This is a genomic window from Thalassotalea marina (genome assembly GCF_014656435.1).
Taxonomy (GTDB): Bacteria; Pseudomonadota; Gammaproteobacteria; order Enterobacterales; family Alteromonadaceae; genus Thalassotalea_C; species Thalassotalea_C marina.
Genome location: NZ_BNCK01000007.1, coordinates 173,014 through 288,356, shown reverse-complemented (window position 1 = coordinate 288,356; position 115,343 = coordinate 173,014). Strand labels below are relative to the sequence as shown.

The following is a 115,343-nucleotide window of genomic DNA, read 5'->3' as shown; positions in this document are numbered from 1 at the left end:
TCAAATAAAGTCCTACGTTCAGGAAAGTGCACAATTTCTAGCTGACAACCCATGTTCGCCAATGTGGCTTTTAATAACTCAACATCAACACCAGTTGTCGTGTTTTGGTCTATGCGATTAACGTAAGGGAACCAATCGGTTGTTAATGATAATTTGAGTGGTTTTGCGCATTCGCCTAGCTGGTTGATGGAATTGGCTTGTACAAAAACACTGCTGTACAGACAAATGCAAAACAGACAAACACGCCACATAGAGAACCCACTACTTAATTTGAGCAACTAGAGTTAATTATAGATGAATAAAACTTAGAAAATAAAAAAACGCCAGCAAATGCTAGCGTTCTTTGATAAACAATTAAGCTATGTATTTCTATTTTTTCAATAAATACTCAATGATGTTTTTGTAATCTTCTATTAAATTATTTCCATCTAGTTCTCGAGCATTGATTGCGTATTTACCATTAACCACAAACGCTGGTACGCTACCAACAAAACGGCCTGCTGATAGTTTATCTTGCATTTTCTTGTCTCGCTTAACTTTGCTCATTAATGAAAAGCTTTTAAGTCCCTTTTCAAAATCTTTTGCATCACCGCCAGCAGCAACAAATATCTTTTTCACATCGTCCACACTGGTAATAGATTTGCGCTCAGTTTGTAAGTAAGCAAACGCTTTACTGTTGTATGCTTTGGCGATACCTACTTGTTCAGCAATTACCATACCTTGGCTCAACATAAATTGTGTTTCTGAACTAGCGGCAGGCATGAAATCGACGTGAGTTTTTTTCAAAGTTACGCCGTCAGGAAATGTTTTTTCAATTTCAGGTAAATATGCTTCAAAACCTCGACAAGCGGGGCAGTAATAAGAAAAGTACTCTCTTACCTCTGGTTTATTTGTTGGCTGTCCAGGAATCACTTTGTAGTGCTTACCTTCTTCATATTTAGCCGCTTGTGCTGCAAAAGGTATAGCTACAATTGCCAGTAGGGCAACTAATAATTTTTTCATCGGTCAGTTCTCTTATTATTCATTTAATAGCGAAAAGAATATTACCACATTCACTTCTGTGAACAATATGGCAGTAATCAGATTAATCTGAGCTTAATAGACCGTGACTTTGTCATTTTGTTTAACGAAAACCTGTAAAAATTTATGTTTATTGTTATTTTATTAAGTAAACATCGACAGCATCAAAGATAAGGATGGGTTATGCGCAGTCACGAAATTGATTATCAAATTATTGGCCACTCGATGCAGATGGTTGAAATTGAGTTAGACCAAGGTGAAACGGTAATCGCAGAAGCAGGCGCCATGAATTACATGGAAGAGGGCATTGAGTTTGAAACAAAAATGGGCGATGGTTCAAACGCTAATCAAAGTTTAATGGGTAAGTTATTCTCTGCGGGCAAGCGTATGTTAACAGGCGAATCAGTGTTTATGACTCATTTTACCAGTCACAAGCTTGGTAAAAGTCGAGTTGCTTTTGCTGCGCCATATCCAGGTTCAATTGTTCCTATCGACTTAGCTCAACATGGCGGCAGCATTACTTGTCAAAAAGATGCTTTTTTGTGCGCAGCGTTAGGCACTAAAGTGGATATTGCTTTTAATAGGCGTTTAGGTAGTGGTTTTTTTGGTGGCGAAGGCTTTATTTTGCAATACCTATCTGGTGATGGCATGGCGTTTGTTCATGCAGGCGGCACTGTAATCGAAAAGCAGTTAACTGGCGAAACACTGCGCTTAGATACTGGCTGTTTGGTGGCCTTTAGTGATGGCATTGAATACAGCATAGAAATGTCATCTGGCTTGAAAAGCATGTTTTTTGGTGGTGAGGGGTTGTTTTTGGCGACATTACGAGGCCATGGCAAGGTATGGATTCAAAGTTTGCCATTTTCGCGCTTAGCCGATCGTATTTTACAACATGCTCCATCAGCAGGTGGTTCTAGCCAAGGTGAAAGCTAAATAAAGTTTATTTACCTTTGCTTACAAATTAAGGCCTTGGTAATTTATAGTATTTAGCCTTTATTGATCCAGCGCATTGTTTTTAAATCGCTGGCTAAGCGATAATCGAAACCTTTTATTGAATAAACACTTCGGGCACTTTTATGGTTGAAGAGAAAGTTAAATCCATCATAAGTAATTTATCGAACTCTAGTTCAACCAATTATATTGAAGTTATTTGTTTGTCATTGGCGCAAGCGATAAAGGCCGACTACGTTTTTATTGCCAAGCTAGACAAGTATCACACTGAAGCCACAACGTTATCATTAGTCACGCAAACACAGGTGCTTGATAATTTTACCTACGCGTTAAAGTCAACTCCTTGTGAAGTTGTGGGTACAGGGCAAGTCTGTAGTTACCCAAAAGATATTCAACAGGCCTATCCTGATGATAAGTTATTAGCGGACATGCAAGTAGAGGGATATGTAGGTATTCCGCTAGTCGATCACGATAACCGTGCACATGCTATTTTGGTTGCGCTTTATTGTTCCCCGATCACCAATAAACAAGAAGCTACATCCTTGTTTTTATTATTCAGTGGCTTGATTAATAAAGAGTTAGAAAAGCAGCAAGTGTTAAATGAATTAAGAACACGTAATGAAATTATTGAAAAAAGCAAAGAAGCGATCTTAATTTGCGATAAAGACAATAAAATCATTAGTGTTAATCGCGCTTTTACTCATATCACAGGTTACAATTTTTCAGATGTGCGAGGCAAAAACCCAAGTGTTTTGAGTGCGAAGCGTGAACATATTAGCTTTTATCAAAAAATGTGGGCAGATTTGCATACCAAAGGCTCTTGGACTGGCGAACTTGTTAATCGCAAAAAAAATGGCAAGTCTTTCCCTGAGTGGCTCTCAATTAATACCATTCGAGATGAAGATCAAAATATCAGTCATTATGTCGCTTTCTTTTTCGATATTTCTAAACGTAAAGCGGCAGAAGAAAAAATTTACCGCCAAGCTAATTTTGATCTGTTAACAGGGGTCGCTAATCGTTTCTATTTTATGGATAAGTTGACGACAACTATTCATGCCAAATCTGTTGCACAGTTCCAATCAGCATTATTGTTTATGGATCTCGATTTGTTTCAAGAGATCAACGACGTTTACGGTCATGATGCAGGTGATGAATTACTAAAAAAAGTGGCTGAACGTCTTAACGACTTGCTTGAGGAAAATGATCTGCTGGCGCGGGTTTCAGGTGATGGTTTTGCGATATTAGTAAATGCTGTGATATCGGAAGATGCTGTTAATGATTTAATCACACGAATATTAATTAGTTTCAGTAAGCCATTTTACATTAACGACGTTATGCTTAATTGCACGCTTAGTATTGGTGTTGTGCCATTTTCTACCGATGAAGACAGTGCTGGTACGGTATTGAAAAAAGCGGAACGCGCTATGTATCACGCAAAATCTTTGGGTAGAAGTTCCTATAGTTATTACACGCAGGAATTAGACAACGCAATTCGTTACCAACTGAAAATGAAAGCAGATCTTGCGTATGCTATTAAACATCGTCAACTATCATTAGCTTTTCAGCCTATAGTTTCATTAGCCGAAAACAAAGTGACAAAGTTTGAAGCTCTGGTGCGTTGGCAACATGGGGAACAATGGATTTCACCTGCGGAATTTATTCCACTGGCTGAGCAGTTTTCCTTGATAAAACCTCTTGGTGAATTTGTTTTGTCTGAAGCATGTCGACAGTTGAAAAAACTGAAAGCCAAAGGATACCAAGACATTGTTTTTAATGTTAACCGCTCGGTGAATGAAATCCCTCTAAGCGCCAATGAAAACGATGAATGGTTGTTAATGATAGATATGTATGGTCTGTCACCGGCTGATATCTGTTTTGAATTGACTGAAAGTGCGTTAGCCCCCGATAAACGCAATAGTGAAGTGTTATTTAATAATCTGCGGGCAGCAGGCGCTACTATCGCTCTAGATGATTTTGGTACAGGTTATTCTTCACTGGCTTACATTAGACGTATTCCACTTGACTATATCAAGATTGACCGTTCATTTATTACTGATATGTCAGAAAACCCTGATGATAAAATTTTAGTATCAACCATTATTGCCATGACCAAATCGTTAGGTAAAAAAGTGGTAGCAGAAGGCGTTGAAACCATAGAGCAAGTGGAGCAGTTGCAACAATTGGGTTGTGATTATATCCAAGGATTTTATTATTCAAAACCCATTGCGGCATCTGATATTCCAGCATTTATTGATAATTTTTCCATGCTAAATGTCCCCTGTGTCTCGGCTGAATAAGCACAGGCCTACCGACACCACATCAATCAGAATAGACCAACTTTTCATTGAATAAACTGCGCTAGTTAGTGCGGTTTATTGCTTATTATTTAAATAACACCTAGAGTTATTGGAAGCGCTTTCATTACTGATCGAATGAAGGTGTACTTACAATGTATTAAACAGGTATATGCCATGATATTACAACTTCCACAGGGCTCTAGTATGCGACATCGCGACTTTGTATTTGGTGTCGCTACGGCTTCTTTTCAGATTGAAGGTGCTCGCGCTCAGCGATTACCTTGTATTTGGGATACTTTTTGCCAAGTACAAGGAAATATCGCGGATGGAACTAATGGCGATGTGGCGTGTGATCATGTCAACTTATGGCAGTCAGATATCGAATTAATTGCAAACTTAGGTGTTGATGCATATCGACTTTCTATATCGTGGCCTCGTGTGATAAATGTAGACGGTTCCGTAAACACTGAGGGTATGCAGTTTTATCTTCAGATACTCGATGCGCTCAATGCCAAAAACATTAAAGTGTTTGTTACCTTGTATCACTGGGATTTACCACAACACCTTGAAGATAAAGGTGGCTGGTTAAACCGTAATACTGCTTTTAAGTTTCAAGAATATGTGGAGCAAGTGGTTGAAACTTTTGGAGACCGGGTTTATGCGTATGCGACATTAAATGAACCTTTTTGTAGTGCATATTTAGGATACGAGATTGGAATTCATGCGCCTGGCAAGACAGGACGCAAAAACGGTCGTCAAGCAGCACATCATTTATTACTCGCCCATGGATTGGCTATGCAAGTGCTTAATCAAAGAAGCCCCAAAACACTTAATGGTATTGTTTTAAACTTTACTCCTGGTTATGCACTGTCTGATTCTTCAGCTGACAAACTTGCCACCATTGCAGCCAATGATTACCACAATTATTGGTATGCAAGCCCCGTCTTGAGCGGCGAATATCCGCCGTTTATTTATCAGCTTCCTTTAGATGAAAGGCCAGATGTATTGCCTGGAGATATGGAAATAATTCACCAACCGATGGGGTTTTTAGGGGTAAATTTTTATACTCGTGCTGTCTATCAAGCTGATAAGGAGCAATTCTTCAAAGAAGTGTCTTTATCTAATGTTAAACGTACTGATATTGGCTGGGAAATTTATCCTCAAGCCTTTACTGATTTATTGCTTGAGCTGCAGCAACGATATGAGTTACCTGACATTTATATCACAGAAAATGGTGCTGCTTTTGACGATTGCATCGAGCAAGGAGAAGTAAATGATATTAAGCGGATTGATTATTATCAGCAACACTTACTCGCTATTGATAAAGCCATGGTGCAGGGCGTAAATGTAAAAGGGTATTTTGCTTGGAGTTTAATGGACAACTTTGAATGGGCAGAAGGCTATAGCAAACGTTTTGGTATTGTTTATGTTGACTATGCTACGCAACAACGTACTGTAAAGCAAAGTGGTCAAGCATTTAAGCGCTTTATCGAAGAAAGTAAAAGCTAAGAAGGGTTCGGCAATGCCGGTACTATCGGTTAAAGAAAAAATTGGATATGCCATGGGAGATGCTGCTGCCAATTTTGTTTGGCGTGGTGCACTTGCTTACCTTGCCGTTTTTTATACCGACACCTTTGGTATTAGCGCAGCGGCCGCGGCTGTTTTATTTTTGGTGGTGCGATTATCTGATGGTATCACGGACATCATTATGGGCATGATTGCCGATCGTACTCAAACACCATGGGGTAAATACCGGCCATGGGTGCTTTGGTCTGCACCCTTGTTAGGTTTATTTATGGTGCTTTGTTTTACTACGCCTAATTTATCGGACAATGGCAAACTCATTTACGCTTATATTACTTACCTTGGGTTAACACTCGCCTACACCATTAACAATGTACCTTATTCTGCACTGATGGGCGTTATGACAACATCAGATACAGAGCGTACAAATTTATCAGGCTATCGTCTCGCAGGAGCCTTTGCTGGCGGATTATTGGTGATGGGGTTCTTACCTGATTTGGTGGCTTACTTTGGTCAAGGCGATGATGCAAAAGGTTATCAATGGGCCATGTATGTTTTTGCCAGTTTACTTATCGTGATGATGATCATCACGTTTATTAGTACCCAAGAAAGAGTTACAACGCCGCAATATAAAAACCAACACTTAAAAACAGAACTATGGGATTTAGGTAAAAGTTTACCAACTATCATATTGCCACTATTCGCTGTGTCGCTGTTTTTTTATTATCGAGATTGGTATTCAGCAAGTTTTTGCATCGTTGTTATGTTGTTGCTGGTATTAAAAAGTAAAAAACTGGTTAGCAAACCTAATGCACAATTGACCAGTACTCAACAAGATATAGTTGATTTAATTCGTAACAGCCCTTGGTTAATCTTGCTCGCCATGGGGTTTTTAACCATGATGTTTAACGGTATTAAGTATGGCGTGATAGCTTATTATTTTAAATATTACATCGCTGATGAACTCTTGGTAGGTCAATACTTTGTGCTGTTACTTGTCGTCTCTATTCTTGGGGCGCTAAGCACCAGTTGGTTGGCAGAAAAAATAGGAAAACGGGCGTTATTTATTACAGCATTAATGCTGAGCGGATTGTTTACGGGGGCTCTTTATTGGATACCACAAGACCAAGTGAGCTGGGTTTTCTTGCTTGGTGGCGTTGCTGAGTTTTTTGCCGCAATGATGCCAACGCTGTTTTTTACTATGTTAGGAGATGCGGCCGATTATTCAGAATGGAAAAATCAACGCAGAGCAACCGGGTTGACTTATGCGGCAGGTACTTTTGTGCAAAAAACAGGAAGTGGCTTTGCTGGTGCTTTAGTGTTGGTTGTATTAGCTGACTATGGCTACAACGGTTTGGAGCAATCTACAATTGAAGGCGCTTTGCCCGGCATGCAGTTGTTAATGAGTTGGATCCCCGCAAGTTTTGCCTTTGCAGGCGCATTTTTGATGTTATTTTACCCGTTAAACAAAACCTTAATGGCGCAAATGTCCAATGAATTGCGTTTACAACGAGCTCTATAATATCAGAACCTGCTAAGTTAGACAGGTTCTCGTTTAGTCGAGTTATATGATAGGCTTAGGGTAATGCCTATGCAGTAAATATAGAGGTGTAAAGGATTGTATGGCCACTATTTACCAAGTATCTGAATTAGCCAAAGTCTCATTGGCTACTGTGTCTAGAGTAATGAACGGTAGTTCACGAGTCAGTGACAAAACACGAGAAAAAGTGCAGGCCGCGATGAAGGAGCTTGGCTACCGACCCAATATCATCGCACAATCATTAGCGTCCAATCGTAGCCTTTGTGTTGGTATGCTTGTTTCAGAAATTCATGGACCTTTTTTTGGCCAAATGATGAGTGGTGTCGAAAGTGAACTTCGTGCTGCGGGTAAACATGTCATTATAGCTGCTGGACATAGTGACGAAGCAAAAGAAAAAGAAGGCATTGAATTCTTAATTAGCCGACACTGTGACGCCATAATTCTGCATGTTGAAGCGGTATCTGATGAATACCTAATTGAACTGAGCCAAGGGGAGGTTCCCATTATTTTGGTTAGTCGTTATGTGGAGCAGTTAGCCGAGCAATGTATTAGTTTAGACAATGAATATGGTGGATACCTGGCGACAAAAACCATGATTGAGCATGGTCATCGCGAAATAGCCTATGTCGCGGGGCCACAAACTAAGGCAGATGCTGTTGCACGATTAAAAGGCCATAAAAGAGCTTTAGCTGAACATCAGTTAACCATTTCGGAAGATTTAATTTTTGAAGCTGAATTTAAAGAACATGGTGGTATGCTTGCGCTGGAGCACTTCTTAAAACTAAACAACAATTTTACCGCGTTAGTTTGTGCCAATGATGAAATGGCCTCCGGAGCGATGAGTTATGCGCGAAGTCATGGTCTGCATCTTCCAGACGATTTATCAATTATTGGCTTTGATAACGTTGTTTTTGCATCACATCTATATCCCAAACTATCCACGATTGAAAACCCAGTTCATCAAATGGGGCAAATGGCAGCAAGAATTGTATTGCAACAGGTTTACCATGTGCAGCAAGAAGAAATACAGCACCAATTTGAACCTATGTTAATTAACCGCGACTCGATAGCTGACTTAACTTAGTTTAAGTTAATTTAAATCGAGTCACGACGCTTGTTAAGGTGTCACTGTTAGATTTCAATTCATTACTCGCGGTGTTGAGTTTTTCGGTCATTTTCGCTGATTCATCGGTCATAGTGGCCAGTTCATTAATGCGTAAATTAACTTCATCAGCAGCATTAGATTGTTGTTCGGTTGCTCTGGCAATTTGACTGTTCATATCTGAAATAACTTCTATTAAATTGTTAATTTCAGATAGCGCTGCATCTGCTTGTTGGGCATTTTCAACTGTTTGTACTGAGGTAGTTTGGCTTGATTGCACCGCATTAACTGCCTCAGTCGCGCCATTTTGCAGTTTTTCGATCATCATCTGAATTTCATCGGTACTTTGCCCAGTTCTACTGGCTAATGTTCTGACTTCATCAGCAACAACAGCAAAACCTCTACCTTGTTCACCAGCTCTCGCAGCTTCTATTGCTGCATTTAGTGCTAAAAGGTTGGTTTGATCGGCTATGCTACGGATAACATCTAACACTGCACCAATATTTTGTGAGTCCGCTGCTAGTTTATTAATGACGACACTTACGCGATCAACTTCTTGTGAAAGGTGTTCAATACTTTTTATGGTATTTGTTACGACAGATTTACCCGATTCAGTATTTATTTTAGCCTGCTTTGCCGCTTGTTCAGCTGATAGGGCGTTATTGCTCACCTCTCTTATATTTGCTGTCATTTGCTCCATTGCCGCGGCAACTTGCGTGGTATTGTCATTTTGCTGCTGAATAACCCTATTATTTTGCTCACTTGTTTGGCTTACGATATCTGCTCCTTGCATGACATGCTGTGCATTGTCGGCAACGTCATGCAGTGAACGCCTAATTTTGCTGATGAAAGCATTAAAAAAGTGAGAAAAGCCTGATATTTCATCATTGCCTCTCGCATCTAGCTGGCGTGTTAAATCGCCATCACCCTCTGATATGTTCTTCATTAATGCAGTCGCTGCTTGTGCAGGCGATGAAATGCTGTTACCAACAACCAAAACAAAAATACTAGTCACTAGGCCTATCACGATAAACAAGCTAACCACTACCACCAAATTTTCAAAAAATATGGTGTCTACATTATCGATATATATACCTGAGCCAATTATCCAATGCCAAGGAGCGAACTCAATAACGTAAGAAAGCTTTTCTACCGGTTCCTCTGCCCCTGGCTTAGGCCATTTGTATGGAACAAAACCTTGGCCACTTGCTTTAACAACATTGACCATATCGACAAATAATGCCGTGCCATCAGGGTCCTTGACTGAGGTAAGTGATTTACCATTTAGCTCAGGTTTAAAAGGGTGCATAATCATGGTTGGTGTAGCATCATTAATCCAAACGTAGTTGTTATTGTCATAACGAAAACTCTGCAATACGGAGGACGCTTGTATTTTTGCTTGTTGTTCGGTTAAGGCGCCACTTGTTTGCAGTTGATGAAAATGCTTAACCACACTGTAAGCAGATTCGACGATCTGCTGCACCTTTTGTTGCTGTTGAACATAAAGCGCATTATGCTGTGAGCTAAGTAAAGAAATGCTAAGTATGAGCAGGCCGATTAAGGTGCAACTCAATATCAGCAACAGCCTTGTTCTAATTGAAAAGTTTCTTAGTATTGTCATGATATTTCCTTAATACCATCCTTGTTTAATCCTAGGTAATATTTTGCAGAAATACCAAGTATTAACGTATCTAATAGACGGAGGTTTGATATGGCGCAAAGAATGAACACCTCGCAATGTCCTCTTTGTCAAAGGTCTAATCATTGCGGTGTAAACAGTGATATGCCGTGTTGGTGTATGTCAGAAACGTTTCCTGAAGGTTTATTAGAACAAATACCGCAAGAGCAGCGATGTATCTCTTGTATTTGCCAAGCGTGCGTTAAAAAATACCAACTTGAATCTGGAAACAAAGCTAAATAAAAACAGTTAATAAGGTCACTTGATGAATCAACTTTTTCCTGAAATTTCCCCTTATGCTTCTGAGCATTTACCCGTCGGCGATGGTCATGAAATTTATCTAGAACAATGTGGAAATCCAAAAGGTCAACCTGTGGTGTTTATTCATGGTGGACCTGGTGCAGGCGCTTCGACTACTGATAGACGTTTTTTTGATCCTGAGCAATACCGCATTATTTTGCTCGATCAACGAGGTTGTGGTCGTTCAAAGCCATTTGGTAGCTTGGTCAGTAACGATACCAAGCATTTGGTTGCCGATTTAGAGCAGATTCGTAAGCATCTCGCTATTGAAAGCTGGCATGTTTTTGGCGGCTCTTGGGGCTCTACTTTATCACTGGTATATGCGCAAACTCATCCTGAGTCAGTGAAAAGCTTGGTTTTACGCGGCATCTTTCTTGCTCGAGAAGAAGATAATCAATGGACTTTTGATCATGGAGGCGGCACACGTATTTTTGCTGATTATTGGCAAGAGTATTTAGATGCATTACCGAAAGGAACAAAAAAAGGCAACATTGCGCATGCTTATGAATTGATGATAGGTGAAGATAAAGACCTGGCTCATCAAGTTGCAAAAGCTTGGGCGCGATGGGAAATTAGCTGTTGTACATTAGTGCCTAACGAAGAGTTTTTAAATGAGTCAACCAGTGATGAAAAGTGTTGGACCTTGGCTCGCCATGAAGCACACTTTTTACATAACAGGTGCTTTTTAGAAGATAATCAAATATTGAATAATTGCCACCTAATTGCTGATATTCCTACCACGATTGTCCATGGCCGTTATGACATTGTTTGCCCATTTGATAATGGCTGGTTGCTACATAAAGCCTTGCCAAAATCTAAGTTAGTGATCAGCAAAACCGCAGGGCATGCGTCAATTGAACCTGAAACAACACATCACTTAATTGATGCGACCAATGCTATGTTGGCATTGAGCAACTAAAGGCTTAGAGATTTTAAAAACTGTTTAGGTGACAGACCTACCTGTTGCCTAAACATAAAAATAAACGCTGAGCTTGAGTCATAACCCAGTAAGCTCGCTATATTTGCTATGTCATCTCCCTGAGCTAAGTGTTTAATTGCCACTTGTACATTTAATCGCTTACGCCATTGGCTGTAAGTTAAGCCTGTCTCTTGTTTGAAACGCCGTGTTAATGTGCGAGCAGATAGATTGACAAACTTCCCCCATGACACCAAGTCACTTTTTAACGCTGGATGTTTTAAAATTCGCTCAACAATGACCATTAGTTTTTCGTGTTGTGGGTAAGGCAAATAAGTATCGCGAACAGGTAGTTGTTCAAGGTAATATTCGATCAACTCTACCAGCGTACAATGGCGAGCTAGCATCTGTTCTGGTTGCGGTAAATTCAGTGATTCTAGCATCATGGCATTAAAGAACTTACTACCTTGCAAAACTCGCGGCTCATTCAACCATTGCTCTATTGCTGTTTGAGAAAAATATAAACCCACCAATTCAGCATCAGTTTTTGCAATTAACTCATGTTTAACGTTAGCGGGAATTAAAATGCCGTGACCTGCTGGTACTATGTATCTACCCGACAAAGTAATAACAGCTAATACACCTTGTAAAACAAAGAGTAATTGTGTTTTGGGATGTTGGTATAAACTTACACCTGCCAGTGCGGGAATTTGCCTATGCTGAATATTAAAACGCTTAGGATCTTTATCAAGTTTAGCTGTCACTTTATCAACACCATATAGAAAAACGACTTTTATATGTCATAAAGTGTTGATGAAAAACCACCATTTTTCAAGCAGCGTTTGGATTATCGCGTGTGGTAGATGGCAACAATCCAAACATCTACTTGAAAAGGTTAATGCCTGGCTTGGAAAGTAAAGTCAGCTTCATGGTGCAACGCACCACTGCCATCGTTAGGCGTAGTATAAAAACTTACACCGAGTTGTTCTGTTTGATGGTTGATCTCGATATGAGCAAACCCCCAAGCAAATGCTTTGTTCCATAGGAGTTCATACTGTGGATAGGCTTTTTCTTGAAAACGGGCTAACGGTGTATGAACGCCACGCATTTTTGAGGCTGCACCACTAATGATAAGGGGGAGAGCAGGCTTGCCTTGTGATTCTGGGTACAGTGAACAATCGTCAGTTAACAGTTCTAAGTCGTGCTCATGGCCAGCAATGTAAGCATCTGCGTATTGGCATAGGCTGGGCATAATTAATCGTCTTAAAACATGACCTTCATCGTATTTAGTGCCACCTATTGACCATAAAATATGATGTCCGTAGACAATTTTCCATTTTGCCGTAGAATTTTTTAAACCTGCCTTTAGCCAAGCAATTTGTTTTTTATCTTCGCCATTAATTGGCGTTTCATGTCGTTCAAAGTCTTCTAATTTGGCTGAACCATTGGCTAACGCGGTTGATAAGTCACTTTCACTGCCATCTGGGTTTAGCGGTATTTCATAAAATGTCTGACCGGTCAGTAACATGTTGGTATCGAGGACAAAAAACTCTATATCTTGGCCTTTTTTTCCTATGGTATAGCGGTAATAGCCTTGACTATCCATATGAAAATTTGGTTGTTTTTGCATCCAGGCTGTTTGTAGTGCAACACCTTTTCTCGATGTTTTCCAGTCATGGTTGCCCAAGGCCGAATACACTTTAAAATCCGCTTGTTGATTTATTAGTGGCAGTAGCGGAGCTAGGATTAAGTCATTCATACGCTTTTGATCGTCTTTACCATCGTTAGCATCTGCACCATCAGGATAAATATTGTCACCAAGCTGGATACCAAATTCACACGACTTTTGTTGGCAAAGTGTCGCCATGGCCACGCCTACAGGTAGAGCACCGCTTTTTTCTGTTGCGATATTGGTGTTGGGGTAAACATGAATTGGCGCATGACCAAACTCTTCGATAGGGCGGTATTCAGCTAGCCAATCTTCGCGCTCAGCTTGAATAAACTCCGCTTTTGTTTTGGGATTGTTGATATGTTTTTGTTTGGGATAATCAACACTGTAACCACCATCGCCAAACGCAAGGAAACTGGTGATCTTGGGGGTATTGGCGGAGTTAGTGTTTTCTTTATGGATTGTGGAGCAGGCCGCAATGGCCAATGTTAGTGGTAAAACGCAGTGTAGCGGGGAAATTTTCATTGGTATTTTCTCAACAATGGGGATGCACTTGCGTAGCTGCAGCCCCATTGATATCTAGCAAATTATAAAGAGTTAATCGTGATACCTAGTTCAAAAGAACGTCCGTATTCTTCGTACTGATAATTAAAGTTTCTGTGGCCATGGTACAAATACATTGGCTCATCAGTTAAATTAACGGCGTTAAAAAATACGTTAATGGTGTCAGTAAGATAATATTTAGCACTGATATCTAACTGCAGATGATCATCGCCATATACCGCGACACCACCATCGTCAAATTGATAACTCTTACTCTTGTAGCTGGCGCTTAATCGAGTGCTTAACACATCATTTTCAAAACCAATAATGGCATTGGCAATGGTGTCTGATTGATTGGGCAACTGGTCATCTGTATCGACAAATGTGCCATTTAAACCAAGTAATACACCAGAATCGAAAGACTTATTCCAGGCTAGTTCTAAACCTGTCAAACTCGCTGAGCCACCGTTAACTTGTTGAACAACTTCTTTAAAACCGTCCCATTGACCATTATCTTGAACTTCAGCTTGTTTAATGTAGTTATCGATATCTTTATAAAATAGACCAGCAGATAACACACCAATTTGTCCTGGGTAGTATTCAAGAGAAAAGTCGATATTGGTTGATTCCAACGGCTTTAATTGTGGATTACCCACTTCCGCTTTACGTTCAGATTCAACCACGCCATCATCTTCTGTGATTTCATTTTCAATAAGCTGAAAAGCGGCAGAGTCTGAAAATTTTGGACGTGCTATGGTATTGGTATATGCAAAACGCGCGACCCATTGATCATTTGGGGTGTACTTCACGTTTAAGCTTGGTAAAAGATGATCATAATCTTGTTTTACCTGCCAAGGCGTCACGTTAACATATTCGTCGTCGTTTACATCGTCGACAACCAATTCTACTTTGTTACCTGTGGTATCAAACGAGGTATCTTCGTAACGTACCCCTGTAACGATATGCCAGTTATCGATGTCTAATGTCACCATGGCATAAAGCGCGCTTATATCCTCACTACTTTGATAAGACTGGCCTAAGCTATCGATTTTAGTATCTAAGGTGTTTATTTCTAGGTTAGAGCGGTTGCTGTTAAAGAATTGGCGAATACCTTTTTGTGATAATCCAGGGCCAAAATTGCCTAAATCCCAGTCAACAGTTGATGTTGAAAATTGTTGAGCTGTTGCATCATTAAAGCCACCATCAAAAACAGTGATGTTTGCGCGATTAAACTTCTCGCGACTACGGTACTTACCACCAAATTTAATTGCACCATTATGATTGCGCCAGACAAACTCTTTAGTGAGATCTAAACGAAAGCTAGTTTCTTTATCTTCAGATAACGTGTCTTCAAGGACAATTTCATCAAATTCGAAGTTGTTTAAATTATGAGCATTAGCTGATTGGGTCAAGCGAGGGATATCACCTGCACTTTGATAACCCATGGTAATTTCTTCACCAGCAAAGCTAGCATCGATGCGATTTGGTTGCTCTTCACTCGATTTTGAGTAACTTGCTTGATACTCGATTAGCCAGTCGCCAATAATATTTTCACCACCGGTAACCGCAGAAAAAATTTCCTGCTCTTCATAGCGGTCTTTGGTATCACGGTCCATCTCGGCATCTTCAAACTGAGCGCTTGTATCAGTAGCAGAACTTGCCAAAATTAACCCTTTGTCGAATTTGTATTCGTTGCGTTGGCGATATTCATCATCAGAGAATTGGCTGTATAGTGTGCGCAAGTAGTATTTGTCGGTAGCCGACGTCACTAAATCAAAGTTAACCGCCGCACCTAAACGCTCACGGGTAATTTCATATGCTCGTTGCTCTATTTCTTCTGCGCCAAACTGTTCTACATCTTCACCGGTATTTAAGTCTTCAAATTCAAACTCGGCCCAGCCACCATCGGTTTCTACGTTATGTGAGCCAAACTTGCGTTCAAACCAAGAAAGTGCGGCGGCAACACCTAATTGGTTGTTGCCGCTCAGATCAAATACATCACTGTAACTACCTGATAATTTAGGGCTGGTGTCACTAGTAAGTTCGTTATAAGAGGCTTGACCGGTAAAGCTGTATGATTGTCCTGCACGGTCAAAAGCACTCAAACTTTTGACTTCAATGGAGCCACCAACTGCACTGGCGTCCATATCTGGAGTCACCGTTTTACTTACTTCTAAACTTTGTATAAGTTCACTTGGAATGACATCCATGGCAACACTGCGAATGCCTGCTTCTGGTGATGGCACATTGGCACCATTAATCGTTACATTGTTCAAGTTAGGATCAATGCCTCGAATACCAACAAAACGTCCTTCACCTTGGTCGCGCGCAATTGAAATACCTGGTAGTCGCTGCAAAGCTTCTGCAGCGTTTTGATCGGGTAATTGTCCAATAGCATCAGCGCTAACAATAGAAGTTAAACGATTAGCATTCTTTTGACGGTTCAAAGCGCCCGCTTGTCCAGCACGTTGGCCATAAACAATCATGTTATCCATCGACGAAGACTGCTGGCGTAATACATATTCATTGTTGTTCACAGCACCATCAGACACTGTAATGACTTTTTCAACTGTTGCCGCGCCTAAGTATTTAATTACAAGGGTGTATTGACCTTGTGGCAAATTAGCAAAGCGAAATGAACCATCGCGATTACTAATTGCAGTTAAATTCAGTTCTTTAATGGTGATTTGAGCGCCTTGGAAAAAGACACTTTTGTTTTCATCCGTAATTTTACCTTGGATTACCGCTTCATTCGCTAACACTGAATTGGCGTTAATGGCAGATAAACACGCCAGCGCGATTAACGATCGCTTCAGCGTAGTCGCTTTGTTTGATTTGCTCATGTGTGTTCCGAAGTTGTTATAGTATTTTTGTGCGAGCAAAAACTAATGTGCTTAGATGACAAAAATATGTCAGTTACAGGTTATTGGTGCGAGAAAGCTATCAAAAAAGGTTATTTTGACGCGCATTTGTATTCGATTGAGCCGAAAAGACCCCCTTAAATTCGAATAATCATTCCCAAATGCTTAATTGCTGGTGCAAAACATAAATAATACAAAAAAACATGGTAAAAAAGTTGTCACTTTACTGAGCTAAAATGACCCTTATGTCATCAAGTTTTTGCCTCTAGGCTCAAATCAAGCAAATCGTTTTTTTGGAATTTAAATGAATTTTTCTTACCTGAAGATGCATACAAAATTGTTTGTTATCTTATTTTTGGTGAGCAGTACTACCGTACTTTTTACTTTCTATCATGGGCAGAATAAACCCTTGAGTTATGCCGATTGGTACGATGTGGCAGGCGAAGCTGGCATTACTTTAATGACCTTGATTTGGATCTTTTTTACCTTAGCCAGTCGTCCATCAGGAAAAGTGACAAATATGTTATTTGGCGGCTTGCTACTTACTCATGTGTCAATGTTGTTAGACCTAATTGACGAATTCCTTACATATCCGGCATCAAGTGCATGGTTAACAACAATAGAATCAATACCTGCTCCTTTTGGCATGGTGATTATGTCGGTAGGGCTGTATTGGTGGCATCAAGAACAGCATGTGATAAATCAACAACTTCGAAAAACAGAACGATATTATCGTGAACACAGTTACGTTGATTTTGTTAGTGGTTTATACAGTGCTGAATATATGAAAATGCAACTGCAGCACGAGTTGAATTACATCACAGGAAATCAAGGTACTTTTAGTCTGCTGATGTTGGATATTTGTCAGTTTTCGAAATTTAATCATAGGTTTGGCGCTGTTCAAGGCGATAATCTATTGCGAGAAATAGCTCAGCTTGTGCAGATGAATATTCGCAATGGCGACCTTGCATGCCGTTTTGCCAGTGACCGATTTATCGTGTTATTACCGCAAACCCAACTCCAAGGGGCAAATACTATCGCAAATCACATTCAAACCGCGATTGCGCATTTAGCACATAAAAGTGGCGAGACGACCAAGGCGATATATCCAAGTATTGCGATTTGTGCCAAACAATATGGTGGTTTGCACAGCTATCAAGATATTTTGGCTGACTTGAGCCTATCGTTAACACAACAAAAGCGAAATGCGGCTTAACATGACCAAGGTATTTGATACACAAGAGCCGATATTTAAAAGCCATCATTTGGTGGTAGCACTTGTTGATTTAGGCAAACAAAGAGGTATTCATCCTGACAAATTGTTAAAAGGAAGCCGAATCTTTTATGACGATTTAGTGCGTGACAATATTACGCTTAGTTATCAACAAACTGAGCGAGTCATCCAGAATATAACTAAGTTGTCATTAATGGCTGATGCAAGCTTTTTGGTTGGGCGTAGATTATTTCCCAGTCACCTCAACGAAATAGCACCAGCGTTACTAAACTGTGAGAATGTCACGGCTTTGTTTAGGGTGATGTATTGCTTTCACTCTTTGTTTTTCCCGTATATTAGTGTGCAAGTTCATCAAGACCAACAGCACATCTACTTCATTCCGTGGACGACTATGTCCATGGAGAACAATGAGGTGAGCAAATTTTTAATCGAAGTTTGGCTGGCGTTAATGGTGAGTGTCATGAAGTGGCGCCTCACACAAACTCCGGACTTTGATTGTGCGTTTGCTTTTAGCCAACCAAAACATGTCGAGCAATATCAAGCTAATTTACCGGGTACTATTCAATTTGATCAGCCTTTGACAGTGATTAAATGCTCTTTAGGCTGCCGTCAGTTAGCTTGTGTCGAAAGCAATGTCAGTTTAAAACGCTATCATCTTTCAAATTTAAAGCGGGTTCGCCAATACAGTGTTATTCAGTTACTTACTTCGTTAATTTTACAAGGTAAAGTCAATACACTTGAGCAAGCAAGCGAGTATGTCGGGATTAGTCCTGCCACGTTAAAACGTAAACTCAAACGTTTTGACTGCAACTTTCAAACACTGTTAGATTCAGTGCGTAAGCGTCAGGCGGTATTTCAAATATCGTATTTAGGTTACACCAATGAAAAAGTTGCTCATTGCATGTCTTTTAATGATATTCCTAATTTTCGACGTGCCTTTAAGCGATGGACAGGTATGACTCCTAGTGACTTGCGACAGATATAGCAGCATTGCTCTTGTTGAACGAATCAAAATTGTAAATATTTTGTACTATGCGTTGTATTGATGCACTAGTTCTGCGTACACTTGCACAATTACATAATAATAACGATGGATATCCTGATGAAAAAGCTTACCGCAATTAGTTTTGCTGTGCTTAGTGCAACTTGTATGGCTCAAGGTAAAACTAGCTATCAAGTATCGTTTGATAACGCAGTGCACCATGAAGCACGTATCTCCGCCACCTTTACTGGTATCGAAAACCAAGTACTCGAAGTGCAAATGAGCCGAGCTTCACCTGGCCGCTATGCGATGCATGAGTTTATTAAAAATGTCTATAACGTTACTGCGGTAAATAGTGTTGGCCAGCCTTTAGAAGTAACTCGTGCTAACCCATATCAGTGGCAAATAGCAGGGCACGATGGTGAAGTTACTTTAACTTATACATTATTTGGTGATCGTGGTGATGGTACGTATACACAAATAGACCGCACACATGCACATTTAAATATGCCGGCTACGTTTGCTTGGGCAACGGGTTTTGAACAGCTTCCTGTTGAAGTGGAGTTTCGTCCATTTAATCCTAAGTGGAAGGTAGCTACACAATTGCCTCAAGGTGATAGCAAGTATGCTTTTACTGCGCCTAACCTGCATTATTTTTTAGATAGTCCTACAGAGTTAAGTGACCATCAAGTTCGCGCTTGGGATGTTGAGTCAAATGGCAAAACACAGACCATTAAGCTGGCGTTACATCACGATGGTACTGAAGAAGATCTAGACAAATACACGGAAATGGCCAAAGCGGTAGTCAACGAGCAAATCAAAGTATTTGGTGAGTTACCAAACTTCGATTACGGCGAATATACCTTTATTGCGTGTTACCTACCACATGTAAATGGTGATGGTATGGAGCATAGAAACTCTACTATTTTGACCAATACTAAGTCGTTAGATGAAGGTGAGTTTTCGCAACTAGGCACCTTATCGCATGAATTCTTCCATGCATGGAACGTAGAGCGTATTCGTCCAAAAGAACTTGAACCGTTTAATTTTATCGGCGCTAACATGACACCTAGTTTGTGGTTAGCCGAGGGTTTTACCACGTATTACGACAGGTTAACCATTAAACGTGCCAATGAAATGAAAGAAGGCAAGTTTTTGAAACATTTAGGCAGTATTGTTGATCAAGCCTACAACATGCGCGGGCGTTTATATTTGTCTCCTGAAGGAGCAAGTAAAATGGCGACATTCGTTGATGCTGGTGTTTCTGTGGATCGCACTAACTATTCAAATAACTATTTTAGCTATTACACCTACGGTAGAGCGATGGGGATGGCGTTAGACTTAGCTATTCGTGGCAATTTCCCAGGCAAGTCACTAGACGATTATATGCGCCAATTATGGATAGATTTTGGCCGCAAAGAAATTCCTTATACACGAGAAGATGCCTTAGCGACATTAGCTAAAATTACTGGTGATCAACGCTTTGCTGAAAAGTTTTTTGCCGATCATATTTTTGGTCAAAGCAAAGTAGATTTTGCTGCGCTATTAGCACCAGCGGGTTTAACAGTAAAACAAGTTGATGATGAAAGTCCGTATTTAGGGCATGTAAACTTTAACTTTAATGGTAATGACGCCATTGTAAGTAACTCTATTTTAGTGAATAGCCCGCTTTATCAAGTTGGTATTGAGAAAGGTGATCAGATTGTTAAACTTGGCCGTAGAACAATAAGGTCGCAGTCGCTATGGAACAAAGCGTTGGAACAATTTAAGCCTGGTGATGTCACAACTATTGAGTACATTCAACGTGGTGAAACCGTGAAGAAACAAATTACGTTTACCACTAACCCTAAAGTGAAAGTGGTTAAAATGGATGACGTGTCTGAGCAACAACAACAGTTCTTAACGGATTGGATTGGTGAGGACAAAAAGGATGAAACGGAAAATGCTGACAGTTTGTAAGCATTAGCTGTAAATGAAAAAACAAAAAGGGCTCGATAAGAGCCTTTTTTACAAACGAAAAGGAAAACAAGGTGTATACACAAGAACAAATTGAACAGTTAACTGCAGAGTTACGTTCAATGTTGGGCGACAATATCACATGGAAATATGAAGAGCGCTATGGGGTGATGTTGAGCGAGTTTGCTCAAAATAAATCCGATGGGGTTTTTGATAAACTTTCGCCCATGTTCCATTTTCAATGGGATTACAAAGCGGCTAAGAAATTACCCAAAGTGTTAAAAGACGAACTCAGAGATTTAGCACGAGTTGGCCGAAAGCAAAAATTATTATTAATTCCCAAACAAGACAATACTCCGGCAATTGCAGCTTTTTGGTGGCCCTGGGGGCATGGTGGTACTTACTCACTTCGTCTGAAAGTGCTGGAAAACAGTATTGACGCTGAAGATGTCAAAGAAAAACACACGGGTTTTTGGAGCCGTCTTTTTTCTTAGTCTAATTAACGGTGAAATAGTTTTGTCACCGAAAAGGCCAAGCAATTAAATGAAAATAACATCACTAGACCTTTCTCGGTTTAGTGATGTTTGTCCTATAAATTATCTTTTATTCAAATATATCGATAATGCGCTATTTGAAAGTATCTTTACTCTTCTATTGCTCTTAAACACTTGATGACAGGGTTAGATAGATATTTTCTTATAGGTAGGTAACAGCCCAAAAGGGTAATGCCAGTAACGGTAGTTGCCGTCGCAGCAACCCACACAATGGTATGAGTATTTATCAGTTGATTGAGTTGCTCACTAAACATTAAAAACAACAATGAACTTGCCAATACGCTGCCAACCAAACCTATCAGAAGTGCATTGACACTGTCTTTAAATATCATTGATAAGATATCACCACTTTTAGCGCCTATAGCTAGTCGTGTTCCAATCTCATATCTACGCAGCTGACTTGAATAACTTAAAATACCGTAGAGACCTATTATTGCTAAAAATAGAGTTAATATCGTTAAGCCGCCAGTTACGGCAAGGGTGGTGTATTGTATAAATAAAAGTCGGTTTTTATCGTCAATCATTGGCGCAACGGCACGAATGGTATAGTTGCTTGAAACTGAACGCACAACTTGTAATAAGTCTGCTTTTTTCATTGGATTGTCGGTTTTAGTTTTGAGCATTATATTTGCTCGTTTCCTTTTATCTGGTACGTATGCTCTTGGCGGCATTTCACGATCATTTGGTAGGTGTAACCCTTGCACTATACCTATGATGCGATAATCTCGTCCCCAAAATCGCACCTTTTTATCTAATGCATTTCCGGCCGGTGCTAGTAAGCTAGCCAGTTTTTCGTTGATGATCATTACCCATTCGCTATCAAGAATCTGTTGTTCTGTAAAATTATCTCCAGCTATAAAAGATTGACTTAACATAGGAAAATACCCATCGTCGACTAGCTTTACCTGAGGTGTATATTGCTTGTTGTGTTCAACATCTAGCAGTGGGTAATTACCAAACCAAATAAGTGGCGACAATGAAATAGTTGATTTTGCGATTTCTGGATGCTGATTTAACGCATTATTGATATTAATTAAATCGTTGCGTAAAGCCTCAGGCGCAGTTTGAGTAGGGTTAGTCTCAGCCAACCTTAACTGCCATAGGTTATCAACTGATATGCCTATTGGCTGTTTGATCGTGCGATAGGCCTGATTAAACATGGCTAAGTTAATAAAGATCAATGTTGCCGCAATAGTGATCTGAGTAGCAATTAAGCTTGTTCTAATCGACGCTTTAATTTGTATACCGCTACCTTTACCACTTTGACTTAATGTATTTCTTAGCTGGTGATAGGGGACTAATTGACGACAGATATAGGTAAACAGAGTATTTAGTGTCAATAAAACGCAGAAGCTAAAGCCGAAGGAAAACCAAGACAAGGTGAGCTCGTTTGCTCTTGGCAACACCGAACCTAAATATTGTTGAAGGAGATAGAATCCTAAATAAGCGATCGCCAAGACAAAGGGTAATGAAATGAAAAGCAACAGGCCATATTCAGAGAAAAGTAAACTAAACACCTTAAATTTATTTGCGCCGATTGCTGCGTGAATAGCAAGGTTGCGTTGTTGTTCCACGGTACGCGACATAAATAAGTTTGTGATATTAGTCATGGCAATGAGAAAAATACCTAAACAAGCAAAGAACACGTAATAAATAAGCTCTGTTTGGCCTTGGTAAATTTCATTGCTTAGCTCAACTAGGGCAACTGATATTTGCCAGTGTTGAAAATTAACATGATTGGCAAATTCTTGTTGCCACAAGTCGCTTTGTTGGCGGTTTAATTGATTCTCCAAGCGTTTGATATTTGCTTTATCGTCTGTTTTGATTAACACGTTAACGGCGCCATCAATAGAGGAGAGATCTCCCCAGGCCATTTGTTCTGTCCAATTGTAGTCCCAAGTCAACCAGAGCTGCGTTTTGCGGCCTAGATTTTTTACTTCTGGCTCAACAAAACTGGCCGCTAGTACGCCAACTATAGGGTGGGAAACTCCACGAATATCAATGCTTTTGGACAGTATATTTTGTTCACCTGAAAATTGTTCTTGCCACAACTGATGAGAAATAATCGCGCCAGGGCTGAAGTTATCCATGTTTTGTTGAACGGTAAAATTATGGCCTAAAGTAAATTCAGCACCTAATAAGATAAACCATTCAGGGGTTATGTAGCCGCTATCAATAGTGACCGGCTCTGAAAGAGAGGTGATAACATCTGTAGTGAGGTAGCTCAATGCCACCTCAACGTTTTTATCATGTTGTTTATATAAATGTTTAGCAGCGGGATATGAAAATCCTTCACCAACAAAGCCACCTTCTTGATCCATCATAGATTGCTTTGCCACATATAAATTGTCCATATCTGGATAGGGCAAAGGTTTTACTAACATCAGATAAATCAGGGTGGTCGCGCATAACAAAGCCCCCAAGGTAATGGCTATCGTAGCTATCACATTGACGCTGAACATAGGGTGGCGCTTAATTGCTTGCCACGCTTGTTTTAATTGATAACCCTGAGAAGTTAAAGCCATTATTCATCGCCCCTAAGGCAGTGTATAACAGGTTGTTTTAAATACTGTTTTACAGGTAAATAGCTGGCAATAAATACTATAACGCTGACAATAACAAGACTCATGACAAACACCCAAATAACCTGTGGGTTGATATATTCGTTAAGTAAATCTTGATAAATGTATATCCCTAAACAGATGAGGACGATGTTAATGAAAAGTCCCAGTACTAATGGTTTTACGTTTTCGCCACAAACCAATTTTATAATGTCTTGTGTTCGTGCTCCTATGGCAATTCGAGTACCAATTTCAAAACGACGCATCTCACTGTTGTATTTCAAAATGCCGTATAGTCCGATAGAACATAGCAATATAGTAATAATAATTAATGCCAATGTAGTTGATGTTGTTGTTTTAGTGGCAAACAGACGATTGTTTTTGTAATGCTCAATTGGATGATAACTAAAAATATTAAGCTGTGGGCTAACTTGATTAGCGATGGTTAAGATAGCGTCACGCGTTAATGTTTGATTTGGTTTTGTTTTAATTAAGAGCGCGTTTCTTGAAGCTCTGGATAAAAAGTAAAAACGAGGCTCTGGCGCTTTTTGTCCTGGCACTATGATGCTTTTTACCACACCTACCACTTCGCTTGATTGGTTAATTCTCATACCAATGACATTGCCATTGGGGGCCATTTTTTGTGCTAATAAATCATTGACAACAATACCCCTCAACTCCTCAGTACGCTGTTTGTTTTGCACGTTTTCACCAGCAATTAATGGTTGACCTATTAGCGCAAAGTAGTTTTCGTCAATGTCTTTAGCGCGTTCCGAATATTTGCGTCCTGATTGTTGTTCGGTAAAAGCTAACATAAAAAACGCAGATGGACGTTGTGATTGACTAACGCCTGCAACATTTGGGTGTGCAGCTAATTCTCGAATGAAACTTTGCATCACATCATCACTCATTCCCTGATTAGCACTAGGCAGAGCCATCATCAAGGCATGAATGTTTTCAGTTTGGTATCCTAAAGGTTTGTTCATCACTTTATAGGCGTCATTAAACAGAATACCGTTGGCAAATACTAAAAAGATGGCAATCGCAATTTGGCTAGTGATTAATACTTTACGGGTTTTTGCTGATACTTGTACTTTTGTACCTTTGCCACTGCTTCTTAGCGTGGTTATCAGCTGGCGATAGTTAGTCACACGTAGGCTTAGTGCGATAAAAAACACAATTAGCAGCATTAAAATGACTAGCGATACGGCAACCGAAAATAAATTTAAACTTAATTCGGCTGCTCGGGGTAAATAGCTTTCTAAATAAGCTCGAATTAGGTTAAATCCTAACTCAGAAACTAACATGCTCAACACTAGTGCTAGCGTCAGTAAAATCAATGCTTCGGCGACGACCATGGACATAATGCCTGAGGTTGGCGCCCCCACTGCGGCGTTTATTGCAAGTGTATGTTGTTGTTGAACGGTGCGTGCTAAATACAGATTAGCAATGTTAGCTATGGCGATAATCGCTAATCCCAATGTGCCTAATACCAATAAAAACAATAGCTTTTTGTTATCTTGAACCAGTAGTTCACTCAGCGGCGACGTGACAATATTGATTGCCCAATTATCAAAAAAGTTATGTTCAGCAACCTGTAGTTTCCAATTATCATTAATTAATCGAGTTAAACGTTCTGAAGCTTGTGTATGATTGATGTTTGTTGGCAACTTACCGACAAAGGTCAGTGAACCATCGTCGTTACCCCAGCGTACTCGCTCTGATTCCGGTACTGAATTAAAGTCCCAAGGAATAAACAGGGCAGATTTCACCCCAGGTGCGGCTAAATTTAGTTCGTTGAATTCTGGTGATATAACTCCAATAATTTCGAAGGTTTTTCCAGCAAAACTAATTTTGTATCCGATAATATCTTCACGTCCGTTGAACATATCCTGCCAAGTTTGATGACTCAACACGGCAACGGGATGATAGCTATCTACTTTTTCACTTTGCTCAAAGGCACGACCTAGCTGCATAGGCGCTGCAAAAATATTAAACCACTCTGGTGTAACGTAGGAAATTTCGACAAATGGCTTAGACGGCTCAGACGTTAGAATGTCAGCGTCAAGGTATTGCATAGCAACTTGTGAAAACATGTCATGATGTTGATACAAATGCATTAAATTTGGATATGTAAAGGCTCGTCCATCGACTTTTTGTTCGCCGTTGATCAGTTGGTGTTCAACATAAGTTAATTGCTCCTGATCAGGATAAGGCAGTGGTTTATACAGCATGACAAAAGCTAAAGTCAGCGCGCATATTAACGCACCTAAGGTTAAAGCTAATGTAGTAACCACAGCAAAACTATAACTTTTGTTATGTTTTAAGTTTTTAAGTGCAAGTGCAAGATGAAATAAAAAGAGTCGCATCACTGATCCCTAATTTTTTAGATAATTGTTAAGCTGTGGCTTTTGTTAAAGGTGCGTGTAAAACTTTACCGTCAAGTAATTGCACCTTTATTCTTGCCATATCGGCGTATCTAGGGTCATGGGTCACCATACAGATGGTTGTCCCTTGCTTGTTTAGCTCTTCAAGTAAATCCATTACCTGATCGCCAGCTTTTGAGTCTAAGTTACCCGTTGGCTCGTCAACTAGCAGAATGCTTGGATTGGCAACTAAAGCCCTTGCAATAGCAACTCGCTGTTGCTGACCGCCAGATAATTGATTTGGCTTATGACTGATACGGTGTGATAGCCCCACTTGCTCTAAGCGTGCTAATACCCTTTGCTCTATTTCTTGGTTGCTGAACTTTTGGCTATGATAGCGTAAAGGTAAAGCGACATTGTCAAATACGCTAAGTTCATCGATAAGGTTAAACGATTGAAAAATAAATCCAATTTTCTCATTTCTAACTTTGGCAGCTTGGTTAAGTGTTAATGAGGTTACATCATGTCCTTCGATAAAGTATTTGCCAGAAGTGGCAAAATCTAATAGCCCCATAATTGACAGCAAGGTAGATTTTCCACAGCCAGAAGGACCAGAAATTGAAACATATTCACCCTGATGTATGCTCAAACTGATACCTGATAGGGCGTGGGTTTCTAATTCTTCCGTTTCAAATACTTTTGTTATTTGCTCGAGTTTTAGTATTTCGTTCATGTTCAGGTCCTTAATTTAGTGCAATTTCTGGAGTTTGGTAGTTGGTTAAATCAGTTAAAATAAAACTTTCGCCTGGTGCAGCACCATGGGTAATAGCGACATAGCGCGACGTTTTTTGGCCAAAGATTATATCTACGCGAGTGGCTTTGTTTTGATCTTGGTCGAGGCGGTACATCGCCTGTTGGTTTTTTGCTTGTATATTGGCTGGACGCTCGATATAAGCAACATTCGTTAATACATCAGTAATTATTTCTGCATCAACGTTTTGTTCAGGGCGCATGTGGCTATCAAGTGTTTGGGTAAAGGTAACGTCAATCATCACAGCGTTGTCTCTAACTATGGGATCAATGCGTGATACCTTGCCAAGAACAATAGACTGACGTGTATTTACCTCAACTTCTTGGCCGATTTGAATGGCGTTAGCTTGCGATTGAGGTACTTGAATTTCGGCAATCAAATCGCTGGTACTGCCAATTAATGCAATCTCTTGCCCAGGGTTAATGCTTTGCCCTAAGTTGACAGGTAGCCTTTGCAAAATACCGTCAAATTTTGCGATAACATCCAGAGCATTTAATCGATCTTGAGCATTTTTTACGGTATTTAACTGTTGGTTAATTCTTTCTTTTTCTATTAACAGCGCCTCTTGGTGTACTTTCTGTAAGTGTGACAAGCTCTGTTTAGCTAGGCTAATCCTTGTTTTAAGTTGTTTTTCATTAAGTTGCGACTCGCGAAACTTTAAACCTGAGACGATACCTTGCTTAAAAAGCTTTTCTTCAGCTTCTCGCTTTAAACTTGCTGCTTCAAGCATAGCTGCGTATTCAGCGATCCTAGCATTTTCACTGATCACTTCTCGCTGTTGATTGAGCGCAAGCTGTCGAGAGTTGGCTTGCAAGCTATTGAGTTGTTGTTGAGCGCTGGACAGTTGGTATACCAATTCAGGGTTTTCCAATTTGACTATCAAACTGCCTTGAGTGACTACTGCACCAGGTTTTAACACGATTTCTTTTACTGTTGCGCGAGTTAAGGCGGTAATAAGCTCTTGTTTATGTGAGACGAGTTTGCCGTAGCCGTCAACAGAGACTCTTAAATCGCCTTGGTTCACTTGTGCAATCACTAAATCTTTCTTGTTCAAGGTTACCTGATTGACGCTTTGCTTAACCAAATAAACTAATAACAATGCAAGTAAAATAATAAACGCGATCGCTATGCGTTTTACTGAGTTATCGCTAGCTTGCTTTTGCTTTACAACATCCATAATAAAAAGATAAATAAATTGAATCACAATGTAACTTTGCGAAAAGCATGCCAAAGAAAATATGTCATAAAAACAATGGATTGAATGTTTTTGAAATTTGGTTAGTAGGGCATTAGTTCGAAATCGGACAACTTAATTTCGAAATCAGACTGGTTTATAATCTTGCCTTTAACGCGCTTAACTGTACTATTTACTGAGTTTTAACGAGGGCAGCAATGAAGCATTATTTAATTTGGGATTTACCAACGCGCATTTTTCACTGGGGTCTTGTGCTTTGTTTATTAGGGCTTTGGTACACCGCTGAGTCAGAAGGTGAATATATCGATCTTCATATGAAGTTAGGTTATGTCGTTATTGGCTTGTTATGTTTCAGGTTGATTTGGGGCATTATTGGTACCCGTCACGCACGATTTATGTCGTTTGTACCTACGCCAACTAAAATTAAAGCCTATGTAAAGCGTCCTAGTGATTATCCTGGACATAACCCGCTTGGGGCTTTGATGGTATTTGCTTTGTTAGCGCTTGTGTTAGTGCAAGCATCAACAGGGCTTTTTATTGATGATGACATTTTTAGTGCTGGGCCATATAACGGGGTGTTGAGCAGTTCATTAGAATCGTTGATGAATACTATTCACCATAACGGATTTGATTTGATTTTAATCGCCGCTGCTATCCATATTTTGGCGGTGGCTTATTACTGGCGAGTCAAAGGTAAAAATTTAGTTAAACCTATGCTTACCGGCAAAAAGAGTGAGAAGGATGTGCGCTCTGATGATGCAATTAATCACTCAAAACTACTTATCGCATTGTTCGTGGCCGTTGTTGTTGCATTATTTGTATACTGGTTGGTGGTATTAAATGCTCCAGTAGTGGAAGAGTTTTACTATTAATCGCTCTTTAACACAAAAAAAAGCGGCATAGCCGCTTTTTTTATAAGAATAATCGCTATTAGTCTTTCTTGAAGTTGTCGTGGCAACCACCGCAAGTTTTACCTACGCCGCCAATTGCCTTTTTAATTTCACCTTCATTACCTGAAGCGGCAACTTTCATCAAATTGGCTGATGCATCTGTTAAATCATTAATGTGCTTTTCAAAGCTCGCTCGGTCAGTCCAAACTTTATCTAATGCTTCAGTATTGGTTTTAAATTTTGACGTATCTAATGCAGTGTAGTCACCGATCATTAAAGATAATTGGTTAATGCGTGTTGCGTGTTTTTCTGCAAGTTGAGCATCAAATGGCACTTTGCCTCTTGCCATGCCACCTAGTGGGCCCATATTTGCGCCTAATAATTTAAACACTGCTTGTCTGGTTTCCGTTGCTCTTGCAGCTTGCTTTTCTGATGAAGCAACTTGTGCACTTGCTGAAAATACCATGAGTGAAACAGCACTCACTGCTAATGTTTTGGTTAATGTTTTCATTAATTGCCCTTTAACTAGTTTTCGTTATTTCCTTTATTATCGACCTACTATCTTAGCGATTTTATAAATTATGCCTAGGGGTACGGTAATAAAAGTTGTAACCGACTTTATCGCAAGCCTAAGTGATGTTAGTTCGTTGTACATACAAAATAACAAGTATTTCAACGTTGCTTTAGTTATCCAACAAACAAAATCGTATCATATATATTATTGTTAAATATGGATTATATTAAAAATAGTCCGAAAACGGACTAAATGTTCCCATAATCGAACCGTTCACTAATTAGTCTTATTGTTGGTTTTGGACGGGTAATACCATCAGTATGGTAACGCCTTTATCACTATTATTGTGAAGCTCAATGACACCGCCATGCTGTTCGATAATGTTTCGACAAAAACTTAAACCGATACCTTGGCCATCGGCTTTAGTGGTGAAAAGTGGTACAAAGGCGTTATCTAAATTGGCAAATCCGTGGCCGTCATCAATAATTTCAATTGCAATATGTTGGTCTTGTTTTTCTATATTTATCGTGATGTTTTTCGCTTGTGCCTCTTTCGCATTTTTAATCAAATTGATCAAGACTTGTTCAAAAAATGTGATGTCTACCCAAAGTGAACTAACTTGCCTATTGCACTTAATATTTATATCGGTAAATAAATTTGTAAGCGCTTTAAGCATCAACTCAAAATCGGCAACTTGTTTATTTAGTTCAATTTTTTTCGATAATGTAGAATAGCGGTCGACAAAGTTTTGTAGGTGTGAACAACGGTCGGTGATCACTTGCAGAATCTGTTTATCACGTTCAACCAGTGATTTCTCTGCTAGCGTTTCTGCCATAGACGAAACAGGTGTCAGTGAGTTACGGATTTCATGACTTAACACTCTGATGATTTGTTGCCAAGCCTTAAGCTGGTTCTCTCTTAGCGCTGACTCGATATCAACAAAAATCAGTAATAGATTACTTTCACCGTTATCGTCAAATTCGCTATGTTTTATCTGCCACTTGCCCGGCATTTGCTCTAAATACCACTGACCACCTTTGTAATTTAGCCCCAAATGTTCAGGTGTTGCATTGCGATGAACTTGCCACGGCTGACCAAATAATTGATAAAAAGCCTCATTGGCAAATGATAGTTGTTTACGTTGGTTAAACACTAAGATCGGCGAAGCAAGTTGCGAAATAAGCTGATACACCAAGAATATATGCTGGTCGTAACGAGATTTTTGCTGCTGTAATGTGCTACTTAATTCGTTTAATTGATGATGAAACTCTTTTACTTTTCCTTCAGGAAAAGATGATTTTGCAAACTGGTTAAAATCTTCTTGGCGGATAGCGTCCAAATGTAAACTGGCACGGGTAAAGGCACGTAGCGATCTAAATTTAATAACAGTGATCATCCACCAGACAAACATCCAATAAAAAAATTGTGTAACAACAATAGCTTGCCAACCGTCAATGATCTTAGTGGTTAATAAGCCCAAAAAGACAGCACCGGGTATGGCGAGTACTAACGAAGTAAAAGATAAATATTTTTCTAAGGAGCGCATCAGGTTAATAACTCGTACTTTTCAACTCGACGATACATAGACGACTTGGTCAACCCTAATAGTTTAGCGGCTTTAGGAATGTTGTTATCGGTTTGTTTTAATGCTTTTTTCAACAGACTTACTTCAGCCTCGTGTAATGTCATCAAAGGTAATTCGTTTGCAGGGGCACTAGCAGTTAATCTTAAGTCATTATCATCTATAACATTGGAAGAACATAAAAGAACGGCTCTTTCAATTAAATGACTCATTTCCCTTAGGTTGCCTGGCCAATGATAATGGCGTAATGCCGACTGTGCTTGTTTGGTTAAGTCGCAGAAATCCTTGTGGTATTTACGGCAAAACTTTTCAATAAAATAGTGTGCTAGCGGGACAATATCCTCTTGTCTCTCTGCAAGCGAAGGTACTCTTAATTCGATGGTGTTTAATCGGTAATAGAGGTCTTCTCTAAATTTATCTTGCGCGATCAAGCCGGCAAAATCTGCATTGGTTGCACTGATGATTCGACAGTTGGCAGTTTTGGTTTTGCTTGAGCCAAGCACTTCGTATTCACCGCCTTCTAATACTCTAAGTAACTTCATTTGTTGTGACATTGGCGTATTTGCGACTTCATCTAAAAACAACGTACTGTTATCTGCAAGCTCAAAACGGCCAATACGAGAAGACTTAGCATCGGTGAATGCTCCTTTAACATGACCAAACATTTCACTTTCGAATAAAGACTCAGCAATAGCGCCCATATTTACTGAAACTAAGGACTTTTGGTTACGAGAGGAATGACAATGCACGAACTTGGCTAGCTCACTTTTGCCTGTTCCATTGTCACCAGTTAACAGGATATTAGCATCAGTTTTTGCTACTGTTTTTAATTGATCAAGTAGTTGTCGAATGCATGCTGAGCGCCATTGATATTGCTGTTCAGGTTGCTCCGCTAGTTGTTGCTTTAAGCCAATGTTCTCTTTTTCTAGTGAAGAAAGTGATAGTTGCTGCTCAATCACATGCAGTAGGTGTTTATTTTTCCACGGCTTTTCAATAAAGTCATTGGCACCTAATTTCATTGCTTGCACAACAAGATCAACATTACTCCATGCTGTCATTGCCACAACTGGCGTTGTGAATTTGTTTTGTTGCATCCAGCTTAAAAATTGAATACCTTCGTCACCTGACGTGGTGTCCATGGTGTAATTCATATCGAGTAAAACTAGCGCTATATCATGTCGTTTTAGTTCTATTTGCGCTATTTGTGGGCTATCAGCTTCTACTACCTGATATCCGTGTTGCTCTAATAATACAACCAAACTTAGTCGAATATCTGCTCGATCGTCTATTACCAAAATACTTGTATTCATTATCAATTTACTCAGTAACTGTTAACTTACATCCTAGCAAATCACACGCCAGCATTACATTTTGAAATGGTATTATTATCTTTCGCTAGCTCTTGTTTGAGCCAATGAGTGAATACTTTTATTCGTTTCAAACGTGGTGAACCACCGTCGTAGAGTATAAATCGTTGCCAGTCAAAAGGATGTTTAATATTAAAAGGGATAACTAGTTGTTGGCTGTACAGATACTGTGAAAACAGCTCGCTGGCGGCCAGCGTTATACCATGACCTGCTAAAACAGCGCTCAATGCTAAATCGCTTGAAGTAACTTCAATTTGCTTTTTGTCATTGTGGTAACCCTCGACACCAGCGTGCGCAAACCAAGATTGCCAAGTGACTTCGGACTCATTAGCCAAACTGATTAATTGAAAGTTTAGCAGGTCACTTGGTTGTGTTATTTTGCCAGAAGCAAATAGGGCTTTAGAGCAAACCGGGTAGGCGCTAATGGTGCCACTTTCTTCAATTACTAGGCCATCACGTTTTACTGTGTCACTGTTGCGGCTAAAACGAATGGCTACATCAATGTGTTTCTTTTTTAAATCTTCTATGGCATTTGAACCGAGTACTCGAATGTTAATGTCTGGATAAAGCAGTGAAAACTTGTATAGTTTAGGCATTAACCATAAAGAGCAAAAAGCTTGTGTCGAGGTAATGGTTAAGTCGCCGGCGATGTCTTCACATTGAATCGCTTTTAATCCGGTAAGTATTTGACTAAACCCTTGAAGACAAGCTTCATAGAGAATGTTTCCTTGTTTGGTCAAATACATGCTGTGACCCGAACGGAAAAACAGCTTCACCCGTAATTTGTCTTCTAATAAGCGCATTTGTTGGCTGACAGCTGCTTGTGAAATAAATAACTCGTCCGCTGCCTTACTATAGCTCTGATGTCGAGCTGCGCATTCAAAAGTGTGTAGCGCATTCAACTGCTTTAATCGAATATCCATGACTATATGCCTCTTTTAATCCCTTGTTTTGCGTTACATGGTCATAATATAAGTTTGCCTTATGTTTTAGATTAATTCTTATCGTTGGATATGTAAATTTAATACACAGAAAATAGATGAAAACCTAATCATAAGGACAAGGCGATGGAAAGTAATGCTGCACCTGATATAAATAAAAAACTATTGATAGAGAACGCTATAAAAGATCATGAGGTTAAATATTGGCTAAAACAGTATCTAAAAGTATTAATTAGGGCACAGGCAGAATATTGGAATCTTTGGGTTAACTTAAAATAACATTAGGTTATGTAATGTGCTAAAGAAGGCAAGAGAACGAACTGGCGTTTTATAGTCATAATATATTAATATATTTTCTATAGGACATTAGATGACACTTGTTAGCAATGAAGGAATTAAAATGTTTGTTATCTCTTTGACATACTTGGTTGAACGTGAACAAGTTTTACCTTTTTTAGAGGAACACTACCAATATTTGGACAATCACTATGAGCAGGGCGTGTTTATTGCCTCTGGTCCAAATGAAAGTAAAAATGGTGGCGTTATCATTGCTCATAAAGTTACACGTGAACAGGTAGAAGATATCATTCAACAAGACCCTTTCATCAAAAATAATCTTGCCTCTATAGAGATCATTGCTTTTGAACCAACAAAGGGGAAATACGCAAAATAAATGCTATTGCTCATTTATGGTTGTCGCTAAGAAGGATAGAAAAACTTCGAGCTTTGGTGAGTCTTTCATTTTACCGTGATAAACAGCGTGAATAGTTTGGCTGCCCCAATCATAGTTGTCCAATATAGGGATTAGTGATTTGGCTTTAACTTCATCAATTACTTGATAATCAAAAAGCCTCGCAATGCCCATTCCTTGGCGACATAACGACTTGATGATGGCGTAATCATTACTTTGTAAAGTCGTATTTAAGGATAATTGATGTTTTATTTCCTGTTGCTCATAAGGCCATTGGTTTAACGTTTTGTCGTGTTTAAACACTAAGCATTGATGTTTATTTAATTCCGTCGGTAAGACAGGGCAGCCAAAGGCCTTAATATATGAAGGACTAGCAACTAAAACTCGTTGTGCTTTAAATAAGGGGCGACTTGTTAATTGTGAGTCTTCCAATTGGTTACTGCTTCTTAGTGCTAAATCCAAATGCTGTGAGGGTAGCTGAATAACATCGTTAGACAGTTTGATATCCAAGTGGATTTCTGGAAATTTTTCGTAGAAAGCCATCAAGTGGTATTCAGCAAGGTAATTTCCAATGGAAGGCGTTGCTGTCAACTTTAATACTCCTTCTGGCTTACTTTCAAATGCTGCAACCTGCGCTAAGGTATTATCAAGGTTAATCAGCTGCTGTTGTGCTCGTTGAAATAACAGGTGTCCAACATTAGTAAGCTCCAGCACTCTAGTCGAGCGGTTTAAAAGTCTCTTACCCAACTGTGATTCTAATCGTGCGATGGCTTTGCTCACCGCGGGACCTTGTACATTTAACTTGTTCGCTGCTGCCGTGAAGCTATTTTCTTCCACGACGGCGCAAAACACCTTCAATAGATAAAACAACTCTTTTTCTATTGTTTCCATTTGGGAACTTCTCTTCTTCATATATGGAGCTTTATAGGAAGTATTATGCCCTTGATAATGGTAATGACAATATAAGGAGAGAATAAATGCGTAAATTAATAGCCACCGTTGCTTTTGACTTAACGATTAAACCTGTCAGGGGGTATTTGCTAATAGCGATGTCGATATTCATGATGGCGCAACATAAAACGACAAGCGCCAATGAAGTTGAGTTTACGAATGTTAATTTAACCTTACCTGAAAACTGGTATTTAGGTGAAGTTGCCGGACTTGAGTTTTTACCCTCTGGGGAGATGGTTGTCTTTAATCGTGGTGAACATCCGTTACTCATTTTCAGTGCCACGGGACAGCTGAGTAGGGAAATTGGTGTGGGACTGTTTACTACACCACATGGCTTATTTGTGGATAAAAATGGTGACATTTGGACGACTGATCAATCAACTCATCAAGTTATTAAGTTTGATCAAACAGGTGAAGTTAAACTGATTTTAGGCCGCAGAAACTCACCGGGAAGCGGCTGGTACGATAATGGTTATCAATTGCTATTGCTTAATGCTCCGAGCGATGTTGCCTTAGACAGCAAAGGGAATATTTATGTAGCTGATGGCGGAAATTTTCGTATGGTTAAATTTGATCCAGGCGGAAACTTTGTCAAAGCTTGGGGTGAAAAAGGAAAGGAAACAGGTCAATTTAACTTCCCACATTCCATTCATATTGATCATAAGGATACACTTTATATAACCGATCGCCAAAATGCTCGCATACAGCTATTTGACACCGAAGGTACGTTTTTATCTCAATGGCAAGATATAGGTTATCCCTATGAAATTGAGGGATATGAACAAGGTTCCGTAATGATTACCGATGCAAGAACGGGAACCATTAATAAAATTTCTTATCAAGGAAAACTGCTGGAAAGATATGGGGAGTGGGGTAAAAAACAAAATCAGTTGGGCTTTCCTCATGGTTTAGCGGTGGATGATAAAGATGGCAAGGTTTATGTCGGCGAATTACTAAACTGGCGAATTAAGACATTCCACTTAAAATAGGCTTGTTAGTTACCTTTCAGCCTTGCTCAATTGACACATTAACATTAACTTTTTTTAATGTACGAGCAAGGTTGTTGCAACCTTTACTGTGCTACTTTTGATGTCCATTAAATTTTTTATTGTTGGATATTACAATGCAACTATCAAATCTTATTATTGTTATGGCGTTAATACTGTCATTCACTTGCAGTGCCAAAAGCTCAATTGAAAATGAACTGGTCAATCGTGTTGATGAACTTTTTTTGGCACAAACCTCATTTGACCCTGTGGCACTTGATAACTTGTTAGCGGACGAGTTTGTCGAAATCTCACCAAAAGGGGAGTTTGATACTAAACCTATGGTGTTGGAATACTACCAGGCTAAAAATAAAACTAACTTTATTCCCGTGATTGAAAAGAGCCTAGTAAACGTAAATTACGTCGATAATATGGCACATATAACCTTGAAGGAAACGTTTAAAACAGAGAACAGCGATACTGCGTTGTTTTCAATGCACGCTATTTTTGTGCTTAAACGAGTGGCGAAAGAATGGAAGTTTACCTATGCCCAATACACGCCTATAGTGGCGAAAGAGCGGTAAAACCTATAGATTGATGGTTTTAGCTTTCTTGAGGAAAAGAACAAAATGAAGGTTTTAGTCGTCGAGGATGATATAGAAATAGCGACTTATGTAGCCAAAGCGTTAAAAGAAGCAGGGCACATAGTTGACCAAACACATGACGGCAAAGATGCTCTTTTTTTATCAACTACCGAAAAATATGACGTTATCGTACTAGACCGTATGTTGCCTAATGTAGATGGGCTTACTATCTTGAAAGTTCTTCGAGAATCTAAAAATGATACACCTGTTCTATTTTTAAGTGCTTTGGCTGAAGTTGATCAAAAGGTTGTTGGTTTAAGAGCTGGCGCAGATGATTATCTTGAGAAGCCCTTCTCTGTTATTGAGCTGCAGGCTCGACTCGAAGTGTTAAATCGACGAAGTAAACATACCTATAACAATGATACATTACTACAAATCGACGATTTACAACTGGATTTAAATAGTCGTAAGGTAACCCGATCGGGTCATACCATTTCACTTCAGACCAAAGAGTTTCAATTGCTAGCTTATCTGATGGAAAATAAAGGACAAGTTGTCACACGTTCTATGTTATTTGAAAAAGTGTGGGATTATTACTTTGATCCAGCCACCAATGTCATTGATGTTCATATGAGTCGTTTGCGCGCAAAAATAGATAAAGGCCACGAAAAAAAGCTGCTACAAACTGCAAGAGGCAGTGGCTATTTTATTGATGGGTAAAGTCACATGCTAAAATTATCTATTACCCATCAAACATGGTTGTTAAGTTTTGCATTAACCTTAGTGTTGGTGGTACTTGTAACTCCGTTGGTACTAAACGACAACGAGTTAGATCAAGCACCAATTAGCCAGATCAGTGAAAAGATATCGACAGCATTTTACACTGGAGGCATTAACAACGTTGAAAGGGAATATGCTGAGCTTGCCACTAATGTTTATGTTGGGATAAAAGATCAACATGGAAACTTTGTCACATCTAACTTAGATAAAACTTTCAGCAATTATTTACATGAAATGACTAAAGCTGAGCTTGATCATGTATCGGGAAAGTCCTCTGTTAATTTTCTTCATCATTTAACCAATTTACCTGATGGTTTTACCTTGTATGTTGCTATCTGGCAGGCACCTGAAAAGCAAGACAACCCTATATTATTGGCTGGTCTCTTTCTAGGTTCAGTGACAATTGCTGCAGTGTTGAGTTTGATATGGGGCGTGATTATTCGGCGTCGATTGCAAAGTATCAATCAATTAACTTCACAAATTATTCGATCTGGCGATGTTTCACTACGCCTGCCTTCTTCTTCGTCATCAAAAGACTTTAACGAGCTAGAGTGCAACTTAAATAGCATGTTAAATAAAATAGAAACTTTAATGGAAGACGCTAGGAGTACAGGCGATGCTATCGCTCACGATTTAAGGGCACCATTGACTAGACTTAAAGGTAAATTAGAAACGCTCTCGTCACAAAGCGATAACCTAGACCAACAATTGCATGAGGCACACCAAGAAATAGACCATATAGTTACTATTTTTAATGCATTGCTCAGGTTATCGATATTAGAATCTGGAAAGCAAATGATTAAATTGTCACCAGTAGCGGTTTCAACCATAGTGCAAGATGTTGTTGAACTATATGAACCGTTAGCTGATGATAAAAAAGTCTTAATGGAGTTCACCTGTCACGATGTGATAGTCAATGCTGATAAACAACTGTTGTTCCAAGCAATATGCAACGTTGTGGATAACGCAGTTAAATTTGCACCAGAAGGAAGTAAAGTGTCAGTTGTTGTAGAGAATAGGCAACATGTCCACATAACAGTCGCAGATAGTGGGGCAGGCGTTACCCCAGCAAATATCAACAAACTAACTGAGCGATTTTTCCGAGGCGATGAGAGTAGAACATTAGCTGGAACAGGCCTTGGGTTAAGTTTAGTCAAGGCCGTTATAACGCTGCATCAAGGACAGCTTGAGTTTGCTGATAATCACCCTGGTTTAATCGTTACGATAACGCTTCCCAAACTTCAATAGATATTATTAAGCAACACGATACAAATGAAAAAGCGCTTTTACCGACGCTTTTTCTAATCATGTAAATTATTGCACTACTTTAAATTTTTCGCCTTCGACAGGATGAGAGCCTAATTGCACGGTCAGCTTTTTACCATTTTCTGAAATAGTAAAATAGACTGGCTCAGCATTAGCTTGATCGTAAACGAAGCGGCCTTGACCCTCGTATCTGAGTACTTGAGTGTAGCCGTCAGGGAATTGTTGGGCGACTTTACCATCAACATCAATCAGTTTTACTGCGTACGGGTCGTCAGGTGATGACTGATATAAACCAACCAATTCTTGTATCTCGTGTTTGGGGACAGGTATGTCTATTAATGTTTGGTTAAAATAGCTTTTAAGCAGCTGTTGATAGATGTGATGAAAGTTATCATTAGAACCATTAGATGCTAAAACTATGGTCATTTTTTCTTGTGGAAAATATGCCGCTATTGCGTTGTATGCGTCAAAAGTGCCACCGTGTCCAAAACCTTTTTGGTCAAAAAAGTCGACGGGTTTGATACCTAATCCAAAACCATTTTGAGTTTGAGTCATAGTGTCAACTAGTGACATAGGTATGATCAGGCCAGTAAATAAGGCGTTATAAAAAGTCGCGACTTCAGTTGGTGTTGCCTTGATTGCTCCCGCTCCTAAAGCAACAGACATATGTGATGCTGGAAACAAAGACCATTGACCATCTTTATAGGTATACGAATCTTGTGTTTGTCTATTTTGTTGAGCCTGCTGGGTATGATTTAGGCCTAATGGTATTGTTATTTTTTCTCGAAGCAGCTCATCAAAGCTTTGTTGGTAAACTTTTTCTAGAATAAGCGCAAGCAGATAATAATTGGAGTTACTGTATTTAGTATTCGTGCCTGGTGTAAAGTCACTGCCTAATGCCAAAATTCTATTAAGCATTACCTCTCTAGTTTGATTTTCAATTCGGTAGTTAAAAAAACCTTGTCCTTTTTTTGTGTAGTTAGCAATACCGCTACTGTGATCTAGCATAGCTCTTATGCTAATCAGGTGTGCATTTTCAAGTGTTGGGAAAAAACCTTCGACAGTTTGCTCCAGTGTAAGCTTTTGTTCATCAACAGCTTTAAGAACGAGAGTAGCAGTATAAGTTTTGGATATTGAACCTATTAAATAGCTAGATTGTGTCGTTGATTTTGTATTGGTATTGATATCGTCTAAGCCTGAACTGTCAGCGAAAATAACCTTGCCCGAATGCATAACAGCAACACTGCCCATAAAGTCAACTTGGTTGCGGATAGTATCAAAAGTGTGTGTTAATCTTTCTTGCTTAGCTTGAGTGTTATCAACGTGAACAGTTTTTGATTCTTTTTGGCTGCATGCCATTAAAACAAGTGCACTAAATAATGCCGCTGGTAGTGCTTTTCCCATATATTTATTCCCTTTGCTGATTACCATATCAAAAACGGTAATCAGCAAAATATGAGCCAGTACAAGATACGATTAAAATGGCTTTTTAATCAACTAGATAGAGTTAATTGTTTTTATGTGGCTAATGACTAAATAAACTAATAAATGACTGTTTTTGCTAAAAACTGCATTCAAGTCAACTTGTTAGTTCACAAAAGTTAAACTGCTTGTCCGCAGGCGACCCCTTGGCTCCAACAGGCCTGGAAGTTATATCCTCCAAGCCAGCCAGTCACATCAATCACTTCGCCGATAAAATACAGATTTTCTACTTTTTTACTCTCATAGGTTTTAGACGAGAGTTCATCTGTATCTACCCCACCAAGGGTAACTTCTGCCGTTCGATAACCTTCTGTTCCATTTGGCTTAATTTGCCATTTATGTAAGTATTCGCTCAGTGCTTGAACCTCGCTTTTACTTATTTGGTTGATGGCTTTATCGATAATTTCATGTTGGCTGACCATTGCTTCAATAAAGCGTTTTGGCAAAACTGTGCATAACATGTTTTTCAATGACTTTTGCGCACAGCTGTTTCGCCAATCATTGATCAGGGTCTCTATTGGTGAGTCAGGCAATAAATTAATTGTGACTGCTTGACCCGCTTGCCAGAACGAGGATATTTGCAATATAGCTGGGCCAGATAAACCACGGTGTGTAAATAAAATGTTTTCTCTAAATGTCACCTTGTTTTCACTGGTGACAGTTGTTGCGATGCTGATGCCAGATAACCCATCAAAACGTTCTTTATCGTGATCGTGTAGGGTAAATGGCACAAGAGCTGCAGTGGTGGGTAAAACGTTCAAACCAAACTGTTCTGCAATTTTATAACCTATAGGTGTGGCACCTAGCTTAGGCATTGTTAAACCGCCAGAAGCTACGACAAGAGTTTCACATTGGTAACTTTTACTGGTCGTGGTAACAAAAAAACCGTTGTCGTTTTTGCAGACTGAGGTGACTTCGCTTCGTAATTCAAGCTGTACACCTGCCCATTCGCATTCAGTTAATAAAATGTCTACCAGATCTTGAGCGCTATCATCACAAAACAATTGGCCTAAGGTTTTATGGTGATAGTTTAAGCCATGACGCTCTACAAGTTCGATAAAATCTTGTGCCGAGTAGCGTCCAAGGGCTGATTTTACGAAATGAGGGTTTTGGCACAAGTAGTTATCTGGTGTGGCATTTTCATTGGTAAAGTTGCATCGACCACCGCCACTGATCAATATTTTACGTCCAGGTTTTTTACCCATATCTACCACGGTAACTTGTTTACCACGGTAACCGGCCGTTGCTGCGCACATTAAACCCGCTGCACCTGCACCAATGATCAATACTTCAGTTGTTTCCACTTGTTTACTCGTTGAAATGAGGGTCGGCGAATTATAAAAGTTTAACCCGTTATTTGCGAATGAAATGCTTTTTGGGAGCATAAAAAAACCAGCTTTAATCGCTGGCTTTAATGGTTTACTTGTGTTTGTTAAACACCTGCGTTGGTCATAATGCTTGGTGAACCACTTTTGGCTAAATCTGCTAAGTCTTTATCAATAAAGAACAATGCTTTGCCATCATTACCAACAAGTTCAATTTTATCCAAAATGCCTTTAAATAGCTTTTCTTCTTCGTGTTGCTCTGCAACGTACCATTGCAAAAAGTTAAACGTTGAATAATCTTGCGTAGTGAATGCCGTATGTGCCAGTTGGTTTATACGCTCTGTGACTAAACATTCGTGTTTGTAGGTTTCTTCAAACACTTCACTTAAACATGAAAATTCATGTGGAGGCGCATCAATTACACCTAGAATGGGTAGGGCACCAGTTTCACTAACATAAGTAAAAAGTCGATTCATATGGCCCATTTCTTCAATGGCGTGTTTACGCATAAACTCGGCTGCGCCCTCAAACCCTTTTTCCTCACACCAAGCACTCATTTGTAAGTATAAGTTTGAAGAATAAAATTCTAAGTTTATTTGCTCGTTGAGTTTTTCAACCATATCTGACTTTAACATATTAACCCTCGATAAAATTTAACCGCTATATTTTGCCTTATTTGATCTAAGTGTTCAAATAAAAACTAATAAAATCAACGATGTAATAGTGATAACAATTGTTGTTATTGTTTGTTATACCTTTTCAAGTAGAGCTTGCGCAGAGCTCACTTCAAATTCTCCAGCGTTTTCAATGGCTAAGTGTGTTACTACGCCATTTTTAATCACCGCTGCATAACGTTGTGAGCGATATCCACCAAAAGTACCTGTTTCTTTACCTAAGCCTAATAACTTGGTGTAACTACCGTCACCATCTGCAAGCATAGCTATATGTTCGGCGTTTTGGCTTTTCCCCCAAGCATCCATGACAAAGGCGTCATTAACCGAAAGGCAAGCGATAACATCTACCCCTTTATCAAAAAACTGATCTGCCAAAGTAACAAAACCAGGTAGATGACTGGCCGAACAGGTTGGGGTAAATGCGCCAGGCAGGGCAAAAAGTACGACGGTTTTATCTGCAAAAAACTCTAGTGAATTATGGGTAATCGTTTCATTATTGATGCGCTGCTGGAATTGACCTTGGGGCATAGTGTTGTTGATTGAAAGCATGATTGTTTACTCCGGATGTGTAAGCGGTAATTTTAGCGGTTTACACAAAAAGCCTTTTGAGTGCGCCGCTCTTGCGCAATCTTTACATGCAAATCTCGGTTTATCAACAATATGCGCTATTTCGTGCAAGCTTTTCTCGATGTCTTTCTTCTTCCACTTACAAAGCGACTTTGCCATTTTTACTACCTCTAAATATAACACTATTAATTTTAGTCGATTGCCTTGTAATACGCACTAAATAGCGGCAAAGTGAGTAGTATAAATTCTAATTGTTTGGCACGTTATTGACACCGATAAAATCGTCAATGATAAACAAACCAAATAATGGTTGGCTTTGTCGTACTTTGAAAATAATAAAAGGGTAAAAGCATGGAAAATTTATATGTAGGCATAAAAGGGCATGTGGTTTGTATCGAGAAGTCATCAGGCAATGAAATTTGGCGGACTAAATTAAAAAGTGCCGATTTAACGAATGTGTATTATGAAGATAATAATGTATATGCCTATGCATACGGCCACTTGTTTTGTTTATCTGCTGCCAATGGCGAAATTATTTGGGAAAATGATTTAAAAGGATTAGGTTACGGAGCTTGCATTATTGCTGGGCAACAAAATGTTACTACGATGTCAGACCAGAATAATGCAGCAAGTGCGGCCAGTGTAGCTGCCATTGTTGCAGCAACTAGCGTTACTGTTGCCGGTGATGGTGGCAGTTAATGTTATTAGGTACTCATCATGTTGTTATTATTTGTAGTGACTATCAGCGTTCAAAAGCTTTTTATACACAAGTGTTGGGGCTAAAAATTATCGCTGAACACTATCGTGAACAGCGCGATTCTTATAAATTGGATTTGGCGTTACCAGATGGTAGTCAAATCGAGTTATTTTCATTTCCTAATGCTCCCAAGAGGCCTAGCTATCCTGAAGCTCAAGGGCTGAGACATTTAGCTTTTAAAGTTAACGATATTGACGAGGTTGTTAATTGGCTAAGGTCAAATGATGTTGAATGTGAAGCGATAAGAACGGATGAGTACACAAATAAACGTTTTACTTTTTTCAACGATCCTGATGATTTACCACTAGAGTTGTACCAAATAAAATGACAAAACTTTTAGTGATTGCCATAGCTGGTATTTCAGGCTGCGGCAAAACAAGCATTGTAAAGTCTGCTGCTAAACATTTTGCTTGTAAATGTTTACATTTTGACGATTATATTGACAAAAATACGTACCCTCAGGACATGACACAATGGTTTGTCGACGGGGCAGATGTTAATCAAATTAAAACCCCCAGATTTGCCAAAGCCATTCGTCATCATATTAAAACCAGTGAAGGCTTATTGTTGGTTGAAGAACCTTTTGGTACCTGCCGAGATGAGGTGTCGACATTGATCGATAAAACTATTTTGTTAGATGTACCGTTAGCGATTTGTTTATCTCGGGTTATTGAACGGCGACTAAAACGTGTATCTGCATTAAACAAAGGCCAAGTGTTAAAGTATTTGGCGAGTTATCAAGACTATTTACATCAGGTATATCAAAGTACCTTTGAACAAACGAGGGCCGTTGCAGATACGGTCATCAATAATAATCAATGTTATGACAAGGCAGTCACTAACATTGTTGAATTTATCAATAGTGTTAAAGAGGGTTAAAAAAGTATGTATCGGGGAAGTTGCTTGTGTGGAGCAATACAAGTAGAAATTACTGGTGAGATAAGCGAAATCATTCACTGTCACTGTTCGTTATGTCGAAAAAATAGCGGCACGGCTTACGCGACTAATGGGTTTGTTGATGCTGATAAATTTTTGGTTGTGAAGGGCGCAGATGCTATGTCTCACTTTTCCTTCAAACCGAGACGTTTTAGACATTTTTGTACCGCGTGTGGTTCGCCTATTTACAGCGAAAATCAAGACGACCCAAGTCGCGTGCGTGTTAGGTTAGGCTTGTTAGATTCTGATATTGCCGAAAAGCCCGGCGCTCATATTTTTGTAGGTTCTAAGGGCAATTGGGAAGATATGGATGCGGTTTTACCTCGTTATGACGAATTTGAGCCAAGTCGCCAAAAACAGAAATAAAAAAAGGCTGATAGCAAGCTATCAGCCAAAAGTAGTGCAATCATGTCGTTGGGGCAACAAAGTTACGCGACAGTTTTTGCTTTTTTCAACATAGAAAACAGTTGGTCTTTAAGCAGTAAACGCTGCTTTTTTTGTGTCTCAAGGTAATCGTCAGAGGTATTTTCTGCACCTGTTTCAATGCGATGTACCTCGTGATCCAGTTCATGATATTCCGTAAAAAGTCGAGCAAAATGTGCATCGTTCATTTTTAAATGGCGGATTTCATCTTTAAATTCAGGAAATTCATGGTGTAAATCATGTTTTTCAAGTGTCATTTATTATCCCTCGTTTTTATTTAGCGCAGTCAATACAAGTCGTCGTGTAAGGTAAAGCTTCTAGGCGATCAGGGTTAATCTGTTCGTCACATTGCTGGCAAATACCATAGTTGCCATCTTCAATACGTTTAATCGCCTGAGTTACCAAAGATAATTCTCTCTTAGCTTCATGATGGATACCATCAAGCACTTCGTCATTTTCGCATTCCGTCGTTTGTTCAGAAAAATCAGCAGAACGACCTTTTTTAAAGTCTGCTTCTATGGCAGTAATTCGTTGACTCAGTTCAGTTTGTTTATCTTTAAGCAGGGTAGATAATTGGTCTGTCGTCATGCTGTGCTCCTTGGTTTTCTTCATCATAACCTAAGGAATAAATTGCACTTTGATCTAGCACAACAAATTGATTTTGGAGGGAGAAAAAAACCAAGGCATTTGCCTTGGTTTTTCAATGGTTATTTAAGAGTTTCGAACTCGTATTCTTTAGGAGGTTTGACACCCATTAGGTGTTCTACAAAATAATCCCAACGTTTACGTAGCATGAAAGGCTCACGTGCAAAACCATGGCCACGGTTTGGCAGCATGATCATGTCGAAATCTTTGTTTGCTTTAATCAGCGCTTCTACAACGACTAAAGTGTTATATGGCGGAACATTGGTGTCTGTTGTGCCATGAGCAATTAACAACTTACCTTTCAAGTTTTCAGCAATTAACTGGTTAGCTTGGCTGTCATAGTTAGTGGTACCATCTTCGTTTTCAACTAACATACCATGCCATTTTTCACCCCACTCATCAGCGTAGTTTCTGTTGTCGTGGTTACCAGCTTGAGAAACTGCAACGCTATAAAATTCAGGGTACATCAATAGCGCACGGGTTGAAGCAAAACCACCACCTGAATGGCCCCAAATACCTACTTTAGAATCGTCGATCCATTGGTGTTTTTTCGCTAGCTGTTTGATAGCTGCTACTTGATCAGGAATACCGCTATCGCCCATGTTGCCATAATAAAACTCGTGGAATGCTTTAGAACGACCAGGAGTACCTAAGGCGTCAATTTCAATGACAATAAAACCTAGCTCAGCGATAGATTGGTTGTCACCACGAGATGCAACAAAGTGACGACCACGAATAGAGCCTACTTGAGGGCCCGGATACAAGTAGTTCACTACTGGGTATTTTTTACTCGCGTCAAAATTACTTGGCTTATACATCAAACCATAGATGTCGTGTTCACCATTACGATCTTTCACGGTAAAAGGAATTGGTGCCTGCCAGTTATTTTCTTTTAACTTACTAATATCCATGGCTTCAATTTGGAAGCCTTTACCGTTGTCAGTACTTCTTAGGAAGCTTACTTCAGGCGTATTGTATGTTGAAACGCGATCTAAGAAATACTTACCGTTTTTACTTACAGCAACACGGTGATGTTTTTTCTCTGGTGTTAACAGAGTTAAGTTAGAACCGTCAAGATTCACACTGTAAAGGTAATGGAAGTATGGATCTCCTCCTTCACGGCCAGCGCCAAGGAACAAAATCTTACCAGCGTCTTGATCTACGTGCAGTAGCGAGATTACCGTCCAGTCGCCTTTTGTTAATTGTTTTTTAACCTTGCCTGATTTGCCGTCAATAAGGTAGAAGTGGCCCCAATTTGAGCGTTGTGAAAACCATAAAATTTCGTTGGTTTTATCAAGGTATCTCCAGCTAACACCCTGTACACCTGATTCAAAAAACGTTTCTTCACTTTCAGTAAAAACAGTGGTGACTTTGCCTGTTGTAGCATTGGCAAATTTTAACGTCGCATCTTTGTGATCACGAGATGATGAAACAAAAGCAAAATGAGAGCTGTCTTCTGACCAGTCGATGTCTAATAGGCTGCCGTCACGATCTGCTACATGGTCAGTGATTGTTGAGCGGTGTTCGTCAGGTGCCATGTCCAAGCGCACAACTTTGGCATTATTTACGTCGATAACAACACGTTCAATTTTAAAAATGTGCTCGTCACCAGGTAGTGGGTATTTCCAAACATCGATGTTTGGGTGACCAACAGCCGTTGATACGATACCCATTTCACCAACTTTACGACCATCGTGTTTAAACGTAGTTAGCTTAGATGAATCTGGTGCCCATGTAACTACAGGCTTTTTACTGCGGATCCAACCAGCATTATTGGTGGCATAACCGAAGTCCTTTTCACCATCAAAAGTTAATTGAGTGACTTTATCGCTAGCCAACTCACGCAACCATAAGTTGTATTCTTTGATGAAAACTGCTTTTGTGCCATCAGGAGAAACAAATTCGTGACGCTTGGCGACATTTTTATCTTGTTCGCACAAATAGCTGGTTAAATCACAGCTATATTTTTTTCCTTTAACACTAATAGAAATGTTGTTTTTAGCAGTAAAACGTACGCTATAAAGTGGTAGTTTATCCTGATTAATTTCGCTGTCCGTAATGCGCGCCAGTGAGTCTGCTAGTTTTTGATGATCAAATGCGAGAGACTTTTGTTGTTTGTCGGCATCTACACGGTAAAAACGCTGGCCTTCTGGCGTATTGCTTTTATACACCAATACGTTGTTGTCAGACCATGTAGGATAATCAACTGTTCCGTAAACTAACTTGCCCGTTGTCGTAGACAGTTGTTTTTCGGCACGCAAATAATCTTGCTTAGTGAGATCAGCTTGTGCTGGCGAAGCAACAACAAGTGACGCCGCAGCAATAGACATCAATTTGTTCATGATGAAGAACCTATTTTGTTTTAGCTATATAGCTCGATGGCACACCGAGCCTCGGTTGCGGGCTAGCTTACCATATTTTTGTGGTTAAGGTATTTGCCATCGTTCAGTCGAATAAATTTTAAGATTAACAGCAGGTGTATACGACTAAAGTCTAATCAAAAATTCACCGGTTTTAGACTTAGGTCTAATTTCTAAAGCGAAGATAACTCTCTACCGTTATATCCAGAATAAAAATAATAGTAACCAATTAAACAAAAGTAGCGATAAGGCGAAGAGCTGTACCTATAAAAAACGCTACTCACATGGGGAAAGTAGAATGTTAAACAAGAAAGTAAGTTTGGTAGCTGCAGCAATCGCTGTATTATCAGGCACGGCGCACGCTGGCTATGAAATTAAATTGACGGATAAAGACACCATTACATTTGGTGGCTACATCCAAGGTGATTTACGTTACATTGATGGTACTGCCTCTTCAACGCTAACAAATGATGATTTTTGGATTGGCCACGTTGTTAAAGATGATGTGTCAAATACAAAGTTTTCAGCTAACTCAACAAGATTTAACACAAAATATGTCCACGGTGACATAACCGGTTTTATCGAGATGGATTTTTATGGCGGCGATGGCAACGAAATTCTCACTAATTCTCGCCATCCGAGACTTAGACATGCGTTTATCAAATATAAAAATTGGACTGTAGGTCAAACTTGGTCGACTTTTGTTAACACCAGTGCGTTAGCTGAAGCTGCAGACTTTGGTGGCCCGTTAGTAGCAGCAGCCTTTGTGCGTCAAGACCTTATTCGTTACACCAATGGAGGTTTTCAAATTGCTATAGAAAACCCTGAATCATATGGTGGTTACAAAGGTGCTGGCGGCTATGGTTCAAAAGATTCAATGCCAGATGTTATTGCTAAATATACCTTTAGTGGTGACTGGGGTAACGTATCGGTTGCTGGTCTAGCTCGTAAACTAGAAACAGCTGGTGGTAACTCGGAGTCTGGTTTTGGTTATGGTGTGGCTGGTAAAATAAATACCTTCGGTAAAGATGACTTCAGATTCCAGTTCCACGGTGGTAACACGGGCCGTTATGTAGGTGCTGCTGCGGCAACAGACTTAGTGGGAGAAGAAGTAGAAGACACAACTTCAATTTCTGTTGCTTACCGTCATTTTTGGACTGAAACCTTAAGAACTAACGTGTTCTATGGCAACACCGAAACCGACGAATCTGATCGAGATCGCACTCACTGGGGCGTTAACATCTTCAAAAATGTAACACCTAAACTTTCATATGGTATTGAATTTGGTAACTTCAAAGCAAAAGACTTAGATGCCGATTCGGACTATGCACAACTTTCGGTGAAGTACGTATTGTAACGACTTATCGACACCACCTTGCGTTAGTTAACCTCTTTTCGGGGTTATTTAGGGAAGCTTAGCTTCCCTTTTTTTATCTAAACTTTTCGATTCTGTATGCTATTTAATCAGTAAGAATACCGGTTAGTACCAAGGTATAATTTGATTATTCGTGATTAAGATCAATAATTCATTGTGTTGTTGATAAACTTAGCTAATCTATGTCAACGTTATGAATGGGTTGGTTAAATAACCTACGAATTTGAAGAATATATGAATATAACCACGAATGAAGTCACTTTTTCCGAACACGAACAGTTAGTTTCTACCACAGATACCCGTGGTGTGATCACTTATGCCAATGAGAGTTTTTGCCGAGTGGCCGGTTATAGCAAAGAAGAACTGATATCACAGAATCACAATATTGTTCGCCATCCAGATATGCCTAAAGCTGCCTTTGGCGATTTGTGGCAAAAGCTTAAACGTGGAGATTCGTGGCGTGGCATGGTAAAAAATCGCTGTAAAAATGGTGATTACTATTGGGTAGATGCCTACGTGACGCCGCTGTATGAAAATGATGTTATTGTTGGTTATCAGTCTGTTCGCTGTAAACCAACAAAACAACAGATAGATAGTGCTGAAAAGCTTTATCAACAGATCAACCAAGGTAAAGCTATTCGTGAATTTTCAACCAATATTACTTTAAAGCGCAGTATTGGTGCTTTGCTTGTATTGCTTGTCACAATGTATAGCGCATTGTTTATTTCCTATCTAGCCGCAGGGTTAATATTATTGCTTGTTGTGTCGCTAATTCTATTGTTCAATGACGAATTTGTTACGATACCCAATCAGGTTGCTCAGTATAAAGAGACATATGACAGCCCTTCTAGACTAGTTTATTGTGGCAAGGGCATCACAAATTTACTGCATTACCCGTATTTAATGACACAAGCAAAAGTGCGGACTATTTTGGGGCGTAGCCATGATTCAGGAAAAGGCTTGCTTGACTTAGCACAAGAACTAATACAAACCTCAGAACGTTCTTTGACAGGGTTAGTCGAAGAGAATAGCCAGCTAAATCAATTAGCAACTGCAATTACCGAAATGAGTGCGACGGTACAAGATGTTAGCCTAAATACCACCAGTGCCTATGATAAAGTGGTGATCATACAGGATGAATGTAATCAAGCGATCGGTGTTATTGATAATAGTCAAAATAAAATCAACAACTTGTCGTATGAAGTAGAGAAAGCTGCCACAACGGCAACTAGCTTAGTGACAGATGTCAGCAGAATCTCAGATATTATGTCTGAAATTCAAGGTATTGCAGATCAAACTAACTTGTTAGCCTTAAATGCAGCGATTGAAGCGGCGCGTGCAGGTGAGCAGGGCAGAGGGTTTGCTGTGGTTGCTGATGAGGTAAGAACCTTAGCGGGGCGTACTCAAGCTGCTACTGTGCAAATTCAGGGCTCTGTTGTAGAACTTCAGCAAACACTTCAACAATGGAGTGACATCATGCTATCGAGTCGAGATGACGCACAAAGCTGTGCAAGTGACGCAAATGAAGCCAAAGTGGGCATGGACAAGATCAAAGCACTGATGGATGAAATGACTGATATTACTGGGCAAATAGCTACTGCGACTGAGCAACAAAGTGCAGTAGCCGCTGAGATTAGCAACAATGTACATCAAATTGATGGTATTTCAAAAGACAATACGGCAATTGCTCAACAAGTTAATCAGCATGGTGTTGGGGTAAATCAAACAGCTGAGAAGCTTGAATCGCTAAGTTCTACGTTCCGATAAAAACTTAGTGGTTTAAAGTAAAAAAAGCTGAGTTATTAACTCAGCTTTTTTATATATGGTGATTGGTTTATAACCATTTATTGTTTTAATTTAGCAAAGGCATCAGCAAATGCATTACCCATTGCGGCATTGGCGGGATCCTTACTCTTTGGCTTATTTGTTGTTTTTGTTTGCGGTGTTTTAGCCGGTTTATTACTATTTTTGCTATGCTGCTTGTGATTTGGTTTTACCGACGCTGTAGTATCGTCTAATCGCATGGTTAAGCTAATGCGTTTTCGCTCTACATCCAGCTCCGTCACTTTTACTTTTACAATGTCACCTGCTTTGATCACATCTCTTGGATCAGAAATGAATTTATCGGTAATTGCTGATATATGGACTAAACCATCTTGATGTACACCTAAATCAACAAATGCACCAAAATTGGCAACGTTAGATACAACGCCTTCTAAAATCATACCGACCTCAAGGTCTTGGATTTTTTCGACACCTTCTTTAAATTGTGCGGTTTTAAACGCAGGTCGAGGGTCTCTACCAGGCTTTTCTAATTCTGCAATAACGTCTTTAATCGTGACATGACCAAAACGACTATCAGCTAAGGTGTCAATATCAACAGCTTTTAACTGTTCAGTATTGGCAATAAGTGACGCAATAGAGCTATTTAGCTGCTGTGCAATTTTGTCCGCTAAGTCGTATGTTTCTGGATGAACACCGGAAGCATCTAACGGGTTTTCGCCGTCTTGAATACGTAAAAAACCAGCCGATTGTTCAAATGCTTTAGGGCCGAGTCGTGCAACATTTTTAAGTTCTTTTCGATTACTAAAGCGGCCGTGTTCATCACGATAGGTTACTAAGTTCTGTGCTATGGTTTTATTTAAACCTGAGATATGGCTAAGTAGTGCTGCTGAAGCGCTATTTACATCAACACCAACGGCATTAACACAATCTTCAATTACATTTTCCAACGTTTGTGTTAATTGGCTTTGGCTAACGTCATGTTGATATTGGCCAACACCAATGGCTTTAGGATCAATCTTAACTAATTCCGCCAGCGGGTCTTGTAAACGACGAGCGATAGATACAGCGCCTCTAATAGAAACATCGAGATCCGGAAATTCTGCCGCGGCTAACTCTGAAGCAGAATATACCGATGCGCCAGCTTCACTGACAATCACCTTACTGACGTTGTTATTTTCCAGCGTTTTTATCACTTCAGCGATTAATTTGTCACTTTCCCGAGACGCGGTGCCATTGCCGATAGCGATAAGCTCCACTTTATGCTGTTTACACAGATTCACTAACGTTCGAACTGATTTGCTCCAGTGGTTTTGTGGTTCATGTGGGAAAATGGTCGCGGTTTGTAAAAGCTTGCCGGTATTATCAACGATGGCAATTTTACAACCAGTGCGATATCCAGGATCTAAGCCTAAAGTGACTTTAGGGCCCGCCGGTGCTGCCATCAATAAATCACTGAGGTTTTTGGCAAATACTTTAATCGCCTCAGCTTCTGCTTTTTCTCTTAAATTACCCAAGGCTTCTGTTTCAAGAGATTGGCTCAGCTTTTGTTTCCAAGTGAGCTGGATAACTTGTTTAAAAAATTGCGCAGCAGCTTGCTGAGCAAAGTTAAACCTTAAGTGTTCGGCGATCATTTGCTCCGCGAGGCTAGATTTGTCGTCGCTGTTTGGCGCAATATCAATACTTAGTGATAAAAAGCTTTCATTACGACCTCTTAACATAGCAAGCGCTCTATGTGATGGTACTGAGCTTAGGCGTTCACTATGGTCAAAATAGTCTTTATATTTTACAGCATCCTTTTGTTTGCTCTTGATGACTTTACTGGTTAAGTGTCCTTGTTTATTCAGTAGTTGTCTCAGTTTTGCAATTAACTCTGCATCTTCAGCATATTGTTCAGCCAATATATAACTAACACCGTCTAAAACTGCTTCAACATCAGCATAACCAGCATCGGCATTGATAAATTTTTCTGCGTTATCATTTGGTGATAACTGCCAGTTGTTGGCCAGTTGCTCAGCTAATGGTGCCAAACCTGCTTCAATGGCTTTTTGGCCTTTAGTTCTGCGTTTGGGTTTAAATGGTAAATATAAATCTTCAAGACGAGTTTTATTGTCTGCAGCTTCAATTTGCTGACGTAGCTCGGCACTTAACTTTCCTTGTTGCTCTATGTTATTTAGAACAACTTCTTTTCTATCATGTAATTCTCGTAAATAGCTGAGTCTTTGTGACAATGTACGCAAATGATTATCATCGAGACCTTGCGTCGCTTCCTTGCGGTAACGTGCGATAAAGGGCACTGTTGCGCCATCGTCAATAAGTGAAATTGCAGCTTCAACTTGTGTAGGTTTTACACCTATTTCTTGAGCAATCTGCGCAGCAATACTTGTCATGAGGTTACGGTCCTAACGAATTTAGAAATAATAAACTTTTATGATTGCCAATATGGGGATCGAGATATCAATTTACTAGGGTTGGTTACATTTTTCATCGTTGGTTTGATTACTAATTTGTAACGGTGCTAATCTTACATTTTGGCCAATAGCGTCAAAAAGCCTTTAAAAAGGCATTAAAATCATCCAGCAATAACAATTGTCAGAAAAGGATAGCTGATATGAAATCATATAGCGCCATAGTGCTTTTTATTATCGCCATGTTAGTCATAACTAGTGGAGCACACGCGAAAAATTGGAATAATGCGTTAAATAGGTTAAAGGTCAATACGTCGATAGTCAGTATTCCTGTCGCTAGCAGTAATGAAGATTATGCCATCGGTGCAGTATTAAATATTCCCAAAGAGTTTAGTAGTAAAGCACTGGTGATCATAGTGCATGGTAGTAAAGGTGTTGATACCAGAGGTCAATATCATCAGAGTTCGCTACATAAGGTGGGTATTGCCACGCTTGAGTTAGACTTGTGGGCCGCACGAGGCATGCTTGATGGTAGTTTTATTCGTCCACGGGCTGTGCACGAAACCTTACCCGATGTCTTTGCCGCCTTCCGCTATGCGGCACAATTACCACAATTTGATGAGGATAAAATTGGCATTTTAGGCTTTTCTTGGGGTGGTGTTATCGCCATGCTTTCTCGAGAAACGTCAATAGTTAAGGAGTTCTCGCCCGTTCATCAATTTGCTGCTCACGTTGCGTTTTATCCTGTTTGTTGGGGCTACACAGTGATCCCACAATATAAAATTTCAACGACAACACAAAAGCCGATATTAATATTAACTGGTGAGCTTGATGATTATGATTTACCTACAAGTTGTGATGATTGGAAGCAATCGTTATCAGAGTCAGAGCAAAATTTTGTAACAGTTGAGGTATTCAAAGATGCTCACCATGCTTTTAATAGCTTTGAGCCACAAAAAATAGTGGTCGATCCATTTAGCCATTTAGGCCAAGGGGGGGACGTGTTAATGAAACCTAACAAAAAAGCGCGCAAAAAAGCTAATCGATATTTAGTCGACTTCTTTAAAACACAATTTGATGTCGACTAAAAAAGTAAATAAAGATTAAACGTCAAATTCGCTAACAGCAATATACAGCTGTTAGCGAAGCGTAGTTGCCTACTGCATATAGTGATCAATTGCCGACTTAATTACTTCCGGATGTTCAAATACAACCAAATGTTTAGCTTGGTTTAATGGAATGTATTGACCGTTAGTTTTTGTCGCAATCTCTTTAGACCATGTAGTGCCTTCTTGTTGCCAACGTATCATCACATCGATGTTCTCATCGGCACTGTCTATTTGGGCTTGTTCAAAGTCTGAGTCAATGACGGTAATAGGAATAGAGTTATTAATTTTAATGTCGGCTACGGCATCTAAGTCACTTGGATATTTTGCAATATTCATCGCTCGTGCTTTTTGTCCAGCTATGGTTAGCCTACGTTTGACCATGGCGTGATAATAATCCCAATCCATCAATTGGCTGAATTCAGTGGGTACCATTGCTTGAACTTCTTTGGTTTCATCAGCAATTTTTTGTGTTGAGCGCTCGGTGAAATAGTGATCTTCAATATGAGGTTGTAAATCGACAATATACTTTTCATACCAATCAACGGGGTAGCCTTTGTAAAACGCAATTGAATGTGGCAGTAATATATCTGGGTCTATCCAAACCATGTTGTTGATTTTGATGTTAGCATCATCGGCATATTTGGCTTGAAACAATTGTGCGGTGATATTGCTGCTGGCAAAAGCTACTAAGCTAATTTCTCGTTCATTAAGCGACACTAATATTTGGTATAAATCGTCTGCTAATAACTGATAAGAGCCATTAGGATTGTAAGGACTAAAACCTAAGCCAGCACTGTCAATAACATGCACACGATAATCTTGTGCTAATAAGGGTTGTAGTAACGCATACCAAGCGCTGTCACTGTGAAAATTCTTGTTAAAACCAGAGAGCAATACTACTGCTGGACCGGTATTTTCTGAACCCATAGTTCGGATCTGTCTTAATCCGTTTGAGGTTTGAATCAGTGATGCATGCTGGGGTAATTGAAAATCAGACACTTGTTGAAAAAAATCCAATATGTATTGGCTGGTATTAAATGATGAGTAGTTCCAAGTGTGTCTGCCGCCATCAATGGCAACGAGTTGATTTATCACGCTATCACTTTTATATAGATTTACGGTGACATCGTCAGACAACTGAGTTTGCGTTGCAGGTGAATGCAGTTGGTTTAGCGAGGCAATTAACTCAATTGCCGCAGGACTGGAAATTAACGCCCAATTACTGTGCTGCAATCCTTGGAAGGGCAATACAGAATCTGCGGTGCCGTGAATAGCTAAATAATTGGTCGGTGTAGTAATTTGGCATGTTTGCGATAAAGGTTTAGACATAGGTGCTGCCACTGCCGCTAACGCCTTAAACAAACTACTTTTGTTGCATAGTAAGTTTTGGCTGAACAGGGCGCCTTGAGAGAAGCCAACACCATATATTTCGCCATCTAGTATGCGATAGTTGTTTTTTATGTCGCTAATCACTTGTTCAACATAAGCTAAATCATCGATGCCTTTTCGATGAGCAATGTTGCAATCGCAGCCTTCATTCCACTCAACCTCTTGCGATTTGGCGTATACAACAAGGTAGTCTTGCGAGAGTTGTTCAAATTGGGCGACGCCGCTCATTCCTATGCCACTGCCGCCTGAGCCGTGAAAAACCAGTAATAATTTGTAAGCTTTGTCGTTGTTAAAGTTCGCTGGAGACGCAATATGATAGTACCTATTGTTCAAGTCTATTCGCTTAAGCGAAGAATTCACTGGTGATGTAACACTCGGCTGTTCAGCACTGTCATCTATTATCGTATTGTCTGACTGGCAAGCGACTATAAAAAAAACTATCGCTAAAATGGTGAGGTTATGTAAGAGTGAATTATTCATATATTGTTAACCTTTGTTGATTTTCGGTCAAAATAGCATTTAAGCTTTTTAGGGGAATATTTAAGTGATAAAGCGAGGTTATTTTTAGCTTATGTTTTTGTTATCAGGGTTAAAGTCATTGTATTACATGGTGTTACATGGAAAGGTTTGAGGTTTATGTTGCCGATGTTTTTGTTGATTTTGTTAATCGGCAACTTGTTTACCAGTCAAAAACACGTCAGTTAGAGCCAAAAGTTTTTAGATTATTAGAAGTACTAATTGATGCTGACGGGGATCTAGTGTCCAGAGATCAACTTATTGAACGAGTTTGGGATGGACGTGTTGTTGGTGAAGGGGCAATTAATAGAACCGTATCTATTCTTAGGCAGCACTTTGCTGAATTTGACGAAAACAAAGATTTTATTGTTACCGTGCCAAAAGCTGGCTATAAGCTTCAATTTCTTACCAAGATACAAATCAGCACTACAAAACAAATGCAACAGCGTAAATGGCATGTTATGCCTCTAGTTGTATCGATGGCTGTACTTTTTGTTATCGTATTGATCTATTGGTTTATTCGCCAGCCAGCTCAAAAATTAATTACATTTGAACCAGCATCGCGAGTGAGTGCTCAGCCTGGTGTTGAGTATAATATTTCCACTGATAAAAAAGCCGAACAGCTACTTTTCACTAAGTGGTCGAATAAAGAAGCAAATGCTCAATTAGAGTTAAAATTACTAGCGTCAGGACAGTCGAAGCCACTTATTGGCCTTGAAAACAACAATGTTATTAGTCAGCAGCTAAGTCCTAATGGCCAATTGATGGTATACGCTTACCGTAAAAATGATCGCTGCTACATAGCTCTCTATCATATTGTTCAGCAAAAAACTCGCGATATTCACACTTGTGCGCAAGATAGCTTGCCTAAGTTTACTTGGCATTGGAACAATGAATATGTGTATTTTCGAGAGCGCATCGACAAAACACAGCCATATACTATTTCACGTTTTAATTTAGCCACCGATAGGCTATCAAAAATGTCGTTACCTCCCTCCGATGGTAATGTAAAAGGCGACTATTTGATCAGCCATCATGGCAATCAAAATCAGCTGCTGATAGTCAGGTATATTGATGAATCTCGTGCCCAATTGGTGGTGTTAAATAGCTTTAACGGTGCTGAAATCTACAGCAAAACCGTTGAACTACACATTGATAATGCCGTTTGGCTAACGGATAACCTTGTTGCGTTAGTGGAGAAAAAACAACTATACACCTTCAATGTAGCGACTTCAGAACTTACAGAGCAATTTAATACACCTCAAACCATTTCATCCCTAAGTGTTGCCGAGCAAACCTTGTTTTATAGTTCGCTCTCTCAAGTGACCCATATCATCAAGTATGATGTTTCAAATGCCAGTAGACAGGTGATCGATGAGGCAAATGCGCTGGCGCAGTTACCTAGAGTTTCAAAACAAGAGAACTTAATTTACCTGTCGGATAAAACTGGCCAGCTTCAAATTCACATGTTATCTGCTGAAAAACAAACTACCATTTTGACTGAACTGCCATTGCGATTAGGCTTTGACCGCATAGAGTGGGCGGCAAACGGTGAATACTTGTTGTTAAGTCGCCAAGGGGCTATTTTCAGGTTTGATGTAAAAAGCCAAAAATTAGCGCAATTGTTGGATGAATCTGCCAAAGCTTATGTGGTTAATTTTGGTGAAGATCATAACGATATTATTTATGGTAGTAATCGTTCAGGTCAGTGGCAGCTTTGGCGCTATAATGTGACAACAAAACAAAATCAACCGCTGACAAAGCGTGGTGGTTACAGTGGCAGGCTTGATAACAATATTTTGTATTTTACCAAGTTTGCACAGGCGGGCTTGTGGCAACTTGACCTAAAAAAAGGGGAAGAGCAGCTGGTAATTGAAGATGTCGATATCATCAATTGGCTTAACTGGCAGCTGATAGATCAGTTTGTTTACTTTTATCGCCCTGAATCAGGTATTTGGCAATTTAATCTAACAAATCAACGAGAAGCATTGGTAATGCCGTTATACCAAGGCATGTTACATCAATTTTCCGTGTCCAGTGATCATCAAACAATTTATGTCACTGAAAGTGCAGCGGTAGAAGGGGACGTCTACAAATCTAAATTTTCCATTACCGGGCGTTAGCATGAATTTTTGCTTAACTTGGTATTGCCGTTAATCACTTTAGATTAGAATAAACCCTATGAACTTTATGTTATTAGTCACAAACACCTAATACTTTTTAAATACTTAGTATGAAACGAAGCCATTACATCACCCGCGAAGGCTGGGAACGCCTTGATAAAGAGCTTAAATATTTGTGGAAGGAAGAACGTCCGCGTATCACCAAATCAGTATCTGAAGCTGCCGCGTTGGGTGATCGCAGTGAAAATGCAGAATATATTTACGGTAAAAAACGTTTACGAGAAATAGACAGACGTGTACGGTTTTTATCGAAAAGATTAGATGAACTCGCGATTGTCTACCCGGAGAAGCAACAAGAAGGACGAGTCTTTTTTGGCGCTTGGGTTGAGGTTATCGACGATGATGATCGCCATCATGTTTATCGCTTGGTAGGTGCTGATGAGTGGGATATTAAAAAAGGCGAGATCAGCATAGATTCTCCAGTAGCTCGAGCGCTAATTGGTAAGCAGGTTGGTGACGAGATCAGTGTTAAAACACCAGATGGTGAGCGCTATCTTGAAATAGAAGATATTTGGTACAAAGCGCGAAGCTAAATAAAAATAGCCGCCCAATTATTAGCTGAGCGGCTATTATACCAATTGCTCAAATATTTAATTCAATTGGTATTACAATAAGCCTTATTGTTGAGCTTGATTAACCCGTCTATTAACAGGGTAACGTTCAAAATCCTCCCAATAATGAATACCCCCAAGCATTTCTTTAACTTGATAGCCCATTGACGCTAATTTCAATGCTGCCTTGCTGGCGCCGTTACAGCCAGGGCCCCAACAATAAACGACAAATAAAGTGTCTTTGCTAAAAGGCTGTAATGTTTGCGTATTTAACTGTGAGTTGGGGATATTAATGGCGGTAATAGCATGGCTTTTTGCATAAGCCTCAGGAGAGCGGGTATCAACTAAAACAAAATGTTTACAACCTGCTTTTATATCGGCGTATACATCGGAGCAGTCTGTTTCACAAGCCAATTTCTTGGAAAAAAAATCAGCGGTAATTTCTGTACTAATATTGGGGTATTTATTTACGTTTGACATTGAACATTCCTCAAAATTTTTCTCAGTGTAAGACTAAGGTTTCTCAAGGAGAATTCAGTATTATTGAAGGCCTACTTCATATAATCTGAATGGGTATTACAAGGTTAGTGATATACATTAAGACAAGAAAATAGCGTTGGAGGTTTGGTGGAGTTTTATCATTTGCGTTCGTTTGTTGCTGTTGCTCAAACGGGTAACTTAACTAAAGCGGCACAACGGTTATATTCAACGCCGCCAGCGATCAGTGCGCACATTAAAGCGCTTGAACATGAACTGGCGACTCAGTTGTTTGTTCGTTCTAGTAAAGGTATGGCGCTTACTGCCAAGGGTGAGATTTTGTTAGAACAGGCATTACATACCTTAGATAGCGCACAACATATGGTCAATCTTGCCTGTGAAAATGCGACCCAATTAATTGGCCATTGCCATATAGGGCTTAATCAAGATGCTCAAATATTGCAGGTCACCAAACTAGCGCAGGCGCTTGTAGAGCATTGTCCCGGTATTCAAATGACATTTAGCCATTTTACTACCGGTGACATTATTGAACAGCTTGAATCAGGACAATTAGATGCCGGTTATGTTTATGGTGCTTTAGATAATAGTTTTTATGCTTTAACCATCATGACCCAGCGTGTTACTACCATAACTCCTGCAAACTTCGATACATCCTCAATTGAATCTATTAGCGATTTGGCCAATCAAACTTGGATTTCTGTTGGTAAAAAATGTCCGTTTGACTTGGCGTTAACAAAGCAATTGCCAAGCTCGATCAATTTTTCTTTTGCAAGTAGCAATGACAAATCACGGGTTGATCTAGTCTGTGCTGGGCTTGGGTTAAGTTTTGTTGAGGAACAGGTGGCAATAAAGTTAGTTGAATCAAATAAGGCAAAGCGTATTACTTTGTTGGATTTTGATATGCCACTATACTTTGCGGTAAGAAAACAGCGGATTGAAGAACCTATAATGCAAGCTATTTTGCAAGAAGTACGCATACTGTGGCAACTACCTTATAAAAAGCCACAGGGTGAATGAGCTTGTTGGTAGTTAACCTCAGCTTCGCATAAGCAATGCGTTTCTAGGTGCTATTTTTACTGACTTCTGCGTTATTTTGAAGCGAAATAGCTAGCTATTCCTGCTGCAAAATGCCTTGAATTCATACAAAAATATCGTCCTAGAAATATAGAAGTTGATAAGCTATTGTTTTCTTTGGTTTAACACTATTTCTTATACAAACCTGAGGTTAGTTAGGTACTACCAACAAAAGCTATTTTTACAAACTTGCGATACGATCCAATAAATTCATCACTTTTTCACTCGCTTTTTCCATATCATCGAACGCTTGTAACGCCGCTGACTGGTTGCCTTGTGATAGCAGATTTAATGCGCTAACACCACTTTGGTGAACTATTTGATGAGGCTTGGCAAGCTCTCTAAATGATTGGTTGTGGCCAAAAGAGTTTTCACCTTCACTGTTGTACCATTTGCCTAATCGACACGAATGATGGTCGGCAAACTCATCAACACTTTTATTACTCAAACCCGAGGCAACGGCATATATTTCACCTTTCCAGACAATATGGTCGAGTTTAACTGTTTGAATAAATGAGGCTAAAGTTGCCTGTTTGATAGTGTCAGACATAGATGAACAATTTTCAATAATCGCACTATAGTCCGCACTAAGTGCTTCAATGTTATTTGAAAGTTGTTCGTTATTACCCTGAATAGCAGAAACAGAACCAACGGTTTCTGTGGTAGAGTTAATAATTTGGCCAACCAGATCTTGTACTTCATTAGCAGAAGTATTGGTGTTATTAGCTAAGGCTCGCACTTCATCGGCAACAACACTAAAGCCTCGGCCTGCATCTCCTGCACGTGCAGCTTCTATCGCGGCATTTAATGCTAGGAGATTCGTTTGATCTGAAATACTGGAAATTGTTGCGACAAACTTATTGATACTGTCAGCACGTTCAGATAACCCCGAAATTTGGCTAGACATAGTGCCCATTTCCGATGAAAGGGTATGCATGTCGGTGACAATAGCATTGATTGCTGCAGTAGAACGTGTCAATGTATCCTGAATGCTACTTGATGAAACTCTTTGACTATCAATAGCTTGATAGGCACTTAAAACCGATTCTCGAACACCGTATACCTGTGTTATACATTCCACTAAGTGTTTTGCTAAACCATCGTTAAATTGACTTGGTTGCTCATGCTGAATCAATTGCTCATCTAACAGTTGTTGATTTTCCTGTTGAAGACTCTGATATTGTTCATGTAAATCTTTAAATTCACGCTGCAGCGAACGGTGTTCTTTTTCTAGCGCGTTATAAGTGGATTTTAAAATGAACATATATGTATTTTCCTCTGAAAATTGCTTAAAAAGAGCATAGGCTAAATTAAATCGAAAGAGTAATGTTGTGCTGATTTACCTGTTGGCTTTGTTGTTAAATTAAATGCCCGTCCACTAAGTGTAGACGAGCAAAGTAAATACACAATCTGTAGTTTAGGTTAGGATTTTACAATTCGAGTGTTAACTGGCGTTTGACAAATATCGAGCACTGGTTTTGGCTTTTTATAGAAAAACGCACTACTGCGGTTTCGTCGCTCCTCTAAGCTTTTTGTATAAGCTTGGCTGTCAGTATTTTGTACTTGAAGTTGAATTTGCTCTGCTTTGGGTAGGTCACTCATCATGCGTACTTTGACCATAGGTGTGAAGGTTGCAGCTTCAATTTTATCTTGTCCTTCAATGCCTGCAGTGCGTTGAATAGCTTGTACATGGTTCATGCCATGAACAACACGACCAAATACCGCCATAATGCGATCTAGGTATCTCGGCGCTTGACCATTGGTGATGTAAAAGTGACTTGAACCGGTATCAGGCTCTGTGCCTCTTGCCATGGCAATAACACCGGGACAATGTAACATCCATGCCTTTTTCTCATCAGGTGAATGCCCAAGCGCAAAACCATCTTTAAAACCCGTTTGTGGAGCAAACATGTCATTTTTTTGCACTAGAGTATAAGAAAACTGATCCGTAACTGAAAATTCATCTTCCATCGTCAGTGCTTTCACTTGTTTGTCTTTGTCTGAGCCGTCTTGCGGGCCCGCTTGCGCAACAAACCCGTCGATTACTCGATAGAATTTTTCATCATCATAGTAACCAGATTGTACCAGCGACTTAAAGCGCTCAGCGTGTTTTGGCGAAAACTGTGGAGCTAATTCGATATACACATTGCCGTGCGGTAACGTCATTACTACCACATTTTCAGCTGACAATTGACGCCACTCTTCTTGATTGACCGAGTCAGTAGCTTGCACATAACTTGACGCGCAAAGCATGGCCACTAAAGCAAATTTTTTCATATAAGGCTCTAAAATCACTATTGTTTTTAACCACATTACCGCACTTTACTATATTGGCGCAATGCCTTTGTCTTGATACACTTGTTGCAAAATTCATTGAGTTTTATCACGCGGAGTTAACAGTGAATAAAAATCTAATTACTAATGCCTTAGCATTAGGTTTGGCGCTAGTTGGTTATTTTATGGCGATGCCAGTGCTTTTTACTGTGGGAATTTTTGCCTTGTCTGGTGCGATTACTAACTGGCTGGCAGTGCATATGTTATTTGAGAAAGTTCCGTTTTTATATGGCTCTGGCGTTATTCCTGCACGTTTTGAAGAGTTCAAATTAGGTATCAAACAATTAATGATGGAGCAATTTTTTACTGAAGAAAATATTGATCGCTTTTTGTCTGACAGTGCAGGAAAAGCAAGTACCTTAGATTTAGTACCTGTGATTGAAAAAGTCGATTTATCACCAGCATTTGATAACTTGGTTGACGTAATAGAATCATCGTCGTTTGGTGGCATGTTAGCTATGGTGGGTGGCCGTGAGGCACTTGAACCTATGCGTGAACCTTTTATTGTTAAGATGAAAGAAACGGTCGGTGATATCTCGCAAAGTGATCAATTTAACGAAATTCTTCGCAATGAATTAGAGCAACCAAATGTTATTGCTGGTATGCAAGAAAAAGTCAGTGACATTATTGAAAAAAGACTGAATGAATTAACACCTGAGTTAGTGAAAGAAATTGTTCAGAAAATGATACGCAAACATTTAGGTTGGCTAGTGGTATGGGGCGGAGTATTTGGTGGACTTATCGGCCTTATAGCTGCAGTTAGCGGTAGTTTTTAGTATTTTAGCTGAATTTGTTTTTACATTTTGCTGTAAATAAAAACGTGCTGTTTTTGCGTTAACGTTCGCTGAAATTTCCGTTCAATATTTCGTAGTGCTAAATAGACTAAAAGCTTGACGTTTTTTTGCTGTAAATTGCTTTAACTTTGCATAGATAGCAGCTATGCTTGCGCTTTACATTTCGGGATTTGCAAGCCTCTTTTTACGACGGCGTAAATAGGGGGAAATCTCACTCATTAATAAGGTAAATGGAGACATGTTTGGTAGCTTAAAGGCATTGCCTGCCGACCCTATTTTAGGTTTATTAGCTAAGTATCGTGAAGATAACAATCCAAAGAAAATTGATTTGGGTGTTGGTGTTTATAAAGATGAAGCTGGACACACTGCAGTACTCGACTGTGTAAAGAAAGCAGAAAAGTATCGCAACGATAATGAAGATACCAAAGTTTACATTGGACCAACGGGTTCACCGTTATTTAATGATGAAATGACTAAGCTCATTTTTGGTGAGCATAAAGTAATAAATGAAAACCGTACTCGCACAGTATCTGCTCCAGGTGGTACAGGGGCTTTACGTGTCGCAGCAGAATTTATCAAGTCATGTAAACCAGGCGCTACAATTTGGGTGAGTAACCCAACTTGGGCCAACCACACTGGTTTGTTTCAAGCGGCTGGTTTAACGGTAAAAACCTACCCTTATTATGACTATGAAAACAAATGTCTAGACTTTGATGGCATGTTAGCAGCGTTAAAAGAAGTTAGTGCTGATGATGCAGTATTGCTTCATGCATGTTGTCATAACCCAAGTGGTATGGACTTAAGCACTGAACAATGGCATCAAATTACTGATGTTGCTAAAACTAACGGTTTCTTACCTGTTGTTGATATGGCCTATCAAGGTTTTGGTGATGGCTTAGAAGAAGACGCTTCTGGTTTACGTCACTTAGCTGAACATGTTGAAGAGATGATCGTTTGTAGCTCATGTTCTAAAAACTTCGGTTTGTACCGTGAACGTATTGGTGCAACAACGTTAGTTGGTAAATCTTCTGATGCGGTTGATATTGCCTACTCAGTATTACTTTACGTTGTACGTGTAATTTACTCTATGCCGCCAGCTCACGGTGCGGCAATCGTTGAAACTATTTTGACCTCTGATGAGTTACGCAACCAGTGGTTTGCTGAACTTAAAGAGATGCGCGATAGAATTAACGGTAATCGTCAATTAATTGTTGATAAACTTAAAGAAAATGGCGTTACACGTGATTTTAGCTTTATTACACGTCAACGAGGTATGTTCTCATTTTTAGGTATTACACCTGAACAAGTTCAGCAATTACAAGATGAATACAGTATCTACATGGTTGGTTCTAGCCGCATGAGTATTGCAGGTATTGCCAATAGCAATGTTGACTATTTAGCACAGTCAATTGCAAAAGTACTTTAGTTAAAAGTAAATAAAAAAAACCGAACCTTAGGGTTCGTTTTTTTTACATCTGAAATTTATAGATATAAAAAAAGCAGCTTGAGCTGCTTTTTTTAGTGGCAATTAGTTGTGTTTTGCATTCACACGAATCAATAACACATATACGGTAGCCAATACCGCCAAAATTGTAGTTGGTTCAAACATAGGGGAACCTTTCTTCCTTGTTAATTAATTTCACTTGTAACATGGATGCTTGGTTGTTTATGCGAGCGACCAAGCAACGATATTATACATCGCTTATTAAGAACTTAATGTTACAGGCGAAATAATAACACAATAAAATATTAGAGTAATAGCTCTTTCTGACTAATTGGTCGAATTTATTGTTAAAGAAATCAAAAGACTGTCTTCCAGTCTTGCTTCATGTCTACCACTTGCCATTGTAGTTGTTCGGCGTAATCCAATGTATTTGTACCAAAACAAAATCGTGTATTGGGGCTATACGCGTATTCTCGCTCGGCATCAGTATGGTGAATCAATACACAAAGTGAGCTATGGCTGTTGCGTGTCCACCTTAACATGTCGACATCTCCATAACTGTTACCAAAAGCTGCGATAGGGCGTTTTGCTATACGCCTTTCAATACTCAGTACTTTAGTTGCTCGGTTTTCTATCGAAAATGGCAAAGGCTCAAGCATGATATCGAGCTGCCCACTGCGTAAAGATAATTTAGTTTTTAAGCTACTGCCTATGACTCTATTCACAGAAACTTGATAAACATCTTGTGACCAAGGGCGCACAAAGTTTGCTGTACTGCCAGTGACAATGTAATTTTTAAAATCGTTAGCTTCAAAGTATTGCAATACTTCTAACATGGGTTTGTAGACCAGCTCGGTATATTTTTTACCAAACCTAGGGTGTTTTGCTTGGGCTATCCAACGAGCCACAGAAGCCCTGTATTGTTCCGTTGTCATACCTCGACGCCACAAGGTTAACAATAATCGTATAAAACCAAAAAGATCAAAAAACAGTGATTTTATCCAGTGAGCAATGCGCAGCCATTTACTTTTGGTATTGATCACTTCTGCATTGAGTAACTTGCGCTTAAAGTAGGCTACTTGTGCCATCACTGGTTTTTCTACCATAAGCGTTCCGTCATTATCAAAGGTGGCAATTCTGTTTTCGGGCACAACATAATGAATAGAGGATTCATCGGTAACTTGTTGAACAAACTCGATGATCCTCTGTTTCACTTTACCTTCCTGCCATGAAGGTAAAGGGTCAACAACAGGTTTTAACATGTTTAATTTTCTTTAGGCGGGATCAGGATTTCAGTGTCAAAATTGAATAGTTTGCCACTCCAAATAAAGACTTGCCAAACCAAAACTCCAAAAGGTATGTAGCCAAAATAACCGAGTAAAGGCATTTCAGAAAATACATGAATAACATCTACATAGGGAATGTTATAGATCCAATAATTGGGGTTAGTAATGGGCTCAGCATTGGGGTTACTGGAACCATAATTCCACATTTCCCAGAAAAACCCATTAAGCAGTGATGAAACACCGATCAAAACACCAGCGCTCCAGTTACCTTTAGCTATATCGGTAAAAGGATTCCAGATGTTGTTTCGCATCAATATGCCTGTCATTACTGCATATGGACCAATCCATACCACCCAAAATAGCTTAAATGGCCAATAAACCATGGCTGCAATTAACAGTGCACCGATGAAAATAAGATGGTTGCCATTAAGTGGCATTTTCGGGCCATTTTGATAGCGAGCTACCAGTTTAGGAAAGGTATTAAGCAAGTTATACCAAATCAACAATACTGGAGTTACGGTTGAATATGTAATGAGAAACTCAATGACAATGGTGGTTCTAGACCAACCGACATGATTTGCATTGGGGTAGTACCAGTTGCCAAGCACAAAGTAATCGTAATATTCAAAATATGCCCAGCCTATAATAGAGACAATTGCACTAATAAATAATAACTTGGGTTTTTCAGAAAATAACGATGCGCCATTGTTTCGCTGATAAACAATACCGTCCAATAAGAATATAAAACCCCACCATAATGGTGTAAAAGACCATAATACTAAACTGCCAAATGGCGTCTCTCTAGTCCACATTAACCACCAGAAAAACCCCATAACTACACCACCTAAATAAAACCACCAAGGTAGTTTAGCGGTAGATTTTGGGCGAGATTTTGGGGCTTCACCTTTAAAGCCAAACCATTTTGGGAATAGAATCAAACAAGTGATGAAAAGCGCGCAGGCGCCCATCGTCAGAAAATAAGGTAGGCTAAAGCCAGGAACTTCACCGCCAAAAGTCGGGGGAAATTCGCCAAACCCTGGAGGCAAATGTGCCGGATAAACAAAATAAGCCACGACCAATGGGATAAGCAAGGTTAATGCTACTGGCCACATAAGTTGCCACGCAGAACGGTTTTCCATGATGTAACATCCTGTTTTATATTAACTAAAAGCTAAGTTATAAGGTTTCGCTACCAGTGTCTAGCACAAAACGACACGCCACTTTATTAATTAAAGGTGCATGTCGTTTTATTCATAGAAAAGGCTAAAAAGAATACATGATTTCAACGCCAAGCTGTCGGCTTTCACCTTTTAGCTCAGTAACTGCTTTAAGTGCCGCAATAGAATCAAATCTGAGTTCCGCATACTCAGTATTGGTGAGGTTTTTGCCCCAAATTGATAGAAGCAGATCAGGGTGAGCCTGATAGCTTATCCGACCATTGATAACAGTATATGCCTGTTGCTCTGTATAAGGGTTTTCATTTTGATCAAAATAGAAGTCAGATTGATAATCTGCAGCAAGTTCTACAGTCAACTGACGCTGCCAAACATTGGTTTCATAAATTGCTCTGGTACTAACATTCCAGCGAGATGAAAAAGGTAAACGTGTTTGGTTTACCACTAAATCTCCTTGCTCAAAGCTGCCTGTTTGTGCTTTGGGCAAGTAACCGATATTAAGCATAAATTGCAAGTTTGAACTTGGCGTATAGACTAACTCGCTGTCTAAACCATAGATTATCGAGTCACCTGCATTTTTCAGCAAATGATAGGGAACCTGACGGTCAGGAACGTTAACAAATACTTGTTGATCTTGGTAGTCATAATAAAATGCTGCGACATGCCATTGAAGCTCTCGTTTTGGACTGTTAAGTTTTAAGCCAACCTCGTAAGCATTTAATGTTTCTGGCGCATAAGTTGAATCTTTTGCTTGTTGTTCACTAATTGAGTAACCTGCATTATAACCTCCACTTTTATAACCACGAGTATAGCTGGCATAAAGGCTGTTATTGGCTGATAGGGTTTTGATTAAAGCTAACTTTCCTGACAGCTCTTCGTCGTCTACATTCCCGCTAATATCCCAGTAATCTTGAAATATACCAAATGCCGTATCTAAATCTGCGTTTGCATGGTAACGAGTTTCTTCTTCGGTAAAGCGTAAGCCTGCAGTGAACAAAAAACTGTCATTTAACTGGTAGTCAAATTGGCTATAAATTGCCCAAGATTCATTTTCTAGTTCATTATCATAAAAGAAATTAAGTGCGTTAGCCGCTGCGGCTGGTATGGCTCGTAAATCTCGAGCAAGGTCAAAACTGCTGTCTTGGTCTATTTTTTCGTTGAGAAAAAATAGACCAGTTTGCCAAAACAAATTTTGGTTTTCATAAGCAAGGTTAAACTCTTGAGATAAGAGTTTATTATCGGTTCCCATTGTACCTTCGATAAAATTAGCAGGTCCATCAGAGTCCCAAGAGTGAAATCTATCAAGTTCTCTTATGGCGGTAATTGAACTGATAAGTACTTGATTGGATAACTGCCAATCTAAAGTGATACTTGCACCCCAAATTTCTGAGTCATGTGTGCGGTCGGCAGTATCGGCGTTTACATCCCAAAAATCATTGCCACCTACTTGGTTGCCTAATTGGTCCTGGCACATTGAAGAGCCAGCTTGAGAAGGCGAACACAACCCACTGCCGTCAGTTTTTAAAATACCGTTACTGGCTATAGGTTTAGGCTTTCCCCGCCAGTCGGCATGTTCAAATTTTATCGTGGCGGTTAAATCATCAAATGTTGATACAACCATTAATCTGGCACTGGTTTGCTTTAACCCACCGTCTGGTTGATTCGGCATTAGGTTGTTTGTCGAAAATTGATAATCATGATGATTTACCGCTAACCTAGCCCCTGTGTTATCTGTGAGTGGCATGTTTAGTGCTGTGGTTAATTGTTGGTGGTCATGTTGAGCAACACTGGCATTCACGTAGCCCCCAAAGGTTTCTTCTGGCTTTTTGGAACGCAGTAAAATGGCACCACCTGTGGTGTTTCTGCCAAACAAAGTACCTTGTGGGCCTCTAAGTACTTCAACGTGCTCTAAATCGAACAAATTTACTGATAAGTTGTTTGCACTGCCACTGACGACCCCATCGTTATAAATAGCGATGGGGGAAACGGTTGAGGTGTTGTAATCTATCATGCCAACCCCTCTAATATTAAGTGCCGGAGGAGTACCCTCTCCAGCATTATTAGTGGTTTTCATACTAGGCACTAGTGACGCCAACTGGGTTGTATCTTTCAGCTGAAGGCGTGTGATTGAATCACTATTTAAGGCGGTTACCGCGACTGAAACATCCGTGATTTTTTGCAGGCGTTTTTGGGCATATACTTCAATGATTTCCATATCTTGGTCTGAAACAGAAGCTTCAGGTTCTAAGCTGGCTTCTGGTCTGTCATTAGCAAATAGTTGAGAAGAAAAAACAAAAGCGGTCAAAACTGCAAACGACGTTTTATTTTGTATTAACATTATTCGATCCAAAGATTAGGTGTGCGATATCAATAACTCGCATGTTTTTTAAGTAACACTTTGCAGATCATAAAAGTTACAAATGTGTTACTATCATGGCCAACATTTTGTTTTACCAAAGTACTTTGCTGTGCTTTTGTATAACGAACCGAGGCCACTAATAAATTATAATAGGCTTATGCAACTATAGCCTAGTGAATAAATTCAGCCAGTTTGTTCAATAAACTTGTTAGCTATGTATGAATCTACTATGGTTACAGAAGAGCTATTGTAAAAGCAAAATGCTTGCATTCAAATTAGGTTCGCGCTTAATAACTAACTGTTGTTAAGTATAAAAACGCAAAAATGTAAGACCATTATACAGGAAGTTTACGCTCAAATGTTTTCACTTCAGGGATATCAGTTTGTAAAACAGTTTTTTCAAATTTCTGATGTATTAAAAACTGTATTAGTACAAAAAGATGATAAGTCACTTTATTTAGTTAAGCAGTATGAAAAAGGGGCGTTTGCTGAAAGTGGCCAAACGTTTTTTGATCGCTGTGATCTAGCGACAAAACTCGATATTGAAGGTGTACTTAAACATGTAGACCGACATCAAGATCACCAATTTTGTTATGCTGTGTATCCCTATCAAAGTAACTGGGTTTCGTTAGATGAACTGGCCTCTAATGATGCCTTATCCTTTAAGGACAAACTGACATTAGCGATTAACCTCAGTGAGTTGATTACCCAACTACATAATAAAAACATCATTATTAATGGCATCTCGGCCCATAATATTTTGGTCGATAAAAAAACACTCACCTGTTATTTGATCGATTTAAGCTCAGCAAGTTCAGTATCAGCTCTACATAAACGACACAAAGGCGGAGATTACAGCTGGCAGCGTTTACTGACTGTTTCTCCTGAAGCCACCGGCCGTATTAATTTGCCAGTAGCACAATACTCAGATCTATATTCACTTGGTGCATGTCTATATAAATTATTTACTGCTCGCTACCCTTTTGAATCAAAAGATAAAATGGAATTGATTCACGCCCATATCGCAAAAATGGCACATAGAGCTGACGAGGTCAGTCAAACACCAAAACCATTAAGTGATGTGATAGAAAAACTGCTAAAAAAGAGCCCAGAATCTCGTTATCGTTCAGCGTCTGGTGTATTTAATGACCTATGTAAATGCCGCAGTTTATGGGAGTTGCACCAAGATATACCGCCATTTGCCATTGCCCAATATGATTTGCAATTACAACTAAGGTTTTCTAACAAGTTGTTTGGCCGTACCCAAGAGTTAGCAACGCTGTTGAATGGTTATCAAATTGTTAAGAAAAAAGCCTATTTTCAGTTAAGTGTTATCAGTGGCTATTCCGGTATAGGTAAATCTCGGTTATTAAAGGAATTGCAAGGCGCAATATTAGATAATCAGGATTATTTTATAGCCGGTAAGTTTGAGCAGTATCAACACAAAACCGCCTATTTTGCTTTAATCGCGGCGTTAAAAGATTGGGTAGAGCAAGTGTTAGGTGAAAGTGAAGTCAGTTTGCTTAATTGGCGTGACCTGCTGCAACAAGAGTTAGCTGAAAATGGCCAACTGATGGTGGATTTGATTCCAGAATTAGAGCTTATTATTGGTCAGCAAACACCGGTAACCGCCTTACCACCAGCGGAAGCAAAAACGCGCTTTAATCAAACGTTTGTTGCGTTTTTAAAAGCGTTAGGTCGCACTGACAAATCAATCGTGTTGTTCCTAGATGATATGCAGTGGTCAGATTTAGCAACTATTCAGTTGTTAGAGCTAATTTTAGAGAGAGCTGAGCTTGGTCGAGTTTACCTCGCTATTTCTTATCGGGATAACGAAGTTGCGACAGATCACCCTCTAAATACTCTGCTACAGCGCATTGACGCCTATGCCTCATTTCACAGTCATCAGAAAATAGGTCCACTGCCGGAAAAAGCCATTGCTGAATTTATTGCTGCGAGCATAAATGCTGATAAATCGGAAGTTCGAGCATTGGCGAAAGTCTTAATTAAAAAGACCAATGGCAATCCATTTTTTGTTCAGCAGTTAATTAAAGCTTTGGTCGAGCAAGATCTATTGAGTTGTGATCAACAAGGTCGCTGGCACTGGCAGTTAGAGGAAATTAACGCCATTAGAGTAACTGATAATGTGATCGACTTGATGGCAAATCGCATCAAACGTTTGTCAGATCTAGAGCAAGATGTGTTGCACTGTGGCGCCTGCATCGGAGTAAATTCCAGCGTTTCATTATTGAAACATGTGATCGAAGTGCCAAATGACGACATAATGCAAGCTATCGAAAGTCTTGTTGGTGCTGGGTTGTTGTTGGCTTATAGCCAAGAAGGACAAGTTAATACCATCGACCGAGTACGTTTTATCCATGATAAAGTACAGCAAGCCGCTTATTTGTTACCTCGTCCTAGAGCAAAGTCACATATACACTTTCGTATTGCTCAGTTTTATTTAGCCAATGCACCTGAAAAAGTATTTAAATACATCGAACATATCAACAATGCAGCCTCTTTGTTTGTTGAACAAGGTGATGACTTGTTACTGGCGGAAAAAAATTACTTAGCGGCGGAAAAATCGCTAGAGGCCAATGCCAGCAACGATGCCATCGTTTACCTTGAACAAGCCGAACAATACTTGCCTAATGACCATTGGCGTTTGGAATATTCATTAAGCTATAACATGGCACTGGCAAAAGCTAAGGCTAATTACCTCACATTTGATTTTGCAGAAACCAACGCCAGTTATCAGCAAAGTATTCCTCATATTGAATTAGCACTAGATAAAGCGGTATTAACACGTACCCAAGTGTTAGCACTGATCGCACAAAACAGAATGGTTGAAGCATTTGAACTTGGGCAGCAAATATTAGCCGAGCTGGGTGTCGTGTTGCCTGATGACGATGACATTTTTCAACGTTATTTGGCGCTAGAGCAGCATTATCAAGGTAAATCTGTATCCGATCTATTGCAGCTACCGGCAATGCGCAGAGCCGAAGATCTGATCGCAGTGGATATATTAAATTCCATTCAAACAGCAGCCTACTTAATTGGCCCTGTTGATTACATGCGAGTTGCATACTGCGCGTTGTCATTAACATTTAATGCTGGAATTAGTGCTGGCTCTGGCCGCTTGTTTGCAACTCATGCGTTGCTGCTTTGTGGTGCTTTTGGTCAGTTTTCACAAGGTAGAGAATTTGCCAAATTGGCTGAGCAGTGCCAGCAGCAATTTCCATCCCCTTATTTATCGGCAGAGATTGAATTTGTAAACAATGTTTCGGTATTTCATTGGACGGGACAGTTAAGAAACTCGCTAAAGCGTTTAGAAAATAACTATTTTTATGGCTTGGAAATTGGCAATTTAGAATATGCTTTTCACTCGGCACTATTTGTGTGTATCCACTCAGTGCTTAGTGGCAATAATATTCAGCGTATATTAAAAACCAATCATCACTTGCTAAAATCGATGGCAGATAAAAAGCAGGTTTATCAACTTACGTTTGCGCAAGTGTGGCAGCAGTATGTCGCTAATTTAAGAGAACCAAAATTTGAAGCCGACAAGTTAGTGGGGGAATGGTTTAACGAAGACCTAGTACTACCTCAACTTATTGAAACCAATAATGTGACGATTCAGTTTAGCTTTTATGTTGTTAAAGCACAGCTGACCTATATTTTAGGTGATGTTAATCAAGCAATTGATTATGTAAACAAAGCTGAACCACTGGCTAATGTAGCGGTATCGTTAGCACACTTTGCCGAGTTTTTTGTTACTGCCGCGCTGGTTACTGCCGCTTACATTCAGTCAAACAGTGCTAATAAAAAACAGCAGCAACAGTTATTAAAACAACTAAAGGAATATCGAGAAAAAGTTTTCACCTGGGCGCTCGCTTCTCCAAAAAATTATCAACATAAGTTGCTGTTAATCGATGCTGAAATTGCAGCGATTGAACAGGACGCAAGTGCCTGGCAAAAGTATCAACAAGCAATTGAGCAAGCAAAAAAAGAGAGATTTACTCAGTATCAAGCAATTGCAGCAGAGCGAGCGGGTCTATATTGGCAAAGTCAAAATAAAACAGCTATGGCTCAAGAATACTTTCTTGAGGCTTATCAAAGTTACCTTGATTGGGGAGCCAACCATAAAGCTAACTTGCTTGACCTGCAAAAACAAATTTCGGGCAATCACCAGTCGTCAGAGCGAGCTCTTGAAGTAAGAAATGCCGTAGAGCCGGCAAAAACGTTAGACTTAGCTTCGGTGCTTAAAGCGTCAGAAACACTTGCTGGAGAAGTGGATTTAAAAGCCTTTTTACATCGAATGATGGTGCTGATTATGGAAAATTCTGGCGCACAAAAAGGCACGTTATTATTGCAAAGTGATGGTATTTTAGCGCCAGAGATCACGGTAAGTAGTGATGGAAAAAGTTGGGCTAATGTCGAATTGCCCTATAGTTTAATAAATTACGTTTCTCGTACCTCAAAACACCAAATAGTAAATCCGCGTGAACACCAGTTTTCTCATGATCCTTATTTTAGTGAACATCGCCCTAAATCTATTTTGTGTTTACCGAGTATCGTAAAAGGCACGCTAAAAGGCATTGTTTATTTAGAGCATTACGACGTAGAAAATGTATTTAGCCCCAATCGAATTGATGTACTGCAATTATTGGCAAACCAAACAGCGATATCTTTTGATAATGTTAAATTGTATCAACAGGTTGTAAGCTATAGCCGCAACTTAGAGCAGCAAATCCATGAGCGCACAAAAGAACTAGCAGCAGAAAAAATAAGAGCAGAGCAAGCCAACAAAGCCAAATCAAACTTCTTGGCCAATATGAGTCACGAAATTCGCACACCGATGAACGCGGTGATTGGGTTAAGTCAGCTTGCATTGCGTACTAATTTAAGCTCAGTTCAACGTGACTATCTTTCAAAAATTCAAGATTCCTCACGCTCTTTATTAGGCTTAATTAATGATATTTTGGACTTCTCTAAAATTGAGGCTCAAAAGCTATCACTAGAGCGAGTTACATTCTCGCTGACTGACATTATGCAGCGGGTTGTTAATGTATGTACCTTTAAAGTACATGAAAAAGGCTTAGAGTTTGTTGTGGACATAGCACCTGATGCTCCGCGATATATTGTTGGTGATCCACTTCGGTTGCAGCAGGTCATTATTAACTTAGCGAATAATTCAGTTAAGTTTACCGAATCAGGCACAATTCATATTAGCGTGTCATTAAACGAAAAGAATAATTATGGCTGTGAATTAAAGTTTGCTGTGTGTGACACCGGTATTGGTATGTCCGAGCAACAGCAATCTCGATTATTTGAGTCTTTTTCTCAGGCGGATGATTCAGTAACGCGAAAATATGGTGGCACAGGACTTGGCTTAGCTATTAGTAAACAACTGACTGAGCTTATGGGGGGCACTATCTGGGCGACGAGTGAACCTAGCTGCGGTTCAACCTTTTATTTCACTGCCAAATTTGAATTGGCAGAAGACACAACCACTTGTTTACCCATTGTTGACCATAATTTATTAACAAACTTAAAGGTTCTAGTGGCTGATGATATTGATATTGCACGTAAAGTACTTGTAGATGCCTTAGGTCATCTAGGCATTATTGCCGATGAGGCGTGTGATGGCCAACAAGCGGTTGATAAAGTTATTGCTGCTGAGCGTAACAATACGCCGTACGAGCTTATTCTTATGGATTGGAAAATGCCTCATTTAGATGGCATTGAAGCGGCAAAACAAATTAGTTTGCAGTGCCAAGGGGAAAAGCCACATATATTGATGGTATCTGCTTACGATAAAGATGAAGCAAAACAACTGGCTATGGGCAGTAACATTGAACAATTTTTGGAAAAGCCTATTAACCCGTCCACTTTAGTTGATACTATTGTCGAAATTTTAAGTCAGGAAAATCATCAAGTGGCTGTCATGGAGTCAGATTACCAAGTAGATATTCCCAATTTAAGTGAATATTCCGTTCTTTTAGTTGAAGATAACCCAATAAACCAACAGGTTGCGCAAGAATTTTTGCAAGATACAAATATTCAAATTACCTGTGCGGAAAATGGCTTAATCGCTTTAGATCGTATCGGAAAGCAAAAGTTTGATATCGTGTTAATGGATATTCAGATGCCAGAGATGGATGGGTTAACGGCAACACGCGAAATACGCCATTCATTAAAAAATACCGAATTACCTATTATCGCGATGACCGCTCATGCGATGGAAGGCGATGTTGAAAAAAGCATTGACGCGGGGATGAATTATCACCTGACCAAACCCATAGATCCAGAAACCTTATATCAAACCTTGTGTCGATTTTTAATGGTTGAACAAAGTCATGTTGCACTAGAAAGTTCGGGAAAAGTTACAGAAGATGCAAAAATCGAAAATGAAAACAATCAGTTGCAAAAGTTGCGTAACAAAACTGCGTTACACATCGACGATGCTCTGCATAAAGTACAGGGTAAGCAGAGTTTGTTATTGCAGCTGATCAAAGACTTCTGGAAAAAGTATCAAAATTTAGCGCAGTTAATGACCACCCTGTATCAACAATCAGTCACAGAGGAACTGTATCGTACCGCTCATTCATTAAAATCAACGGCGCAATACATCGGCGCTTTTGAACTCGCTAAAGCGGCCGCTATGTTAGAAGAAGAAATTAAAATTAATGGCGCGCAAATTGAGATAAAACTTAATGATGCGACAACACAACTGGATTTTCTGATCGCACAACTTAATCATATTTATCAAGTTGATGTTGTAACAAGCATGGAAAATGATCTGGATAGTGAACAGGCTAAAATATTGTTAAGTCGTTTAAAGCCCTTAGTGGCTTCTGCCGATATATTAGCGGAAGAAACATCTGAAAAGTTGTTATCAATTGCCCGACACACACCGTACTACCAGTCGGTGCAAGATTTACATCATTCAATTGCAGATTTTGAGTTTGATGACGCGTTGTCGCTTATCGAAACTATGGAATTGCAATTGGCCGTTGAGACAAAAGACTAATGGTTGAAATCAAACCTGAGGTGAATAATCGCCGTGCCACCGACAAACAATTTACTTTGCTGTGCATTGATGATGAAACCGCCAACCTCAAGGTGTTAGCATCAATTTTTAAAGAAAATTACAAGGTCGTGGTGTGCAAACAAGCAAAACAAGGGTTAAAGATCGCGTTAGATATTTTACCTGATTTAATTTTGCTTGATGTAGTTATGCCCGAATGTAGTGGTTTTGAACTTATTCAACAGTTAAAAAAAGAGCCTAGCATAAAACATATACCGGTTATTTTTATAACTGGGTTGCAAAGTGCAGAAGACGAGCAAAAAGGCTTAAATTTAGGCGCTTGTGACTATATTCAAAAGCCATTTAACTCCGGTATTGTTAGGGCAAGAGTAAATACTCATTTAGAAATTATCAGACAACGCCAACTATTAGAGCGTTTTGCCCATTTCGACAGTTTAACGGAAGTGCCCAATCGCCGTAAGTGGCAAATAGATAGCGAAAGCCAGTGGATATTTGCTCGTGAACATCAAGAGCCGCTGGTACTAGGCATTATTGATATCGACTTTTTCAAGCGTTATAACGATTCATATGGCCATCAACAGGGCGATATTGTATTAAGAAAAGTCGCCAATAGTATTCGCCGCGTATTGTTTGATGTTGGCGGAGAAATTTATCGTTGTGGCGGCGAAGAATTTTATTTTTATATCCCGGTGGTGAAAGGGACTCGGGTCGAAGCGGTATTGGCAGATTGCTCCGATGCCGTATCAGCCATGGGCATTCAGCATATGTCGTCTGAAGCATCAACTATCTTAACAGTAAGTATTGGTGCCATTCAGGTATTACCACAAGCGAAATACAATATAGAGCAGGTTATCGCACAGGCCGATGACAAATTATATAGCGTTAAACAATCGACTAGAAATGCTGTTCATTTTGAACATTTTGTCGACGTTAACGAATCTGGTACAAGCCAATTAATTAGGGTATAGTGCCCGGCTTTTAAATTCGACAGAGAAATTTTATGGCAACTTCAGGCAATTTGTTTATCTTGTCAGCGCCAAGCGGCGCGGGAAAATCTAGTCTTATTTCAGCTTTGTTAAAACAGCAAAGTGAGCGACCGATGCAAGTGTCAGTTTCTCATACGACGCGTTCACCCAGACCTGGTGAAGAAAACGGTAAGCACTATCATTTTGTTTCTGTTGATGAATTTAAACGACAAATAAACAATAACCACTTTTACGAGTGGGCAGAAGTATTTGGTAATTATTATGGCACCTCTGCCGTGGCAATTGACGAGCAATTAGAGAAGGGCATTGATGTTTTTCTTGATATTGACTGGCAAGGTGCTCAGCAAGTGAGAATGAAAAGACCAGATGTTACGACGATATTTATTAGCCCACCATCAAAAGCTGAGCTTGAGCAAAGGTTGCGTAGTCGAGGGCAAGATAGTGAAGAGGTTATTCAGGGACGTATGGCGCAAGCACGTTCTGAATGTTCACATTATCAAGAGTTTGATTACATCATAGTAAATGATGATTTTGAGCAAGCGTTGGCCGATCTTACAACAATCGTCAATAATCAGCGATTAAAACGCAGTCAACAAATGCAAAAACACCAACTTTTATTCGATCAGCTATTGGCTAACGATTAAGCATTTAGTAAAATGCCCCGCTATTTTATAAATTTTTACAAACTTGGAGTGATCAGATGGCTCGCGTAACAGTTGAAGATGCCGTTGAACAAATCGGTAATCGTTTTGACTTAATCCTTATTGCAACTCGTCGTGCACGTCAAATTGCAACTGGGGGTAAAGACCCTTTAGTAGAGCTAGAAAATGACAAACCAACGGTAGTTGCACTTCGCGAAATCGAAGAAGGTTTGATCACTAATGCAGTGATGGATGAGAACGAGCGTCAAGAAGCCGTTCAACAAGAATCTGCTGAACTAGCTGCAGTGGCTGCCATTGTTGGTGGTCATAACCAATAATCTACCTCGCTATACAGAGGAAAAAAACGCGTAATTGTCTTTGCATAATTACGCGTTTTTATTATTTATACCCATTGGCATCTCAGAATTTTAAACGTATTCTTGTATCAACCAACTCAGTCTTTATTTTTATTGTGTCTTAAGGAATTCTTGCGTGTATCTTTTTGAACCTCTTAAAGAGTATGTTTCTAGCTACCTGTCGAAAGTGCAAGTTGATTTGCTCAAACAAGCATATATTGTGGCTAGAGATGCGCATGAGGGACAAATGCGCTCAAGTGGTGAGCCTTATATCACCCATCCGGTGGCGGTGGCGCACAACTTGGCGAAAATGCATCTTGATCATGAAACCTTAATGGCTGCGTTGCTTCATGATGTGATTGAAGATACAACAACGACCAAAGAAGATTTGGCCGAGTTGTTTGGTACTACAGTGGCTGAACTTGTTGAAGGCGTGAGTAAACTCGACAAGTTAAAGTTTGATAACAAAGAAGAAATGCAAGCAGAAAACTTTCGTAAGATGGTGCTTGCCATGACCAAGGATATTCGTGTCATTCTGATCAAACTGGCAGATCGGGTACATAACATGCGCACACTCGATGCGCTACGCCCAGAAAAACGCCGTCGAATTGCTCGTGAAACTTTAGATATATATGCACCTATTGCCAATCGTTTAGGTATTCATGATATTAAAAACGAACTTGAGGTTCTAGGATTTGAGGCTCTGCATCCGATGCGTGCTCGTGCGTTAAAATCGGAAGTGAAAAAAGCCCGCGGTAATCGTAAAGAAATCATCAATAACATTCGTGAAGAAATTGCTCAGCGCTTAGAAGAGCACGGTATTAAGGCAGAAGTTATCGGCCGCGAAAAACATTTGTTTTCTATTTACCGCAAAATGAAAAACAAAGAGTTAATGTTCAACGAAGTGATGGACATTTATGCCTTTAGGGTGATTGTAGAAAATAAACTAGATGAGTGTTATCGAGCCTTAGGTGCGGTGCATAATCTGTTTAAACCGATTGAAAGTCGTTTTAAAGATTATATTGCGATCCCCAAAACTAACGGTTATCAGTCGTTACACACCTCATTAATTGGTCCACACGGTATTCCGGTCGAGATTCAAATACGAACCACGGATATGGATCAAATGGCGGATAAAGGGGTTGCCGCTCATTGGCTCTATAAACAAGGTACCGATGACGGTGGCACAACGGCGCAAATGAAAGCTCGTCGCTGGATGCAGAGTTTGTTGGAGTTACAACAAAGCGCGGGTAGTTCGTTTGAGTTTATTGAAAACGTCAAAACAGACTTATTCCCAGAAGAAATTTACGTATTTACCCCTGACGGCCGTATTATCGAATTGCCAATGGGAGCAACACCGGTTGATTTTGCTTATGCCGTACATACCGATGTAGGTAATTCTTGTGTTGGCGCAAAAGTTGACCGTAAGCCATTCCCGCTTAGCCAACCGATAGATTCTGGTCAAACGATAGAAATCGTGACCTCACCAGCTGCTCATCCAAACGCCACTTGGCTTAACTTTGTAGTGACGGCAAAAGCGCGATTACAAATACGTACTTATTTACGTTCACAAGAGAAAAACCATTCTCATGCCTTGGGTAAAAGGCTACTTAGCCACGCGCTGGGTAAAGTGAAACTGGAAGATATTGCTGAAGAAAAAATTCAACAAGTACTGCAAGAAACCAGCAATAAAACGCTTGATGACTTGTTAGTGAACATCGGCTTAGGTAATGCACTAAGTATTGGTATCGCTAGACGCTTAACCGATGAGTTTACTGACGACAGCGCACTAAATCAGCCAAGTAGTAAAACCAAAATGCCAATTAAAGGCACGGAAGGTATGTTAGTAAACTACGGTCGTTGCTGTCGTCCTATTCCTGGTGACAATATCGTTGCCTATTTAAGCCCAGGTAAAGGTTTAATGGTGCACCAAGCAGGTTGTCGCAACATTAAAGGTACACAAGAACAACACATTTTCCCGGTCAAATGGGACAGTGAAATTGATCGTGACTTTATCGCCAAGTTGCGCATTGAAATCGTTAACCATCAAGGTGCGTTAGCTAAACTAACCAATGTCGTAGCAAAATGTGACTCGAATGTTCATACCTTGAACTCGGGAGAGAAAGACACCGGTCTTTATGTGATAGACTTAGAGTTAACTTGCCGAAACCGAGTGCATTTAGCCGATATTATTCGTAAGATCAAAGTCATGGTTGACGTGCAAAAAGTCGTACGTAACAAATAAATTTAAGGAACGTTATGAAATCAATTATCAGAACAGATAGCGCACCAAGTGCAATCGGCACTTATAGCCAAGCGGTAAAAGTAAAAAATACTGTGTATTTATCAGGCCAAATTCCATTAGTGCCAGAAACAATGGAAGTGGTTTCTGACGATTTTGCTGAACAGGCACACCAAGTTTTTAAAAACCTAGCTGCGGTATGTGAAGCGGCAGGTGGTTCACTAAATGATATGGTTAAAGTGAACATCTTCTTAATGGATTTAGGTCAATTTGCTACCGTAAACGAAATTATGAGTGAATACTTTCACCAGCCTTACCCAGCACGTGCTGCGGTACAAGTAGCTCGTTTACCAAAAGATGTTGCCATTGAAATTGACGGTGTAATGGAATTACCAAACGTTGATTAATTCAACGTTAAAGCATTTGTATCAACCTAGTTAAAATAGTAGTGACATGACACCAGAAAGATTAGCTCGAATTAATGCCATGCTTGATCAAAGACAGCCGGATTTAACGGTATGTATGGAAGGCGTGCATAAAAACCATAACTTAGCCGCGGTAGTACGTACCGCAGATGCTATTGGGATCAGTGACGTACACGCGGTTTGGAAAAACGAAAGAATGCGTGTCTCTGGCGGCAGTGCCGCTGGCAGTCAAAACTGGGTTGATGTTCACAATTATTCGTCAACTGCAGACGCTATTGGCGTTTTAAAATCGCAAGGCATGCAAGTGTTGGTGACTAATCTGTCTGACACCGCCATTGACTTTCGCGAGGTGGATTACACCAAACCTACCGCGATTATTTTAGGCCAAGAAAAGTTTGGTGCCAGTGAAAAGGCCCTTGAACTAGCCGACCAAGATATCGTTATCCCTATGGTAGGCATGGTGCAATCACTAAATGTTTCTGTTGCTAACGCGGTAGTTTTATATGAAGCACAGCGCCAACGCAAAGCGGCTGGTATGTACGACAGACCTAGCATTTCAGAAGAGCGCCGTCAGCGTTTTCTATTTGAAGGTGGACATCCAATTTTTGCTAAAGCTTGTAAACGTAAAGGTTTGCCTTATCCAAAAATTGATGAAGATGGACAAATCGTAGCGCCAGACGAATGGTGGCAACAAATGCAAATGACGCAAGAAGCGTGGCAAGAAATCGATAACTAAAATAAAGGCTTCAAGGGTATTCAATGACGGCAACGGGAATTGGTTTAGGGAATCTAGCTCGCATTGCCGTTTCCTCGTTAAAAGGTGTAGGACCAAGCATGGCAGACAAACTTGCCAAAATTGGTCTGCACTCTATTCAAGATTTATTATTTCACTTACCTAATCGTTACGAAGATCGTACACGTGTGACGACCATACGCGATTGTATGCCTGGCATTTTTACCAATATCATTGGAGAAGTGACTCAAAACCAAGTAGTGCAGGGGCGTCGACGTATGTTGGTGGTCACTATCAATGATGGCACAGGTAATCTAAATCTGAGGTTTTTTAACTTCTCTGCGGCACAAAAAAATAATCTAGCTATTGGCGCTGAAATCCGTTGTTATGGTGAAATCACCCGTGGTGGACGAGGCCCTGAAATTATTCATCCTGAATATAAAAGGTTAGATAACGACACCGAATTAACGCCAGTAGAAGAAACCTTAACTCCTGTATATCCAACAACAGATGGCCTAAGGCAAATCACGCTTCGAAACCTGACCGAACAAGCATTAATGCGTCTGCAACGAGGTGACGTAGAAGAGTTATTACCGGCGGATTTTGTTAACGAGCCATATTCGCTCAAAGAGGCGTTGGCGTTTATTCATCGGCCTACACCCGATACTTCGGTTATTCAACTGGAAGAGGGTAAACACCCAGCCCAGTTAAGACTAATCAAAGAAGAATTGTTGGCGCATAATTTAAGCATGTTAAAGCTGCGTCAGTCAGTTGATAAACATGCCGCGTTGGCGTTGCAAGTTGATAAAACGCTAGAGCAAAAGTTTCTCGACTCTTTACCGTTTTCACCAACCAATGCACAAGCGCGAGTGGTAAAAGAAATTAGACAAGATCTAGCCAAACAACACCCGATGATGCGTTTAGTGCAAGGGGATGTTGGCTCAGGAAAAACGCTAGTAGCAGCATTGGCGGCCATAACTGCAATTGGTCAGGGTTACCAAGTGGCACTAATGGCACCGACAGAAATACTGGCAGAGCAGCATGCGATTAACTTTCAAAAGTGGTTTGAACCACTTGAAATCAGCGTTGGCTGGTTAGCCGGAAAAACTAAAGCAAAAGCAAGACGTCATGCTTTAGAGCATATAGCCAATGGCAACATGCAGATGATTGTTGGCACCCATGCGTTATTTCAAGATGATGTAGTCTTTGATCGGTTAACGCTGATCATTATTGATGAACAACATAGATTTGGTGTGCACCAGCGCTTATCACTGAGAGAAAAAGGTGCGTTTGACGGTAACTATCCACACCAATTGATCATGACGGCAACACCTATTCCGCGTACCTTAGCTATGACGGCTTATGCCGATCTCGATACCTCTGTCATTGATGAATTACCGCCGGGGCGCACACCCATTAAAACGGTGGCATTGCCTGATACTCGACGAGATGAAGTGATTGAACGCATTCGTCAGTCGTGTTTAACCGAAAATCGACAAGCCTATTGGGTATGTACCTTAATAGAAGAATCGGAAGTGTTGCAATGTCAGGCGGCGGAAGATACTGCACTGTATTTACGTGAACACTTGCCAGAGCTGAGTGTTGGCTTAGTGCATGGCCGAATGAAAGCACAAGAAAAACAAGAGGTGATGGACGCCTTTAAAGCGGGGGATTTACATCTATTAGTTGCCACTACCGTGATTGAAGTGGGCGTAGATGTACCAAATTCGAGCTTAATGGTGATAGAAAATCCAGAGCGTTTAGGGCTGGCTCAATTGCACCAGTTAAGAGGCCGTGTCGGTCGAGGCTCTGTGGCGTCACATTGTGTTTTAATGTACAAAACACCGCTTTCAAAAACAGCCACCAAGCGCCTAGGCGTATTACGCGAAAGTAATGACGGCTTTGTTATTGCACAAAAAGATTTGGAAATTCGAGGCCCTGGTGAATTACTGGGCACAAAACAAACTGGCCTAGCCGATCTTAAAATTGCTGATTTAGTGCGCGATGCTGACTTGATCCCTGAAATTCAACAACATGCTTATTTGCTGTGGCAAAAACATCCTCAACAAGCATTAAAAGTGATTGACCGTTGGCTTGGCAGTCGCGAGCATTATTCCAATGCATAATGGAGAGCTTCCACTAACGTTAATCAGTGCGTCTGATAGTGATCAACCATATTGCTGGCAGTTGTATCAAATGGCAATGAAACAGCATATTGAATCACTTTGGGGCTGGAATTATGATTGGCAGCGTAGTAATTTTGTTCAGCAATGGAAAGACACAGATTGCTATTTAATATTTTTGAATGGTCAACCTTGTGGTTACTTGCAATATTCCTTAATCGGTTACAAGTTGTATGTATGGATGTTAATACTTGAGGAAAATTATCGCTCCCAAGGTATTGGTGCCAAAGTGATTAACAGATTGCCAAAAAATAAATCTGCTACCCATATACAATTAAGAGTGTTTAAGTCAAATCAGCAGGCGAAAAAGTTTTATTTGGAACAACAGTTTATAGAAATTGGTCAAGAGAAAGATTTTTACCTTTTAGAACGAACCCTATAAACAACTTTGTATTTTGCAAGTCTCACCAATGTCCATTTTATGGCGACTTTAACCTCATCAAAAGCAAATTTCATAAAATTTAATAAGATAAAAACCAACATCTTAGGGTAAGTTACTTCTATTAAATCAAAAGAAGCATAGGATGTTGTTTTGTGACGTCAGATAAAAACCTCAGACAAACGCGTTTTTATGAAATCGATTTATATCGATTTATTTCTGCGCTTGGCGTAGTGATTTTTCATTATACCTACACTGCCTATATGGAAGGTTATGCACCGATCGCCGATTTTCCAATGATGCGTGAAGCTAGCCGATATTTTTATATGGGTATTAACTTTTTCTTTGTCATTTCAGGCTTTGTTATTTTAATGAGTGTTGCCGATGGCAGTGCAAAAAAGTTTATTGTTTCACGTTTTGTCAGGCTTTACCCTGCGTATTGGGCGGCGTTAATCGTGACAAGTATGGTGACCATCTTTTGGGGGGGGGAGACATTTTCAATAAGCTGGACTCAGTTTTGGGCTAATACCACTATGGTTAACGAAGCCTTTGATATTAAACCCGTCGATGGTGCTTACTGGACGTTATATATTGAATTGAAGTTCTATTTATTTATCCTTGCCCTACTGTGGCTTGGTTTAATGAAACATTTTCAGCATATTATGGCGCTGGTGTTAGTGGCGTCGACGGCAATGCTTTACACCGCTTGGGCTGAACAACAAAATATGTTTGTTTTAATGTTCCCCCATTGGAGTGGTTATTTTGCCGCAGGTTGTATTTTTTATCTGATCAGAAGAGACGGCCTAGACTGGTACCGTGGATTGTTAATGGCGTTATCTTATTTTTACATCATCAAGCAATCGACCTTGTTTGGCGAACTGATGAGCCAGTGGTTTGCCATTACCTTTGATAGTGTTGTTATTGCCATTATCAATACCGTATTTTTTGCACTATTTGTTTGCACCGCCGTGTTTAAAGAAAACCCACTTAGAAAGCGTTGGTGTTATTACTTTGGTATTTTAACTTACCCCATTTACCTGATTCACCAGCATATCGGCTTTATGGTGTTTAACCAATTTGGCACTAAGGACAATATTGTTTGGCTGGTAGTCGCCACTATAATCGTCATGGGGATACTGGCATACACACTACACAGCCAAGTAGAACTTAAACTAGGAAAGCGCTTATACCAGTGGTTAAAACAGAAGATTGTGCATAAGGATAATGAAGTTAGTGTAGCGTAATAGCTAGATTTAAATTCAAATGGGTTTGCTTTGGGTGCCCATTCGCATCCAAAGCATGATTTAGGCTGACACAGTTGGAGATGATAACGGTAACTAACTTGGTAAACCCTTCATTTAGTCTTAACAACATACCAATAAGAGTGAGAACTTGGTCATAATAGAAAACCAATACATGGACTGTGACATATTTTATTGATCTAGCCAGTTAATTAATCACGTAAACTACGGTAAACTATCGCCACTTCTAACTGGAGATAACAGTACACACTCATGAGCCAACCGCATCAACCTAACGATAACTCGTCTAACGATTCTACGCACTTTGGTTACCAAACGGTAAAAACGGAAGAAAAAGAATCAAAAGTTGCCGGCGTATTCCATTCTGTTGCGCAACAATACGATATTATGAATGACTTAATGTCGATGGGTATTCACCGTTTGTGGAAGCGATTTACCATTGATGCTAGTGGTGTAAGACCAGGTAACAAGGTACTTGATATTGCTGGTGGTACAGGTGATTTAACCGCGAAGTTTTCTAAATTAGTTGGCCGTGAAGGTAAAGTTATTTTGGCCGATATTAACAGTTCAATGTTAGATGTTGGCCGCACTAAGTTGCGTGATAAAGGTTTAGTGCAAAACATTGATTATGTGCAAGCCAATGCGGAATATTTACCGTTTGAAGATAACACCTTTGATATTGTGACTATTGCTTTTGGCTTACGTAATGTAACCAACAAGGAGCGCGCGCTTGCTTCAATGTACCGTGTATTAAAGCCTGGTGGCCGTTTATTGGTGTTGGAATTTTCAAAACCTGAACATGAGATTATCAACAAACTATACGATTTTTACTCGTTTAGTGTGCTGCCAAAAATGGGTGAATTGGTAGCAAAAGACGGTGATAGCTATAAGTATTTAGCTGAATCTATTCGTATGCATCCAGATCAAGAAACGCTTAAATCTATGATGGAAGAAGCGGGCTTTGAACACACAAGCTATAAAAACTTAACTGACGGTATTGTTGCGTTGCATAAGGGTTATAAGTTTTAACTAGTGAGCATGTCGTTTATGTATCAACAAATACTCTGTAGTTTAATTGAAAAAATTGCCAATGGTGTGGTCAACAAAGCCGAGATAGATCGTTCGGTATTGGCATCGTTAGAGCAAAAAACCTTGTCATTGGAACTGCGTGAATTAGGCTTTCCAATTTGTTGTAGTGTAAACGAGCAACGTTTTGTTATTACTGGCGTTGTAGAACGCAGCGATTGCACCATCTCCACTGATATTAAAAGTTTAAAATTGCTGCAAAAAGAGCAGCAACTGACCGAACTTATTCGCCAAGAACAACTGGATATTAAAGGCGATATTAAAGTGGCTCAGCAGTTTGCACAACTAGCTGAATCTTTTAACTTTGATTGGGGCAAAGAGTTATCTAACCATATCGGTGATGTACCTGCCTACAAGGTGGAACAGTTACAGATATGGCTAAAAAGTAAATTTTCCTTTGCACAACAGCAAATCAAAAGTGATGCGTCAGAGTGGTTGGTGCATGAAAAAAATTTGTTGGTGACACTACCTGAACTTGCTGTGTTTTCCGAGCAAGTACAGTCAGTAAAAGCAGATTTAGCCGATCTTGAACAACGTATTGCGACATTACTAGCAGATCATCAAGCTGATGAGGACATTAAGTGAGTAGCTTAAGACTCTTTACCATTGTATTAACTTTTTTCCGCTATGGCTTAGATGAGCTGATCCCAAGCCGTTTTTTACCTTGGTATGCGAGGTTAATTCGCTGGTCTTTTTTCTGGATCCCCAATAAACATAAAGACAAACCACTGGCATTACGTTTTCGTTTAGCGATTGAAGCGCTTGGACCAGTATTTATAAAGTTTGGTCAAATGTTGTCTACGCGTCGTGATTTGCTGCCAGAAGACTTCGCAAAAGAGCTGTCATTTTTGCAAGATCAAGTGCCAGCGTTTGACGGTGCAAAAGCACAAAAACTAGTTATTGATGCCATCGGGCAGGAATTATTTGATCAAGTTTTCTCAGACTTTGATTTAACGCCGTTGGCGTCAGCGTCTATTGCGCAAGTACATACGGCAACTATGTTGCATGATGGCGTTGAACAACAAGTCGTTATTAAGGTATTACGCCCTGATATCGACAAAGTCATTAAAGCCGATGTCAACATGATGGCAAAAATTGCCAAAGTGGTTTCTGCTTGGTTGCCTGACGGCCGACGCTTACGACCTACCGAAGTAGTTGAAGAATATAAAAAGACTATTCTCGATGAGCTAGATTTACTTAGAGAAGCGGCCAATGCTATTCAATTAAAACGCAATTTTAGCCAAGGTAGAGAAAACGACCATATTCTTTACGTGCCAGAAATTTACAGCCAGTACTGTCATAAAAACGTATTGGTGATGGAGCGCATCTATGGTGTGAGTGTTGGCGAAGTCGACAAGCTTAACGCACTTGGTGTGGATATGAAATTGCTTGCTGAACGTGGCTTAGATGTGTTTTTCACTCAAGTTTATCGCGACAGTTTTTTCCATGCTGATATGCATCCTGGCAACGTATTTGTTGATGTTACCAACCCAGATGATCCTACTTGGATAGCGATTGACTGCGGCATTGTAGGTACACTAAACCGCGAAGATAAACGTTATTTAGCGGAGAACTTCGTCGCCTTTTTCAATCGCGATTATCGCAAAGTAGCGCAGTTACATGTCGATTCGGGTTGGGTGCCGGCTCGCACTAATGTTGATGAATTTGAATTTGCTATTCGCACCGTTTGTGAACCTATTTTCAACAAACCATTGGCGGAAATTTCATTTGGTCATGTGTTGGTGAACTTGTTTAATACCGCACGTCGCTTCAATATGGAAGTACAACCGCAATTGGTACTGCTACAAAAAACGCTGTTATATGTTGAAGGCCTGGGGCGTCAGCTTTATCCACAATTAGATTTATGGCAAACCGCGAAACCTTTCCTAGAAAACTGGGTGAAGGAGCAAATGGGCGTGAAAGCGGTATTAAAAAAGGTTAAAGAAAACATTCCGTTTTGGAACGAAAAACTGCCAGAAATTCCAGATTTAGTTTATCAATATCTGCGCACAGGCAAAGACAGTCAGCAGCAACAAGTTCTGTTGTTAAAAGCGATGAAAACGGAGCAGCAAAAGTTTCATAAACGCCTTATTTTATCAGTGCTGGCGGTTGGGGTATTAATTGCTGCAGCCATTGTGATGACCTAAACTTCTCTTCCGCTTTTGGGCTTTTGTTACAAATTTATCCAGCCAAATTATTAGTGAATTTGGCTTAAAGATTGAAACCTAGAAATCCTTTTGTGTAGACTAATGAGCAAATGACAGCAAGCAAGCTGCTATTTGCTTATTTGATAATGTTAGGTGTTTATCATCTAGTAGGGCAAACAAAGGGTTAATACAATAATTACTACAACAAACCTACCTGAGGTAATTGCAGGTCCAATATTACGCCATGCTACAGCGGGTGAGCTCAATTTTTGGTTGGTTACCTCAACACCAGCTGCTTTGTCTTTTCAGCTTTTTCAAGACAACCAATTAATAGATGAACAGAAACTTGCCAAGCGTAGCCAGTTGCTGACTCAAGTAGGTCGTCATGCGTTTATCCATCAAATTACGATCACACTAACAGAAAACCTGACTCACGATCGGGTTTATCACTATGACTTTGTACTGCACGGTGAAGAAGGCCAACAGCAGCTCACGAGCTTACTTCCCGATATAGTTTATCCTGAGCAAGATAAACCTAATTTTGTTATCCGTAGCAGTGCTGACCGCTTACTGCATGGCTCATGTCGAAAGCCTCATCATAACAGTGACGATGGCTTGTTACGGGTTGATCAAGCAATTGCTGACACTTTAACGACACCAACTGATCGGCCTGCGTTATTAATGATGTCTGGTGATCAAGTGTATGTAGATGATGTCGCTGGGCCTTTTCTTCAGGCAATTCATCAAGTCATTAATCTGTTAGGTTTGTACGAAGAAAGCTGGCAAGGTGCTACGGTACACAACAGTGAATCTTTGTTTGATAGTGAACATTGTTATTATCATCGCGATAAATTGTTACCCCATACACCCGCCAATAAAGCGGTTTATGAGAAGTTATTTGCCGCGAGCAAAAAGCCAATTTTTACCTCTGTCAATGCAAAAAATCATCTGGTGACTTTAGCTGAATGTTTAGCGATGTATTTTCTGGTGTGGTCACCGCAGCTATGGTCTCGAATATCGTTTCATCCTTTGCCGTTAGAGAAAGTGGATCAACAACGATATGACCAAGAATTAGCTATCATCAATAAGTTTGTTGCCAGTTTGCCACAAGTGAGTAGGGCACTGGCGCATATTCCTACTTATATGATTTTTGATGATCACGATATTACCGATGATTGGAATTTAACACGTGGCTGGGAAGAAGCGGCGTATGGGCATCCATTTTCAAAACGCATTATTGGTAACGCACTTATCGCCTATTTGTTATGTCAGGCGTGGGGCAATGCTCCTGAAAAATTTAAACCGTTAGAACAAGATTTAGTACATCATTTTGCTCTAGGTTTTGTCGAATTAGATCAGCTCATTGATACCTTGCTTAATTGGCAAGATTGGCATTATAGCCTTGCAACATCGCCAAAAATTGTGGTGTTAGATACCCGTACTCAACGTTGGCGTTCGGAAAGTCGGGCATCAAAACCGTCCGGTTTAATGGATTGGGAAGCTCTTTCTGCTATGCAGCAAGAGCTTATTGGTGAGTCGAAAGTCATACTGGTTTCACCAGCGCCAATTTATGGCGTTAAGATGATTGAGGCGATTCAGCGTGTATTTACCTTTTTTGGTCAACCATTAATGGTTGATGCAGAAAACTGGATGGCGCATAAAGGCACGGCTAATGTGATGTTGAATGTATTTCGTCATGTTAAAACCCCGCCTGAGTTTATTATTTTGTCTGGCGATGTGCACTACTCGTTTGTCTATGACGTGACTCATCGCTTTATTCGCAATAAATCTAAAATTATTCAGGTTACTAACAGCGGTATCAAAAATGAATTCCCGGCAGGATTATTACGCTGTTTGGATAGGCTTAATCGTGTGCTCTATGGTCCTTATTCACCGCTAAACTGGTTTACTAAGCGCCGACAAATGAAAGTGAAAGTGCGTAAACCTTGGGCAAAAAAACAAGACACCTTGGTTAATCTTAGTGGTATTGGTGATATTCGATTGACCGACGACCAACATGTTGTTGATGTGACTATGTTAGGCGCCAATGGTCAGGATATAACTTTTGCGACCTCTAAAGATACAGAACACGATTAACTGGTGACTGTGTTAGGCCGCCAGTGTTCTCACCATGTAGTAAAATCGGTCATCTTCTTGGTATGTTTTAAAGTCATGTCGTTGATACAAGCTAAGTGCAGGGCTGATTTTAAACACCTTTAACTTAATTTCTTTGGCTTGAGATGCGTTAGCCAGTGCCACCGCCTGATCTAGTGCTTTAGCACCAAGCCCTTTATTTTGAAAGTCAGGATCAATTTGTATATCGCGCAGCCAGCAAGCTTGCTCGTCAAAAGACAAACGCATAACACCGATGACATTTGACGCATATACAATATCCCAATTCGTTAAATCTAAGGTTTGTTTAACTATGTCATCAAGCTGCCAGTTAACATCAAAACGATGATAATAGGGCTGCATATTGTTTAGGGTAAACGTCGCAGCATGTGCTAAGTTTTCTGTCGGTTTAAAATCTAATTCAATCATGTCGTTTATTGGCACCCAGCGTTAACTAAGTGCCCTGTATCAAGTTATTTTTTATTGTTGCGTTTCAATCCAATCTAAGGTCAATTCTTCCAACAAAGCCATAGGTAAACTACCATTTTTTAACATATGATCGTGGAATTTTCTGATATTAAATTTTTCGCCTAACCTTTTTTCTGCTGTAGCGCGCAGTTGGCGGATTTTAATTTCACCGATTTTGTACGACAACGCTTGTGCAGGCCAGCTGATATAGCGGTCAATTTGGCCAATAACATCAGCCATGCTTAATGCGGTATTTTCAGCTAAATAGTCTATCGCTTGTTGTCTACTCCAACCTTTAGCATGCATACCGGTATCAACAACGAGTCGACATGCTCGCCATGCTTCATAGGTTAATCTGCCAAAGTCACTGATAGGGTCTTGATAAAAGCCCATTTCCTTACCTAAACGCTCTGAATATAGACCCCAGCCTTCACCATATGCTGCATGGTAAAGTGTTTTACGAAACTCTGCCATATCAACTTCTTGAGCGATGGCGCTTTGAAAGTGATGGCCGGGCTCTGCTTCATGAAAGGTTAATGCCTCTAATGTGTATAGCGGCTGACTTTTTAAATCTTGAGTATCAATGAAATAAGTACCTGAAGTTGTGCCACTACCGTCTGATGCCACATAGTAAGCACCGCCATTTGGCGCTGGTTTTATATCAAATGTTTGCCTTGGCAATACAGAGAACCATTTGGGTAACTGGGCTGCCATTTTACGAGTAATAAAACTGGCTTTTTCCAGTAAGTCTTGTTCAGTATCGGTATAAAACTTTTCATCGGTTCTTAAGTACTCAATAAACTCCTTAAAGCTACCTTTAAAACCTACTTGCTTAATAATGGCCTGCATTTCACCTTTGATGCGTTTTACTTCATCCAACCCAAGTTGATGAATTTCATCGGCCGTCATATCTGTGGTGGTGTAGAACTCAATCAGGTATTGATAGTACTCCTTACCTTTAGCTAGCTCACTGATGCCCACTTTAGTGCGGCAATTCGTCATATACTGTTGAGTAAAGAACTGATAAAACTTTTTGTATTCAGGGACTATTGTATCGGTAATGAGTTTTTGTGTTTGTTGATCAAAATACTGTTTATCTTGTGCCTTTAAATTGGCAGGGAAGTTGGCGATAGGGCCATAAAATACGCTGTCTTTGGCATTATCAACGATATGTTTGCTGATGGATTTATCGTAGTTTTTAAATGTTTCACAATAGTGCACATGCCCTTTAGCAATGGCCTCTTGCAATACCTCGATATGTTCTTGGTTATAACGAGGGAAGTCTTTTAAGCTGATCAAATAATTTTGATAATCTGTCTTAGTTAAAAACGACATATTGGCTGGTGCACCAGCAAAATAGCTATGGAAACCAGCGTAGTAGTTCATTGGATAATAATGATCTAAATGTTGATAGCTCTTTGCTTCCGTTTCTCGCTCATATTTAAATAACCGATAGGTGACTTGTTGCTCAGGCGACAATTGATTAACGTCGATGTCTGCTAGCCGAGATAACAACTCTTGGTTGTAGTTTTCTCTGCGCTTACGGCCTTGCTCAGACATATCTGGTAGTTTGCCATTCATACGAAAAGCATCGGGATCTTTGCGGAAAAAAATCTGTTCTTGATTAGCTACTTTCCAATGTTCATCAAGTAATTGCGAAAACTTGTTCTCGTCGTTAGCACTCACCGCCGCACTGGCTAATGTGGCAAGTAGTGTCACTATTTTTAGGTTATTCTGAGCAGACATGGATGCTACCTATGTTATTTTTTTAAGACGACTCTTAGTCTAGAAGCTAATGGGTGTCATTGTCTATGGATATTCATTGATACCATTCACATCAAAATTTGACCGTTGATATAAATTTTGAACTTAACCGGGTTAAGGTGCAATAAGCTTTGCTTATAAACGATAAGGAGAGACATATGAAAATATTTAAACACACACTTTGCTCTATCTTCACTCTGATTACACTGACTACTCAAGCGACCGTTGTTGGCTCATGGCAAGGCATAGTTAAAGTGAATGAAGCGTTACAAGTTGAACTAGTGATGCATATTGCAAAAGACAATAACAACTATAGTGCAAAATTAGATGTTCCGATCCAACAGCAATTTGGCTTAGCATTTGACCAAGTTAAAGTGACCGATCAAGATGTTGATTTTACTTTATCAGCTGCCGGTATTCGTTATAAGGCAACACTTGAACAAGGCAAATTAGTAGGTACCTATTATCAAGGTGGTGGTGAACTTCCATTGGTCATGAGTAAAAATATCAATGTGGCCAAAGTAGCCAAACGCGTTTTTCCACAAACACCAACCAAGGACACTGAATATCTAGTGCGTGAAGTATCCTTTGATAACAAAGCAGAAAATATTACGCTTGCTGGCACCTTGACGGTACCTAAACAAGGGACAAATTACGTTGCGGTTTTAATATCAGGCTCTGGTCCAAGCAATAGAAATCAAGAAATTTTTGGCCATCAAAGCTTCTGGGTACTGGCAGACTTATTAACTAAACAAGGTATTGCGGTATTACGTTATGACGATAGGGGCGTGAGTAAGTCCACTGGCGATTTTAAAAGTGCAACTAGCTATGATTTTGCAGCTGATGCAAAAGCCGCAGTTCACTATGTGCGTCAATTGCCTGAGTTCAAAGAGGCCCAAATAGGCTTTATTGGTCACAGTGAAGGTGGTTTGATTGGTGCATTGGCAGGTGTTGACAATAAAGACGTAGATTTCTTTGTATCATTAGCCGGTGTGGGCACTACTGGAGCGGACATTCTGATAGACCAAAGTTATGCGTTGCAACAGGCACTAGGTGTAGATGAAGCGACATTACAACAATCTGATAAAGTACAACGCAGTGTGATGGCTGCTATTGTTAATAAAGCCAGTGCACAAGAGATTAAACAGTTGCTAGTTGGTGCTGGTTTGCCAGAACAAGCGATAAAAGCGCAAATGCCACAAATTACCTCGCCTTGGTTCCAAGCGTTTGTGCAATACGACCCATCATTGGTTTTACCTAAACTAAACATGCCAGTACTTGCTGTAAATGGTGATTTAGATTTACAAGTATTAGCTAAACAAAATATTGCAGGTTTTCAAAAACTTGTTAACAATAAGCAAATTACAACAAAAATATATCCAGGGTTGAACCATTTATTTCAACCAGCAAAAACAGGTTTACCAAAAGAGTATGCTGAAATTGACGTTACGTTTTCACCGCAAGTAGCATCAGATGTGGCCACTTGGATTAAATCACTTTAATGAGTAAATCAGATAATAAAATGTTTTGGCTATGCCAAGTTCTAGGTTGGGGAGCGTTTACGCTGCTCAACCTAACCGTTAGAGGTTATTTTTCTCACTTTGCTATTGGCGAATTAATTAATTCTTTAACCCTTTATATTGCCTTTATTGCTACCACAACTTGTACCCGATGGTACTTTAAGCGTTACTTGCAGTCAGACAATGTCGCTTGGAACTTTGTGCAGGTGGTGTTGATTAGTGTGCTTACAGCTTTTGTCACCAATTTGATTGTTAGTAGCGCATTATTTCCGTTTTTTGAACCCTTGTATGGCGTGCCTTTAACCGAGCCAATGCGATATTTTTGGTTGGCTTTACCCAACCTGGTTTTTCTGTCTTTATTGTGGTCGATTACTTATTTAACCATTCGCCGACAGTTTTTATTAAAAAGCACAAGTGCACAAAACTCTGCATTACAGTCATCGTTAAAAGCCGCGCAACTAGATATATTGTTAAATCAATTAAACCCCCATTTTATGTTTAATGCTATTAACAATATCAGAGCATTAATTTTAGAAGATCCAGCTAAGGCGAGAGATTGTCTAACCGATTTATCTGATGTGATGCGCACCACCATGCAAGTTAAACAAGACAAAGAATGGACGTTACACGAAGAGCTACAGTTAGTTGATAGTTATCTTAATTTAAACAAGTTGCAATTTGAGAACAAACTCAGCATTACAAAATCAATTGATGAGCAAGCACTAAGCAGCAAAGTGCCGTGCATGATGGTGCAGTTGCTGGTGGAAAATGCGATAAAACATGGTATTGGTAAACGCAGAGCTGGCGGCGATATTCACATTGATATTCGTTTAGAGTCAGAGGTATTAACGTTATGTGTTAACAATAGCGGCGAGCTTAACACTGATGCAGATACAACCGGTGTTGGTACTCGCAACATCAAGTCGCGCTTAAATATATTGTATGGCGAACAAGCACACTATTCACTGAAACAAGTCGATGATATGGTGCAGGCGAGCATAGTGATAGGAAAATAATGTGTTAAATGTGATTATTGTTGAAGACTCGCGTTTAGCGCGTTTAGAACTAAAAGCCCAACTGGCTGATGTAAAACATATCGCCATCGTTGGTGAGGCAGATTCAATCGCCCAGGCTCAAGAGTTACTCGCTCAACACAATGTTGATTTAATGTTTCTCGATATAGACTTACCTGATGGTAATGGTTTTGATTTATTGCTCTCGATAGCGCAGCCGCCTAAAGTTATTTTCACTACTGCATTTGAGGAGTTTGCCCTTAAAGCATTTGAACAAAATGCCATTGATTACCTATTAAAACCCTTTAGCCAAGAGCGGTTACAGAGCGCTTTAGCGCGAGTAAATATGGAGCGTGAGTCAGTAACTGAGACTAAAGCAATGATGGATTTATCGTCGCGCTTTTTTGTCAAAGATGGCCAACAATGTTTTCTTATTCAATTGGCACAAGTGGAGCGTTTCGAGTCACTTGGCAATTACACACAAGTATATTTCGACCAACATAAAACCATTGTGTATCGTACCTTGGCACAGATAGAGGCACGCCTACCCAAAGAGGTGTTTTTTCGAACTAGTCGCCAATACATTGTGCAGTTAAGTTGTGTTCAAGATGTGGCTTTATGTGCTAGTGGTGGTCTCGAGCTAACAATGAAAAGTGGTGCCAAGGTCGAAGTATCACGCCGTCAGGCGAGTCAGTTCAAAGCGTTGTTCTCGCTATAATCGATTAAAGTGGTAACATAACGGCAAGTTAGATTATCTGTATTAATTTGATTATGGTAAAACTGTCTAGAGCAGGTTGGAATAACGTTATTATTTTTGGTGTGTTAGCATTTATCTTGATCATCAATGCAACACATGACAATGTATTTGAAAACAAAACTGACCAACAGCAAGTTAGGTTGTTTCCTGCTAATCCTGTCATTTTGACCCTATCGATTAATGAACACTTTTTAGTTGAGCGTAAAGGGCAAGGTTGGCAAGCCAATCGCGATACTTTATCGGTTCAAGCACTCAATCAAATGATGAATTCATGGCGACAATTAGCGCCCGAACATTTAATTACTCCGGTTGAACTGGATAAACAGTTAGGGTTGCTAGTTGAGGTGGTGTTAGCCAATAGTAACGAGGCAATGCGTTTGAAACTGTTTATGGAAGGTGAACAGTTACTGGTATATCGAGAGCATGACCACGCATGGTTTGTCTTGGCGCCTCAATTTTTTAATCAGCTAGTACCAGCTGAAATTTTTAACGAATAACCTAGAGCAATTATGATGGAAAAACGTTGTGCCATTTTGTCTATGGACAGTTTGGAAGACTTTCACGCCTATGACCACTTGATTGAGCCATATTTAGCTGAACTTGGATGGCAAACAGAAACCATTTCTTGGCGTGCTCAAAACGTTAATTGGTCTGATTTTGACGCTGTCATTATTCGCACTCCGTGGGATTATCAAGACGATGCCGCGGCATTTATCCAAGTACTAGAACAAATAGAAGCATCGAGCGCCCATCTAGAAAATGCAATTGAAATTGTTCGTTGGAATATCGATAAAATTTATCTGCAACAGCTTGAGCAACAGGGTGTTTCTGTGGTGCCAACTCGTTGGTTTGATAAGCTTGATGACAAGCTATTAACGGCTGAACAGCTCGACATTATGTTTGAGCAACTAAATCGTGATCAAATTGTGCTAAAACCTCGTATTAGTGCCAATTCCGATAATACTTTTTGGCTGCATCGCTCTACTGCTGCCCAAAAATTAGCTGTGCTTAATAGCGCGTTTGCACAGCGTCATTTTATGGCACAGCCTTTTATGGACAGTGTTATAGCAGAAGGGGAATTTTCGTTATTTTATTTTAATGGTGAATACAGCCATGCGATTTTGAAAACGCCTAAAAAACAAGATTTTAGGGTACAAGAAGAACATGGTGGCCAATTACAAAGTATTGAACCTGAAGCTGAACTGGTTAAACAGGCGAATTGGTGTATTGAACAGATTGCGAGTATTCATACTATGCCACTTTACGCTAGGGTAGATTTTGTTCGTTATCAAGAAAGCTTTGCCTTAATGGAAGCGGAATTAATTGAACCTTCACTGTATTTTAATATGGATGAGCAATCGCCAAAGCGTTTTGCTCAAGCGTTGGTCGCGAAAATGAAACAATTAACCTTGTAGGGGTGTTATGCCTGAATTACCTGAAGTAGAAGTATGCCGATTAGGCATTACGCCACATATTAAAGATCAGCAAGTTGCTGAGGTTGTTGTTAGACAAAAGCAATTAAGATGGCCAGTACCTGAAGAAGTAACTACTATCGTTGGTCAGGAGGTGTCAGCGGTTAAAAGGCGATCGAAATATTTGTTGCTTGAATTTGACACAGGCACAGTGGTCATTCATTTAGGGATGTCTGGCACAATACGGGTTATTCCAGCAGAGTCACCTGTAGCAAAACACGATCATGTTGATATTGTTTTTCAACATGGCCAAGCGTTAAGGTTAAACGATCCTCGCCGATTTGGCGCCGTATTATGGCTAGACAAACACCAAGATCAGCAAGGCTTATTTACCAAACTTGGACCTGAGCCACTAACTGATGATTTTGCCCATGGTTATTTGTTTGAAAAAGCACAAAAGCGCAAAGTACCGATTAAAACCTTCTTGATGAATAACCAAGTGGTGGTTGGTGTCGGTAATATTTATGCTAATGAAGCCTTGTTTCAAGCCGGTATATTACCAACCAGCTTAGCGTGCAATATTGACCAAACACGATTCAATAACCTGACTGATATTATAAAAAATGTTTTGGCGGCTGCGATTGAACAAGGTGGCACCACATTAAAAGACTTTACTCAGGCCGATGGCAGACCGGGTTATTTTGCACAGCAGCTATTGGTATATGGCCGAGCAGGTCAGCCATGTGTGAAATGCCAAAGCCAACTGCAAGAAGTCAGACAATCTAATCGCAGTTCAGTATTTTGCCCCAATTGCCAAACGGAGTAACTTACTCTTACTCCGTTTCAGGTTGTTCTGCAGATTTTGGCTCTTCAGGTTTTTGTTCGTTGAGCTGATAAATTGCTTTGCGTTGCTCTTTAGTGACTGGGTATATCTTATCTATACGACAGTTCATTTGCGGGTTACGCAAGCTAAATACAGAATCAAACTTGGCATGCAAAGTGGCATCGGTTTGACGATGAATTCTTAATACATGTGCCCAACGAATATCGTCACAAAAGCCTTTTAGTTCAATTAAATAATTGCGCTTGGGTGAAGATGATAAAAACATAAACTCGTCGGTTAATGCGTTCCAGCCTTGAAAACGAAAAGAGTTAACGCGGCTAACATGCTGCAAGTTGTTGCTGGCGATATAACTTCGAATGTTTTCATTTTGTGTTTGCAAGCTAATGGAGTTACTTGAACACCCAGACAAAACAGCTAATAAACTAAGTACTGTCATTATGGTTTTCATTGTAAACCTCTCATAGTTGGTTGTTTTATCATCAGTCTAGCGACTTTAAGAGTACTTGTCTTTAAATCAACTGTGTTATTTTGTTAATTGTTCGATAATCGCTTTTTGCACGGCGGCATCAACAAACTGACTGACATCACCTTTATGTAGTGCAACTTCCTTCACTAGGGTTGATGAGATAAAAGAGTTTTCTTCCGCGGGTGTTAAAAACACACTTTCTAAATCAGGTGACAAACGTCTATTCATGTTAGCTAATTGAAATTCGTATTCAAAATCTGATACAGCACGTAAACCACGAATCAAAACACTGGCTTGGTGTAACTGAGCAAATTCAACTAATAAACCTGTAAAACCGACTACTTTGACATTAGGTAAATGCGCTGTCACTTGCTCTAATAGCGTGACCCGTTGTGCCAAATCAAACATGGGCTTTTTACTCGGACTGGCAGCGACACCAACGATCACTTCAGAAAACAAACGACTTGCGCGTTCAATAAGATCAGTATGGCCATTAGTTACTGGATCGAAAGTGCCTGGATAAATTGCTTTTACATTCATGATTTTGATTGAGTTTAGTTAGATAGTTTCATTGTAATAAGCCCACGGCCATATGACAACAAGGCTTATGCCTAGTTTGTATGGGCTAGTAAGCAACAGACTTAAAGTATTTACTCGAATATCTTTACCTTGGCTAAAAATTGATAGTATGATTAGGGGATTGATTCATTGATAAAGAAAGTAAAAGAGTATGAAAACTCGGGATAAAATAATTCAAGCAAGTATCGAGTTATTTAATGAACAGGGCGAAAGGAATGTCACAACTAACCATATCGCTGCTCACCTCGGCATTAGTCCCGGCAACTTGTACTACCACTTTCGCAACAAAGAAGACATCATCTTATCCATTTACGAAGAATACGCTCGTAATCTACTATTAGACACCTTTCCTCAGGTAAACCCAGAAACTAAACCGCTCGACACCATTATTTTGTATATGGATGCGGTTTTCCAAGCGTTAATGAAGTTTCGTTTTTTCTACGCTAATTTACCTGTGTTATTGGCGAAAAACCCGTTATTGCATGAAAAATATGTAGAGGTACAACACACCATTTCTAAACGATTAAGTGAAATGTTAGTGTCTTTACGTGATGCCAATATGATGACTTTCGAAGATGATGAGTTAGCCGATATCGTTAGCATTTTACGCTTGATCAACACATTCTGGTTGAGCTTTTATCAAACACAAAATGAAAATACCGAGATCAATGATTCAGTATTTTTAGATGGCGTGTTGAAAATTTTGGTGATGATCCGCCCTTACATTACTGAATCAGCTAAGCCAGATTTTATGAAAGCAAAAGCCATGTACCAACAACGCCACAAAGAAGCGTTAGCGGTAGCTTAGTCACAAATCTGTTCAGCTAGGGTTTCTAGGCCCTAGCGTTTATTTAAATTTCAACTAGCTTTTGTACCCCGCTCGGTTATCGACTTGTCCGTGATTTACTTCGCTTGTTGTTTGTAACAATATATTTTTCAAGCGCCATCCTTATTTAGCATACTACAAATGGTTTTGTTTTTTATTGATAAAAATATCAATAAGTTACCATGCTTTTTGGCTAAGCCTATACCTGAATTAAACAAAAGTACTGAGCATGTTCTAGTATATTAAAAAGATCATTTAGTTGTTTTAATGTACAGAAAATTAAATTAGAATGATCGTTCACTCTAAGTTGAAGGTACAGTAATGCAACGAGTTAATTCTTTTTCTTTTCAATTTTCTGCCATTGTTATGGCATTGATCATTATGTCTGGGTGTGGTCAGCCTGAACAGGCACAAGCTAAGGGACCCGCAATGCAGGCTATGCCTGTTGGTGTGGTCACAGTAAAAAGCCAAGCTATTACATTGACTAAAGAGCTACCTGGGCGAGTATCTGCATCACAAATTGCCGAAATTAGACCTCAGGTTACTGGCATTATTCAACATCGGTTATTTACTGAAGGTGCTGAAGTTAAACAGGGTCAAGCACTATATCAAATCGATCCCGCTATTTTTGAAGCGCAAGTTGCAACTAATAAAGCAGCTATCAAAAAAGCCGAGGCTAATATTGCTAACGCTAAGGCAAAACTTACGCGATACAAAAACTTGTTAAAAACCAAAGCGGCGAGCCAACAAGATTATGACGAAGCAGTAGCATCATTTAAAAGTGCAGAAGCTGATTTGTTAACGGCTAAAGCGCAATTACAAACCGCTGAAATTAACCTCAACTATACAAAAGTAAAATCACCCATTGATGGTCAAATAGGTAAATCAGAAGTCACGGCTGGTGCGCTTGTTAATGCTAATCAAGAGGGGACATTAGCAACAGTTACCCAGCTTGACCCCATCTATGTCGACTTAACACAGTCAAGCACCGAATTAACACGTTTAAAGCAAGCTATTGCTTCAGGCACTCTTACCAGAGACAAAGAACTACATTCAAAAGTAGAATTAATGCTTGAAGATGGCAGTGTTTATCCTTACCCAGGAAAATTAAAATTTTCAGAAGTGACTGTTAATACCAGCACAGGTTCTGTTTCTCTTCGTGCAGAATTTCCAAACCCAGACAAAATGTTGTTACCTGGTATGTATGTGCGTGCTGCAATTGTTGAAGGGGTAAAAGAAAGTGCAATTTTAGCACCTCAACGCGGTGTTAATCGCAATACTAAAGGGCAACCAACCGCTTTAGTGGTTAGTAAAGACAACAAAGTTGAACCTAGAGTATTAACGGTTGATCGTACGGTTGGTGCACAATGGCTAGTCACTGACGGTTTAGTTGATGGCGATCAGTTAATCGTTGAAGGTTTGCAAAAAATTCGTCCAGGTGCACCTGTATCACCAGTGCCGGCAGAATCTTCGTTAAATGAAGTGAAATAACGGAGTAGCACATGTCTCGATTTTTTATAGATAGACCTATCTTTGCATGGGTATTGGCCATCGTTGTGATGTTAGCTGGTGTGTTGGCGATAACAAGCTTACCCGTTGCTCAATATCCATCGATAGCACCACCTGCTATTAGTATTCAAGCAAGTTACCCTGGTGCTTCTGCACGAACGCTAGAAGATACCGTTACACAAGTTATTGAACAAAAGATGAAAGGGCTTGATGGCTTGTTGTATATGTCATCAACCTCTGAATCAAATGGCTCTGCAACATTAACCTTAACATTTGATGCTGATACCGACCCAGATATTGCACAGGTACAAGTGCAAAATAAGTTGTCGTTAGCAACGCCACTTTTACCTCAAGAGGTTCAACGACAAGGGGTTTCTGTGGCTAAATCTGCTCGCAACTTTTTAATGGTTGTTGGCTTTGTTTCTGAAGATGGCAGCATGAATAACATCGACATTGGCGATTATGTTGCTTCAAATGTGCAAGATATTATTTCACGTGTAAATGGTGTTGGTGAAGTACAGTTGTTTGGTTCTCAATATGCAATGCGTATTTGGTTAAAGCCCGATATGTTGCATAAATATCAACTAACGCCAAATGACATTAGCGCCGCAATTCAGGCACAAAATGCACAAGTTTCTGCGGGGCAATTAGGGGCGTTACCAGCAATTTCAGGGCAACAAATTAATGCGACGGTGACCGCACAAAGTAGACTGCAAACACCAGAGCAATTTCGCAATATATTTGTAAAAACCAATGCTGATGGCTCATTTGTAAGACTGTCTGATGTCGCAACTGTCGAATTAGGTGGTGAAAACTATGGTGTTGTTGCCCGATATAACGGTAAACCTGCGACTGGGCTTGGGATAAAGCTTGCCAGTGGTGCTAATGCGCTTGATACCGCGGAAGGTGTAAAGGCAGCATTAAAGGAGCTTGAAGACTTTTTTCCAGAAGGTTTAACCTCAGTAGTACCTTATGACACAACACCGTTTGTTTCGTTATCTATTGAAAAGGTGGTTAACACCCTAATAGAAGCTGTGGTGTTAGTGTTCCTTGTTATGTACTTGTTTTTACAAAACTTTAGGGCAACACTTATTCCAACCATTGCTGTACCTGTGGTATTGCTAGGTACCTTTGCTGTTTTACAAACATTTGGTTTTTCAATCAATACATTGACTATGTTTGCCATGGTATTAGCCATTGGCTTGTTGGTAGATGATGCCATTGTTGTGGTAGAAAATGTTGAGCGTGTGATGACGGAAGAAAATCTATCGCCACTTGAAGCAACACGTAAATCGATGGATGAAATAAAAGGTGCACTTGTCGGTATTGCCATGGTGTTATCTGCAGTATTTATCCCTATGGCATTTTTTGCTGGCTCCACAGGGGTTATTTATCGACAGTTTTCTATTACCTTGGTTACTGCAATGAGTCTTTCAGTGTTAGTGGCATTGATTCTGACGCCTGCTTTATGTGCCACTATGTTAAAACCAAGCCATGTGCATGATGATAAGTCGTTACTTGGTCGATTTTTTACTGGCTTTAACCGCGGCTTTGATAAAACCAACAGCGGGGCACAAGGTTTTGTTAGCCGAATGATCAAACAAAGCAAACGTTACTTGTTATGTTATGGATTGATCGTTGGTGGCATGGTTTATATTTTTTCGCAATTACCTTCTGCGTTTTTACCCAATGAAGACCAAGGTATCTTGTTTAACCAAGTGAGCTTGCCAGCGGGTTCTACCACAGAGCAAACGCTAGAAGTGGTTAAAAAAATGGAACGCCACTTTTTAGAAGATCAGTCGGCAGCCGTGCGCTCAATTTTCAGTGTTGCGGGCTTTAGTTTTGCCGGCTCTGGACAAAATGCAGCCATTGGTTTTGTTGGATTAAAACATTGGGATGAACGTCAACGCCCTGACTTGTCAGTTGGCGCGGTTGCGGGTAAAGCAATGGGGTATTTTGCCACCATTAAAGAGGCTTTTGTTTTTGCTTTCCCACCACCTGCTGTAATCGAATTAGGCACCGCCAATGGTTTTACTTTTTATCTGCAAGACCGTGTTGGATTGGGTCATGAGAAATTACTAAATGCTCGCAATATGTTCTTGGGAATGGCGGCACAAAATCCAGTATTGGCGGGAGTACGCCCCAATGGCTTAGAAGATAAGCCAGAATTACAACTTGATATTGATTTGGCAAAAGCTGAAGCTCTTGGCATCACTCAAGCAGAGATTAACAGTACTTTAGCAACAGCTTGGGGTGGTCGATACGTAAATGACTTTATTGATCGCGGCCGTGTTAAAAAGGTTTATGTGCAGGGCGTAGCTGAATCTCGCATGGTACCTGAAGATATTGATCAATGGTTTGTCAGAAACAATCAAGGTGACATGGTGCCATTCACGACATTTGCCAGTGCCTATTGGACTTACGGTTCACCTCGATTAGAACGATACAACGGTTTATCGGCCATGGAAATTCAAGGTTCTGCAGCCCCAGGGTTTAGTACCGGACAAGCGATGGCGGAAGTTGAAAAAATAGTGAAGCAATTACCGCCGGGCATTGCTTATGAATGGACAGGCATATCGTATGAGGAACGCCTAAGTGGTGGACAAGCACCCTTGCTTTACGCTTTGTCGTTATTGGTGGTGTTTTTATGTTTAGCGGCCTTGTACGAAAGTTGGTCAGTACCAGCGGCTGTTATGTTAATTGTTCCGTTAGGGGTATTTGGTGCAGCTGTCGCCGCTATTTCAGCAAACTTGTCGAATGATATTTACCTGCAGGTAGGCTTGTTAACCACCATAGGTTTAGCCTCTAAAAACGCTATTTTAATCGTTGAATTTGCCATACATAAAATGGAAGAGGGCATGGGGCTGGTCGATGCCGCGGTCAATGCAGTACGTTTGCGTTTGCGTCCGATATTAATGACCTCAATGGCATTTATTTGTGGTGTTTTACCGTTAGCAATAGCATCAAGCGCAGGTTCGGGTGCACAAAATGCACTAGGTATTTCGGTCATTGGTGGTACTTTAGCCTCGTCTATACTGGTGGTTGTTTTTGTACCTATGTTTTTTGTTTTAGTGCGTAGGGTCTTCCCTGGGAAGACGACAAAAGCATTGCCAAACGAAAAATAATCTATATATTCGGCGGCTATTTTATTTAATGTAAAAATAGCTGCCGACACAGCGTGGAATCTTTATGAAAGCAAAAACTAAAAGACATGCAGATCCCGAGTTAGCTCAAGCAAGGCGAAATCAAGTGCTATGTGCTGCTGCAGAGTGTTTTAAGCGTAAGGGCTATCATGGCGCTGGCATGGCTGAAATTTCAAAAATGGCAGGCATGAGTGCTGGCCATATCTACAATTACTTTGCCAGTAAAGATGCCATTATCGAATCAATAATTCAGCGTGATATGGAAGAAACCCTGTCTTTGTTTCAAGAGTTTGAAGAAAACCCTGGTGATTTGGTCACAATACTAATTGATGGTCTTGATGATGCTGTTGTTCGCCATACCGATATGGATAATAAGGCATTGAGCTTGGAGATGTTATCTGAAGGGGCGCGCAATGAGAAAATTGCCACTTTACTTCAGCAATCTGATACTGAATCTAGAGAAAGAATGCGCAACTTGTTAGTGGGAGAGCGTGGTCCATTAAAAGCATCTTCAGAGCGCGAAATAAATGCTCGCATTGAAATTATGTTTGCCATGATAGGTGGGTTATTGCTGCGCAAAACGTTAAACCCCAATTTAGATAAAGAGGGTTTGTTAATTGCACTTCGTCCTGCAATAAAAACTCTATTATTACCCTTTGAATGACGGACAAATGAATAAAAAAAAGCATAAACTTTTAAGTTTATGCTTTTTTTATTTTGAATTTAAGCTCTACCGATTAAATGGCGAATTGCTCTTGTTTGTTTACTTTAAAGCTCTGTAATTTAAATTTACGCATAGCTATTATCACTATCGCCATAACAAACAAAAATACTGTTGGTGCTTCAGGAACTTTAGTTGTACCACCATCTACAGGGTCAAATGGGTTGTAGTTAATTTGCATATTCCCTTGCCATGACTTGCCAATAACTTGACCCCAGATAACTGAACTGTTTGCGATAATATCGGCATTCGGCGCGAGTACGGTGCCATATAAATCAGAATTTAAATGTAATCGGTTTGCATCAGCAAAATTGTATAAAAGCTGTACAGGTGGTTTGTCGTAGTCATTTTTACCACGAAAATAACCATCTATTGGATTGCTGTAATCGAATCGGTTGTTATTGTTAGTTAAAAATACACGTGATTGTGTGAAATTAACCGATGTACTTTCGGTATTTGAAACATTAAAAATAAACGTTGAGTTATCCGCCATGCCATCAGTGTTAATTAACCATGTTGAGGCGAACATATCTTGGGTAACGTTAAACACGTAAACACCATCAGTAGGAACAACATCTGGATTAACTGTAAACTCTAGTGCCCAACCGTGGTCTGTTACTGCATTATGTGCAGTGCGTGCTGCTAAATTTGCCGACAAGCTTTCTAAATGGGAAAAAGCAGAATCGAAATTAACCGGCAAAGTTGTGCTGTTTTGTGTTACTTGGCCAGTACCATTAGGGCCACCAGTTAATTCACCACCGAGTACTACATCACCAGCGACAATTTGGGATTGCGATTGGTAAACGTTGAAATTTCCTGAGCCTGTTTTATTGATATCGCCACCAACAACTAGGCTTGGACCAGAGCTCATGCCATGATCTAAAACGTGGGTACCAATATCGTAACCACCGTTAACATATAAATTACCACCAACAGCGACTTTACCTTCTACATCTGAAGAAGTTACACGGTAGTTTTCTTTTATAAATGCGTTGTATTGACTAGCTTGTCCTAGGTCAATGGTATCAGCGAAAGCACAAGTGCTAACCACTAATGCTGAAATTAGTGCTAATAGGCGCATAAAACTTCTCATACATCTTTGAAAAAAACGGCGCGCATTCTACCATGTTGGTGAAAAAATGACAGCGTTGTCTTATGTTAATTTTATGTTTATATCGTAATTTGGTTATACGGTTTAACTGCCTTTTGATGCTATTTTACTGTTAGCAAGTGCTGTATGGCAGAGAGCAGATGATGTTCAGCATTTAATCGTTGCGCATTTAATGCAGTTTGCTTCGCTTCATCTAATCGTCCGAGCTTTTCTAGGGTAATGGCAAGATGATAGTGATAGGTTGCTTTTGTGCTATCTCGAGATATGGCTTCGCGCAAATAACTTAACCCTTGTTCTGGTTTATTTTGTAACACTAAAGTCCAACCGAGCGTATCATTAATCGGGGCAAAATTAGGCAATAGTTGATGAGCTTTATAAGCATATCGAGAGGCTTTTTTTAGATCGGTGCTTTGATAAAGTGCAGCGAGGTTGTTTAAGAACAGCGGCTGGCTGTTAACTTGAGGGTAACTTTCCAAAATCTTAATCGCTGCAGTAATATTTCCAGACTTTTCAAATAGGGAGGAAAGCTGCGCTGTAGCCCAAGTATCTTGTGGGTTATTAGTCAACCAAATACTAAGCAGTTGTTGTAATTCGTCTTTTTTGTTTAAAGCGGCGTATAGTTGTGCCAACAGCTGCAAATATTTGCGCGAAGCACTATCTGAGTATAGTGACTCAAGTAGAGGCAATGCTGCTGCTTGCTGTTGTTGAGCCATTAGTGAGTATATTTGCAATTCTAACCAAGCTTGGTTTTTGTCATCTCCCTGTAACGCTTCAGACACTGCTTGATCGACAGCAGCATAATCTTCACGGATCAGTGCTAATCTAGCATTCAGATAATCATTGGCATGCCCACTGAGATCAGACGCCCTTTCAATAGTTTTTGCAGCCGCCTCATCGTCACCAAGATCTAATTGTAATGATGCTACATGTTCGAGTTTGATTATCTCGTCATAAACCAAGCCAAACAAAACTTTTAGTGTTTTTTTAGCTTTGTTGATGTCACCTTGTTGCTTTTCGAGTTGGCTTCGAGCAAGCAAATATTCTTGATTAAAGGGATCGATTTTTTTTAGCTGTTCTGCGGCTCCTTGTGCTAGATCCAACTGGTTTGTCGTTAAATACAAAGAAAGCAAGGCGCCTGTCGTTTGCTTATTGTCACGTATAGATTCAGGCAAACTCATCAGTAACTTTATTGCTAATTGATGTTGCTGTTGAGTAATCGCTAAATCGGTATAAAGTTGCAACACATCGGCGTCTTCTGGATAAAAGTTTAAAATATGTTGATAGTATGATTCTGCCTGTTTTAATTTCTGTTCGTTTAAACTAATACCTGCCAATGCTAATAATGCAGGTCGAAATTTCTCATCTAACACTATTGCTTGTTTGAACAGTGCGATTGCGTCTTCGCGTTGGCCAATTTTCAACGAAAGCTCGCCAGCCAGTTGCAATACTTCCACTTTATTAGGGTAGCGATTTAATAAATCTTGGCTAATTATAGTGGCTTGTTGATAATCTGCTTGCTGAAGCAAGACAAAACCCAATAAGGTTTTTGTCGCCAGTGAATCTGATTGCTGACTCAAAAGGGCTTGTGCTTGTTGATATTCGCCTGCTTCGATCAGTGCCGCAATATATTGCTCTTTAACCAGTTGATTTTCTTTATGCTCTTGATAGGTATTAGTGACAAAAGATAAGTAGTCATGAGGTGAAAGCGTTTGTTTGAAAATAGCACTAGCGAGCAGCTGTACTTCTACATCATCTTCGTTGATATCCAATGCTTTATTGATATGAAATTCTGCTTGTTTAACATCGTTTTCACGTAATGCTATTGTGGCAAGATGACGTCGAACAATCAGGTGTTCACCATAATTTTGTAGGTATCGTTGCAGCTGAATACGTGCTTGCTGAAAATTACCATTTAAAAAATCGACGCTGCTCGACAGCAATAACACATTTTCTTCACTGCGTTGCTGATCAGACAAGCCTAATATTTGCTGTTGAATATCGGCTAAGATTTGTTTCCCTTGAGTACTATCCCCTTGCAACGTTAATAACGAAGAATGTAATAACTTAGCATAAGGATCATTGGGGGCTAGTTGACGTAACTTTGTTGACAATAAAAGCGCGTCATCAAGTTGATTTTGAGCAAGTAAAACACTGGCTTGACCAAACAGGGCTTGTTTGTTGTTTGGTTCACTCGCCAGAATACTCTGGTATTGGTTGGCTGCATCTTGGAATTTTTTTGTTTCTTTAAATAGTTCAGCTCTTAACAATAATGCCGGAGTGTATAACGGTGAGACTAACAAAGCTTGATCTACATATTGTCGCGCTTTTTTGACATCACGCTGTTGGTAGAATAAATCTGATAATGCCGTTAACGTCTTAATGTCCTTGCTATTGATAGCAAGTGCTGACTGATAAGACTCTTCAGCTGACGCTAATTGATCAAGGGCTTTGTAGGTATTGCCTTGTAACAAATAATATTGAGCGTCGCGCGAGAGGTGTTGATATTGCTCAAACAGGCTCAAAGCCTCTTGAGGTTTGTTCAACAGCAGCTTAGTGTCAATCAAAGGTAGCACCACAATATCACTATCGGCGCGCAAATTGAGCGACAAAGTAAGTTCCTTTTCTGCTGCGTCAATTTTCCCTTGCTGTAATAAGGTTTTTCCTAATAAAAGCCGAGCAGGTAAATAATTTGGATTTTCCTGAATACTGTTTTTTACAACAATTTCAGCGTCAGCAAACTTCTGCTCATTAAATAGCGCTAATGCCTTTTCGTAATGGCTCAATGTCGCCTCTGCGAAACAAGCCTTGCTGACTAAGATCAAGGAAAAAACTAATACACTAAGCTGTTTCATGGTCAATATCTCACCGGCACATTATTCACATGGAAAATAGGCCGAGCATTATACGTAGATGGTCTATTAGAGCATAGATGAAATTTGCAGTTGTTATAGCCTTTAGCTAATGGACAGCGAGTATTTATTAAAAGTCCGTATTATCTTAAAGGCTTAAATATCCTTCCATCAGCGTTGCCCAGTTTTCCTTCTGCCAGTGAAAGTTAGCTAGTTTTTGCTGTTCCTTATTAAAAGAGCGCAACAATCTTGTCATGTTGGCTTGTTGCCAGGCTTGTTGTGGCGAACGTATCTCACCTTGGTCAAAATCAATAACCCACACTTTTAAGTTGTCATCGAGCAAAATATTATGTGCGTTTAGATCATGGTGATAAATACCATGATCGTGAAACTGTTTGATGCAAGCGCCGATACTGAGCCATACCTGATCATCCAGTTCGCGATCTTGTAAGATTGCGACTAAATCTTTAGCGTGACCAATGCGAGCCGTTAGAATATCGGCTTGATAACTTATCCCAGAACGAATCACACGATAGGCGATAGGTTTAGGCGCTGGTAACTGCAGCTGATTTAGGTGTTTCAGCAAGTCAAATTCTTTTGCTGCTCGTGTATTTTTCAGCCCCGTATATAAGTAGCTATCGTGAATTATCTTACCGATTAACCCACCTCGATAATAATGCCTTAGTACCCACTCTTGAGATTGGTATTTAACAAAGTAAGTGGTGCCACGCCCCTGAGCGGTAGTGATCACCGCATTATTTTGTTGCCAGTATTGCGGACTTAACATGTCGACTGAAAAGTTTTTAATGCTATTGCTGTCATATTGACCAGAAATTTGACCAAGGGTGAAATCTTTTTCCTGACAGGGTTTTACAATTGTGTTTGGGTTCAAGATAATACTAGCCAATCTATCGATTTTAATAATGTTATATTGTGGTGAATCCTTTATGTCGGGTCAATTAACTGCGCCAAAAACTTTGTGTTTATTACGTTTGTCTGCCATTGGTGATGTTTGTCATGCCACTGCGATGGTGCAACAAATTCAACGTCAGTGGCCAAGTATCAAAATTACTTGGGTGATCGGTAAAGTTGAAGCCGCTATGTTAGAAGGTTTACCGGGGGTTGAATTTGTCGTCTTTGATAAATCGGCAGGTTTGCAGGGCTATCGCGATTTAAAACGTCAACTTTCAGGTGTTACCTTTGACGTGCTTTTACATATGCAGGTTGCACTTCGATCTAGCTTAGCCAGTTTGTGTATTTCGGCAAAAACTAAAATAGGTTTTGATAAAGCGAGAGCTAAAGAAGGCCAATGGTTATTCACTAACAAACGTGTTGCGCCTATGGAGCAACCACATGTACTGGATGGCTTTTTAGGTTTTGCTCAAGCGCTAGGAATAAAAACCGAAAAGCCAAGTTGGCAAATGCCAATTCCTGATGACGCACAGCTATGGGCGAGTGAAAAATTAGCTGGCGACAAACCGATTGCCGTGATTTCTCCAGCAGCCAGTAAAGCTGAACGCAATTGGCATGTCGAAGGCTATAGCGCCATTGCTGAGCACTTATCTGAACGTGGCTTTCAGGTCGTTATTTGTGGCGGCCCTACAACGGCTGAAAAATTATTAAGTGAAGATATTGTTAGTCATTGTAAATATCCGGTCATCAATTTAGTTGCAAAAACATCACTAAAACAGCTATTGGCGGTTTTAAAGTTAGCACATTTAGTTATTGCACCTGATACTGGGCCTGCTCATATGGCCGTCACTGTAGGCACGCCGGTAATTGGGCTTTATGCACACTCAAATCCACATCGCACAGGGCCTTATTATTACCAACAATATGTGGTGAGCTGTTATCAGCAAGTTGTTCAGCAACAATATGGAATGCCTGTGTCAAAGTTACCTTGGGGTATACGCGCTAAGGGGAGCACTTTAATGAATGGTATTAGTGTTACTCAGGTTAAAGATAAAATTCGTCAACTTATCGCAGACCACTACCCTGAATATGCATCTGAGGAATAAACCTTATTTCAATTGGTATTATAATCTCTCAACGCTAGAACCTGTTGGATAAACTCGGTTTTAGCGATTGAATACTGATCTCTATCATTAGCAAATTGCACTGCTAATTTTTGCTTAAGTGATTGATATTGAGTTTTTAGTTCAGCCGATTGGCGTAGCTTGTCTCGAAAGAATAACCTGTCATGCCACAGCTTAGAGTTGAGTGGAATTAAGTGTAAATGGAATTCCCTATTGGCTGGACTTGGTTTACAAAACCAGTGCATTTGCTCCGTTTTGTAGGGCGCATAGCAATAGTTTAGATTAGTTAATACGTTAATCATAAACTTTGAAGCAGTTAAACTTTCTACCCCTATCATAATATCTATCGTGGGTTTTGCCATCAGGCCTTCTACGGCTGTGCTACCTACATGTTCGATCGGCCCAACAAGGTGATCAGTTAACACGAGTTCAAGTGCCGTTTTTTCTTTTAAAAACAGAGTACGCCATTTTGCTTGGTGTTCAACTAACTGGATTGTTTGCTCAATCATGACAAAAATTTATCTAGCGCATCGACGGTTTTTTGGCTGGCTCCTTGATTCATCTGCACTACTTTATAGGCTGCCGCACCAAGTAATTGCTGCTTATCTTTATCGTTCAATAATAAATTAACGGCTTGTGTTAATTGGGCTGACATTGGTGTGTTGATTGCGCTATCAAGTTGGATAATAGCGTGATGATTTAACATTTGCTGATTAATAAAGCTAAAGTTTTTCATGTTAGGGCCAACGATCACCGGTTTTTTAAATAGTGCTGGCTCTAATGGGTTGTGGCCGCCAATGGCAGAAAAACTCCCCCCCATAGTGACAATGTCTGCGATACCACAACAAGCTAACAGTTCGCCCAAGGTATCAATTAGCCAGATGTCAGTGGTGTCAGTGACTGAATCTTCGTTACTACGTTTGGCCACTGCAAAGCCATGTTCAATGCATAATCGGTGAACCTGTTCGAATCGTTCAGGGTGCCTTGGTACTAACATCATTAATAACGAAGGCTGCAGTTTTTTAAGTTCTTTAAAGCTATCAAGCACTAAGGTTTCATCACCTTCGTGAGTACTAGCGACTAACCAAATAGGATGAGATGAATGTAAAGAATCATTAAGTGCAGCAATTTTATTGTTTACATCATCGGTTAGCTGAATATCAAACTTTAAATTGCCCGATATATTTGTTGTAGATGTGTTGGCGCCTAATGCTAAAAAGTTGCTTTGATTTTCGCTACTTTGTGTCCAAATCTCACTAAACTTTTGCAAACTGGCTGAAATAAGCCATGATAGTTTTTGGTAACTCTTCATGGATTTATCTGACAACCTACCATTGATCAGCTGCATTGGAATGCCTCGGTTGGCACATTGAGCAATCAAGTTTGGCCAGATTTCCGTTTCCATTAAGACTAATACTCGTGGCTGTAATTGCCTTAAAAATAGCCAAGTGCAAGGCCAAACATCTAGCGGTAAGTAACAATGTTGTACGCGAACGCCAAATAACTTTTGAACTTGTGCTGAACCCGTTGGTGTGAAGGTAGTTAAAGTGACAGGTATATTCGGATACTGGTTAAGAATGCCATTGATGTAGGCTTTTAAAGCAATTACCTCTCCAACACTAGATGCGTGAACCACTATCCCGTGTCGCTTCATTGGACTAGTTAACACGCCTAATCGCTCTAGTAATCTTTTACGATAGTCAGGGTTGTTTTTTGAGCGAATAATTAAAGCCAACAATAAAACCGGCAACAGGCACAAAAAGAAAACTCGGTATAAAAATAAACTAATAAAGGCGCGCAAAATAACTGGGTCAATTAATAAAAAATGTAAGTATACTGTAGTTAAAGTGGTGAATTAACCCTAGGATAAAATTAATGATTCAGCAGAAAATTAATAAGCGTTGGTATTCATCTATTCTTACCGTCTTTTTCTTGGTGTGGCAAAGTCCACTTTATGCTCAAACCAATGAAGTTGTTGAAGAGCAAAAAGAGTCGCTAAATAGTGTCAAGGTTATGGGAAAAGACGGTTTTATGCTAAATGCGCAGTATTTCGCCGGTAAAACTAATGCCGCGGGTGTTCTGCTACTGCACGGTTGTGATCACAGTCTTGCTAGTTATGAAAAATTGCTTCCGTTGATTGCTGCAAAAGGGTTGCACGCACTAGCTGTAGATTTTAGGGGCTTTGGTGGCAGTGTTTCACAAGAATTTAATCACCTTAATATAAAGCGACTTTCTAAAGATTTAGCGACCTATCAAACAGAAGTTTCAGCGTTACAGGCGTTTTGGCGCGATGATGTACTTGCCGCTCAGCAATTTATTCGAGAACGCATTGAAAAAGATCAAGAGCTGGCGGTGATTTCCATAGGTTGTTCTGCGGCACAAGCAATAGATTTAGCGCAAAACTCTCGTATTAATGCCTTTGTCATGATTGCGCCATTGTTAAATTACATGCAAAAAGAGTCTTTTAAGAACTTGATTGATATCCCAACCTATTTTTTAGATTCGGTTTATCACAGCTCATATCAAACCTCTCAAGAGCTATTCAACTGGAATGGTGATTCTCGCAGTATATTTCAAACACATAAAGGTAGCCGTGACGGCCACTCTATTTTAAACAGTAAAAAATATACCGCTGAACATATTGCAATATGGCTTGATGATACG

Annotated in this window: 95 protein-coding genes (2 of these 95 only partly in view); 56 read left to right on the top strand and 39 right to left on the bottom strand. The window is 39.9% G+C overall.

Annotated elements, in window-relative coordinates:
• Both IE199_RS15985 and IE199_RS15980 read right to left on the bottom strand, forming a co-directional pair.
• On the bottom strand, positions 1-251 hold the start of the coding sequence (locus IE199_RS15985; RefSeq protein ID WP_189772529.1) for a substrate-binding periplasmic protein. It extends 550 nt beyond the left edge of the window; 251 of the gene's 801 nt are visible here — the first part of the coding sequence; it begins with the start codon at positions 249-251; its stop codon lies beyond the left edge, outside the window.
• Between the two features lie 118 nt (positions 252-369).
• Positions 370-1,002: a thiol:disulfide interchange protein DsbA/DsbL gene (locus IE199_RS15980; protein ID WP_189772527.1), complete on the bottom strand. Its 633-nt coding sequence runs from the start codon at positions 1,000-1,002 to the stop codon at positions 370-372.
• A gap of 201 nt (positions 1,003-1,203) precedes the next feature.
• On the opposite strand from IE199_RS15980, the gene IE199_RS15975 reads away from it, so the two are divergent.
• From IE199_RS15975 to IE199_RS15955, 5 genes are all read left to right on the top strand, one after another.
• The gene (locus tag IE199_RS15975) at positions 1,204-1,953 is read left to right on the top strand and encodes a TIGR00266 family protein (protein ID WP_189772525.1); all 750 of its coding nucleotides are present in this window, start codon (positions 1,204-1,206) and stop codon (positions 1,951-1,953) included.
• 143 nt (positions 1,954-2,096) lie between these two features.
• Positions 2,097-4,268, top strand: coding sequence for a putative bifunctional diguanylate cyclase/phosphodiesterase (locus tag IE199_RS15970; protein WP_189772523.1), 2,172 nt, complete (start codon positions 2,097-2,099; stop codon positions 4,266-4,268).
• 174 nt (positions 4,269-4,442) lie between these two features.
• Positions 4,443-5,777 (top strand): GH1 family beta-glucosidase, encoded by a 1,335-nt coding sequence (locus IE199_RS15965; RefSeq protein WP_189772521.1) that lies wholly within the window; start codon positions 4,443-4,445, stop codon positions 5,775-5,777.
• Positions 5,778-5,790: 13 nt separating this feature from the next.
• Positions 5,791-7,314, top strand: a complete 1,524-nt coding sequence (locus tag IE199_RS15960; RefSeq protein ID WP_189772519.1) for an MFS transporter — start codon at positions 5,791-5,793, stop codon at positions 7,312-7,314.
• 100 nt (positions 7,315-7,414) lie between these two features.
• Positions 7,415-8,416: a LacI family DNA-binding transcriptional regulator gene (locus IE199_RS15955; RefSeq protein ID WP_189772517.1), complete on the top strand. Its 1,002-nt coding sequence runs from the start codon at positions 7,415-7,417 to the stop codon at positions 8,414-8,416.
• Position 8,417: 1 nt separating this feature from the next.
• On the opposite strand, the gene IE199_RS15950 is transcribed toward IE199_RS15955, so the two are convergent.
• The gene (locus IE199_RS15950) at positions 8,418-10,055 is read right to left on the bottom strand and encodes a methyl-accepting chemotaxis protein (protein ID WP_189772515.1); all 1,638 of its coding nucleotides are present in this window, start codon (positions 10,053-10,055) and stop codon (positions 8,418-8,420) included.
• 90 nt (positions 10,056-10,145) lie between these two features.
• On the opposite strand from IE199_RS15950, the gene IE199_RS15945 reads away from it, so the two are divergent.
• Positions 10,146-10,355 (top strand): cysteine-rich CWC family protein, encoded by a 210-nt coding sequence (locus tag IE199_RS15945; RefSeq protein ID WP_189772513.1) that lies wholly within the window; start codon positions 10,146-10,148, stop codon positions 10,353-10,355.
• A gap of 22 nt (positions 10,356-10,377) precedes the next feature.
• Positions 10,378-11,331 carry a prolyl aminopeptidase gene (gene pip, locus IE199_RS15940; protein ID WP_189772511.1) on the top strand — a complete coding sequence of 318 codons (954 nt, stop codon included), beginning with the start codon at positions 10,378-10,380 and terminating at the stop codon, positions 11,329-11,331.
• On the opposite strand, the gene IE199_RS15935 is transcribed toward pip, so the two are convergent.
• From IE199_RS15935 to IE199_RS15925, 3 genes are all read right to left on the bottom strand, one after another.
• Entirely contained in the window at positions 11,328-12,092 is a 765-nt protein-coding gene (locus IE199_RS15935) for a helix-turn-helix domain-containing protein (protein WP_189772509.1), read from the bottom strand. The genes pip and IE199_RS15935 overlap by 4 nt on opposite strands.
• Positions 12,093-12,223: 131 nt before the next feature.
• Entirely contained in the window at positions 12,224-13,522 is a 1,299-nt protein-coding gene (locus IE199_RS15930) for a metallophosphoesterase (protein WP_189772507.1), read from the bottom strand.
• 62 nt (positions 13,523-13,584) lie between these two features.
• Complete coding sequence (locus tag IE199_RS15925) at positions 13,585-16,383, bottom strand: TonB-dependent receptor (protein ID WP_189772505.1); 2,799 nt, start codon at positions 16,381-16,383, stop codon at positions 13,585-13,587.
• A gap of 322 nt (positions 16,384-16,705) precedes the next feature.
• Here IE199_RS15925 and IE199_RS15920 point away from each other — a divergent pair, with 322 nt between their 5' ends.
• The 4 genes from IE199_RS15920 to IE199_RS15905 all read left to right on the top strand — a co-directional run bounded on the left by IE199_RS15920 (position 16,706) and on the right by IE199_RS15905 (position 21,067).
• Positions 16,706-17,617 (top strand): GGDEF domain-containing protein, encoded by a 912-nt coding sequence (locus IE199_RS15920; RefSeq protein ID WP_189772503.1) that lies wholly within the window; start codon positions 16,706-16,708, stop codon positions 17,615-17,617.
• A 1-nt stretch (position 17,618) separates the two neighbouring features.
• The gene (locus tag IE199_RS15915; protein ID WP_189772494.1) at positions 17,619-18,620 is read left to right on the top strand and encodes a helix-turn-helix domain-containing protein; all 1,002 of its coding nucleotides are present in this window, start codon (positions 17,619-17,621) and stop codon (positions 18,618-18,620) included.
• Positions 18,621-18,737: 117 nt separating this feature from the next.
• Positions 18,738-20,576: a M61 family metallopeptidase gene (locus IE199_RS15910; protein WP_229854770.1), complete on the top strand. Its 1,839-nt coding sequence runs from the start codon at positions 18,738-18,740 to the stop codon at positions 20,574-20,576.
• 71 nt (positions 20,577-20,647) lie between these two features.
• Positions 20,648-21,067, top strand: a complete 420-nt coding sequence (locus IE199_RS15905) for a hypothetical protein (RefSeq protein WP_189772490.1) — start codon at positions 20,648-20,650, stop codon at positions 21,065-21,067.
• A gap of 149 nt (positions 21,068-21,216) precedes the next feature.
• Here IE199_RS15905 and IE199_RS15900 read toward each other — a convergent pair whose 3' ends face one another.
• From IE199_RS15900 to IE199_RS15885, 4 genes are read right to left on the bottom strand one after another with little or no spacing between them, the layout of a single operon-like run.
• Positions 21,217-23,652: an ABC transporter permease gene (locus IE199_RS15900; protein ID WP_189772488.1), complete on the bottom strand. Its 2,436-nt coding sequence runs from the start codon at positions 23,650-23,652 to the stop codon at positions 21,217-21,219.
• Positions 23,652-26,057, bottom strand: coding sequence for an ABC transporter permease (locus IE199_RS15895; protein WP_189772486.1), 2,406 nt, complete (start codon positions 26,055-26,057; stop codon positions 23,652-23,654). The genes IE199_RS15900 and IE199_RS15895 overlap by 1 nt, the downstream gene beginning before the upstream one ends.
• A gap of 28 nt (positions 26,058-26,085) precedes the next feature.
• On the bottom strand, positions 26,086-26,787 hold the full coding sequence (locus tag IE199_RS15890) for an ABC transporter ATP-binding protein (RefSeq protein WP_189772484.1): 702 nt from the start codon (positions 26,785-26,787) through the stop codon (positions 26,086-26,088).
• 10 nt (positions 26,788-26,797) lie between these two features.
• The gene (locus tag IE199_RS15885) at positions 26,798-28,069 is read right to left on the bottom strand and encodes an efflux RND transporter periplasmic adaptor subunit (protein ID WP_189772482.1); all 1,272 of its coding nucleotides are present in this window, start codon (positions 28,067-28,069) and stop codon (positions 26,798-26,800) included.
• A gap of 188 nt (positions 28,070-28,257) precedes the next feature.
• Here IE199_RS15885 and IE199_RS15880 point away from each other — a divergent pair, with 188 nt between their 5' ends.
• The gene (locus IE199_RS15880) at positions 28,258-28,932 is read left to right on the top strand and encodes a cytochrome b/b6 domain-containing protein (protein ID WP_189772480.1); all 675 of its coding nucleotides are present in this window, start codon (positions 28,258-28,260) and stop codon (positions 28,930-28,932) included.
• Positions 28,933-28,990: 58 nt separating this feature from the next.
• Here IE199_RS15880 and IE199_RS15875 read toward each other — a convergent pair whose 3' ends face one another.
• The 4 genes from IE199_RS15875 to IE199_RS15860 form a co-directional block, all read right to left on the bottom strand.
• The gene (locus IE199_RS15875; RefSeq protein WP_189772478.1) at positions 28,991-29,461 is read right to left on the bottom strand and encodes a c-type cytochrome; all 471 of its coding nucleotides are present in this window, start codon (positions 29,459-29,461) and stop codon (positions 28,991-28,993) included.
• A gap of 289 nt (positions 29,462-29,750) precedes the next feature.
• Positions 29,751-31,010 carry a sensor histidine kinase gene (locus IE199_RS15870; RefSeq protein WP_189772476.1) on the bottom strand — a complete coding sequence of 420 codons (1,260 nt, stop codon included), beginning with the start codon at positions 31,008-31,010 and terminating at the stop codon, positions 29,751-29,753.
• On the bottom strand, positions 31,010-32,356 hold the full coding sequence (locus IE199_RS15865) for a sigma-54-dependent transcriptional regulator (protein WP_189772474.1): 1,347 nt from the start codon (positions 32,354-32,356) through the stop codon (positions 31,010-31,012). Before IE199_RS15865 ends, IE199_RS15870 begins: the two co-directional genes overlap by 1 nt.
• A 41-nt stretch (positions 32,357-32,397) precedes the next feature.
• Positions 32,398-33,336: a LysR substrate-binding domain-containing protein gene (locus IE199_RS15860; RefSeq protein WP_229854768.1), complete on the bottom strand. Its 939-nt coding sequence runs from the start codon at positions 33,334-33,336 to the stop codon at positions 32,398-32,400.
• Positions 33,337-33,480: 144 nt separating this feature from the next.
• On the opposite strand from IE199_RS15860, the gene IE199_RS15855 reads away from it, so the two are divergent.
• Complete coding sequence (locus tag IE199_RS15855) at positions 33,481-33,633, top strand: hypothetical protein (RefSeq protein WP_189772473.1); 153 nt, start codon at positions 33,481-33,483, stop codon at positions 33,631-33,633.
• A gap of 91 nt (positions 33,634-33,724) precedes the next feature.
• Positions 33,725-34,027: a YciI family protein gene (locus tag IE199_RS15850; RefSeq protein WP_189772471.1), complete on the top strand. Its 303-nt coding sequence runs from the start codon at positions 33,725-33,727 to the stop codon at positions 34,025-34,027.
• A gap of 3 nt (positions 34,028-34,030) precedes the next feature.
• Here IE199_RS15850 and IE199_RS15845 read toward each other — a convergent pair whose 3' ends face one another.
• The gene (locus IE199_RS15845; RefSeq protein ID WP_189772470.1) at positions 34,031-34,936 is read right to left on the bottom strand and encodes a LysR family transcriptional regulator; all 906 of its coding nucleotides are present in this window, start codon (positions 34,934-34,936) and stop codon (positions 34,031-34,033) included.
• Between the two features lie 86 nt (positions 34,937-35,022).
• Between IE199_RS15845 and IE199_RS15840 the strand changes: the two genes are divergently transcribed.
• From IE199_RS15840 to IE199_RS15825, 4 genes are all read left to right on the top strand, one after another.
• The gene (locus IE199_RS15840) at positions 35,023-35,985 is read left to right on the top strand and encodes a peptidyl-alpha-hydroxyglycine alpha-amidating lyase family protein (RefSeq protein WP_189772469.1); all 963 of its coding nucleotides are present in this window, start codon (positions 35,023-35,025) and stop codon (positions 35,983-35,985) included.
• A 134-nt stretch (positions 35,986-36,119) separates the two neighbouring features.
• The gene (locus tag IE199_RS15835) at positions 36,120-36,566 is read left to right on the top strand and encodes a nuclear transport factor 2 family protein (protein WP_189772467.1); all 447 of its coding nucleotides are present in this window, start codon (positions 36,120-36,122) and stop codon (positions 36,564-36,566) included.
• Between the two features lie 45 nt (positions 36,567-36,611).
• Complete coding sequence (locus IE199_RS15830; protein WP_189772465.1) at positions 36,612-37,286, top strand: response regulator transcription factor; 675 nt, start codon at positions 36,612-36,614, stop codon at positions 37,284-37,286.
• 6 nt (positions 37,287-37,292) lie between these two features.
• On the top strand, positions 37,293-38,594 hold the full coding sequence (locus IE199_RS15825) for a sensor histidine kinase (protein ID WP_189772463.1): 1,302 nt from the start codon (positions 37,293-37,295) through the stop codon (positions 38,592-38,594).
• Positions 38,595-38,660: 66 nt separating this feature from the next.
• Here the strand turns inward: IE199_RS15825 and IE199_RS15820 are convergent, their stop codons facing one another.
• The 4 genes from IE199_RS15820 to IE199_RS15805 all read right to left on the bottom strand — a co-directional run bounded on the left by IE199_RS15820 (position 38,661) and on the right by IE199_RS15805 (position 42,642).
• Complete coding sequence (locus tag IE199_RS15820; protein ID WP_189772461.1) at positions 38,661-40,016, bottom strand: serine hydrolase domain-containing protein; 1,356 nt, start codon at positions 40,014-40,016, stop codon at positions 38,661-38,663.
• Positions 40,017-40,213: 197 nt separating this feature from the next.
• Complete coding sequence (locus IE199_RS15815) at positions 40,214-41,479, bottom strand: BaiN/RdsA family NAD(P)/FAD-dependent oxidoreductase (RefSeq protein WP_189772459.1); 1,266 nt, start codon at positions 41,477-41,479, stop codon at positions 40,214-40,216.
• Between the two features lie 47 nt (positions 41,480-41,526).
• Positions 41,527-42,054 carry a non-heme ferritin gene (ftnA, locus tag IE199_RS15810; protein ID WP_189772458.1) on the bottom strand — a complete coding sequence of 176 codons (528 nt, stop codon included), beginning with the start codon at positions 42,052-42,054 and terminating at the stop codon, positions 41,527-41,529.
• 114 nt (positions 42,055-42,168) lie between these two features.
• On the bottom strand, positions 42,169-42,642 hold the full coding sequence (locus IE199_RS15805) for a peroxiredoxin (protein ID WP_189772456.1): 474 nt from the start codon (positions 42,640-42,642) through the stop codon (positions 42,169-42,171).
• Between the two features lie 369 nt (positions 42,643-43,011).
• Here IE199_RS15805 and IE199_RS15800 point away from each other — a divergent pair, with 369 nt between their 5' ends.
• Genes IE199_RS15800 through IE199_RS15785 form a run of 4 tightly spaced genes read left to right on the top strand, consistent with a single transcriptional unit; the run spans position 43,012 to position 44,719 of the window.
• A complete protein-coding gene (locus tag IE199_RS15800; RefSeq protein ID WP_189772454.1) occupies positions 43,012-43,359 on the top strand; it encodes an outer membrane protein assembly factor BamB family protein in 348 nt (115 codons plus the stop codon).
• Positions 43,359-43,745: an SMU1112c/YaeR family gloxylase I-like metalloprotein gene (gloA2, locus tag IE199_RS15795; RefSeq protein ID WP_189772452.1), complete on the top strand. Its 387-nt coding sequence runs from the start codon at positions 43,359-43,361 to the stop codon at positions 43,743-43,745. The genes IE199_RS15800 and gloA2 overlap by 1 nt, the downstream gene beginning before the upstream one ends.
• Positions 43,742-44,296: a nucleoside/nucleotide kinase family protein gene (locus IE199_RS15790; RefSeq protein ID WP_189772450.1), complete on the top strand. Its 555-nt coding sequence runs from the start codon at positions 43,742-43,744 to the stop codon at positions 44,294-44,296. The genes gloA2 and IE199_RS15790 overlap by 4 nt, the downstream gene beginning before the upstream one ends.
• 6 nt (positions 44,297-44,302) lie before the next feature.
• Positions 44,303-44,719, top strand: coding sequence for a GFA family protein (locus tag IE199_RS15785; RefSeq protein ID WP_189772448.1), 417 nt, complete (start codon positions 44,303-44,305; stop codon positions 44,717-44,719).
• A gap of 62 nt (positions 44,720-44,781) precedes the next feature.
• Here IE199_RS15785 and IE199_RS15780 read toward each other — a convergent pair whose 3' ends face one another.
• The 3 genes from IE199_RS15780 to IE199_RS15770 form a co-directional block, all read right to left on the bottom strand.
• Positions 44,782-45,033 carry an HP1242/YdcH family protein gene (locus IE199_RS15780; protein WP_189772446.1) on the bottom strand — a complete coding sequence of 84 codons (252 nt, stop codon included), beginning with the start codon at positions 45,031-45,033 and terminating at the stop codon, positions 44,782-44,784.
• A gap of 16 nt (positions 45,034-45,049) precedes the next feature.
• Positions 45,050-45,364, bottom strand: a complete 315-nt coding sequence (locus IE199_RS15775) for a TraR/DksA family transcriptional regulator (RefSeq protein WP_189772444.1) — start codon at positions 45,362-45,364, stop codon at positions 45,050-45,052.
• Positions 45,365-45,483: 119 nt separating this feature from the next.
• Complete coding sequence (locus IE199_RS15770; protein WP_189772442.1) at positions 45,484-47,763, bottom strand: S9 family peptidase; 2,280 nt, start codon at positions 47,761-47,763, stop codon at positions 45,484-45,486.
• Positions 47,764-48,079: 316 nt separating this feature from the next.
• Here IE199_RS15770 and IE199_RS15765 point away from each other — a divergent pair, with 316 nt between their 5' ends.
• Positions 48,080-49,138 (top strand): DcaP family trimeric outer membrane transporter, encoded by a 1,059-nt coding sequence (locus IE199_RS15765; RefSeq protein WP_189772440.1) that lies wholly within the window; start codon positions 48,080-48,082, stop codon positions 49,136-49,138.
• Between the two features lie 252 nt (positions 49,139-49,390).
• Positions 49,391-50,923 carry a methyl-accepting chemotaxis protein gene (locus tag IE199_RS15760; RefSeq protein WP_189772438.1) on the top strand — a complete coding sequence of 511 codons (1,533 nt, stop codon included), beginning with the start codon at positions 49,391-49,393 and terminating at the stop codon, positions 50,921-50,923.
• A gap of 77 nt (positions 50,924-51,000) precedes the next feature.
• Here IE199_RS15760 and IE199_RS15755 read toward each other — a convergent pair whose 3' ends face one another.
• The gene (locus IE199_RS15755) at positions 51,001-53,328 is read right to left on the bottom strand and encodes a Tex family protein (RefSeq protein ID WP_189772436.1); all 2,328 of its coding nucleotides are present in this window, start codon (positions 53,326-53,328) and stop codon (positions 51,001-51,003) included.
• A 221-nt stretch (positions 53,329-53,549) separates the two neighbouring features.
• Here IE199_RS15755 and IE199_RS15750 point away from each other — a divergent pair, with 221 nt between their 5' ends.
• On the top strand, positions 53,550-54,434 hold the full coding sequence (locus IE199_RS15750; protein WP_189772434.1) for a dienelactone hydrolase family protein: 885 nt from the start codon (positions 53,550-53,552) through the stop codon (positions 54,432-54,434).
• A gap of 69 nt (positions 54,435-54,503) precedes the next feature.
• On the opposite strand, the gene IE199_RS15745 is transcribed toward IE199_RS15750, so the two are convergent.
• Entirely contained in the window at positions 54,504-56,324 is a 1,821-nt protein-coding gene (locus IE199_RS15745) for an alpha/beta fold hydrolase (RefSeq protein ID WP_189772432.1), read from the bottom strand.
• 137 nt (positions 56,325-56,461) lie between these two features.
• On the opposite strand from IE199_RS15745, the gene IE199_RS15740 reads away from it, so the two are divergent.
• On the top strand, positions 56,462-58,483 hold the full coding sequence (locus tag IE199_RS15740) for a winged helix-turn-helix domain-containing protein (RefSeq protein WP_189772430.1): 2,022 nt from the start codon (positions 56,462-56,464) through the stop codon (positions 58,481-58,483).
• A 110-nt stretch (positions 58,484-58,593) separates the two neighbouring features.
• Complete coding sequence (gene greB, locus IE199_RS15735; protein ID WP_189772428.1) at positions 58,594-59,076, top strand: transcription elongation factor GreB; 483 nt, start codon at positions 58,594-58,596, stop codon at positions 59,074-59,076.
• Between the two features lie 84 nt (positions 59,077-59,160).
• On the opposite strand, the gene IE199_RS15730 is transcribed toward greB, so the two are convergent.
• A complete protein-coding gene (locus tag IE199_RS15730; RefSeq protein WP_229854766.1) occupies positions 59,161-59,574 on the bottom strand; it encodes a rhodanese-like domain-containing protein in 414 nt (137 codons plus the stop codon).
• A 147-nt stretch (positions 59,575-59,721) separates the two neighbouring features.
• On the opposite strand from IE199_RS15730, the gene IE199_RS15725 reads away from it, so the two are divergent.
• Complete coding sequence (locus tag IE199_RS15725; RefSeq protein ID WP_189772426.1) at positions 59,722-60,609, top strand: LysR family transcriptional regulator; 888 nt, start codon at positions 59,722-59,724, stop codon at positions 60,607-60,609.
• A 238-nt stretch (positions 60,610-60,847) separates the two neighbouring features.
• On the opposite strand, the gene IE199_RS22095 is transcribed toward IE199_RS15725, so the two are convergent.
• Together IE199_RS22095 and IE199_RS15715 are read right to left on the bottom strand one after the other, a co-directional pair.
• Positions 60,848-61,930, bottom strand: coding sequence for a methyl-accepting chemotaxis protein (locus tag IE199_RS22095; RefSeq protein WP_189772424.1), 1,083 nt, complete (start codon positions 61,928-61,930; stop codon positions 60,848-60,850).
• Positions 61,931-62,088: 158 nt separating this feature from the next.
• Positions 62,089-62,979 (bottom strand): peptidylprolyl isomerase, encoded by an 891-nt coding sequence (locus tag IE199_RS15715; RefSeq protein ID WP_189772422.1) that lies wholly within the window; start codon positions 62,977-62,979, stop codon positions 62,089-62,091.
• Positions 62,980-63,065: 86 nt separating this feature from the next.
• Between IE199_RS15715 and IE199_RS15710 the strand changes: the two genes are divergently transcribed.
• Entirely contained in the window at positions 63,066-63,776 is a 711-nt protein-coding gene (locus IE199_RS15710; RefSeq protein ID WP_189772420.1) for a DUF445 domain-containing protein, read from the top strand.
• Positions 63,777-64,032: 256 nt separating this feature from the next.
• Complete coding sequence (locus tag IE199_RS15705; protein ID WP_189772418.1) at positions 64,033-65,220, top strand: amino acid aminotransferase; 1,188 nt, start codon at positions 64,033-64,035, stop codon at positions 65,218-65,220.
• Positions 65,221-65,594: 374 nt separating this feature from the next.
• Here IE199_RS15705 and IE199_RS15700 read toward each other — a convergent pair whose 3' ends face one another.
• The 3 genes from IE199_RS15700 to IE199_RS15690 all read right to left on the bottom strand — a co-directional run bounded on the left by IE199_RS15700 (position 65,595) and on the right by IE199_RS15690 (position 70,037).
• Entirely contained in the window at positions 65,595-66,500 is a 906-nt protein-coding gene (locus IE199_RS15700; RefSeq protein WP_189772416.1) for an HAD family hydrolase, read from the bottom strand.
• A 2-nt stretch (positions 66,501-66,502) separates the two neighbouring features.
• Entirely contained in the window at positions 66,503-67,663 is a 1,161-nt protein-coding gene (locus IE199_RS15695) for a mechanosensitive ion channel protein MscS (RefSeq protein WP_189772414.1), read from the bottom strand.
• A 124-nt stretch (positions 67,664-67,787) separates the two neighbouring features.
• Positions 67,788-70,037: a TonB-dependent receptor gene (locus IE199_RS15690; RefSeq protein WP_189772412.1), complete on the bottom strand. Its 2,250-nt coding sequence runs from the start codon at positions 70,035-70,037 to the stop codon at positions 67,788-67,790.
• A gap of 379 nt (positions 70,038-70,416) precedes the next feature.
• Between IE199_RS15690 and IE199_RS15685 the strand changes: the two genes are divergently transcribed.
• From IE199_RS15685 to IE199_RS15620, 14 genes are all read left to right on the top strand, one after another.
• Positions 70,417-77,091, top strand: coding sequence for an ATP-binding hybrid sensor histidine kinase/response regulator (locus IE199_RS15685; protein ID WP_189772410.1), 6,675 nt, complete (start codon positions 70,417-70,419; stop codon positions 77,089-77,091).
• Positions 77,091-78,077: a GGDEF domain-containing response regulator gene (locus IE199_RS15680; protein WP_189772408.1), complete on the top strand. Its 987-nt coding sequence runs from the start codon at positions 77,091-77,093 to the stop codon at positions 78,075-78,077. The genes IE199_RS15685 and IE199_RS15680 overlap by 1 nt, the downstream gene beginning before the upstream one ends.
• 32 nt (positions 78,078-78,109) lie before the next feature.
• Positions 78,110-78,739: a guanylate kinase gene (gmk, locus tag IE199_RS15675; protein ID WP_189772401.1), complete on the top strand. Its 630-nt coding sequence runs from the start codon at positions 78,110-78,112 to the stop codon at positions 78,737-78,739.
• 56 nt (positions 78,740-78,795) lie between these two features.
• The gene (rpoZ, locus tag IE199_RS15670) at positions 78,796-79,074 is read left to right on the top strand and encodes a DNA-directed RNA polymerase subunit omega (RefSeq protein WP_189772399.1); all 279 of its coding nucleotides are present in this window, start codon (positions 78,796-78,798) and stop codon (positions 79,072-79,074) included.
• 154 nt (positions 79,075-79,228) lie between these two features.
• Positions 79,229-81,337, top strand: a complete 2,109-nt coding sequence (gene spoT / locus IE199_RS15665) for a bifunctional GTP diphosphokinase/guanosine-3',5'-bis pyrophosphate 3'-pyrophosphohydrolase (RefSeq protein ID WP_189772397.1) — start codon at positions 79,229-79,231, stop codon at positions 81,335-81,337.
• 14 nt (positions 81,338-81,351) lie between these two features.
• Positions 81,352-81,741: a deaminase RidA gene (gene ridA / locus IE199_RS15660; RefSeq protein WP_189772395.1), complete on the top strand. Its 390-nt coding sequence runs from the start codon at positions 81,352-81,354 to the stop codon at positions 81,739-81,741.
• Between the two features lie 46 nt (positions 81,742-81,787).
• Positions 81,788-82,495 (top strand): tRNA (guanosine(18)-2'-O)-methyltransferase TrmH, encoded by a 708-nt coding sequence (gene trmH / locus IE199_RS15655; RefSeq protein ID WP_189772393.1) that lies wholly within the window; start codon positions 81,788-81,790, stop codon positions 82,493-82,495.
• A gap of 23 nt (positions 82,496-82,518) precedes the next feature.
• Positions 82,519-84,618 (top strand): ATP-dependent DNA helicase RecG, encoded by a 2,100-nt coding sequence (gene recG / locus IE199_RS15650; protein WP_189772391.1) that lies wholly within the window; start codon positions 82,519-82,521, stop codon positions 84,616-84,618.
• Entirely contained in the window at positions 84,611-85,057 is a 447-nt protein-coding gene (locus IE199_RS15645; protein ID WP_189772389.1) for a GNAT family N-acetyltransferase, read from the top strand. The genes recG and IE199_RS15645 overlap by 8 nt, the downstream gene beginning before the upstream one ends.
• A 152-nt stretch (positions 85,058-85,209) precedes the next feature.
• Positions 85,210-86,298 (top strand): acyltransferase family protein, encoded by a 1,089-nt coding sequence (locus IE199_RS15640; protein ID WP_189772387.1) that lies wholly within the window; start codon positions 85,210-85,212, stop codon positions 86,296-86,298.
• A 270-nt stretch (positions 86,299-86,568) separates the two neighbouring features.
• Positions 86,569-87,345: a bifunctional demethylmenaquinone methyltransferase/2-methoxy-6-polyprenyl-1,4-benzoquinol methylase UbiE gene (gene ubiE, locus IE199_RS15635; protein ID WP_189772385.1), complete on the top strand. Its 777-nt coding sequence runs from the start codon at positions 86,569-86,571 to the stop codon at positions 87,343-87,345.
• Positions 87,346-87,363: 18 nt separating this feature from the next.
• Positions 87,364-87,987: a ubiquinone biosynthesis accessory factor UbiJ gene (locus tag IE199_RS15630; RefSeq protein WP_189772383.1), complete on the top strand. Its 624-nt coding sequence runs from the start codon at positions 87,364-87,366 to the stop codon at positions 87,985-87,987.
• Positions 87,984-89,549, top strand: coding sequence for a ubiquinone biosynthesis regulatory protein kinase UbiB (gene ubiB, locus IE199_RS15625; RefSeq protein WP_189772376.1), 1,566 nt, complete (start codon positions 87,984-87,986; stop codon positions 89,547-89,549). Before IE199_RS15630 ends, ubiB begins: the two co-directional genes overlap by 4 nt.
• A 273-nt stretch (positions 89,550-89,822) precedes the next feature.
• Complete coding sequence (locus IE199_RS15620; RefSeq protein ID WP_229854765.1) at positions 89,823-91,646, top strand: metallophosphoesterase family protein; 1,824 nt, start codon at positions 89,823-89,825, stop codon at positions 91,644-91,646.
• Positions 91,647-91,658: 12 nt separating this feature from the next.
• Here IE199_RS15620 and IE199_RS15615 read toward each other — a convergent pair whose 3' ends face one another.
• Positions 91,659-92,090: a GNAT family N-acetyltransferase gene (locus IE199_RS15615; protein WP_189772366.1), complete on the bottom strand. Its 432-nt coding sequence runs from the start codon at positions 92,088-92,090 to the stop codon at positions 91,659-91,661.
• A gap of 51 nt (positions 92,091-92,141) precedes the next feature.
• On the bottom strand, positions 92,142-93,875 hold the full coding sequence (locus tag IE199_RS15610; RefSeq protein ID WP_189772364.1) for a DUF885 domain-containing protein: 1,734 nt from the start codon (positions 93,873-93,875) through the stop codon (positions 92,142-92,144).
• A 176-nt stretch (positions 93,876-94,051) separates the two neighbouring features.
• Here IE199_RS15610 and IE199_RS15605 point away from each other — a divergent pair, with 176 nt between their 5' ends.
• Genes IE199_RS15605 through mutM form a run of 6 tightly spaced genes read left to right on the top strand, consistent with a single transcriptional unit; the run spans position 94,052 to position 99,421 of the window.
• Entirely contained in the window at positions 94,052-95,395 is a 1,344-nt protein-coding gene (locus tag IE199_RS15605; RefSeq protein ID WP_189772362.1) for an alpha/beta hydrolase family protein, read from the top strand.
• Positions 95,395-96,429, top strand: a complete 1,035-nt coding sequence (locus IE199_RS15600) for a sensor histidine kinase (RefSeq protein WP_189772359.1) — start codon at positions 95,395-95,397, stop codon at positions 96,427-96,429. Before IE199_RS15605 ends, IE199_RS15600 begins: the two co-directional genes overlap by 1 nt.
• Before the next feature lies 1 nt (position 96,430).
• Complete coding sequence (locus IE199_RS15595; RefSeq protein WP_189772357.1) at positions 96,431-97,144, top strand: LytR/AlgR family response regulator transcription factor; 714 nt, start codon at positions 96,431-96,433, stop codon at positions 97,142-97,144.
• 53 nt (positions 97,145-97,197) lie between these two features.
• Complete coding sequence (locus IE199_RS15590; RefSeq protein ID WP_189772355.1) at positions 97,198-97,680, top strand: hypothetical protein; 483 nt, start codon at positions 97,198-97,200, stop codon at positions 97,678-97,680.
• Positions 97,681-97,692: 12 nt separating this feature from the next.
• Positions 97,693-98,598 carry an ATP-grasp domain-containing protein gene (locus IE199_RS15585; RefSeq protein ID WP_229854764.1) on the top strand — a complete coding sequence of 302 codons (906 nt, stop codon included), beginning with the start codon at positions 97,693-97,695 and terminating at the stop codon, positions 98,596-98,598.
• Between the two features lie 7 nt (positions 98,599-98,605).
• On the top strand, positions 98,606-99,421 hold the full coding sequence (gene mutM / locus IE199_RS15580; protein WP_189772353.1) for a bifunctional DNA-formamidopyrimidine glycosylase/DNA-(apurinic or apyrimidinic site) lyase: 816 nt from the start codon (positions 98,606-98,608) through the stop codon (positions 99,419-99,421).
• A gap of 7 nt (positions 99,422-99,428) precedes the next feature.
• Here mutM and IE199_RS15575 read toward each other — a convergent pair whose 3' ends face one another.
• Positions 99,429-99,887 carry a DUF6491 family protein gene (locus tag IE199_RS15575; protein WP_189772351.1) on the bottom strand — a complete coding sequence of 153 codons (459 nt, stop codon included), beginning with the start codon at positions 99,885-99,887 and terminating at the stop codon, positions 99,429-99,431.
• A 75-nt stretch (positions 99,888-99,962) separates the two neighbouring features.
• Positions 99,963-100,445 (bottom strand): pantetheine-phosphate adenylyltransferase, encoded by a 483-nt coding sequence (coaD, locus tag IE199_RS15570; protein ID WP_189772343.1) that lies wholly within the window; start codon positions 100,443-100,445, stop codon positions 99,963-99,965.
• A 190-nt stretch (positions 100,446-100,635) separates the two neighbouring features.
• Here coaD and IE199_RS15565 point away from each other — a divergent pair, with 190 nt between their 5' ends.
• The 4 genes from IE199_RS15565 to IE199_RS15550 all read left to right on the top strand — a co-directional run bounded on the left by IE199_RS15565 (position 100,636) and on the right by IE199_RS15550 (position 106,626).
• Positions 100,636-101,292 (top strand): TetR/AcrR family transcriptional regulator, encoded by a 657-nt coding sequence (locus tag IE199_RS15565; protein ID WP_189772341.1) that lies wholly within the window; start codon positions 100,636-100,638, stop codon positions 101,290-101,292.
• Positions 101,293-101,631: 339 nt separating this feature from the next.
• Complete coding sequence (locus tag IE199_RS15560) at positions 101,632-102,801, top strand: efflux RND transporter periplasmic adaptor subunit (protein ID WP_189772339.1); 1,170 nt, start codon at positions 101,632-101,634, stop codon at positions 102,799-102,801.
• Between the two features lie 11 nt (positions 102,802-102,812).
• Positions 102,813-105,944: an efflux RND transporter permease subunit gene (locus IE199_RS15555; RefSeq protein WP_189772337.1), complete on the top strand. Its 3,132-nt coding sequence runs from the start codon at positions 102,813-102,815 to the stop codon at positions 105,942-105,944.
• Between the two features lie 64 nt (positions 105,945-106,008).
• Positions 106,009-106,626: a TetR/AcrR family transcriptional regulator gene (locus tag IE199_RS15550; protein WP_189772335.1), complete on the top strand. Its 618-nt coding sequence runs from the start codon at positions 106,009-106,011 to the stop codon at positions 106,624-106,626.
• 73 nt (positions 106,627-106,699) lie between these two features.
• Here IE199_RS15550 and IE199_RS15545 read toward each other — a convergent pair whose 3' ends face one another.
• From IE199_RS15545 to IE199_RS15535, 3 genes are all read right to left on the bottom strand, one after another.
• The gene (locus IE199_RS15545) at positions 106,700-107,764 is read right to left on the bottom strand and encodes a choice-of-anchor A family protein (RefSeq protein ID WP_189772333.1); all 1,065 of its coding nucleotides are present in this window, start codon (positions 107,762-107,764) and stop codon (positions 106,700-106,702) included.
• Between the two features lie 131 nt (positions 107,765-107,895).
• Positions 107,896-110,646: an XrtA/PEP-CTERM system TPR-repeat protein PrsT gene (gene prsT, locus IE199_RS15540; protein ID WP_189772331.1), complete on the bottom strand. Its 2,751-nt coding sequence runs from the start codon at positions 110,644-110,646 to the stop codon at positions 107,896-107,898.
• 145 nt (positions 110,647-110,791) lie between these two features.
• On the bottom strand, positions 110,792-111,535 hold the full coding sequence (locus IE199_RS15535) for a 3-deoxy-D-manno-octulosonic acid kinase (RefSeq protein WP_229854763.1): 744 nt from the start codon (positions 111,533-111,535) through the stop codon (positions 110,792-110,794).
• A 55-nt stretch (positions 111,536-111,590) separates the two neighbouring features.
• Between IE199_RS15535 and IE199_RS15530 the strand changes: the two genes are divergently transcribed.
• Positions 111,591-112,661 (top strand): glycosyltransferase family 9 protein, encoded by a 1,071-nt coding sequence (locus IE199_RS15530; RefSeq protein ID WP_189772329.1) that lies wholly within the window; start codon positions 111,591-111,593, stop codon positions 112,659-112,661.
• Positions 112,662-112,669: 8 nt separating this feature from the next.
• On the opposite strand, the gene IE199_RS15525 is transcribed toward IE199_RS15530, so the two are convergent.
• A complete protein-coding gene (locus tag IE199_RS15525) occupies positions 112,670-113,188 on the bottom strand; it encodes a GrpB family protein (RefSeq protein WP_189772327.1) in 519 nt (172 codons plus the stop codon).
• Positions 113,185-114,480: a lipid IV(A) 3-deoxy-D-manno-octulosonic acid transferase gene (gene waaA, locus IE199_RS15520; protein ID WP_268245327.1), complete on the bottom strand. Its 1,296-nt coding sequence runs from the start codon at positions 114,478-114,480 to the stop codon at positions 113,185-113,187. Before waaA ends, IE199_RS15525 begins: the two co-directional genes overlap by 4 nt.
• A gap of 74 nt (positions 114,481-114,554) precedes the next feature.
• Here waaA and IE199_RS15515 point away from each other — a divergent pair, with 74 nt between their 5' ends.
• On the top strand, positions 114,555-115,343 hold the 5' portion of the coding sequence (locus tag IE199_RS15515; protein ID WP_189772323.1) for an alpha/beta hydrolase. The gene runs 24 nt beyond the window's last position; 789 of the gene's 813 nt are visible here — the first part of the coding sequence; its start codon is at positions 114,555-114,557; its stop codon lies beyond the right edge, outside the window.

What these genes read in the sequence shown, in the direction of transcription:
- IE199_RS15980 (WP_189772527.1), bottom strand. Translation starts at nt 1,002, where the DNA reads ATGAAAAAATTATTAGTTGCCCTACTGGCAATTGTAGCTATACCTTTT.
- IE199_RS15975 (WP_189772525.1), top strand. Translation starts at nt 1,204, where the DNA reads ATGCGCAGTCACGAAATTGATTATCAAATTATTGGCCACTCGATGCAG.
- IE199_RS15970 (WP_189772523.1), top strand. Translation starts at nt 2,097, where the DNA reads ATGGTTGAAGAGAAAGTTAAATCCATCATAAGTAATTTATCGAACTCT.
- IE199_RS15965 (WP_189772521.1), top strand. Translation starts at nt 4,443, where the DNA reads ATGATATTACAACTTCCACAGGGCTCTAGTATGCGACATCGCGACTTT.
- IE199_RS15960 (WP_189772519.1), top strand. Translation starts at nt 5,791, where the DNA reads ATGCCGGTACTATCGGTTAAAGAAAAAATTGGATATGCCATGGGAGAT.
- IE199_RS15955 (WP_189772517.1), top strand. Translation starts at nt 7,415, where the DNA reads ATGGCCACTATTTACCAAGTATCTGAATTAGCCAAAGTCTCATTGGCT.
- IE199_RS15950 (WP_189772515.1), bottom strand. Translation starts at nt 10,055, where the DNA reads ATGACAATACTAAGAAACTTTTCAATTAGAACAAGGCTGTTGCTGATA.
- IE199_RS15945 (WP_189772513.1), top strand. Translation starts at nt 10,146, where the DNA reads ATGGCGCAAAGAATGAACACCTCGCAATGTCCTCTTTGTCAAAGGTCT.
- pip (WP_189772511.1), top strand. Translation starts at nt 10,378, where the DNA reads ATGAATCAACTTTTTCCTGAAATTTCCCCTTATGCTTCTGAGCATTTA.
- IE199_RS15930 (WP_189772507.1), bottom strand. Translation starts at nt 13,522, where the DNA reads ATGAAAATTTCCCCGCTACACTGCGTTTTACCACTAACATTGGCCATT.
- IE199_RS15925 (WP_189772505.1), bottom strand. Translation starts at nt 16,383, where the DNA reads ATGAGCAAATCAAACAAAGCGACTACGCTGAAGCGATCGTTAATCGCG.
- IE199_RS15920 (WP_189772503.1), top strand. Translation starts at nt 16,706, where the DNA reads ATGAATTTTTCTTACCTGAAGATGCATACAAAATTGTTTGTTATCTTA.
- IE199_RS15915 (WP_189772494.1), top strand. Translation starts at nt 17,619, where the DNA reads ATGACCAAGGTATTTGATACACAAGAGCCGATATTTAAAAGCCATCAT.
- IE199_RS15910 (WP_229854770.1), top strand. Translation starts at nt 18,738, where the DNA reads ATGAAAAAGCTTACCGCAATTAGTTTTGCTGTGCTTAGTGCAACTTGT.
- IE199_RS15900 (WP_189772488.1), bottom strand. Translation starts at nt 23,652, where the DNA reads ATGGCTTTAACTTCTCAGGGTTATCAATTAAAACAAGCGTGGCAAGCA.
- IE199_RS15895 (WP_189772486.1), bottom strand. Translation starts at nt 26,057, where the DNA reads ATGCGACTCTTTTTATTTCATCTTGCACTTGCACTTAAAAACTTAAAA.
- IE199_RS15890 (WP_189772484.1), bottom strand. Translation starts at nt 26,787, where the DNA reads ATGAACGAAATACTAAAACTCGAGCAAATAACAAAAGTATTTGAAACG.
- IE199_RS15880 (WP_189772480.1), top strand. Translation starts at nt 28,258, where the DNA reads ATGAAGCATTATTTAATTTGGGATTTACCAACGCGCATTTTTCACTGG.
- IE199_RS15875 (WP_189772478.1), bottom strand. Translation starts at nt 29,461, where the DNA reads ATGAAAACATTAACCAAAACATTAGCAGTGAGTGCTGTTTCACTCATG.
- IE199_RS15870 (WP_189772476.1), bottom strand. Translation starts at nt 31,010, where the DNA reads ATGCGCTCCTTAGAAAAATATTTATCTTTTACTTCGTTAGTACTCGCC.
- IE199_RS15865 (WP_189772474.1), bottom strand. Translation starts at nt 32,356, where the DNA reads ATGAATACAAGTATTTTGGTAATAGACGATCGAGCAGATATTCGACTA.
- IE199_RS15860 (WP_229854768.1), bottom strand. Translation starts at nt 33,336, where the DNA reads ATGGATATTCGATTAAAGCAGTTGAATGCGCTACACACTTTTGAATGC.
- IE199_RS15855 (WP_189772473.1), top strand. Translation starts at nt 33,481, where the DNA reads ATGGAAAGTAATGCTGCACCTGATATAAATAAAAAACTATTGATAGAG.
- IE199_RS15850 (WP_189772471.1), top strand. Translation starts at nt 33,725, where the DNA reads ATGACACTTGTTAGCAATGAAGGAATTAAAATGTTTGTTATCTCTTTG.
- IE199_RS15845 (WP_189772470.1), bottom strand. Translation starts at nt 34,936, where the DNA reads ATGGAAACAATAGAAAAAGAGTTGTTTTATCTATTGAAGGTGTTTTGC.
- IE199_RS15840 (WP_189772469.1), top strand. Translation starts at nt 35,023, where the DNA reads ATGCGTAAATTAATAGCCACCGTTGCTTTTGACTTAACGATTAAACCT.
- IE199_RS15835 (WP_189772467.1), top strand. Translation starts at nt 36,120, where the DNA reads ATGCAACTATCAAATCTTATTATTGTTATGGCGTTAATACTGTCATTC.
- IE199_RS15830 (WP_189772465.1), top strand. Translation starts at nt 36,612, where the DNA reads ATGAAGGTTTTAGTCGTCGAGGATGATATAGAAATAGCGACTTATGTA.
- IE199_RS15825 (WP_189772463.1), top strand. Translation starts at nt 37,293, where the DNA reads ATGCTAAAATTATCTATTACCCATCAAACATGGTTGTTAAGTTTTGCA.
- IE199_RS15820 (WP_189772461.1), bottom strand. Translation starts at nt 40,016, where the DNA reads ATGGGAAAAGCACTACCAGCGGCATTATTTAGTGCACTTGTTTTAATG.
- IE199_RS15815 (WP_189772459.1), bottom strand. Translation starts at nt 41,479, where the DNA reads ATGCTCCCAAAAAGCATTTCATTCGCAAATAACGGGTTAAACTTTTAT.
- ftnA (WP_189772458.1), bottom strand. Translation starts at nt 42,054, where the DNA reads ATGTTAAAGTCAGATATGGTTGAAAAACTCAACGAGCAAATAAACTTA.
- IE199_RS15805 (WP_189772456.1), bottom strand. Translation starts at nt 42,642, where the DNA reads ATGCTTTCAATCAACAACACTATGCCCCAAGGTCAATTCCAGCAGCGC.
- IE199_RS15800 (WP_189772454.1), top strand. Translation starts at nt 43,012, where the DNA reads ATGGAAAATTTATATGTAGGCATAAAAGGGCATGTGGTTTGTATCGAG.
- gloA2 (WP_189772452.1), top strand. Translation starts at nt 43,359, where the DNA reads ATGTTATTAGGTACTCATCATGTTGTTATTATTTGTAGTGACTATCAG.
- IE199_RS15790 (WP_189772450.1), top strand. Translation starts at nt 43,742, where the DNA reads ATGACAAAACTTTTAGTGATTGCCATAGCTGGTATTTCAGGCTGCGGC.
- IE199_RS15785 (WP_189772448.1), top strand. Translation starts at nt 44,303, where the DNA reads ATGTATCGGGGAAGTTGCTTGTGTGGAGCAATACAAGTAGAAATTACT.
- IE199_RS15780 (WP_189772446.1), bottom strand. Translation starts at nt 45,033, where the DNA reads ATGACACTTGAAAAACATGATTTACACCATGAATTTCCTGAATTTAAA.
- IE199_RS15775 (WP_189772444.1), bottom strand. Translation starts at nt 45,364, where the DNA reads ATGACGACAGACCAATTATCTACCCTGCTTAAAGATAAACAAACTGAA.
- IE199_RS15770 (WP_189772442.1), bottom strand. Translation starts at nt 47,763, where the DNA reads ATGAACAAATTGATGTCTATTGCTGCGGCGTCACTTGTTGTTGCTTCG.
- IE199_RS15765 (WP_189772440.1), top strand. Translation starts at nt 48,080, where the DNA reads ATGTTAAACAAGAAAGTAAGTTTGGTAGCTGCAGCAATCGCTGTATTA.
- IE199_RS15760 (WP_189772438.1), top strand. Translation starts at nt 49,391, where the DNA reads ATGAATATAACCACGAATGAAGTCACTTTTTCCGAACACGAACAGTTA.
- IE199_RS15755 (WP_189772436.1), bottom strand. Translation starts at nt 53,328, where the DNA reads ATGACAAGTATTGCTGCGCAGATTGCTCAAGAAATAGGTGTAAAACCT.
- IE199_RS15750 (WP_189772434.1), top strand. Translation starts at nt 53,550, where the DNA reads ATGAAATCATATAGCGCCATAGTGCTTTTTATTATCGCCATGTTAGTC.
- IE199_RS15745 (WP_189772432.1), bottom strand. Translation starts at nt 56,324, where the DNA reads ATGAATAATTCACTCTTACATAACCTCACCATTTTAGCGATAGTTTTT.
- IE199_RS15740 (WP_189772430.1), top strand. Translation starts at nt 56,462, where the DNA reads ATGGAAAGGTTTGAGGTTTATGTTGCCGATGTTTTTGTTGATTTTGTT.
- greB (WP_189772428.1), top strand. Translation starts at nt 58,594, where the DNA reads ATGAAACGAAGCCATTACATCACCCGCGAAGGCTGGGAACGCCTTGAT.
- IE199_RS15730 (WP_229854766.1), bottom strand. Translation starts at nt 59,574, where the DNA reads ATGTCAAACGTAAATAAATACCCCAATATTAGTACAGAAATTACCGCT.
- IE199_RS22095 (WP_189772424.1), bottom strand. Translation starts at nt 61,930, where the DNA reads ATGTTCATTTTAAAATCCACTTATAACGCGCTAGAAAAAGAACACCGT.
- IE199_RS15715 (WP_189772422.1), bottom strand. Translation starts at nt 62,979, where the DNA reads ATGTGGTTAAAAACAATAGTGATTTTAGAGCCTTATATGAAAAAATTT.
- IE199_RS15705 (WP_189772418.1), top strand. Translation starts at nt 64,033, where the DNA reads ATGTTTGGTAGCTTAAAGGCATTGCCTGCCGACCCTATTTTAGGTTTA.
- IE199_RS15700 (WP_189772416.1), bottom strand. Translation starts at nt 66,500, where the DNA reads ATGTTAAAACCTGTTGTTGACCCTTTACCTTCATGGCAGGAAGGTAAA.
- IE199_RS15695 (WP_189772414.1), bottom strand. Translation starts at nt 67,663, where the DNA reads ATGGAAAACCGTTCTGCGTGGCAACTTATGTGGCCAGTAGCATTAACC.
- IE199_RS15690 (WP_189772412.1), bottom strand. Translation starts at nt 70,037, where the DNA reads ATGTTAATACAAAATAAAACGTCGTTTGCAGTTTTGACCGCTTTTGTT.
- IE199_RS15685 (WP_189772410.1), top strand. Translation starts at nt 70,417, where the DNA reads ATGTTTTCACTTCAGGGATATCAGTTTGTAAAACAGTTTTTTCAAATT.
- IE199_RS15680 (WP_189772408.1), top strand. Translation starts at nt 77,091, where the DNA reads ATGGTTGAAATCAAACCTGAGGTGAATAATCGCCGTGCCACCGACAAA.
- gmk (WP_189772401.1), top strand. Translation starts at nt 78,110, where the DNA reads ATGGCAACTTCAGGCAATTTGTTTATCTTGTCAGCGCCAAGCGGCGCG.
- rpoZ (WP_189772399.1), top strand. Translation starts at nt 78,796, where the DNA reads ATGGCTCGCGTAACAGTTGAAGATGCCGTTGAACAAATCGGTAATCGT.
- ridA (WP_189772395.1), top strand. Translation starts at nt 81,352, where the DNA reads ATGAAATCAATTATCAGAACAGATAGCGCACCAAGTGCAATCGGCACT.
- trmH (WP_189772393.1), top strand. Translation starts at nt 81,788, where the DNA reads ATGACACCAGAAAGATTAGCTCGAATTAATGCCATGCTTGATCAAAGA.
- recG (WP_189772391.1), top strand. Translation starts at nt 82,519, where the DNA reads ATGACGGCAACGGGAATTGGTTTAGGGAATCTAGCTCGCATTGCCGTT.
- IE199_RS15645 (WP_189772389.1), top strand. Translation starts at nt 84,611, where the DNA reads ATGCATAATGGAGAGCTTCCACTAACGTTAATCAGTGCGTCTGATAGT.
- ubiE (WP_189772385.1), top strand. Translation starts at nt 86,569, where the DNA reads ATGAGCCAACCGCATCAACCTAACGATAACTCGTCTAACGATTCTACG.
- IE199_RS15630 (WP_189772383.1), top strand. Translation starts at nt 87,364, where the DNA reads ATGTATCAACAAATACTCTGTAGTTTAATTGAAAAAATTGCCAATGGT.
- IE199_RS15615 (WP_189772366.1), bottom strand. Translation starts at nt 92,090, where the DNA reads ATGATTGAATTAGATTTTAAACCGACAGAAAACTTAGCACATGCTGCG.
- IE199_RS15610 (WP_189772364.1), bottom strand. Translation starts at nt 93,875, where the DNA reads ATGTCTGCTCAGAATAACCTAAAAATAGTGACACTACTTGCCACATTA.
- IE199_RS15605 (WP_189772362.1), top strand. Translation starts at nt 94,052, where the DNA reads ATGAAAATATTTAAACACACACTTTGCTCTATCTTCACTCTGATTACA.
- IE199_RS15600 (WP_189772359.1), top strand. Translation starts at nt 95,395, where the DNA reads ATGAGTAAATCAGATAATAAAATGTTTTGGCTATGCCAAGTTCTAGGT.
- IE199_RS15590 (WP_189772355.1), top strand. Translation starts at nt 97,198, where the DNA reads ATGGTAAAACTGTCTAGAGCAGGTTGGAATAACGTTATTATTTTTGGT.
- IE199_RS15585 (WP_229854764.1), top strand. Translation starts at nt 97,693, where the DNA reads ATGATGGAAAAACGTTGTGCCATTTTGTCTATGGACAGTTTGGAAGAC.
- mutM (WP_189772353.1), top strand. Translation starts at nt 98,606, where the DNA reads ATGCCTGAATTACCTGAAGTAGAAGTATGCCGATTAGGCATTACGCCA.
- IE199_RS15575 (WP_189772351.1), bottom strand. Translation starts at nt 99,887, where the DNA reads ATGAAAACCATAATGACAGTACTTAGTTTATTAGCTGTTTTGTCTGGG.
- coaD (WP_189772343.1), bottom strand. Translation starts at nt 100,445, where the DNA reads ATGAATGTAAAAGCAATTTATCCAGGCACTTTCGATCCAGTAACTAAT.
- IE199_RS15565 (WP_189772341.1), top strand. Translation starts at nt 100,636, where the DNA reads ATGAAAACTCGGGATAAAATAATTCAAGCAAGTATCGAGTTATTTAAT.
- IE199_RS15560 (WP_189772339.1), top strand. Translation starts at nt 101,632, where the DNA reads ATGCAACGAGTTAATTCTTTTTCTTTTCAATTTTCTGCCATTGTTATG.
- IE199_RS15555 (WP_189772337.1), top strand. Translation starts at nt 102,813, where the DNA reads ATGTCTCGATTTTTTATAGATAGACCTATCTTTGCATGGGTATTGGCC.
- IE199_RS15550 (WP_189772335.1), top strand. Translation starts at nt 106,009, where the DNA reads ATGAAAGCAAAAACTAAAAGACATGCAGATCCCGAGTTAGCTCAAGCA.
- IE199_RS15545 (WP_189772333.1), bottom strand. Translation starts at nt 107,764, where the DNA reads ATGCGCCTATTAGCACTAATTTCAGCATTAGTGGTTAGCACTTGTGCT.
- prsT (WP_189772331.1), bottom strand. Translation starts at nt 110,646, where the DNA reads ATGAAACAGCTTAGTGTATTAGTTTTTTCCTTGATCTTAGTCAGCAAG.
- IE199_RS15530 (WP_189772329.1), top strand. Translation starts at nt 111,591, where the DNA reads ATGTCGGGTCAATTAACTGCGCCAAAAACTTTGTGTTTATTACGTTTG.
- IE199_RS15525 (WP_189772327.1), bottom strand. Translation starts at nt 113,188, where the DNA reads ATGATTGAGCAAACAATCCAGTTAGTTGAACACCAAGCAAAATGGCGT.